The sequence below is a fragment of the Rossellomorea vietnamensis genome (assembly GCF_025398035.1).
In the GTDB taxonomy this organism is placed as follows: Bacteria; Bacillota; Bacilli; order Bacillales; family Bacillaceae_B; genus Rossellomorea; species Rossellomorea vietnamensis_B.
In genome coordinates this window covers 229,738-344,181 of record NZ_CP104558.1, presented here as the reverse complement: position 1 = coordinate 344,181, position 114,444 = coordinate 229,738, and the positions used below count along the sequence as shown (strand labels likewise).

At 42.8% G+C, this 114,444-nt stretch carries 126 protein-coding genes, 1 riboswitch and 3 other annotated features (1 of these 130 only partly in view); of the genes, 28 read left to right on the top strand and 98 right to left on the bottom strand.

Annotated elements, in window-relative coordinates; genetic code table 11:
• The first annotated feature begins 7 nt into the window (after positions 1–7).
• From N5C46_RS01875 to N5C46_RS01865, 3 genes are read left to right on the top strand one after another with little or no spacing between them, the layout of a single operon-like run.
• Positions 8–601, top strand: coding sequence for a TetR/AcrR family transcriptional regulator (locus N5C46_RS01875; RefSeq protein WP_261750684.1), 594 nt, complete (start codon positions 8–10; stop codon positions 599–601).
• A gap of 4 nt (positions 602–605) precedes the next feature.
• Positions 606–950, top strand: coding sequence for a DMT family transporter (locus N5C46_RS01870; protein WP_261750683.1), 345 nt, complete (start codon positions 606–608; stop codon positions 948–950).
• Positions 950–1,264 (top strand): DMT family transporter, encoded by a 315-nt coding sequence (locus tag N5C46_RS01865; RefSeq protein WP_034758815.1) that lies wholly within the window; start codon positions 950–952, stop codon positions 1,262–1,264. Before N5C46_RS01870 ends, N5C46_RS01865 begins: the two co-directional genes overlap by 1 nt.
• A 39-nt stretch (positions 1,265–1,303) precedes the next feature.
• Here the strand turns inward: N5C46_RS01865 and N5C46_RS01860 are convergent, their stop codons facing one another.
• The 3 genes from N5C46_RS01860 to N5C46_RS01850 are packed head-to-tail and all read right to left on the bottom strand — an operon-like array spanning position 1,304 to position 5,023.
• Positions 1,304–2,410, bottom strand: a complete 1,107-nt coding sequence (locus N5C46_RS01860; protein WP_261750682.1) for a Ger(x)C family spore germination protein — start codon at positions 2,408–2,410, stop codon at positions 1,304–1,306.
• Complete coding sequence (locus tag N5C46_RS01855; protein WP_261750681.1) at positions 2,407–3,516, bottom strand: GerAB/ArcD/ProY family transporter; 1,110 nt, start codon at positions 3,514–3,516, stop codon at positions 2,407–2,409. Before N5C46_RS01855 ends, N5C46_RS01860 begins: the two co-directional genes overlap by 4 nt.
• Entirely contained in the window at positions 3,500–5,023 is a 1,524-nt protein-coding gene (locus N5C46_RS01850) for a spore germination protein (protein WP_261750680.1), read from the bottom strand. The genes N5C46_RS01855 and N5C46_RS01850 overlap by 17 nt, the downstream gene beginning before the upstream one ends.
• Before the next feature lie 209 nt (positions 5,024–5,232).
• On the opposite strand from N5C46_RS01850, the gene N5C46_RS01845 reads away from it, so the two are divergent.
• Positions 5,233–6,324 carry an AI-2E family transporter gene (locus tag N5C46_RS01845; RefSeq protein ID WP_261750679.1) on the top strand — a complete coding sequence of 364 codons (1,092 nt, stop codon included), beginning with the start codon at positions 5,233–5,235 and terminating at the stop codon, positions 6,322–6,324.
• A 58-nt stretch (positions 6,325–6,382) separates the two neighbouring features.
• Here the strand turns inward: N5C46_RS01845 and N5C46_RS01840 are convergent, their stop codons facing one another.
• The 4 genes from N5C46_RS01840 to N5C46_RS01825 all read right to left on the bottom strand — a co-directional run bounded on the left by N5C46_RS01840 (position 6,383) and on the right by N5C46_RS01825 (position 9,629).
• On the bottom strand, positions 6,383–6,820 hold the full coding sequence (locus N5C46_RS01840) for a GNAT family N-acetyltransferase (RefSeq protein ID WP_261750678.1): 438 nt from the start codon (positions 6,818–6,820) through the stop codon (positions 6,383–6,385).
• A 116-nt stretch (positions 6,821–6,936) separates the two neighbouring features.
• The gene (locus N5C46_RS01835; protein ID WP_061809930.1) at positions 6,937–7,206 is read right to left on the bottom strand and encodes a hypothetical protein; all 270 of its coding nucleotides are present in this window, start codon (positions 7,204–7,206) and stop codon (positions 6,937–6,939) included.
• A 79-nt stretch (positions 7,207–7,285) separates the two neighbouring features.
• The gene (locus tag N5C46_RS01830; RefSeq protein ID WP_261750677.1) at positions 7,286–7,990 is read right to left on the bottom strand and encodes a Type 1 glutamine amidotransferase-like domain-containing protein; all 705 of its coding nucleotides are present in this window, start codon (positions 7,988–7,990) and stop codon (positions 7,286–7,288) included.
• Between the two features lie 136 nt (positions 7,991–8,126).
• Positions 8,127–9,629 (bottom strand): glycine betaine uptake BCCT transporter, encoded by a 1,503-nt coding sequence (locus N5C46_RS01825; RefSeq protein ID WP_272501219.1) that lies wholly within the window; start codon positions 9,627–9,629, stop codon positions 8,127–8,129.
• A 198-nt stretch (positions 9,630–9,827) separates the two neighbouring features.
• Here N5C46_RS01825 and N5C46_RS01820 point away from each other — a divergent pair, with 198 nt between their 5' ends.
• Entirely contained in the window at positions 9,828–9,950 is a 123-nt protein-coding gene (locus N5C46_RS01820; RefSeq protein WP_261750676.1) for a hypothetical protein, read from the top strand.
• A gap of 145 nt (positions 9,951–10,095) precedes the next feature.
• Here N5C46_RS01820 and N5C46_RS01815 read toward each other — a convergent pair whose 3' ends face one another.
• The 4 genes from N5C46_RS01815 to N5C46_RS01800 form a co-directional block, all read right to left on the bottom strand.
• A complete protein-coding gene (locus N5C46_RS01815; RefSeq protein WP_261750674.1) occupies positions 10,096–10,254 on the bottom strand; it encodes a hypothetical protein in 159 nt (52 codons plus the stop codon).
• 148 nt (positions 10,255–10,402) lie between these two features.
• Positions 10,403–11,923 (bottom strand): MDR family MFS transporter, encoded by a 1,521-nt coding sequence (locus N5C46_RS01810; RefSeq protein WP_272501236.1) that lies wholly within the window; start codon positions 11,921–11,923, stop codon positions 10,403–10,405.
• A gap of 141 nt (positions 11,924–12,064) precedes the next feature.
• Complete coding sequence (cspD, locus tag N5C46_RS01805; RefSeq protein WP_032088076.1) at positions 12,065–12,262, bottom strand: cold-shock protein CspD; 198 nt, start codon at positions 12,260–12,262, stop codon at positions 12,065–12,067.
• Between the two features lie 185 nt (positions 12,263–12,447).
• Positions 12,448–13,002 carry a DinB family protein gene (locus N5C46_RS01800; protein ID WP_420720433.1) on the bottom strand — a complete coding sequence of 185 codons (555 nt, stop codon included), beginning with the start codon at positions 13,000–13,002 and terminating at the stop codon, positions 12,448–12,450.
• Positions 13,003–13,171: 169 nt separating this feature from the next.
• On the opposite strand from N5C46_RS01800, the gene N5C46_RS01795 reads away from it, so the two are divergent.
• Complete coding sequence (locus N5C46_RS01795) at positions 13,172–13,420, top strand: DUF2164 domain-containing protein (protein ID WP_261750672.1); 249 nt, start codon at positions 13,172–13,174, stop codon at positions 13,418–13,420.
• A gap of 35 nt (positions 13,421–13,455) precedes the next feature.
• On the opposite strand, the gene N5C46_RS01790 is transcribed toward N5C46_RS01795, so the two are convergent.
• Together N5C46_RS01790 and N5C46_RS01785 are read right to left on the bottom strand one after the other, a co-directional pair.
• On the bottom strand, positions 13,456–13,905 hold the full coding sequence (locus N5C46_RS01790; protein WP_261750670.1) for a hypothetical protein: 450 nt from the start codon (positions 13,903–13,905) through the stop codon (positions 13,456–13,458).
• Positions 13,906–14,582: 677 nt separating this feature from the next.
• Positions 14,583–15,200 carry an NUDIX hydrolase gene (locus N5C46_RS01785; protein ID WP_261750668.1) on the bottom strand — a complete coding sequence of 206 codons (618 nt, stop codon included), beginning with the start codon at positions 15,198–15,200 and terminating at the stop codon, positions 14,583–14,585.
• A gap of 196 nt (positions 15,201–15,396) precedes the next feature.
• Between N5C46_RS01785 and N5C46_RS01780 the strand changes: the two genes are divergently transcribed.
• Positions 15,397–16,011 carry a PH domain-containing protein gene (locus N5C46_RS01780; protein WP_261750666.1) on the top strand — a complete coding sequence of 205 codons (615 nt, stop codon included), beginning with the start codon at positions 15,397–15,399 and terminating at the stop codon, positions 16,009–16,011.
• A gap of 37 nt (positions 16,012–16,048) precedes the next feature.
• Here N5C46_RS01780 and N5C46_RS01775 read toward each other — a convergent pair whose 3' ends face one another.
• Positions 16,049–16,972 carry a cation diffusion facilitator family transporter gene (locus tag N5C46_RS01775; RefSeq protein ID WP_261752252.1) on the bottom strand — a complete coding sequence of 308 codons (924 nt, stop codon included), beginning with the start codon at positions 16,970–16,972 and terminating at the stop codon, positions 16,049–16,051.
• A 217-nt stretch (positions 16,973–17,189) separates the two neighbouring features.
• Between N5C46_RS01775 and N5C46_RS01770 the strand changes: the two genes are divergently transcribed.
• Positions 17,190–18,251 carry a DUF3900 domain-containing protein gene (locus N5C46_RS01770; RefSeq protein ID WP_261750665.1) on the top strand — a complete coding sequence of 354 codons (1,062 nt, stop codon included), beginning with the start codon at positions 17,190–17,192 and terminating at the stop codon, positions 18,249–18,251.
• Positions 18,252–18,375: 124 nt separating this feature from the next.
• On the top strand, positions 18,376–19,203 hold the full coding sequence (locus N5C46_RS01765; RefSeq protein WP_261750664.1) for a GNAT family N-acetyltransferase: 828 nt from the start codon (positions 18,376–18,378) through the stop codon (positions 19,201–19,203).
• 37 nt (positions 19,204–19,240) lie between these two features.
• On the opposite strand, the gene N5C46_RS01760 is transcribed toward N5C46_RS01765, so the two are convergent.
• Together N5C46_RS01760 and metG are read right to left on the bottom strand one after the other, a co-directional pair.
• The gene (locus N5C46_RS01760; protein WP_261750663.1) at positions 19,241–19,729 is read right to left on the bottom strand and encodes a metallophosphoesterase family protein; all 489 of its coding nucleotides are present in this window, start codon (positions 19,727–19,729) and stop codon (positions 19,241–19,243) included.
• Position 19,730: 1 nt separating this feature from the next.
• Complete coding sequence (metG, locus tag N5C46_RS01755) at positions 19,731–21,374, bottom strand: methionine--tRNA ligase (protein ID WP_261750662.1); 1,644 nt, start codon at positions 21,372–21,374, stop codon at positions 19,731–19,733.
• A gap of 57 nt (positions 21,375–21,431) precedes the next feature.
• Positions 21,432–21,696 (bottom strand) — a binding site (T-box leader).
• Positions 21,697–21,826: 130 nt separating this feature from the next.
• Between metG and N5C46_RS01750 the strand changes: the two genes are divergently transcribed.
• The gene (locus tag N5C46_RS01750) at positions 21,827–22,423 is read left to right on the top strand and encodes a class I SAM-dependent DNA methyltransferase (RefSeq protein WP_261750661.1); all 597 of its coding nucleotides are present in this window, start codon (positions 21,827–21,829) and stop codon (positions 22,421–22,423) included.
• Between the two features lie 51 nt (positions 22,424–22,474).
• Here N5C46_RS01750 and N5C46_RS01745 read toward each other — a convergent pair whose 3' ends face one another.
• The 12 genes from N5C46_RS01745 to N5C46_RS01690 form a co-directional block, all read right to left on the bottom strand.
• Positions 22,475–22,630 carry a hypothetical protein gene (locus N5C46_RS01745; protein ID WP_224519763.1) on the bottom strand — a complete coding sequence of 52 codons (156 nt, stop codon included), beginning with the start codon at positions 22,628–22,630 and terminating at the stop codon, positions 22,475–22,477.
• Positions 22,631–22,776: 146 nt separating this feature from the next.
• Entirely contained in the window at positions 22,777–23,568 is a 792-nt protein-coding gene (gene trpA, locus N5C46_RS01740; protein ID WP_261750660.1) for a tryptophan synthase subunit alpha, read from the bottom strand.
• The gene (gene trpB, locus N5C46_RS01735) at positions 23,561–24,763 is read right to left on the bottom strand and encodes a tryptophan synthase subunit beta (protein WP_261750659.1); all 1,203 of its coding nucleotides are present in this window, start codon (positions 24,761–24,763) and stop codon (positions 23,561–23,563) included. The genes trpA and trpB overlap by 8 nt, the downstream gene beginning before the upstream one ends.
• Before the next feature lie 27 nt (positions 24,764–24,790).
• On the bottom strand, positions 24,791–25,402 hold the full coding sequence (locus tag N5C46_RS01730) for a phosphoribosylanthranilate isomerase (protein WP_261750658.1): 612 nt from the start codon (positions 25,400–25,402) through the stop codon (positions 24,791–24,793).
• Entirely contained in the window at positions 25,399–26,187 is a 789-nt protein-coding gene (trpC, locus tag N5C46_RS01725) for an indole-3-glycerol phosphate synthase TrpC (RefSeq protein WP_261750657.1), read from the bottom strand. The genes N5C46_RS01730 and trpC overlap by 4 nt, the downstream gene beginning before the upstream one ends.
• Complete coding sequence (gene trpD, locus N5C46_RS01720) at positions 26,188–27,213, bottom strand: anthranilate phosphoribosyltransferase (RefSeq protein ID WP_261750656.1); 1,026 nt, start codon at positions 27,211–27,213, stop codon at positions 26,188–26,190.
• Entirely contained in the window at positions 27,185–27,796 is a 612-nt protein-coding gene (locus tag N5C46_RS01715) for an anthranilate synthase component II (RefSeq protein WP_261750655.1), read from the bottom strand. Before N5C46_RS01715 ends, trpD begins: the two co-directional genes overlap by 29 nt.
• Positions 27,793–29,190 (bottom strand): anthranilate synthase component I, encoded by a 1,398-nt coding sequence (trpE, locus tag N5C46_RS01710; RefSeq protein ID WP_261750654.1) that lies wholly within the window; start codon positions 29,188–29,190, stop codon positions 27,793–27,795. The genes N5C46_RS01715 and trpE overlap by 4 nt, the downstream gene beginning before the upstream one ends.
• A gap of 73 nt (positions 29,191–29,263) precedes the next feature.
• Positions 29,264–29,507, bottom strand: a binding site (T-box leader).
• Positions 29,508–29,553: 46 nt separating this feature from the next.
• Positions 29,554–29,800, bottom strand: a binding site (T-box leader).
• A gap of 91 nt (positions 29,801–29,891) precedes the next feature.
• Complete coding sequence (locus N5C46_RS01705; RefSeq protein WP_261750653.1) at positions 29,892–30,749, bottom strand: GNAT family N-acetyltransferase; 858 nt, start codon at positions 30,747–30,749, stop codon at positions 29,892–29,894.
• 48 nt (positions 30,750–30,797) lie between these two features.
• On the bottom strand, positions 30,798–32,294 hold the full coding sequence (locus N5C46_RS01700; RefSeq protein WP_261750652.1) for an NAD(P)/FAD-dependent oxidoreductase: 1,497 nt from the start codon (positions 32,292–32,294) through the stop codon (positions 30,798–30,800).
• Positions 32,295–32,368: 74 nt separating this feature from the next.
• Complete coding sequence (gene panF, locus N5C46_RS01695; RefSeq protein WP_261750651.1) at positions 32,369–33,811, bottom strand: sodium/pantothenate symporter; 1,443 nt, start codon at positions 33,809–33,811, stop codon at positions 32,369–32,371.
• Complete coding sequence (locus tag N5C46_RS01690; protein ID WP_261750650.1) at positions 33,804–34,079, bottom strand: YhdT family protein; 276 nt, start codon at positions 34,077–34,079, stop codon at positions 33,804–33,806. Before N5C46_RS01690 ends, panF begins: the two co-directional genes overlap by 8 nt.
• 338 nt (positions 34,080–34,417) lie before the next feature.
• On the opposite strand from N5C46_RS01690, the gene N5C46_RS01685 reads away from it, so the two are divergent.
• Positions 34,418–35,968 carry a hypothetical protein gene (locus tag N5C46_RS01685; RefSeq protein WP_261750649.1) on the top strand — a complete coding sequence of 517 codons (1,551 nt, stop codon included), beginning with the start codon at positions 34,418–34,420 and terminating at the stop codon, positions 35,966–35,968.
• Between the two features lie 11 nt (positions 35,969–35,979).
• On the opposite strand, the gene N5C46_RS01680 is transcribed toward N5C46_RS01685, so the two are convergent.
• Entirely contained in the window at positions 35,980–36,675 is a 696-nt protein-coding gene (locus tag N5C46_RS01680) for a phosphatase PAP2 family protein (protein ID WP_261750648.1), read from the bottom strand.
• Positions 36,676–36,705: 30 nt separating this feature from the next.
• Positions 36,706–37,536, bottom strand: coding sequence for a non-homologous end joining protein Ku (locus tag N5C46_RS01675; RefSeq protein ID WP_261750647.1), 831 nt, complete (start codon positions 37,534–37,536; stop codon positions 36,706–36,708).
• A 139-nt stretch (positions 37,537–37,675) separates the two neighbouring features.
• Between N5C46_RS01675 and N5C46_RS01670 the strand changes: the two genes are divergently transcribed.
• Positions 37,676–39,538, top strand: a complete 1,863-nt coding sequence (locus tag N5C46_RS01670) for a DNA ligase D (protein WP_261750646.1) — start codon at positions 37,676–37,678, stop codon at positions 39,536–39,538.
• 30 nt (positions 39,539–39,568) lie between these two features.
• Here N5C46_RS01670 and dapF read toward each other — a convergent pair whose 3' ends face one another.
• Positions 39,569–40,564, bottom strand: coding sequence for a diaminopimelate epimerase (dapF, locus tag N5C46_RS01665; protein ID WP_261750645.1), 996 nt, complete (start codon positions 40,562–40,564; stop codon positions 39,569–39,571).
• Between the two features lie 119 nt (positions 40,565–40,683).
• Here dapF and N5C46_RS01660 point away from each other — a divergent pair, with 119 nt between their 5' ends.
• Complete coding sequence (locus N5C46_RS01660) at positions 40,684–41,025, top strand: hypothetical protein (protein WP_261750644.1); 342 nt, start codon at positions 40,684–40,686, stop codon at positions 41,023–41,025.
• 264 nt (positions 41,026–41,289) lie between these two features.
• Here N5C46_RS01660 and N5C46_RS01655 read toward each other — a convergent pair whose 3' ends face one another.
• From N5C46_RS01655 to N5C46_RS01590, 14 genes are all read right to left on the bottom strand, one after another.
• Positions 41,290–42,579, bottom strand: coding sequence for an NCS2 family permease (locus tag N5C46_RS01655; RefSeq protein ID WP_261750643.1), 1,290 nt, complete (start codon positions 42,577–42,579; stop codon positions 41,290–41,292).
• A 601-nt stretch (positions 42,580–43,180) separates the two neighbouring features.
• Positions 43,181–44,536, bottom strand: a complete 1,356-nt coding sequence (locus N5C46_RS01650; RefSeq protein ID WP_261750642.1) for an IS1182 family transposase — start codon at positions 44,534–44,536, stop codon at positions 43,181–43,183.
• Positions 44,537–44,662: 126 nt separating this feature from the next.
• Positions 44,663–45,133 carry a 6,7-dimethyl-8-ribityllumazine synthase gene (gene ribE, locus N5C46_RS01645; RefSeq protein WP_044336602.1) on the bottom strand — a complete coding sequence of 157 codons (471 nt, stop codon included), beginning with the start codon at positions 45,131–45,133 and terminating at the stop codon, positions 44,663–44,665.
• Between the two features lie 12 nt (positions 45,134–45,145).
• On the bottom strand, positions 45,146–46,339 hold the full coding sequence (locus tag N5C46_RS01640) for a bifunctional 3,4-dihydroxy-2-butanone-4-phosphate synthase/GTP cyclohydrolase II (protein ID WP_261750641.1): 1,194 nt from the start codon (positions 46,337–46,339) through the stop codon (positions 45,146–45,148).
• A 16-nt stretch (positions 46,340–46,355) separates the two neighbouring features.
• Positions 46,356–47,012 (bottom strand): riboflavin synthase, encoded by a 657-nt coding sequence (gene ribE / locus N5C46_RS01635; RefSeq protein ID WP_261750640.1) that lies wholly within the window; start codon positions 47,010–47,012, stop codon positions 46,356–46,358.
• A gap of 13 nt (positions 47,013–47,025) precedes the next feature.
• Positions 47,026–48,120, bottom strand: a complete 1,095-nt coding sequence (gene ribD / locus N5C46_RS01630) for a bifunctional diaminohydroxyphosphoribosylaminopyrimidine deaminase/5-amino-6-(5-phosphoribosylamino)uracil reductase RibD (RefSeq protein WP_420720432.1) — start codon at positions 48,118–48,120, stop codon at positions 47,026–47,028.
• A 175-nt stretch (positions 48,121–48,295) separates the two neighbouring features.
• Positions 48,296–48,439: riboswitch (FMN riboswitch) on the bottom strand.
• A 195-nt stretch (positions 48,440–48,634) separates the two neighbouring features.
• Positions 48,635–49,330: a hypothetical protein gene (locus N5C46_RS01625; RefSeq protein WP_261750639.1), complete on the bottom strand. Its 696-nt coding sequence runs from the start codon at positions 49,328–49,330 to the stop codon at positions 48,635–48,637.
• A gap of 134 nt (positions 49,331–49,464) precedes the next feature.
• Positions 49,465–50,337, bottom strand: coding sequence for a patatin-like phospholipase family protein (locus N5C46_RS01620; RefSeq protein WP_261752250.1), 873 nt, complete (start codon positions 50,335–50,337; stop codon positions 49,465–49,467).
• A gap of 240 nt (positions 50,338–50,577) precedes the next feature.
• On the bottom strand, positions 50,578–51,354 hold the full coding sequence (locus tag N5C46_RS01615; RefSeq protein ID WP_261750638.1) for an ABC transporter permease: 777 nt from the start codon (positions 51,352–51,354) through the stop codon (positions 50,578–50,580).
• Positions 51,351–52,253, bottom strand: a complete 903-nt coding sequence (locus N5C46_RS01610; protein ID WP_261750637.1) for an ABC transporter ATP-binding protein — start codon at positions 52,251–52,253, stop codon at positions 51,351–51,353. Before N5C46_RS01610 ends, N5C46_RS01615 begins: the two co-directional genes overlap by 4 nt.
• Positions 52,250–52,465: a PLDc N-terminal domain-containing protein gene (locus N5C46_RS01605; RefSeq protein WP_261750636.1), complete on the bottom strand. Its 216-nt coding sequence runs from the start codon at positions 52,463–52,465 to the stop codon at positions 52,250–52,252. Before N5C46_RS01605 ends, N5C46_RS01610 begins: the two co-directional genes overlap by 4 nt.
• Positions 52,466–52,768: 303 nt before the next feature.
• Positions 52,769–54,126, bottom strand: a protein-coding gene (locus tag N5C46_RS01600) for an IS3 family transposase (RefSeq protein ID WP_261749909.1) whose coding sequence is annotated in 2 segments (ribosomal slippage) — positions 52,769–53,655 and positions 53,655–54,126 — 1,359 coding nt in all. Because the reading frame shifts where the segments join, the coding sequence is not laid out codon by codon here.
• A 569-nt stretch (positions 54,127–54,695) separates the two neighbouring features.
• Positions 54,696–55,691, bottom strand: coding sequence for a helix-turn-helix transcriptional regulator (locus N5C46_RS01595; protein ID WP_261750635.1), 996 nt, complete (start codon positions 55,689–55,691; stop codon positions 54,696–54,698).
• Between the two features lie 136 nt (positions 55,692–55,827).
• A complete protein-coding gene (locus N5C46_RS01590) occupies positions 55,828–56,151 on the bottom strand; it encodes a DUF4870 domain-containing protein (protein WP_261750634.1) in 324 nt (107 codons plus the stop codon).
• 209 nt (positions 56,152–56,360) lie between these two features.
• Between N5C46_RS01590 and N5C46_RS01585 the strand changes: the two genes are divergently transcribed.
• The 4 genes from N5C46_RS01585 (at position 56,361) to N5C46_RS01570 (ending at position 59,777) form a co-directional block, all read left to right on the top strand.
• Positions 56,361–57,140 carry an undecaprenyl-diphosphate phosphatase gene (locus N5C46_RS01585; protein WP_254653778.1) on the top strand — a complete coding sequence of 260 codons (780 nt, stop codon included), beginning with the start codon at positions 56,361–56,363 and terminating at the stop codon, positions 57,138–57,140.
• Between the two features lie 10 nt (positions 57,141–57,150).
• Positions 57,151–57,750, top strand: coding sequence for an undecaprenyl phosphate transporter UptA (locus N5C46_RS01580; protein WP_261750633.1), 600 nt, complete (start codon positions 57,151–57,153; stop codon positions 57,748–57,750).
• Between the two features lie 63 nt (positions 57,751–57,813).
• Positions 57,814–58,944: an amidohydrolase gene (locus N5C46_RS01575; protein ID WP_229592907.1), complete on the top strand. Its 1,131-nt coding sequence runs from the start codon at positions 57,814–57,816 to the stop codon at positions 58,942–58,944.
• A 275-nt stretch (positions 58,945–59,219) separates the two neighbouring features.
• Positions 59,220–59,777: a GNAT family N-acetyltransferase gene (locus N5C46_RS01570; RefSeq protein ID WP_261750632.1), complete on the top strand. Its 558-nt coding sequence runs from the start codon at positions 59,220–59,222 to the stop codon at positions 59,775–59,777.
• 61 nt (positions 59,778–59,838) lie between these two features.
• Here N5C46_RS01570 and N5C46_RS01565 read toward each other — a convergent pair whose 3' ends face one another.
• The 9 genes from N5C46_RS01565 to N5C46_RS01525 form a co-directional block, all read right to left on the bottom strand.
• Positions 59,839–60,417, bottom strand: coding sequence for a hypothetical protein (locus tag N5C46_RS01565; protein WP_261750631.1), 579 nt, complete (start codon positions 60,415–60,417; stop codon positions 59,839–59,841).
• A 184-nt stretch (positions 60,418–60,601) separates the two neighbouring features.
• A complete protein-coding gene (locus N5C46_RS01560; RefSeq protein ID WP_079531931.1) occupies positions 60,602–60,751 on the bottom strand; it encodes a YflJ family protein in 150 nt (49 codons plus the stop codon).
• Positions 60,752–60,811: 60 nt separating this feature from the next.
• Positions 60,812–61,882, bottom strand: coding sequence for an undecaprenyldiphospho-muramoylpentapeptide beta-N-acetylglucosaminyltransferase (locus N5C46_RS01555; RefSeq protein ID WP_261750630.1), 1,071 nt, complete (start codon positions 61,880–61,882; stop codon positions 60,812–60,814).
• Positions 61,883–62,028: 146 nt separating this feature from the next.
• Positions 62,029–62,853 carry an IS3 family transposase gene (locus tag N5C46_RS01550; RefSeq protein ID WP_261752249.1) on the bottom strand — a complete coding sequence of 275 codons (825 nt, stop codon included), beginning with the start codon at positions 62,851–62,853 and terminating at the stop codon, positions 62,029–62,031.
• A 5-nt stretch (positions 62,854–62,858) separates the two neighbouring features.
• Positions 62,859–63,422: a transposase gene (locus N5C46_RS01545; protein WP_261749724.1), complete on the bottom strand. Its 564-nt coding sequence runs from the start codon at positions 63,420–63,422 to the stop codon at positions 62,859–62,861.
• A gap of 74 nt (positions 63,423–63,496) precedes the next feature.
• On the bottom strand, positions 63,497–64,984 hold the full coding sequence (locus N5C46_RS01540; RefSeq protein ID WP_261750629.1) for a phytoene desaturase family protein: 1,488 nt from the start codon (positions 64,982–64,984) through the stop codon (positions 63,497–63,499).
• Positions 64,981–66,078, bottom strand: coding sequence for a glycosyltransferase family 2 protein (locus tag N5C46_RS01535; protein WP_261750628.1), 1,098 nt, complete (start codon positions 66,076–66,078; stop codon positions 64,981–64,983). The genes N5C46_RS01540 and N5C46_RS01535 overlap by 4 nt, the downstream gene beginning before the upstream one ends.
• Before the next feature lie 13 nt (positions 66,079–66,091).
• Complete coding sequence (locus N5C46_RS01530; RefSeq protein WP_261750627.1) at positions 66,092–66,808, bottom strand: lysophospholipid acyltransferase family protein; 717 nt, start codon at positions 66,806–66,808, stop codon at positions 66,092–66,094.
• Complete coding sequence (locus N5C46_RS01525; RefSeq protein ID WP_261750626.1) at positions 66,805–67,572, bottom strand: carotenoid biosynthesis protein; 768 nt, start codon at positions 67,570–67,572, stop codon at positions 66,805–66,807. Before N5C46_RS01525 ends, N5C46_RS01530 begins: the two co-directional genes overlap by 4 nt.
• A 148-nt stretch (positions 67,573–67,720) precedes the next feature.
• On the opposite strand from N5C46_RS01525, the gene N5C46_RS01520 reads away from it, so the two are divergent.
• Positions 67,721–69,079: an MATE family efflux transporter gene (locus tag N5C46_RS01520; protein WP_261750625.1), complete on the top strand. Its 1,359-nt coding sequence runs from the start codon at positions 67,721–67,723 to the stop codon at positions 69,077–69,079.
• A 45-nt stretch (positions 69,080–69,124) separates the two neighbouring features.
• Here N5C46_RS01520 and N5C46_RS01515 read toward each other — a convergent pair whose 3' ends face one another.
• The 4 genes from N5C46_RS01515 to N5C46_RS01500 all read right to left on the bottom strand — a co-directional run bounded on the left by N5C46_RS01515 (position 69,125) and on the right by N5C46_RS01500 (position 71,949).
• A complete protein-coding gene (locus N5C46_RS01515) occupies positions 69,125–69,901 on the bottom strand; it encodes an SDR family oxidoreductase (protein ID WP_261750624.1) in 777 nt (258 codons plus the stop codon).
• 180 nt (positions 69,902–70,081) lie between these two features.
• Complete coding sequence (locus N5C46_RS01510; RefSeq protein WP_261750623.1) at positions 70,082–70,882, bottom strand: CAP domain-containing protein; 801 nt, start codon at positions 70,880–70,882, stop codon at positions 70,082–70,084.
• 320 nt (positions 70,883–71,202) lie between these two features.
• On the bottom strand, positions 71,203–71,562 hold the full coding sequence (locus tag N5C46_RS01505; protein ID WP_261750622.1) for a hypothetical protein: 360 nt from the start codon (positions 71,560–71,562) through the stop codon (positions 71,203–71,205).
• Positions 71,563–71,664: 102 nt separating this feature from the next.
• Positions 71,665–71,949: a hypothetical protein gene (locus N5C46_RS01500; RefSeq protein ID WP_261750621.1), complete on the bottom strand. Its 285-nt coding sequence runs from the start codon at positions 71,947–71,949 to the stop codon at positions 71,665–71,667.
• A gap of 70 nt (positions 71,950–72,019) precedes the next feature.
• On the opposite strand from N5C46_RS01500, the gene N5C46_RS01495 reads away from it, so the two are divergent.
• A complete protein-coding gene (locus tag N5C46_RS01495) occupies positions 72,020–72,268 on the top strand; it encodes a DNA alkylation repair protein (protein ID WP_224519717.1) in 249 nt (82 codons plus the stop codon).
• 67 nt (positions 72,269–72,335) lie between these two features.
• On the opposite strand, the gene N5C46_RS01490 is transcribed toward N5C46_RS01495, so the two are convergent.
• From N5C46_RS01490 to N5C46_RS01480, 3 genes are all read right to left on the bottom strand, one after another.
• A complete protein-coding gene (locus N5C46_RS01490) occupies positions 72,336–73,955 on the bottom strand; it encodes an MDR family MFS transporter (RefSeq protein WP_261750620.1) in 1,620 nt (539 codons plus the stop codon).
• 181 nt (positions 73,956–74,136) lie between these two features.
• Positions 74,137–74,553, bottom strand: a complete 417-nt coding sequence (locus tag N5C46_RS01485) for a MarR family winged helix-turn-helix transcriptional regulator (RefSeq protein WP_261750619.1) — start codon at positions 74,551–74,553, stop codon at positions 74,137–74,139.
• A 177-nt stretch (positions 74,554–74,730) separates the two neighbouring features.
• Positions 74,731–75,651: a CobW family GTP-binding protein gene (locus N5C46_RS01480; protein WP_261750618.1), complete on the bottom strand. Its 921-nt coding sequence runs from the start codon at positions 75,649–75,651 to the stop codon at positions 74,731–74,733.
• Positions 75,652–75,853: 202 nt separating this feature from the next.
• Between N5C46_RS01480 and N5C46_RS01475 the strand changes: the two genes are divergently transcribed.
• Positions 75,854–76,579 (top strand): AlbA family DNA-binding domain-containing protein, encoded by a 726-nt coding sequence (locus N5C46_RS01475; protein ID WP_079531946.1) that lies wholly within the window; start codon positions 75,854–75,856, stop codon positions 76,577–76,579.
• On the opposite strand, the gene N5C46_RS01470 is transcribed toward N5C46_RS01475, so the two are convergent.
• From N5C46_RS01470 to deoD, 5 genes are all read right to left on the bottom strand, one after another.
• Entirely contained in the window at positions 76,567–77,505 is a 939-nt protein-coding gene (locus tag N5C46_RS01470) for an LCP family protein (protein WP_261750617.1), read from the bottom strand. The two genes, N5C46_RS01475 and N5C46_RS01470, sit on opposite strands and share 13 nt — an antisense overlap.
• A 136-nt stretch (positions 77,506–77,641) precedes the next feature.
• Positions 77,642–79,102, bottom strand: coding sequence for a lmo1851 family serine protease (locus N5C46_RS01465; protein ID WP_261750616.1), 1,461 nt, complete (start codon positions 79,100–79,102; stop codon positions 77,642–77,644).
• A 117-nt stretch (positions 79,103–79,219) separates the two neighbouring features.
• Complete coding sequence (locus N5C46_RS01460; RefSeq protein ID WP_420720431.1) at positions 79,220–79,804, bottom strand: YitT family protein; 585 nt, start codon at positions 79,802–79,804, stop codon at positions 79,220–79,222.
• Positions 79,805–79,985: 181 nt separating this feature from the next.
• A complete protein-coding gene (locus N5C46_RS01455) occupies positions 79,986–80,831 on the bottom strand; it encodes a M15 family metallopeptidase (RefSeq protein ID WP_261750614.1) in 846 nt (281 codons plus the stop codon).
• Positions 80,832–80,979: 148 nt separating this feature from the next.
• Positions 80,980–81,684 carry a purine-nucleoside phosphorylase gene (gene deoD, locus N5C46_RS01450; RefSeq protein ID WP_261750613.1) on the bottom strand — a complete coding sequence of 235 codons (705 nt, stop codon included), beginning with the start codon at positions 81,682–81,684 and terminating at the stop codon, positions 80,980–80,982.
• A 132-nt stretch (positions 81,685–81,816) separates the two neighbouring features.
• Between deoD and N5C46_RS01445 the strand changes: the two genes are divergently transcribed.
• Both N5C46_RS01445 and N5C46_RS01440 read left to right on the top strand, forming a co-directional pair.
• Positions 81,817–81,939 carry a hypothetical protein gene (locus N5C46_RS01445; protein ID WP_261750612.1) on the top strand — a complete coding sequence of 41 codons (123 nt, stop codon included), beginning with the start codon at positions 81,817–81,819 and terminating at the stop codon, positions 81,937–81,939.
• 17 nt (positions 81,940–81,956) lie between these two features.
• The gene (locus N5C46_RS01440; protein ID WP_167562123.1) at positions 81,957–82,100 is read left to right on the top strand and encodes a hypothetical protein; all 144 of its coding nucleotides are present in this window, start codon (positions 81,957–81,959) and stop codon (positions 82,098–82,100) included.
• Between the two features lie 68 nt (positions 82,101–82,168).
• Here N5C46_RS01440 and N5C46_RS01435 read toward each other — a convergent pair whose 3' ends face one another.
• Positions 82,169–82,489, bottom strand: a complete 321-nt coding sequence (locus tag N5C46_RS01435; RefSeq protein WP_098440115.1) for a YodL domain-containing protein — start codon at positions 82,487–82,489, stop codon at positions 82,169–82,171.
• A gap of 97 nt (positions 82,490–82,586) precedes the next feature.
• On the bottom strand, positions 82,587–83,357 hold the full coding sequence (locus tag N5C46_RS01430) for a sporulation protein (protein WP_261750611.1): 771 nt from the start codon (positions 83,355–83,357) through the stop codon (positions 82,587–82,589).
• Between the two features lie 366 nt (positions 83,358–83,723).
• Between N5C46_RS01430 and N5C46_RS01425 the strand changes: the two genes are divergently transcribed.
• Positions 83,724–84,815 carry a DUF2515 family protein gene (locus N5C46_RS01425; RefSeq protein WP_261750610.1) on the top strand — a complete coding sequence of 364 codons (1,092 nt, stop codon included), beginning with the start codon at positions 83,724–83,726 and terminating at the stop codon, positions 84,813–84,815.
• Positions 84,816–84,939: 124 nt separating this feature from the next.
• Here N5C46_RS01425 and N5C46_RS01420 read toward each other — a convergent pair whose 3' ends face one another.
• Complete coding sequence (locus N5C46_RS01420; RefSeq protein WP_079531952.1) at positions 84,940–85,116, bottom strand: YozD family protein; 177 nt, start codon at positions 85,114–85,116, stop codon at positions 84,940–84,942.
• Positions 85,117–85,240: 124 nt separating this feature from the next.
• Here N5C46_RS01420 and N5C46_RS01415 point away from each other — a divergent pair, with 124 nt between their 5' ends.
• Positions 85,241–85,411, top strand: a complete 171-nt coding sequence (locus N5C46_RS01415) for a hypothetical protein (protein ID WP_156029996.1) — start codon at positions 85,241–85,243, stop codon at positions 85,409–85,411.
• Here the strand turns inward: N5C46_RS01415 and N5C46_RS01410 are convergent.
• The 9 genes from N5C46_RS01410 to N5C46_RS01370 all read right to left on the bottom strand — a co-directional run bounded on the left by N5C46_RS01410 (position 85,395) and on the right by N5C46_RS01370 (position 93,834).
• Positions 85,395–86,054 carry a hypothetical protein gene (locus N5C46_RS01410; RefSeq protein ID WP_034758621.1) on the bottom strand — a complete coding sequence of 220 codons (660 nt, stop codon included), beginning with the start codon at positions 86,052–86,054 and terminating at the stop codon, positions 85,395–85,397. The two genes, N5C46_RS01415 and N5C46_RS01410, sit on opposite strands and share 17 nt — an antisense overlap.
• Positions 86,055–86,743: 689 nt before the next feature.
• Entirely contained in the window at positions 86,744–86,968 is a 225-nt protein-coding gene (locus N5C46_RS01405; protein ID WP_261750609.1) for a YozE family protein, read from the bottom strand.
• A 103-nt stretch (positions 86,969–87,071) separates the two neighbouring features.
• On the bottom strand, positions 87,072–87,362 hold the full coding sequence (locus N5C46_RS01400) for a YokU family protein (RefSeq protein WP_261750608.1): 291 nt from the start codon (positions 87,360–87,362) through the stop codon (positions 87,072–87,074).
• Positions 87,355–88,782, bottom strand: a complete 1,428-nt coding sequence (gene ablA / locus N5C46_RS01395) for a lysine 2,3-aminomutase (RefSeq protein WP_224519702.1) — start codon at positions 88,780–88,782, stop codon at positions 87,355–87,357. Before ablA ends, N5C46_RS01400 begins: the two co-directional genes overlap by 8 nt.
• A gap of 53 nt (positions 88,783–88,835) precedes the next feature.
• Complete coding sequence (ablB, locus tag N5C46_RS01390) at positions 88,836–89,669, bottom strand: putative beta-lysine N-acetyltransferase (protein WP_261750607.1); 834 nt, start codon at positions 89,667–89,669, stop codon at positions 88,836–88,838.
• 237 nt (positions 89,670–89,906) lie between these two features.
• On the bottom strand, positions 89,907–91,172 hold the full coding sequence (locus tag N5C46_RS01385) for a peptidase (protein ID WP_261750606.1): 1,266 nt from the start codon (positions 91,170–91,172) through the stop codon (positions 89,907–89,909).
• 14 nt (positions 91,173–91,186) lie between these two features.
• Positions 91,187–91,849 carry a 3-oxoacid CoA-transferase subunit B gene (locus N5C46_RS01380; RefSeq protein WP_261750605.1) on the bottom strand — a complete coding sequence of 221 codons (663 nt, stop codon included), beginning with the start codon at positions 91,847–91,849 and terminating at the stop codon, positions 91,187–91,189.
• Complete coding sequence (locus tag N5C46_RS01375) at positions 91,828–92,526, bottom strand: 3-oxoacid CoA-transferase subunit A (RefSeq protein ID WP_261750604.1); 699 nt, start codon at positions 92,524–92,526, stop codon at positions 91,828–91,830. The genes N5C46_RS01380 and N5C46_RS01375 overlap by 22 nt, the downstream gene beginning before the upstream one ends.
• Positions 92,527–93,834: an aspartate aminotransferase family protein gene (locus N5C46_RS01370; RefSeq protein ID WP_261750603.1), complete on the bottom strand. Its 1,308-nt coding sequence runs from the start codon at positions 93,832–93,834 to the stop codon at positions 92,527–92,529. It lies immediately after the preceding gene.
• A gap of 330 nt (positions 93,835–94,164) precedes the next feature.
• Here N5C46_RS01370 and N5C46_RS01365 point away from each other — a divergent pair, with 330 nt between their 5' ends.
• Complete coding sequence (locus tag N5C46_RS01365) at positions 94,165–95,955, top strand: methyl-accepting chemotaxis protein (RefSeq protein WP_261750602.1); 1,791 nt, start codon at positions 94,165–94,167, stop codon at positions 95,953–95,955.
• Between the two features lie 66 nt (positions 95,956–96,021).
• Here N5C46_RS01365 and N5C46_RS01360 read toward each other — a convergent pair whose 3' ends face one another.
• The 5 genes from N5C46_RS01360 to rsgA form a co-directional block, all read right to left on the bottom strand.
• Positions 96,022–96,168, bottom strand: a complete 147-nt coding sequence (locus tag N5C46_RS01360; protein ID WP_079531961.1) for a YjcZ family sporulation protein — start codon at positions 96,166–96,168, stop codon at positions 96,022–96,024.
• 235 nt (positions 96,169–96,403) lie between these two features.
• Positions 96,404–96,904 carry a PTS sugar transporter subunit IIA gene (locus N5C46_RS01355; RefSeq protein WP_261750601.1) on the bottom strand — a complete coding sequence of 167 codons (501 nt, stop codon included), beginning with the start codon at positions 96,902–96,904 and terminating at the stop codon, positions 96,404–96,406.
• Between the two features lie 109 nt (positions 96,905–97,013).
• Positions 97,014–97,436: a peptide-methionine (R)-S-oxide reductase MsrB gene (msrB, locus tag N5C46_RS01350; RefSeq protein WP_034758602.1), complete on the bottom strand. Its 423-nt coding sequence runs from the start codon at positions 97,434–97,436 to the stop codon at positions 97,014–97,016.
• Positions 97,429–97,974 (bottom strand): peptide-methionine (S)-S-oxide reductase MsrA, encoded by a 546-nt coding sequence (gene msrA, locus N5C46_RS01345; protein ID WP_159362136.1) that lies wholly within the window; start codon positions 97,972–97,974, stop codon positions 97,429–97,431. The genes msrB and msrA overlap by 8 nt, the downstream gene beginning before the upstream one ends.
• 152 nt (positions 97,975–98,126) lie before the next feature.
• Complete coding sequence (gene rsgA, locus N5C46_RS01340) at positions 98,127–99,125, bottom strand: ribosome small subunit-dependent GTPase A (protein ID WP_420720447.1); 999 nt, start codon at positions 99,123–99,125, stop codon at positions 98,127–98,129.
• Between the two features lie 353 nt (positions 99,126–99,478).
• Between rsgA and N5C46_RS01335 the strand changes: the two genes are divergently transcribed.
• Entirely contained in the window at positions 99,479–100,219 is a 741-nt protein-coding gene (locus tag N5C46_RS01335; protein ID WP_261750599.1) for a DUF4397 domain-containing protein, read from the top strand.
• A 48-nt stretch (positions 100,220–100,267) separates the two neighbouring features.
• Here N5C46_RS01335 and N5C46_RS01330 read toward each other — a convergent pair whose 3' ends face one another.
• The 3 genes from N5C46_RS01330 to N5C46_RS01320 all read right to left on the bottom strand — a co-directional run bounded on the left by N5C46_RS01330 (position 100,268) and on the right by N5C46_RS01320 (position 102,726).
• Complete coding sequence (locus N5C46_RS01330) at positions 100,268–100,855, bottom strand: YpmS family protein (protein WP_098440100.1); 588 nt, start codon at positions 100,853–100,855, stop codon at positions 100,268–100,270.
• Positions 100,852–101,682, bottom strand: coding sequence for an SGNH/GDSL hydrolase family protein (locus N5C46_RS01325; protein WP_261750598.1), 831 nt, complete (start codon positions 101,680–101,682; stop codon positions 100,852–100,854). The genes N5C46_RS01330 and N5C46_RS01325 overlap by 4 nt, the downstream gene beginning before the upstream one ends.
• 90 nt (positions 101,683–101,772) lie before the next feature.
• Positions 101,773–102,726 (bottom strand): nucleoside hydrolase, encoded by a 954-nt coding sequence (locus N5C46_RS01320; protein WP_261750597.1) that lies wholly within the window; start codon positions 102,724–102,726, stop codon positions 101,773–101,775.
• A 239-nt stretch (positions 102,727–102,965) separates the two neighbouring features.
• Here N5C46_RS01320 and N5C46_RS01315 point away from each other — a divergent pair, with 239 nt between their 5' ends.
• On the top strand, positions 102,966–103,451 hold the full coding sequence (locus N5C46_RS01315; protein WP_261750596.1) for a PCYCGC domain-containing protein: 486 nt from the start codon (positions 102,966–102,968) through the stop codon (positions 103,449–103,451).
• 80 nt (positions 103,452–103,531) lie between these two features.
• Here N5C46_RS01315 and N5C46_RS01310 read toward each other — a convergent pair whose 3' ends face one another.
• The 3 genes from N5C46_RS01310 to N5C46_RS01300 form a co-directional block, all read right to left on the bottom strand.
• On the bottom strand, positions 103,532–104,374 hold the full coding sequence (locus N5C46_RS01310) for a DegV family protein (RefSeq protein ID WP_261750595.1): 843 nt from the start codon (positions 104,372–104,374) through the stop codon (positions 103,532–103,534).
• Between the two features lie 194 nt (positions 104,375–104,568).
• Positions 104,569–104,820, bottom strand: a complete 252-nt coding sequence (locus N5C46_RS01305; protein ID WP_098440095.1) for a DUF2535 family protein — start codon at positions 104,818–104,820, stop codon at positions 104,569–104,571.
• A 93-nt stretch (positions 104,821–104,913) separates the two neighbouring features.
• Positions 104,914–105,576 carry an SOS response-associated peptidase gene (locus N5C46_RS01300; protein WP_261750594.1) on the bottom strand — a complete coding sequence of 221 codons (663 nt, stop codon included), beginning with the start codon at positions 105,574–105,576 and terminating at the stop codon, positions 104,914–104,916.
• A 182-nt stretch (positions 105,577–105,758) separates the two neighbouring features.
• Between N5C46_RS01300 and trhA the strand changes: the two genes are divergently transcribed.
• Positions 105,759–106,397, top strand: a complete 639-nt coding sequence (trhA, locus tag N5C46_RS01295; RefSeq protein WP_034758579.1) for a PAQR family membrane homeostasis protein TrhA — start codon at positions 105,759–105,761, stop codon at positions 106,395–106,397.
• A 52-nt stretch (positions 106,398–106,449) separates the two neighbouring features.
• Here the strand turns inward: trhA and N5C46_RS01290 are convergent, their stop codons facing one another.
• From N5C46_RS01290 to N5C46_RS01250, 9 genes are all read right to left on the bottom strand, one after another.
• Complete coding sequence (locus N5C46_RS01290; protein WP_261752248.1) at positions 106,450–107,172, bottom strand: lysophospholipid acyltransferase family protein; 723 nt, start codon at positions 107,170–107,172, stop codon at positions 106,450–106,452.
• Between the two features lie 117 nt (positions 107,173–107,289).
• Positions 107,290–107,775: a dihydrofolate reductase gene (locus tag N5C46_RS01285; RefSeq protein WP_261750593.1), complete on the bottom strand. Its 486-nt coding sequence runs from the start codon at positions 107,773–107,775 to the stop codon at positions 107,290–107,292.
• Positions 107,772–108,566 carry a thymidylate synthase gene (locus N5C46_RS01280; RefSeq protein ID WP_261750592.1) on the bottom strand — a complete coding sequence of 265 codons (795 nt, stop codon included), beginning with the start codon at positions 108,564–108,566 and terminating at the stop codon, positions 107,772–107,774. Before N5C46_RS01280 ends, N5C46_RS01285 begins: the two co-directional genes overlap by 4 nt.
• Before the next feature lie 22 nt (positions 108,567–108,588).
• On the bottom strand, positions 108,589–109,278 hold the full coding sequence (locus N5C46_RS01275; protein WP_261750591.1) for an anthrax toxin lethal factor-related metalloendopeptidase: 690 nt from the start codon (positions 109,276–109,278) through the stop codon (positions 108,589–108,591).
• 168 nt (positions 109,279–109,446) lie between these two features.
• On the bottom strand, positions 109,447–110,037 hold the full coding sequence (locus N5C46_RS01270) for a YpjP family protein (RefSeq protein WP_261750590.1): 591 nt from the start codon (positions 110,035–110,037) through the stop codon (positions 109,447–109,449).
• 275 nt (positions 110,038–110,312) lie between these two features.
• Complete coding sequence (locus N5C46_RS01265) at positions 110,313–111,089, bottom strand: class I SAM-dependent methyltransferase (RefSeq protein ID WP_261750589.1); 777 nt, start codon at positions 111,087–111,089, stop codon at positions 110,313–110,315.
• Between the two features lie 104 nt (positions 111,090–111,193).
• Complete coding sequence (locus N5C46_RS01260) at positions 111,194–111,628, bottom strand: BrxA/BrxB family bacilliredoxin (RefSeq protein ID WP_261750588.1); 435 nt, start codon at positions 111,626–111,628, stop codon at positions 111,194–111,196.
• 21 nt (positions 111,629–111,649) lie between these two features.
• The gene (locus N5C46_RS01255; protein WP_261750587.1) at positions 111,650–112,777 is read right to left on the bottom strand and encodes a conserved virulence factor C family protein; all 1,128 of its coding nucleotides are present in this window, start codon (positions 112,775–112,777) and stop codon (positions 111,650–111,652) included.
• 73 nt (positions 112,778–112,850) lie between these two features.
• Positions 112,851–114,444: the 3' portion of an ABC-F family ATP-binding cassette domain-containing protein gene (locus N5C46_RS01250; protein ID WP_261750586.1), read on the bottom strand. 293 nt of this gene lie beyond the right edge of the window; only the last 1,594 of its 1,887 coding nucleotides appear in the window; the start codon falls outside the window, past its right edge; its stop codon occupies positions 112,851–112,853.

The window sequence follows — 114,444 nt, the reverse complement described above, 5'->3', positions numbered from 1 at the left end:
GATCATCGTGAATGATAATAAGCAGCTGATAAAAAATGTGGCTCTGGAGCTATTTGGACAAAAGGGCTATGAAGATACACCTTTGGCAGAAATCGCAAAGGAGGTTGGAATTAAAAAACCTTCTATATATAATCATTTCCGCAGTAAAGAGGATCTCTTTATCGAGGTATTAGAGGACTTGATCGTATCAGAGGTGGCCGCGTACAGAAAAACGGAGGTCACCATGAATCATCAAGAACCACTCAAGAATGTGAGGGTGCTTTTTGATTTGTTCTGTCAACGTTTAATGACAACGAAAGAAGCTTTATTGTGGAAAAGGGTGACATTCTTTCCTCCTGTACAGTTTAAGGATTTAATACAAGAACATTTTATTCATTTAGAAAAGGTTGCCACCTCCATCTTAATTTCGGTCTATAAGGAAGGCATTAACCAGAAAATGTTTCAAGAGGTCACTGAAGATGAATTTGTAGCGTCTTTCTTATGTCTGGTTGACGGTGTCTTTCTCGAGCATCACTATTACACAGAAGAAATATTTCAACAACGAATCGAATCGGCTTGGAAAGTTTATGCACTTGGATTATCAAGCCGTAAAGGAGAGTAGCAACATGGGCTGGCTATATGTGATTATCGGGGGAATCCTGGAAATTGGCTGGGCAACGGGGTTATCCCTTTCAAAAGGGTTTACAAAACCGGTACCCAGCATCATTACGGCATTCCTCATTTTAGTGAGTTTTTACTTTTTTTCTCAGTCAATGAGACTCCTCCCAATCGGGACAGCATATGCCGTTTTCACTGGTATTGGCGCAGCCGGCACAGCTGTGGTTGGTATGTTGTTCTTGAATGATGGGATAAGCATATTGAAGATTGCATTCATCTCTTTACTCATTTTTGGAGTCATTGGACTAAAGATGAGTGATAAGGAAGAAACAGATACTGGGGGTGGCTATTGATGGCCTGGGTGTTTCTCATCTTTGCAGGATTCTCTGAAGTGATCATGGTGACGTTCATGAAGCTTTCAGAAGGATATAAAAGATTCGTCCCCTCCTTGATCAGTTTCACAGCGGGAGCCATGAGTTTTTACCTGCTGTCTCTATCCCTGTTGGACATTCCCGTAAGCACAGGCTATGGGATCTGGACCGGCATCGGCTCTGCAGGTGCTGTGCTTATGGGGATGATGTTTTTCAATGAAACCAGGGATATGAAAAGGCTGTTTTTTATCTGCTGTATTGTTGGAAGCATCATCGGCTTAAAGATGGTCTCTTGATCATAATACATGGTCCAGTACTTTATATGTACTGGACCATTAGTTTATAATCCCGTGCCCTATTATATCGACTTTTATTGACGGTACGATCGTGATCTCAGGGTAAGCTTCATCCCAATTTACTTTTTCCCAGATTTGGGGGTGGAACGCCATCAGCTCCCTGCCGATCCCGAATAAATCCGAGTTTGCCAGTTGAATCTTCTCAATCATCCCTTCTGCATCTTCTGTCAGTTTTTTTGAAATCTCTTCATTGAGTTTTTTTAATTTTTTCTTATCTGTTAATTTATCCTGGGGAAACTCGACGATTGATACTTCCATATCTACGTCTATTCCCACCTGGATGTTATCCGGGGCATCTGAAATGATTTTAAGCTTTGACTTCGATTCTGACACATTATACGTAATATAATTATCCACATTCAAAGGTTTATCCTTTTCTATTTTGGATACAAAACGGGCAATCTTTGCCTTTTGGTTGTTCATGATCAGGAATAATGAGGATTCCTTGAACGTTAAAGTACCAGATAATGAATGCTTATGGAAAATACCCGTACCGGATAATATGACCTCGCCATCCTTCAACTTTATGAGAGGCAGGGCAAAGTCCTTCCCTTCATCGAACATAAGGGTGCAGACCGTTTGTAGATTCTGTTTCGGAACACCCGTGGCGGACTCAGCACTCGTGAGTAATTCAATCATAAACTCTGATATCAGCACGTTCTTTTCACTCAATTTAGAAAGAATTTCTTCTCCGCTTCCCTCTACCACTGCAAGTTTTGAAGAAATCGAACTGTTTGGATCACGATAAAAAATATCCAAAAACTTATAAATATCCTTTTTGGCCAGTTCTTCCCCTAATAAAAAGATGCGGTTTTTCGACGGCTCAAATGCTCCGGAAATCTTTCTGTCCATTACCATCCGTGTTTCACGAATGGTCTTGCCTTCGCCTTGGACCATTGTATTGGTAGGGGTTCCATTCTTGAAATCCCGGATGATGGCAGTGGATCGAATGGTTTCATCATCCAGGAGATCGAAAGAAGATGAAAAAACAAGCCTTCCATTTTTAAGCAGCCGCTGATCCCAACAACCAGTTAAGAAAGGGAGAATAACAAGAAGTATGCTGATGATGAGCAATCGTTTTTTCATGCGCCTCCCCCTCTTTCTGCTTTCTTGAAAAGATATGAAATGCTTAATAATATAGCAGGGATCACCAAAATATAGAGATACGAAAGATTGATCACCATTTTATTATAGATTTCCATTTCTCCTTCTTTACCTGGAATTAATGCTATGACAAATGCCATCATTCCAATTAACACAGTATAAATGTACCGTTTCCGTTTAAACCACCTGAACGTATGTATACTCCCTTCTGTTGATAAAAAGAGATAGCTTGTCAGGGATGTAATGACATTGACGACCCATAATGACATAAAAACCAAATCAATCCTCTCAACAATCTGTAAATAAAGGGATTTCACAAAGTAAAGGACCGGTTGGGGAACGATGACGATTTCTTCTGGACTGAACGTAATAAGGCTGACGACGGTGAGAAAAGTATAGGTCAGAGTCACAAACAGGTTTGCAATCGATGCTGAATAGAGGACAGAACGTTCACCATTGTGTTGAAAATAAGGGAAAAGAAAAAGCAGCAATTCAAATCCTAACATTGAGAAGTATGCTTCTTTGGCTCCCTTCAAAATCTGTACACCACCTGATTGCCCGATTGGCAGTAAATATCTCCATTCTATGGGATAAGTGACCAGCACCACTACAGAAATCAGGAGAAGAAAAAAGATCAGACTCGATACCACTACATATACGTCGCTGATCGCAGCAACCTTTTCCTTCCCCAAGTAGATTGCAGTGAAAATCAATAGAAACATGACAATCCATTTTGGCGTAAGGGGAAGCACCCACGTCTTTATGATGGCGGTCGAGTACATCAATATCAAGGCCGTGACCAGAACCCCGTATAGTATAAAAGAAATGTTGACCATAGATCCCGCCAGTTTACCCAAAAGTTGACGGGAATACTGAAAAAGAGATTTCTTTGGAAATCTCCTCCCCAAAATCCAGAAGAGAACGATAAGGATCTGAACAATGAAGCCGGCAAGTAAAACAGATAACCATGCATCATTTTTCGAAACCGAAAACACACTGAATGGAAGCCCGAGAACCCCTACCCCGATCTGGGTTTGAATGATAAAGAAAATTAGCTGAATGGAAGTAAGGCTAGTCTGCATCTTCATTTTTTTTCCATCCCCGGGAATCCGACGTTTTCCATCTGTATACTGTTCGTAAATCCTTTGGCCGCTTTTTCATCAGCCATACAGGAAGCCGAATGAACGTATCTTTCAGTCCCTTAACATCAAGAGGGGCTACCGGGTACAAATAATGATGACCCATCGACTTCAGATTGGACATGTGGATTAAGAGCAGCATCAGTCCGATGACAATTCCTAGGACACCGAATAGAGCTGCAGCAACCATAAGCGGGAACCCCAATACCCTCACAGAAGTACTCAGCTCATTGGAAGGAATGACAAAAGAAGAAATGGCTGTGATCGCTACGACAATAACCATCGTATTGGAAACGAGATTGGCATCTACAACAGCTGTCCCAATGACGAGACCTCCTACAACCCCGATGGTTTGGGCAATCGGATTGGGAAGCCGTATCGCTGCTTCACGCAGCAATTCAAGTGTAAGCTGCATGATCGCCGCCTCAATCAAAGGCGGGAAGGGCACATATTCAAGTGAGCTTTTAATCGAAAAGATGATTTCCACAGGGATGATTTCATAATTATAGGAAATGACGGCGATATAAAAAGCCGGTAAACAAAGGGTGGCTATAAAGCTGATCAACCTGATGAAACGAATGAAGGACCCAATAAATGCGCGATTGTTATAATCCTCCGTCGTTTGAAAAAAGCTGAAAAAGTTCACGGGAAAAATGAGCACAGTCGGGCTCCCCTCCATCACCATGGCCACTCTCCCCTCCATCAGATTCCCCGCAACACGGTCCGGGCGTTCCGTATTCAAAAACTGTGGGAATGGGGAAAACGAATTATCTTCCAGAAATTCTTCAAAATACCCGGGCGATTGTATCGAATCGCTGTCAATATAGCTGATCCGGTCCTCTATGGTCTTCACTATTTCCATATCTGTCAGATCGGATAAATAAACAAGAGAATACTTCGTTCTAGTCGTCTCCCCTACACTCGAGTATTTAACGGTCAGCTTCGGGCTGGAAATTCTTTCACGGATCAGATGGATATTTTCCGAAATGTTTTCACTGAACCCCTGATGAGATCCCCTGATCACCTTTTCATTAATCGGCTCATTCCGGTTGGAAGGAATCTTTGGCATGCTTATAAAAGTAATCCATTCACTATCTTCCTGTAAGATGATACAGTGTCCATCGACCATCACACTCAGTGCCTCTTCTAACTGAAGAGTTTCTTTCACACTATTACTGCTTACTGAATCATGAATTGTTCCGACCTCTTTCTGTATGAGGGGCTGGATGATATATGTCTGTAAACTTCTATTATCAATGACAGAATCTAAAAAAAGGATGGCGATCCTTTTTTCATTAAAAGTTAAGTTCCTTATTTTCAAATCATCCGTGTGAAAAAGACCTTCTTGAAAAAAGGACACCTTCTCGTCCAAGGTGAGGGTTTCTATGATCACTTCTTCTTTTTCTGAAAGGAGCTGCTTCGGTATTCTTCTATTCTTTTTGTAAAAGGAACTCATATTTGCACCTTCAGTCAGAATCATTTTTTACTATGGTCCCCAAAGATGGTATCATTATGCATTTTCACTTGCAGTGTCAGGATGATTTCATGTGATTAAAATGCTCCTACTAAAAAATAATTTTCAATTAGCCCAGATATTAGTAGGGGTTCCCCTCCTATTTTTGATATACTTAATCAGATAAACTAGTCATAGCAGAGGTGAACAGGTTGACCAGGAAAAAAGTTTATTCGTGGAGCTTACAAATTCTTATCATTCTTACCATCATTTATGTTTCAACTAAGATTTCTTTTCTTTTTGAGCCCATCGTCGTATTTGCATCTACCTTATTTTTTCCCATCATCATTTCAGGTTTTCTTTACTTTTTACTGAATCCATTAGTCAATCTTCTGGTGAAAGCAAAGCTGCCGAGGACCATCGCGATCATCGTCCTTTATGGTGCAATCATCGGGGCATTGGTGTTGATCATAGGAAATATCGCACCTGTCATTACACGTCAGGTGACTGCGTTATTCAATGCCCTGCCTGAGTATGCAAAGCAAACGAGGAACTTCATTGAATATTTGTCAGAAACAGATCAGTTTAAATGGATGATGAATCAGGATTATGTGTCACTGAAGGATATAGAGAATCAGCTGGTGGATTTCGCCAATACACTGCCTGATAATATCACCACTGCCTTGAAGGGATTACTCAGTGTATTGACAAGCATCACCATTCTAATTGTTACCGTACCTTTCCTTCTGTTCTTCATGTTCAAGGACGGTCACAAATTCCCCAAGGCCATTTCGAAATTTTTGCCGCCTGCATACCGTGAGGAAGGAATCAACACATTAAAGGATACGAGTGAAACACTTGCCGCATACATACAGGGACAATTGACAGTCGCTTCATTCGTCGGGACGCTTACCTTTATCGGTTACTTGATCATCGGGTTGCCTTATGCACTCGTGATGGCACTGATCGGGGCCGTCACAAACATCATACCGTTTATCGGACCGTTCATCGGTGCAGCACCAGCCATCATCGTGGCGTTGTTTGATTCACCGACAAAGGCGATCCTTGTCGTAGTGGTGGTCACGATTGCTCAGCAAATTGAAGGGAATCTTCTTTCACCCCTTATACTGGGCAAACGATTGGATACCCACCCTGCCACGATCATCATCTTATTGCTCGTTGCGGGTAATTTAGCGGGAATACTCGGCATGATTTTAGCCGTACCCACCTACGCAGTATCAAAAACGATTGTATTGAATTTAGTGAAGTTTATTAAACTGAGAAGATCTTCCATACAGGAGTGAACACTGGAGACAACCGGGCCTTGGCCCGGTTGTTTTTTTTCAGGAGGATGTACCATTCTTACATCTTTTTGAACATAATCACATGAGGACCTATAGGATCAATTTCAAAGATACCACCTGACTGTATCAGTCCCAGTTTTGTATAGTAAGGAGCAGCTGAAGTCCTGGCATTACACCACCACAGATCGCAGCCTGCGTTAGAAAGGATACTTTCGCTGTACTCTATGAGCTCTTTACCGATACCTTTCGATCTGAAATCGGGAAGGGTCGCCATACCCCTTAAACGAAATGGCAGCCTGCCTTCCAATCCTTCCTGTGCTTCCTGATAGAAGGAGCCAATACAAATCAGTTTTTCTCCATCAAGCGCTCCGACGTGGAAGGTGGATTCATCCATGTCTCCTTCATACTTGCATTCCTCCATTGTTTGTGTCGGCCGTAAAATTTGTTGTCTAATCGAATATGTATCTGCAGCTGAAATCTTTCGAAACTGAATCATTGTTTCACTCCCCTTCTTTATTTACCTCCATGATTCATTTTATCATAGCATTCAATCTGGATTCTGAAACATATAAAAAAGCAATCTCCACACAGAAGATTGCTCCTTTCAAAGTCTTATTTCTTTTTAAATAGTTTATTGGATGCCCCTTTTACGGCTTTACTTGTTGTATCAACGGTTTTGCCGACCATTTTATTTCCGGTGTTGCTTACGTTTTTCACAAAGTCTGCCGAAGTATCAGACACTTTCCCTACCAATCCACCTTCACCGCTCACACTCTTGATAATACCGTTTGCTGTATCGGCTGTTTTGTTCAGGAGTTCACTTGCCTGCTTCGATGTCTTCTTTACCAAATCCCCGGTCATGTTGCGCTTTTCCTCATTCATGATGATTCTCCTCCCTGGAAAAAGACTCATCACTATCCCTATGATAATGGACACCAAATTATGCGATCTTCTTATACAATCACTCCGGATTTCCCAAATAGTTGGTCCCGATTTTGTACTCTGTAATCACTCCATCTATTTTCTCTACCCGGTAAGCCGATGCATGTGGTCTTGAACTCACCGCTCTCGACAGTCCTTCATCAATGAAATGCAAAGCTGCACCATCATCAGCTGCATAGCCCGGTTTCAATTCTCCTCTCTCAATAAAAGAATGATAGAGGGGACGACGGTTTTCTTCTCCGTCATAATGAGGGGAGTGACTGCCTGCTATCAAGCCCAATCCCTTGATGGTCTCTAGTCCATCTCCGTATGAATCGGTGGTTCCTTCTTCGAACCAGCAAATCGACCCTGCACTTAATCCAGTTAAAATCGTTCCTGACTCCCACGCCTTCCTAAGTATCACGTCAATTCCCCACTCCTTCCATAAGGCAAGCATATTCTTCGTATTTCCCCCTCCAACATAAATAATATCTTTTTCAAGCAGGAAACCTTCTAAGTCCCTGGTGGAGGGCTTGAATAAAGATAGATGTGAAGGTTCACTTGACAGGGATGTAAAAGATTTATAAAAGCGTTCAATATACCCTTCTGCATCTCCGCTTGCTGTAGGAAGGAAACACACCTTAGGTCTGGATACCTTCGACTGATTTATGATGTATTGATCCAATAACAGGTTACCAGGTTCCATTGAGAAACCTCCGCCACCCATTGCAATGATTTGTTTCATGAACAATCCCCACTCTCGATTTGGTATCTCTATTTTACCAAATGAATGATGCTTTCGGAGACCCGAATGGAAATATTTACATCCCATACACATTCACCCCCCTATCAAGATGACAGGGGGGTGAGTACCTAATTATTTAATGCCTATCTGTTTCCTTTTTATTCTTCACCCTGATCTCTTTCTGAAATGAAATGAGCAAGCCATATGTCATGACTAGCAGGATGATCCCGAGGGGCAGCGCGGTAATGATGGTGGCTGCCTGAAGCCCACTGATGCCTCCGGTACCCATTATAATGGCAGCGATAGCCGCCAAGATGATCCCCCAGCTGAATTTCACAAAGAATGGAGGATTCAGACTGCCATTGGATGTTTGCATGCCCAATACGAAAGTGGCAGAATCGGCAGAAGTAACAAAGAATGTAATGATCAGGAATAGGGAAATGATCGATAAAACCCCACTCAAAGGCATCTGATCGAATACATAAAATAATGCCGTTTCCAAACTTTGTCCGGCTACATCCACTCCCTGGACAAGGTCATAGTACAATCCCGTTCCCCCGAATACCCCAAACCATAGCGAGCAAACAATGGTAGGAACAATGATGACGGCAATAATGAATTCACGGACAGTCCTGCCTTTTGACACCCTGGCAATGAATGTTCCCACAAAAGGTGTCCATGATATCCACCATGCCCAATAAAAAATCGTCCAGTCCTTCACCCACTGGTTATTTTCTACATTAAATGGTGAAAAACGCAACCCCATACTCGGCAGGTTCTGAACATAGCTTCCAAACGTTGTCAAAAATAATTCCAGAACAAATTGTGAAGGTCCTACGATAAGGAATAAAATGAATAACAAGACCGCAAGAACCATATTGGCATTACTCAAATATTTTATTCCTTTGGATAAGCCTGTAGAAGCAGATGTAATGTAAAGGACCGTAGCAATCCCCATGATGATCAGCTGAATGCTGAAATTAATCGGAACATCCATGAGATAGTGGAGTCCACTATTGATTTGTTGGGCTCCTATTCCAAGTGAAATGGCAACTCCGAAAATGGTGGCAAATACAGCGATAATATCCACGATGTAACCGATTGGACCTTTCGCTCTATCGCCGATGACCGGATAAAGCGTGGCGCTCATAAGTCCAGGCATTCCCTTCCTGAACTTATAATAGGCCAGTGCCAGTGCCACCACGGCATATATGGCCCAGGCATGGAATCCCCAATGAAGATATGTATACCGTAACCCGACCTTGGCTGATTCAATGGTCCCTCCTTTTCCAAAAGGAGGAGTGGCATAATGTGATACAGGTTCAGACACCCCGTAAAAAAGCTGGCCGATTCCCATTCCTGCACTGAACAACATGGCAAACCAGGTCAATGTAGAGTATTCAGGTCTATCCGTGTCTTTCCCCAAGCGAATCTTTCCATACTTACTCAGGGCAAAGAAGATGGCGATGATAAAAAAGAATGTGGCTGAAAATTGATAAAACCAGCCGAATTTATCAAGGAGAACCCCTTGAGTATTTGTCATGACATCGATCAGCATTTGAGGAAAAAGGACTCCCCATAAAACAAAGATCACTCCGATCGAAATTGCGATCCAAAACATTGGTGTAAAATTTTTCAACTTGCTTCCCCCTCAGATCCATTGTGTCTCATACTTATGTAAATAATAATAAAGGCATGAACTTAGTGTTACCCTCTTTTAAAAAGAGCTAAACTAGTAAGTAACTGGAAACGGAGTCTGAAGAGAATTGTAAAAAATGATATTTCGAGTATCTTTTTTTCAAAACCGGGCAAATTAATGTAGAAGGAGGTGATTACGATGACGAACAACAATAACAAAAAGCCGCAACAACAAAAAAATGAAGCAGAATTTGCTCAAGAGCAAAACGCTTCTGAAAGAGCTAAAAAAGCTGCTAAACAACAAAACCAACAAAATAAATAATCTAACATAGGATCAAAAATCCGATACTTAAAGGGAGATCAGTCACATGACTGGTCTCTTTCCTTATGTATCAATACTGAAATAGAGTAAACATAAAAAACCTCCCCAATATGGGAAGGTTTATCATTCGTTCTAAAAACGTTTGCTATCTTTTATGTGTCCCGCTTTTTTTGAACGGTTTATAGGCGACCAATACGGCAATGACAGCTGAAGCACCATTTATCATCGTCCCAATCACGGGAGACCCCTTATAACCGGTACCATCGTACATATAGGTGATGATCAGACCGGTTATGATACTCAATAAGAGACTTATCCCGAGGAATACCCCTATAAAAATAAAAAATTTCTTAGCATTTTTCCACAAAATCAAACACTCCAATGCAATATATCAATCCCTGATGTTGTACATGATTTGCTGAACAATGACCAGGGATAAATGGGTATTTCTTCTATTCTTTCATTTTTTCAGAGGAAGAGCCGGTTGTAACTTCAAGTCTCGATTTCCCCATGAGGAATACAAACACCAATGCAATCCCAAGGGGGATCAATGCATAGGCAAAAGTGGTTGTAATGGAATCCGACATGGCGTCCGTGATTTTAGTAAGAACAAAATCCGGGATCTTTTCACGCATTTCAGGTTCGAAAATACTTCTTGGATCACCTTGGAAGCCCCCTCCAGCTTCTTGCCCCTTGAAGGCATCTTCAAGATTAGAGGCAAAGAGTTTTGTTTGCAGCGTCCCATAGACCGTTATTCCGATGGTCATCCCCAGTGAACGGAAAAAGGCGTTTGTCGAGTTTGCAGACCCTCTATACCTCGGATCAAGTTTATGGATCGTGGCGTTAGGCAGTAACGAAAATGAAAAACCTACACCAAATCCACTTATGACCATATAGAGCGTCAACAACCATCTGCTCGTATCGGGCCCCATCGTCGCAAGTAATATCATGCCTGCGATAAAGGAAATGATGGAAACCCACATAATATTGCGATAACTTGTTTTCGTCATCCGGATGCCTGCAACGGCACTGCCAGCTACTGAGCCGAGCATCAATGGAGTCAAAATCAATCCGGCGTTTGTCGCAGATCCACCATACACTGCCTGAACAAAGATCGGAATCAGTATGGTCAAGATAATGAACGCAGCCCCATAAAGAAAAGCGAGGGCTTGTGCAGAAGCAAACAGTGGACTTTTAAACATCCAAAATGAAATAATCGGCTCGGAAGCTTTTCGTTCGATCCATAAGAAACCCATAAAGAAAAGGAAGAAGGATGCAAACAATCCAATGATTTGCCACGACTCCCAAGGGAATTCCTTTCCGCCGAATTCCAGTGCAAACATGAGACTGACAACCGCTATCACCAGGGTTATCGCTCCTCCCCAATCAATTCGTTGATCTGATCGTTGCGGGGATTCTTTATACGTCGTTGTAATAAAGAAGAGTGATAGGAGACCGATTGGTACATTGACGTAGAAGATCCAATGCCAACTTAAATGATCCGTTAAAAACGCCCCAATCAGCGGACCGAATACTGAGGCGGATCCGAATACTGCACCAAGGAGTCCTGTCATCTTCCCACGTTTTTCAGGTGGGAATAAATCAAACACAATGGTAAAGGCGATTGGCAGCAAAGCTCCACCGCCAATTCCTTGAATGGCCCGGAATATACTTAATTGGACGATATCCTGCGCAATCCCACACAGGGCGGAACCAATCAAAAATATGGAAAGACCGAATATGTAAAATCTCTTTCTGCCATACATGTCAGACAGCTTACCGAAAATCGGCATCCCCGCCATGACCGCTACCATGTAGGCGCTTGTGACCCATACAAACTTGTCCAGCCCACCCAGATCTGACACGATGGATCCCAATGCCGTTGCTACAATGGTGTTATCCATGGCTGACATAAGTATACCCAACAATAAGCCGGCAAGTGCCAGTTTCATATTACTTTCTTTTGCCACCAACACGATCATCCTCCATAAACAATGTAATACAGTCTATTTCATTATAGAACTTTCTACCTGATTGTCCACATCGACTTCTCTCTAGAGCAAAAAAGCAGGGCACGTCAGCTGACGTACCCTGCTTGAAATTATACGGTTGAATTACTTTTGAACGTTTGCCGCTTGTGGTCCACGAGCGCCTTCAACGATTTCAAATGTAACGTCTTGACCTTCTTCTAATGATTTGTATCCTTCACCTTGGATAGCGGAGAAGTGAACAAAAACATCGTCTTGACCTTCAACTTCGATGAAACCGAAACCTTTTTCAGCGTTAAACCATTTAACTTTACCTTGTAACATAAAACATGTACCTCCTAGTGCAGTTGCACGTAAAAATATTTATATTCCTGCTCTGATTAAAATTCAAGACGAATGTTTTTCAATCATGTATATTAATCGAACAAAAATAATTATCTTTACTATAACAGATTCCCCTCCAAAACTCAAGGCGGGAATGGGTCTTATTGTAAAAAATATAGTCTAACCTACTCTACTGTCGTAGGTTGATTTTCTTTTACATATAACTTCTTGATCATTCTTATTTGACCTCTATGATTGATTTCGTCTTCAAAAACGTGAAACCATTTAAAGAAGTTATTCCCTTTTTCCCCGTACCACCAATCTGTCTCTTCATAAAGCCATGCTTCGTCCAGTTTCTTAAATTGCTCGATTGTGGCCTTTCTTGTGCGTTGTAGGTTTTCCAGGTAGTACTCCACAGAATTCCCTTTAATCCTTTCGGCTGCCTTGCTGCCTAAACTTAGTGCTGGTTCCAAATCCGTCGCATATGCTTCGATTTCATCATCCGTCAGTTGTTCGAATGTCAATGCCTGATAAATCTTTTCTACTGCATCAAAATGAGCAAGCAACATCCCAATGGAATTCGCTTCATCGTGACAACGATAATCAAGCATTTCAACCGGCAAATTTTCCACTTCCTGAATGGTGGTCAATCTTGCGTAGTCCATCATGGAAAGAAGGAGCGAATAGTCCTTTTTCATTCCGTTTTTTTCTTTGATTAAGTAGATTGAGTTCATTTCCATTTAAAGTCCCCCTTACAGTCTTCTCTTACTATATTGGCTACTGTTTGGAAATCCCCTTTATTTTCCGAGAAAATTCCACACCTCTTTGGACGATGAATTTCTTTACACCTCTCTCTGATAGGATCTCTTATGTTACGATGGAAGAAACAAAACTGGAGGGGTACTCATGATGTTTACAAAGATACCTAAAGAGCAGAAGGATGAGATGATTGGGAGGATCCAGAGCTTTTACTATGAACAAACAGGGGATGAAATCGGGGATTTAGGAGCTGAAAATTGGTTTGACTTCTTTATGAAAGAAATCGGTCCCTTCCTATATAATAAGGGAGTGATGGATTCCAAAGACGTACTGATGGATAAAATGCTTCTACTTGAAGATGATCTTTATGCATTAAAAAGGCCGGTGAATCCCAAATAAGCCACTTAGATAAAAAAGGAGAGGGCTGAATCTCCCTACTCCTTTTCTATGTCATGAAGAACCTTGTCATCAATGCGGCCATTATCATTTACGATTTCGATGGTGACAGATTCTTTATCTTCGTCTTTAATCTCGCTTATGACCTTATCGATCTCTTCAATCTTTTTGATTTCTACTGTTTTTTCTACTTTATACTCATTAGGATCCTCCCCCTCTTTACGGCTCTTCAGTTCTTCATCCGTATAGATCAAGTCGGTGCCCAGCGCATTTTTGATTGTTTTGCCCTGCAGGAAAAAACGGGCTCGAAAAGGCGTATCCGGTTCTAAAGCTTCATCCGTCAACACTCCGGAAAATGTAAGTGTTTCAGCTTCTTCATTTACCGTTACACTTCCATCAACGACCATGTCCGCTGCATTTCGATTGCATCCGCTTAACAGAATAGTAATAAATAGACCAGTTATCATGACTGTTTGTGACGCTTTCACTAGTTGTCCCCCTTATATGTATGTGCACTTATATCTTACCAAAAGACCAATAAAATACACCAGAAACATTTTATTGTTTTTTGGTAAGGATTTGAAAACGGGATTATCGATTGGATAGAATGACGCGGGTTGGTTGGATTATTTGGGGATTTCATGTTTACCGTTAAAGGAACATGATCAGAAAAGAATAAGAAGGTGGCTGGATCAACGGCCTCCATGTAATTTCTACATTACATGGGGTTGGATTGCTTTATGTCGCACTTCAGTTTGCAAACCTTATATTCCTGATTTGATCGTACCACCAGTGTAAGCGGACCAAAGACAAAAAGCTGTGGCATGCACAAATCGGCTATACTATCCGGGGACTATTTTTTGAGATGCTTATTACATACTGCTTTCAGGATGAATAATTTTTCCTGTACGCTTAACATCCTCCAACATTTAGCACGAATGATCATAATGATTCCCCTCTCCTTTTTCCAAGTCTTTCTGTTACTTCTCTTTACCTCCTCCAAACCATTTACAAACCATTCAATTTGCTACATATTGACATACAAAAATACTTTCTCCGACAGATTGTTCTATCGAAAAAAGTATGAAAATGAAACGCATGTCAATCCGTACAGGTAAATGTAGAATTTCTTTTGATTTTTTTTGTTTAAAACGACTATAAAGGACTATGATGTAAGTTTTATAAAGTGTTGGAGTACGCGGGCGGTGAGTCCCCAGATGACTTTGTCTTGGTAGTAGTAGAAATGTTCTTTCATGTTCCTTGCCTGCCAGTCGTAGTTTTCCCCACCTGGAATTTGTTTGTATGGGAAACTCTCTTCCGGTTCCATTTTAAATTTGATATTATACAATTCCGGTTCTTTTTCACGCATGTAAGAGAGCGGGGTTGTGAATATCTCTTCCACCTCGGCAGCATTCGGGCGCAACTCTTCCAATGATATATTCAGCTTCCCTACAAAAGGATAGATGATTGTCCCAAATGGGGATACGATATAATCGAGAGGATATATGTCCGAGATGACATGTTCTTGTATTCCCAATTCCTCTGACGTCTCCCTTAAAGCAGCTGCCCTCTCATCAGAGTCACTCTGGTCGATTCTTCCACCCGGAAAGCAGATTTCCCCCGGTTGTCTCCGCATATTCAAAGAACGGACTTCAAAGAGAACATGAATCTCACCTTTCACTTCGATCAAAGGAAGTAGAATAGCATACTCAGAAAATGATTCACTTCCTAACACTTTAGGTGTTCTACCTTTGAAACGCATAAGCAGATCGTTCACGTCCATTCTATTCCCCCCTTTACGATAATCTATTCTATGATTTTCTTTATTATAGTATGAACGGAACATAACACCCAAACCATAAGCGTTCCAATCATACTCTTCCAGTAATTCCCTTACCCTCTATGAATCTATGATATACTGATGAAGTCTTATGTTATGGTAAGAAAGAAAACAATCAAAATCGAAAGGATTTGAAAGCATGTTTGGAAAAGTTGCTTCAGACGTATTAGGTTTAAGTGATATCGGCACAGTCATAAAGCCGCAGGATTACGACAAAGCCGATTCAGATGATTACATTATGCATGAAGATGGAGAGAAGATTTACTTCCTGATCAAATCCAAGTCCGATGAATACTGCTTTACAAACAAAGCTCTCATCCACCTTGATGGGACCAGTGCAGCAAGCAAGAAACGGGTGCTCCGCCGCTTGGATTATTACAAGTATCACCTTTCGAATGTCCTCCTTGAAACGGCGGGAACAGTAGATCTGGATGTCGAAATCAAGTTTAAGATCGGTTCAGAAATCTACTCCATCGATGTTCATAAAAAACATTTAACAGAAGTGAAAGATCTCTATAAGTCCCTTATTAAAATTGGTGAAATCACTACTGACAATAGCATTTATTCCGGATTTGCCAATGAAAGTCTTCAACTCGCATCCTCCACATTGGGACAAGTAAAGACAGATGGAGTAAATGTTGTTGAACAGTTTAAAGAAGTCAATCAATATGCCTTCAATTGGCTGTCGGACAAGAAGAAAGAATTAACTCTTAAAGATTTTGGGTTTGTATTTGAAAAATTCATTCAAAATTGATGTGCATCATCCGGCTGAAATCATCAGCCGGATGATATTAAGGCATTTCGGGTGTATCAGTTCCTTTCCACTCCTGAATACCATTGTCCTCTATGATTCCTAATGTAACATCAGCTATATCGGGATCTGCTATTAGTTGATCCTGTATGGCAAACTTAATGTCATCCGCTTCCGACAGGGGTAACCCCTTTTTCAATTCAAGATATGATTCAACATGGTAATAGCGGCCTTCCTGTGTGATCCTCATCTTAAAGATATCGATGACCGCTTCATGTTCAAAGATGACAGAAGCAATCCTGTCCTCCACTTCCTTAGGTGCAGCAACCCCTATCAAGCCAACCATATTGTCGTACCCGACCCTGAAGGCAACTCCCACCATCAGGAATCCGATCATGATGGTCACAATCCCATCCAATAGTTGAAAAGGGGAGAAATAAGAAACAAGGACCGCTATCAAAGCAAGAACGGCACCTGATACAGCCACTAAGTCCTCATAAAACACAAGTCTTGTTGGTGGCGCTGCCCGCTTTACATGCTTGAACGCACCTGTCACAATCCCGGCTCCCCTGCTTTCCACGCGGGCTTCCTGACTGATTTCCTTCATCACTTTAAAAAGGATCGTTCCATCAATCAGGATGTTCAAGAGTAACACGGATACATTTATCCATATCCCTTTTACTTCAGCGGGATGTTTGAGCAGATGAAATCCCTCACGAATCGTTTCATATGCCATGACCGAAACCACGATGACCGCAATCATACAAAATAAATTGATCACTCTTCCAAAACCTGTCGGGAACTTTTCTGTCGGCTTCTTCTCTGAAAGAACACTGCCGATAAACACAAACCCCTGATTGACAGCATCGGCTAACGAGTGCATGGCAGAGGCAAACATAGCCCCACTTCCACTAATAAAGAATGCCGCCCCCTTTGCGATTGCGAGGATTCCATTTCCCACCATGGCAAAGAACGAAGATCTATTTCCTTTTTTCAGTAATGTGAAAAATGATTCATTACTCACCAAGCTCACCACCTTACGTTTTATCAAGCTACTAGATAGTATCTCTCAATCCTCCCCATTCATAAGTCAATTGACGAACCTTTTATGCTTTTCTATACTGTAACAATGGATGTAAAATCATAAGAAGTCGAATCTAATCAGGTCAGGAGAACAAATCATGGATTTTACGATACAGCATCTTTCCTTTTATTTAATTCAGGTAGAAGGAAAAGGCGAAGAAGCAGATAAACGACATAAGCACTTTCAAACATTAACAGGTAATGAATATGAGGAAAGCCCCCTCAAAAGCTTCCTGGACGGTGAACTGACGAAGATCGTCAAACGCAAGGTGGACAGGCACTCCAAGTCAGATTCCGCCCCCACTAAAATTGGCCGCTTTGTTGTGGAACCAGGTCATGAGCTTACATCAAATCCAAACTACAATTTACTTCATCGAACCCGTTATGCTGAAAGTAAAGAAGATTTTCGTGAAGCATGTGATCAGATTGTCCAAATGTACATAGAAACCAGCGCTATTCGGGGCGGCGCGTTTTTGGTAGCCACCGCAAAGCTCACCAAATTTTTTGATGATCCCTTTTTATTCCTCATGAAATGTGATTTCGAACCAAAGGTTGCCACCATTACAGATGAAGCAACCCTGATACATAATGTAGAAATGGCGATCACGACGAAAAATATGAAATCCATTCAATATCCGTATATGCCTGAAGAAGGCATGATGGATTCAGCCGAAATCAAAATCCATCAAGCTTCACACGCCAGATACTTTGAAGATTTCCTGAAATGGGTGGAGTATGAAAAATCCATGCCCGAAATCGTCAAATCACAAGTATACGGCATGGTAAAGGAACATATATCTGAAACCTATGCTGAAGAAAGTGATGAACGGGTCGAATTTGAAGAAGCAGTGGAAGAATGGGCCATCAGTCCAAAGCGTGAGCTGCAGGAACGATTCACGACGGAACAAGTCGTGGAAGCGACTTCCCAAATCGTCGAGCAGTCCCCTGAAGTGGAACTGAAAGTGAAGCTTGACCATGTTTCAGTAAAAGCCCTTCTCTCAGATTTCGGAGACAGCATCCACTTGGCGAAAGTGAACGGTCGATACGTCCTTATGATTGAAAGCGAGTCCGTCATGTTTGAAAAAGGATTCTCCCCATTGGAATTTTTAAAGCCGGATGAACTCCATGAAGTGATTCAACGGATACAGGATAAGGAATGAGATGGAGCCATGTTTCACAACATGGTTTTTCTATGAAAAAACAAAATTCTCTTGTATAAATAATGCTCATAAAATAAAATCAAGTAAGAAAATTCTTTCTCTTTCGGGAAAAGGGGGATAACGAATGCTTACTTCTACACAACTTCAAGATATAAGGGATCTTCAGGATGTCTGCGAGGATTTTGAAGGGATAAACTTAAAATTGAACTGGGAAATGCTAAAGAAGAGAAAGAACGATCAAGATGATTTCCTTCTTTATAAGGATGGCCGTCTGGTCGGATTTTTAGGAATATACGGATTTGGTGATTCCTACGAAATATGTGGGATGATCCATCCTCAATTCCGTCGTCAGCACCTGTTCCAAGAACTGTTTCAAGAAGCACTTCACTCTTTAAATTCCCGTACGGTCAACACGCTCTTACTTAATATTCCGGGATCTTCGACATCTGGAAAAGGATTTATATCACATATGGACGCTGTCTATGATTTCACGGAATATGAAATGAAATGGAATAAAAAAGAGTTGATCATAGATTCTGATTCTGTCGGAATCAAAACAGCGGATAAACAGGATATCGAAACCATCATCGACCTTGATGAAACCTGTTTCGGGGTTGTCAGAAGTGATGCTGAATCCTATACCAAGAGGCTATTTGAAGAGTCCAGGGAAGGAAATCTTATGATCATCTATGATGAGAAAGTGGTTGGAAAAATAAGGGTTCAACGTGCGGACAAAAAAAGTTTCATTTACGGGTTTGCGGTCTTCCCATCTTTTCAGGGAAAGGGAATTGGAAGAAATGCATTGTCACAGGTCGTGATGCAGGAATCCAAATGGACCGATGATATATACCTTGATGTGGCTGCCGCGAACAGCAAGGCACTGAATCTTTATGAATCAAGTGGTTTTCAAACCTTTTATAGTCAAGAGTATTATCGATATCCCATTAAATAATGAAAAAAGCACAGTTCAGCCACTGTGCTTTTTCTTTTTATTTATAAAATATGTGCTCGATCTTCCAGGTGTCTCCGATTGTCAATACACCGTGGGAATAGTATGGAAGCTTTCGTTTATCGGTTGGAGAGCCTGGGTTGAATAAGAGGACTCCTTTCATAAAGCGGGAATAGGGGATGTGGGAGTGACCGAAGATGATCACATCCACATCCACATCGTCAAAGGCCTCCAGAGCCCTTTTTTCAGTGGTTTTCCCCTTCCCGTCTCCATGTGTTATACCGATTTTCATGCCCTTTCTTTCTATGATCCTTCTTTTCGGCAGAAGGGATTGAAGTTCAAGGTCATCGACATTTCCAGCAACGGCAATCAATTCCCCGTACCCCCTGAATTCCATATATACATCATGGGTCCCGAAATCTCCCCCATGAATGATGAGATCACTCTCCATAAGATCTTTCTGAAGGATGGGAGGGAGTCCCCTTCCTTTTCTCGGCATATGAGTGTCAGAGACAATGACGATTTTCATTTCATTCTCCTTTGGATTTTCCAATCAGCTTTTCCCTTTCTAAATCGATCCATTCCAAATCAATCCGGTTGAACAATGGTAGAGCATTTTCTATTGTCAGCTTTAAGGGGAGGGATACCCTTTCCCAAAGCGGTTGATGGGTCATCCCCAACTGCTCCCCGACCTTTGAAGCTGTAAAAGGTATAAAAGGTTCGAGAATACTTCTAAGATTACTGATGAAATAAATGAATTCTTCAAGTATCCTTTTCCCCTCTTCCCTGTTTTCTTTCACTATTACCCATGGCTTCTGTTCATCAAAACGTTTATTACACCACCTGATGAATTCAAATACTTCTTCAAGTCCCTGTCTCGTACTTCCAGATTCAATCCAGTGACCGACAGATGAGAATACCTCATCCACTTTCTGTTGGGCCCTCTCATCTACTTTGGTTATGATCAGGTTCTCACCGAATTCTTTCTTGTAGAATTTCACGGTACGTTGTACAAGGTTTCCGAAAGCACCGAGAAGTTCACTGTTATGGCTATAAATAAATTCTCTCCATGAAAAGTCTGCGTCTCTCTTTTCAGGTGCATTGATCGTCAGAAAATAGCGAATCGTATCAGGATGGTAATCACTAAGAAGATCCTTTACCCAGACAGCCCAATTCTGGCTCGTCGATATTTTACTTTTCTCCAATGTCAGATACTCATTTGAGACAATGTGACCCGGTAAATGGGTTTCTTCATTCATGCCCAGAAGGACGGCTGGCCAAATAATCGTATGAAATGGAATATTATCTTTTCCATGTACATAATAAGAGAGCGTATCTTTAGCCCAAAATTCGTTCAGGCTACCTTTCCCCTCCCCGGCCCATTTCTTTGATGCACTCAAATATCCACACACCGCTTCAATCCACACATAAATCTTCTTGTCCCGGAATCCCTCAATCGGAACCTCCACCCCATTTTCCAAATCTCTTGTTACCGGCCGGTCCTTCAGTCCCTCTTCAAGATAGCGGCTAGTAAGCTGGACTGCATTTTCCCTCCACTTTCCTTTCTGTTCCTTCATCAGCCTCTCTAATGGTTGCTGGAATTTGGAAAGGGCAAAGTATAAATGTGTGGTCGTTTTAAGAACCGGTTCATGTCCGCATAGCTTACAGCTTTTATCTAATAAGTCCGTTGAATCCAGCACAGTGGAGCAATGATCACATTGATCTCCCCTCGCCTTCGAACCGCAGACCGGACAGGTTCCTTCTACGAACCGGTCAGGCAGGAAACGCTGATCGTTCAAACAGTATACTTGCTCGACTTCTTTTTCATACAACCACCCCTGTTCATAAAGGGTGGTAAAGATCCTTTGTACCTCCCGATGATGATACGGGTGATCCGTCCTTGTGTACTCATCATAGCTGAATCCCAGTGATTGAAAGGAGCGGACAAACTCCTCATGGTAGCGATCTGCCACTTCTTCTACCTTTATCCCAACTTGCGCCGCCCGAATCCCGATCGGGGTGCCATTGCAGTCGCTCCCTGAAACATACAGAACCCTTTCCCCTTTCAAGCGGTAATAACGGGCAATGATATCACCCGGCAGCAATGCAGCGATGTGTCCCAAATGCAGGGAGCCATTGGCGTATGGCCAAGCCCCTCCTATAAAAACAGTCATAGTGGTTTCCTCCTCGAAATAAATAAAACCCCTCGTCCTAATAGATATCGAAAGACATCCAAGGACGAGGGGTTAAGCTCGTGGTACCACCTTAGTTTATAGCTCGCTCACGCAAGACTACCTCAACAAGTACGGAGCAAGATAAGCCCTTATACCGTGACAGTGATAACGGACGCCCATCCCCGTTCTACCCTACACCCCATCGGTTCGGGTAGAATGCTCCGAGACCATTTTCCATAGAGAATCTCCCTGCTTCTTTTCAGCTTCCGAAGCTCTCTGATAAGGTGATTTCACTATGTACTCTTCTCATCAACGCAAATTAGATTTGATTATATTATGCCACTTTTTCAAAAAATTGCAACATTCCAGTCAAGGTTTTAATTCACAGGATTCGTGGAAAATTGAAAGATAGAACATTCATTATAAAATACAGGAAATGAGGTGATGCCCTGTTGTTTACGCTACAGAAACAATTTAAGCGCCCGAAAGGAATCCTTGGCTGGGTTGTGGGCAAAGTGATGGAGTTTGATAATCGGAAGATCAACAACTGGTCCATCAAACAACTGTCCATCGAAAATGGCGATCGCGTTCTTGAAGTGGGATATGGGCCGGGATATTGTATTAAGCGCATTTCCACTCGATTCCCTGATACCTTTGTGGACGGGGTCGATCTTTCTGAAACAATGAAAGATGCGGCTGAAAACAAGAATCAGAAAGCGATAGAGAAAGGCAGGGTTCGCCTGTTTGTTCAGGACATCAGTCAATTCGAGTTATACGATGCTCAGTACGATCGGATCTTTTCCGTTAATAATTACCCATTATGGAATGATCAGAAGCAGGCACTCAGCCATTTATACAAGATGCTTAAAACCGGTGGCACCCTCCTCATTACCGTTCAGCCCCGTGGAGATGAAGAACGGGACAGCAAAGCTAGACGCTATGGTGAAGAAATTTCACAGGCTCTAAAGGAAACCGGCTTTAAAAATATTTCTCTATCCTATAAAGATGTAACTCCTGCACTGACTGTCTCCATAAAAGGTGTAAAATAATTCATCATGTCAAGGAAACAGCCGACCCCATAAGGATCGGCTGTAGATCTTTTACTCCTCTGTGTTGCTCTCGTCTGTATTACTTTCTTCATCCATGTTCTCTTCTGTTCCTGTGTCATCTTCTGAGTCGCTGCTGCATCCGGCTGCAAAAGTTACTACTGATAGTGCTGTCATGAACATTAACAACCACTTTTTCATACTTTTCATTTTATAGCCTCCTAGTATGATGCTTTGTTCAACTACATCTTTATCATACTGATTTTTCAGAGTATGAGAAGGCTATTTACCTTTATTTAACAATCGTTTAGATTCAGTTCATGAACTTCTACATTTTTTAACAAAACAGGCGGAATTCACGAATGAAAAGCTCCTGTCTTTGACGCTCCGATTAACTCCCTGATTTCATCAAATGAGTCTTTTTGAATAAGGTCTATAATCTTACTTCCGACCACTACCCCATCACAGCTTTCGCTCATGCTCCGTACATGATCGGGGCTCGATATCCCAAATCCAGCCAGAACCGGAACTGGACTGTTGCTCTTAAGCTTGATTAAATGACGGGATATATTCTCGGCAAACCCCTCTCTTGTTCCGGTAATTCCATTAATCGTGACGGCATAGAGGAACCCTTCTGTCACAGAGGCCAACTCCTTCACTCTTTCCAAAGGACTTGTGAGGGTTGCCAATTGGATAATGGCTATTTCTTTTTCCTTCGAAGGCTGCTTAACCAAATCGTAATGCTCCAGTGGCAGATCGGGAATGATCACCCCATCTACACCAGCTTTATTACAATCATCGAAGAAGCGTTCTACACCATACTTGTAAATCGGATTGATATAGGTCATAAATATCAGGGGAATTCCAATTTCTTTCCTTCCTTCAATCAATTTGTCGAACACTTTTCGAAGTGTGGTTCCCTTCTCCAATGCTCTTTTACCCGCTTCTTGAATCGTCGGTCCGTCGGCAACGGGATCAGAGAACGGAATACCGACTTCAATGGCCGTCGCTCCACCTTCTTCAAGTTTCTTTAAAGTTGTGATCAATGTGTCTATGCCACCGTCCCCCGCCATTACATAGGGAATGAACAACTTATTCCCCCGCTTTAATTCCTCTTCAAGGCTGCTTTCCAGAAATTTTTTACCCATGCTGACTACCTCCCAATAACTCTTTTACTTGTTCAACATCTTTATCTCCTCTCCCGGATAGACATATGACGAGTGATTGATCCTTTGTCATGCCTTCAGCCAGCTTCACCGCGTAGGCAACGGCATGGGAGCTTTCAAGTGCAGGAATGATACCTTCCGTCTGTGATAACTGTTTGAATGCGTCCAGTGCTTCACCGTCAGAAATGGATGCATAACGGACTCTGTCAATCTCTTTTAAATAGCTGTGCTCAGGCCCCACACCCGGGTAGTCAAGTCCTGCTGAAATGGAATGGGCTTCCTGTACCTGCCCTTCTTCATTCTGAAGGAGATACATCATGCTTCCATGAAGGATTCCGACAGACCCTTTCGTCAATGTGGCTGCATGCTTCTCTGTTTCAATGCCGCTTCCGGCTGCCTCGACACCGTATAAGTCCACTTCTTTGTCTTCAATAAACGGGTGGAACATCCCTATGGCATTGCTTCCTCCCCCGACACATGCCACGATGGCATCTGGAAGACATTTTTCTTTTTCATAGAATTGTTTCTTCGTTTCTTTTCCAATGATACTTTGGAAGTCCCGGACCATCTTCGGAAATGGGTGCGGACCTAAAACGGACCCCATAATATAATGAGTGTCTTCAACATTGGCTACCCAGTAACGCAGCGCTTCATTCACGGCATCCTTCAATGTGGCACTTCCCTGGGTGACGCTGATGACCTTTGCACCTAGCAACTCCATCCTGAATACATTCAGTTTCTGCCTGCGGATATCTTCCGCACCCATGAAAATGACACAATCAAGGTTTAATAGGGCACATACGGTGGCGGTTGCGACCCCATGTTGACCTGCTCCCGTTTCTGCTACGACTTTTCTTTTCCCCATCCGTTCAGCAAGGAGGGCCTGACCGATCGTGTTGTTGATTTTATGGGCACCTGTGTGATTCAGATCTTCCCGCTTCAAATAGATTTTGGCTCCCCCTATCTGCCTGCTGAGGTTTTCTGCAAAGTAGAGAGGATTTTCCCTTCCTACATAATCCTTTAAGTAGCTTTGCAGCCTCTCTTGAAAACGTACATCATTGATTGCTTCATCGTAAGCGGACTCGAGTTCCTGAACGGCTTTCATTAATGATTCAGGAACGAACCTTCCACCAAATTGACCAAACAGTCCTTTATGATCTGGTTGTGCATATAACATTCTTCTTCCTCCATTCACTGTTTTCATTTATTCAAACACCGATTTTGCTTCCCTTATGAATGCTTCCATCTTTACTCGGTCTTTCTCCCCATCCGTCTCAACCCCGCTCGAGACATCCACCATATAGGGACGGACCTGTGTGATGGCTTCCCTGACATTGTCCGGATTTAACCCTCCTGCAAGAATCAGCTGCTGAGGAATGTTGATTGAATGTGCATACTCCCAATTGAATGTGGTGCCATTGCCACCACGATGGGGTCCCTTTCCGCTATCCAACAAAACCATCTCTCCCGGAAATTCCTCGATCCCTTTCAGATCCTTTCTTTCCCTCACCGAAATCGCCTTGATAAAAGGGAGATTGAGAGATTCACAGAATTCCACTGATTCATCCCCATGCAGCTGAACATAATCGAGCTGCACGAGATGAAAGATTTCTTCCAGTCTTTCTTTTGATTCATTCACAAACACACCGATCTTTAATAAATCTGTAGAAACGGATTTGCTGATCTGTGCGGCTTTCTCAACATCGACTTTCCTTTTACTCTCGGCAAACACGAACCCTATGGCATCAGCTCCCGCATTTAATGCCCACTCGGCTTCTACCTGTCTTCTGATGCCGCACACTTTGACTTTCGTCATTTCATCTCACCTATTTCAACTTGGAGAGCGGAGAGGATAGCTGCGGGATCTTCACTTCTCATTAACGTTTCCCCGACGAGGATCCCTTGTGCCCCTGCATCTTTCACTCTCCTTGAATCTGACTCATCCTTGATTCCACTTTCACTTATGAGTACTACTTCCCTGCCTTTCACCATCGATGCCAGGGATTCAGTGATTAATAGATCCACTTCAAAGGTTTTCAGGTTCCGATTATTCACCCCGATTATAGTAGCACCGAGTTCTAAGGCATCCATCATTTCTTCCTCATTATGAACTTCTACAAGAACCTCTAGTCCAAGATGTGAGGCATAAGAATATAATTCTTTCAGTCTGGTGAAATCCAGTGCGGCAACAATTAGCAGGATCACATTCGCCCCTGCATCCCTGGCACGATCGATCTGGATTTCATCGATGATAAAGTCCTTACACAGAATCGGGATCGAGACGGCTCTTCGAACATTTGCAAGATCCTCCATCCTCCCTTTGAAAAATGGTGTATCCGTCAGAACAGAAATGGCGCACGCTCCAGCTTCTGCATAGATAGCAGCTTGTAATTCCGGATCCACCTCTGTCCGGATATCGCCTTTTGATGGTGATGCCCGCTTGATTTCAGCTATTACTTGTAAGAAGGGAGCAGATTTAAGCGTTTCGTATAATGATTTAGTCGAAGTGCTATGATTATGAAAGGATTGATATCCGGATTGTTTTAAATTGTTCACTTCTTCTTTCTTCTTTTCAATGATGGTATCTAAAATGGTTGCCAATCAAATCACCTGCTTTCGTCGTTGTCGGCTATAGTGTACAAGGGATGAGAGCGCCTCATTTGCCCGTCCGCTTTCTATACTTTCCCTTGCCAGTTTCACACCTTCTGCGAATGTCGAAGCTTTACCATGAGCAACTAAGGCGATTCCTGCGTTGAATAAGACCGTATCCGTATAGGCTCCTTCTTTCCCTTGTAAGACGTCCTGTAAGATACGGGCATTGACTCCTGCATCTCCTCCTTTGATCTCTTCAAGGGTATAAGATGGGAGCCCGACCTCGTCCCCTGATAATGTAAATGAGCTGACTTCACCATCCTCCAGAAGGACAAGATGATTCTCACCTGCAAGTGACGCTTCGTCCATGTAGTCCGCCCCATTCAAGACGATTGCCCGCTTTCTTCCCAATTCACGTAGGACATGTGCCATGGTTTCCAGCTTATCTCTTCTGTACACCCCGATCAGCTGGGTTTCCAATTGAACGGGATTCGTTAGTGGACCAATCAGATTAAAGATGGTCGGAATTTTCAATTCTTTCCGTACCTTCATGATTTTTTTCAGCCCCGAATGGATATGGGGTGTATAGAGGAAGGCGATATTGGTTTCATTCAGGAGATTTTCCACTTCATGGGCCTGAAAGTCCAATGAGATGCCCAGATGTTCCAACACATCTGCACTGCCGGTCCTGCTTGATATGCTCCGATTTCCGTGCTTTGCGACTTTGATGCCTGCCCCTGCCAAAACGAATGCGCTTGTTGTACTGATATTAAAGCTCTGGGATCCATCTCCACCTGTCCCGCAATTATCCAATACATCCTTTAAAGTGCTGGTTACGGGCAATGCCTTCTCTCGGAGCACTTCAACCAGGGCTGTCATTTCCCCCACCGTTTCCCCCTTCGTTTTTAACAGGGTCAAGAAACAGGCGATCTGACTCTCGGTCGTATCTTCCTTGAATAATTCCTGAACGGCTCCCCTCATCTCATCTCTTTCTAATGAATGACCATCAGACAGCTTTTGTAGATATCTTTTCACGGTTATTCCCCTTTCTCATTTCGTCTAAAAAGTTTTGAATGATTTTCTTCCCTGTTTTCGTCCCGATGGACTCTGGATGGAATTGAACCCCAAACAAAGGAGATCCCATATGCTTGATGGCCATGATTTCCCCGTCATCCATAGAAAGGGCAACTGTCTCCAGCGGTTCTGGCAGAGTCCCTTTTTTGATGACCAGTGAATGGTACCTCATCACTTCCAACGGTTGTGGCAAATATTCAAATATCCCTTCACCACTATGTTTGATAAGTGAGCTCTTTCCATGCATGACCTTTTCAGCTATTTCAATGGTTGCCCCAAAGGCTGCCCCGATTGCCTGATGACCCAGACAAACGCCGAGAATCGGCACACTAGCGTGAAGATTCTGTATAATCGAGGTGCAAATACCCGCATTTTCAGGCTTACCTGGTCCAGGGGAAAGGATGATCCCTGAAGGATCCAGTTTTTTTATTTCTTCCAATGAAATCGCATCATTCCGTCTGACCACTACCCTTTCACCAAGTTCTTCAATATATTGATACAGGTTATACGTAAACGAATCATAGTTATCAATGAGTAGAATCATCCCGTCACCTCCAATAATGATTGTGCTTTATTCAGCGTTTCTTCATACTCAGATTCCGGATCTGAATCATACACGATTCCTGCCCCTGCTTGAACATTGGCCACACCATCTTTCACGACCATTGTGCGGATCGCCAGGGCAAAGTCCAGATTGCCGTTGACCCCGATATATCCAACAGCGCCTGAGTATACTCCGCGTTTTGTCGTTTCAAGACCATTGATGATCTGCATGGCCCTGATCTTCGGTGCCCCGCTCACTGTTCCTGCAGGCAAACAGCCTGTTAATGCTTCAAGGGGGGTTACTTCTTCCTTCAATTTACCCTTCACCTCTGAAACGATGTGCATCACATATTTGTACCTCTCAATGGTTAAGTACTTGGTTAATCGGATGGATCCGATTTCACAAATCCTTCCCAGATCATTCCTTCCTAAGTCCACAAGCATTCGATGCTCAGCCATTTCCTTTTCATCCGATAGCAGCTCCCTCTCAAGCTTTCCATCTTCTTCAACGGTATTCCCTCTGCGCCTTGTACCTGCAATGGGATTCGTTGTGATCTGACTGCCCTGTACTTTCAACATGCTTTCTGGGGATGCCCCCAATACGACGTACTCTTCAAAGTCGATGAAGAACATATATGGTGACGGATTGGATTGCCTTAAGCCTCTATAGAATGTAAAAGGATCACCGGTAAAGGATGCCTGAAGTCTTTGGGAAAGCACCACTTGAAAGATTTCTCCTTCCTGAATCGACTGCTTCGCTCTTTCCACTCTCTCCATATATTCATCTTTTGACGTTTGAGCATGAAAGGATAGACGATCCAGTTTTTCCTTGTTTGTGTCCAAATACACATTTGTCAGCTCGTTTTCGGTTTCCTTCACTTTTCCCTCAAGATCGACGTCCATTTCTTCTGTCCATTCATTCATGACAATGATGTATACTTTATGCTCAAGGTGATCAAAGACAATGACTTTTTCATAGAACATGAGATGAATGTCCGGCATCTCCAATTCGTCATCGGGGGTGATACCGATTTCCTCGTAATGTCTGATCACATCATATCCTAAATATCCAACCCCTCCACCTGTGAAAGGAAAGGGTGCATCTTCTAAAGGAACGTGGGGAATAAGAGTTTGAATTATCTCGACGGGGTCCCCTGTTCGTTCCTCTACTCGATCAGTAGACGTTTTTATTATTTGTACGGTATCCCCATATGCCCTACATTCCATGAACGGATCGCTACCCACAAAAGAATAGCGACCGGATTGTTCGTGTTTCAGCGAACTCTCCAATAAAAATTTCTTCTTCCCCTTTAGGGATTGAAAGAGTGATATTGGTGTGTACATATCACCATTCAATTCTTTCACGACATAGTTCAAATCCTGGTGCTTCATCATTGATATCCTCCCATTCGCTTTCACCTTTTAAAAAGTCCATAAAAAAAGTCCCCTATGAACAGGAATCCTGTTCATAGAGGACGATGCTGACCGCGGTGCCACCTCTATTGGGATATACTTATATCCCCTCTTGGTTCAAGTACAGGGTTAATCACCCGATACTCTATCCTTTTAACGGTGGAAATCCGTACGACCCTACTTCATTCAGATCATCTCTCATAAGTCCATTCCAGACAAGCTATCATGCTAAGGTCTCACTGTCCTTAACTCCCTGTTATGCATCACTTGAATGTACTCCTCTTATTCAACGATTTATCAATATAAAGGAATAAAAAAAGGCATCCCAATCCTTATCTTATTAAAAGAAAGGACGGGATACCCGTGGTGCCACCTTTGTTGACTGCTTTTACAGTCCACTCAATCGTATCGGAGCAGAATGCTCTAATACGCGTCTTTTGTAACGATAAGACATTCGCCAAAGCCTACTTCCCTAAGGTTTCGGTTTGGAAGCTCGGAAGTCCATTCCCTAGTACCGCTCACACTGGTTCACACCAACCACCAGCTCTCTGAAGTGTCGATTATAGGTACTCCTCTTCGTCAAAGCCATTCGCTCATTTAATTGATTGTTTATTATACTAATCGCTTTTTCTCACGATGTCAACCATTTAATTCATATTCTATTCCATCTTATGCTGATTGGTTCAAACAATGGTGATCATCATGGAATCACAGACTGGTTTATAACCGATCTCCATATAGATTTTGTTCGATGTGGGATTATCCAGGTCCGTATAGAGGGAACAGAAGGTGTGTTCATGCAGTAGCAGACGGCTCAGTTCCGCTACTACAGAAGAGGCGTATCCCTTCTTCCTGAATTCGGATGGGGTGTAAACAAAATTTACGGTAATCCCGTTTTCCGTTCTTCTTGCCCCCCTTGCCATGGAAACAGGCTGTCCGGCCACTTCCCAAAAGAACACATAGCGTTCATTATCAATCATATCTTTCGCCCTTTTGAGCGCTTCATCACCCGACAAGGTTATGACTTCTGTATCTGCGACAAACTCACTGATCCATTTGGCCAGGAGCCCCTCTTGACCTGAACGAACCGGAACCATTTTCCCTTCACTCAACTGGATATCATTCACTTCACTCAATTGATACACACGTTGGTTCATACGGATGGTGAAACCCTTCCCCGTAACGTGACACCATGCATGGGTCAGTTGAAGTGCGGTTTCTTTCTCAGCAACAAAACCGGGGATCGTCATCCCGGAATCCTCACAAAACGTATGGAGCTGTTCGGCTATGGCCTGGATATCATCCTTCCCTACATTCAGGGTAACGACAAGGTAATGAGGAGGAGTCATGATGAATGATCCCACTGCCTTGTCATCCTCATTTTCCACTAACAGCAGAAGTGGATCTATATATTTGTCACTCGTTTTCATGGTATTCAATAGTCCCAAAGGCAGATTATTCGCTGCCTCATCCTCCATAAGGAGAGAATAAACCTTATCATGGAAGGCTATTGGGTCTTCATACTGTGTAAGCTTATACATATTATCACCCCATCACAACATTCTACATATGGGATCCTGATTCCTGCTTTATGTGGGAAGCTTTTTCCCTGTGATAGAGTGAAAGACATGGTACCCACTGACAGACACCCCGATGGTCCCCGCACCTGGGAAGACAGAATCTCCACATACCCAGACATTCTCAAGTGGAGTCCTGTGCGATAGACTATTGAAGAGCGCATGATCATTGGTTTGGGGAAATCCCCCTACAATCCCGCCGGGCCGCCCCGTATATCGTTCCCACGCCTTGGGCGCACCCGGGTAGCATTCTATCAGACTACTTCTAAAGGTGGGTATGACCGTCTCTATTGAATCCAGCATCTTCTTTTTAAGGTTCCTCTTGTACCAATCATATTTTTCTTTTGAGTCCCAATTCTCTAATTTTGTATGGGTTGATACCGTCATAGTACGGAATCCTTCCGGCGCGCGCTGCCGGTCATCGTGATGAGATAATGATAAGAAAAGATGATCTCCTTCCGTCATATTACCATCATTGCTTGTGCAAATTTGCGTAAACAGGGGGAGAGTTTCCGGCAGTGATTCTTCTTTCAATAACATATAAAGGGTCATGGTCCCCCACACAGCCTCTCTTTCTTTTCCTTTCAAATAGGTTTTAATACTTGGTGCATATTCGTCAGGGAATAGATTCTTGAGTGACTGGACAGGAACGTTGCATATGACATGATCGGCATGATATTCATTCCCTCTATGATCAGAGACGATCCACTCCTGAAGATGCTCATCACGTGTAATGCTTACCACTTTCCTCCCCAGGGTCGCTTTAACCCCAAGTGATATCGATGCATCGACCAGACATTCGGCTATGCGATATAAGCCACCTTCAAGGTAGAAGGCCCCCTCATGATACATATCAAGTGCCAGGCAGCCGAGCAATAAAGAACATTGGTCGCTCTCCACCTGCATACTGTCTATCAGCTGTCCATCAATAAAGTGTTTGAAGGATGTGTGGACATGCAGGTCGTGTTTTTTCAGCAGATCGAGCATGGTCTTTTGAAAGCCTGGCAGAAGGGTCAGTGAACCCAGATTCAGGCTCATAATGAGCTCCTTCCACTCTCTTACCGTCCTCGGCGGAAGGATGGGCAGGGAATCCACGAGTACCCGTATTTCCTTAGCCATCCTGTACAAATCCCTGAAGTAACAGGCAATTTTATCTGCACTATCAGGAAACGCTTTCATCAACCCTTTAACATGCGATTCCCGATTCCGTTGGAAGGTTAAGCTAACCTCCGGAAGATGTATGTCCATTACCCGCTCAAGGAGTTGATTCGACGGCAATTCGATGCCGAGGTACTGAAAGATGCGCTGATGAATCCCCCCAGGTTCGAAACCCATCCCAAGAGTCGCTCCGACTGGAAATAACGCTTCTCCCCGTTGGAACTTCCCGGCACAGCCACCCCATTCCCTTGAAGCTTCAAGGACATGTACATGATAACCGGCACTTCCAAGGAGGGCAGCAGCAGTAAGCCCTCCGATACCTCCTCCGACCACGACTACAGAATGTTCCATATTCCTTCACCCAATCCGTCTTTTATTACTATTCAATGTACTCTTTTGCACTAGAAAAGACAAAAATGGATGGGTTACTTAAACCCATCCATCCGGTGTTTCGATTGAGTAGCCAGAGAAGCAAGGACATACATAAAAAAGGAGATGATAATGGGAAAGATGACCGTATTCATATCTAAATAGTTTGGTGCAAAACTATGAAATAAAATATACGCCACCAATCCTGAAACCATGGAAGCAAGCGCACCAGCACTATTTCCCTTTTTCCAGTATAGCCCGAGTACAATTGGCCAGATAAAGACTGCTTCAAGACCTCCGAAAGAAAATAAATTAAGCCAGATAATCAATTCAGGCGGGCTTAATGCCATGAGAAAAACCAGTATACCTGTCAGACTCGTCACCCAGAAGCTGATTGTCTTGATCTGTTTCTCTTTTGCATCTTTATTGATGAAGTTCATATAAACATCTTTCACAATGGCTGATGATACGATCAACAGCAACGAATCCACCGTCGACATGATGGCTGCCATGGGAGCTGCCAGAACAATTCCCGCAAGCCACGGAGGAAGCACCTCAAGCGCAAGGAGCGGCATGACTTTGTCCGCCACTTCGATTCCCGGGAGGACCACTCTTGCCAGAACTCCGATGAGATGCATGCCAAGCATGATCGAACCCACGACGATTGTGCCGATAATCAGGGCCCTGTGCAGAGAACGGGAATTTTTATAGCTCATGGCCCTTACGGCTACTTGGGGAAGTCCAACGACCCCCACTCCCACTAAGATCCAGAAAGACGAGATATACTTTGCGCTCAGCTCACCGTTCGGCCCATGGGGACTTAGTAAATTGGGATTTTCAGCTTGCAATTCCATCATGATCTTTTCCATGCCGCCACCTGCCATGATCGTAGCAATCAACAGGATCAATGTCCCTCCAAGCATGACAACTCCCTGGATCGCATCTGTGATGGCTACGGCGCGGAAACCGCCGATCGTAACATACACGAGGACGGAGATAGCAAACAGGAATAGAGCGGTTTCATAGCTCAATCCCGTTAATGATTCGATTAAACGTGCCCCTCCTACCCACTGGGCTATCATGGCAGAGAATAAGAACAAGATGATACTGATGGCCGAAAGGACCGTTATCTTATTGCTTCCATATCTCCCCTGTAAATAATCGATCAATGTAACGGCTTTATACTTCCTTGACATAATGGCAAACTTCTTACCGAGTATAAGAAGAACAAAATATCCTGTCACAACCTGGCTCATGGCAAGGAGCACCCATGATAGCCCATATGTATATGCAGCACCCGGACCACCGATGAAGCTGCTGGCACTGCCGTATGTAGCAATCATCGTCATGGCGAGGATAAATCCTCCGAGTTGTCGGCTGCCGAGGAAATATTCCTGTACAAACGAATCTGATTTGCTTACGGTTTTAGCGGTATAAATCCCCACTATGAAAATCAAAATCAAAAAGGCAAACAAGGGAATCATTGCCATACTATTCATGACCATCCTCCTCTTCGCCAAACGGAATATCTGTCAAAAGGTATTTCACCACTATAATCACTAAAAATACCATAAGAAGAAATCCCACGATACAGCTGTAGAAGAACCATGCCGGCATCCCCAAGATCCAATCGTAATCTGATACAGGCTGCCCGCCGAGTCCAAATGCAAATCCATACCACCACAAAAAATTTATAAGAACGAGTGCAACACCAATTAATGCTTCGTGGTTGGCGATCCGAAACCGTCTATCATCCTTATGATTCACTTCCTATTATCCCTCCCCGTAAATAAACATCCTTTAACAATTTACGACATGATGATATGAAATGCAAGAAAAAGACAGGCCTGAAGCATCCGCTTCAGGCCTGTCTTTTTGAACTAATAAAAGGGGGTAATCATGAACCATTCTCTCTATCTGAAAGAGGGGGAACTCTTTTGTTTAATGAGAATGATTTTCAATATCATTGTAATCTCTCTAAAATTAAAAGTCAACACAAAAGTTAATCTCACTAAAGGAAAAATTTGGTGAACAAAAATAAGAATTGTGGTAAAATTCTAAAATGTACTCACATGTTTTAAGAGAGAGAATGAGGGGGAATGACTGTGAGAGCAAAATTAAAAACATTTGGAATACCAATTGTGTTCATTCTATTATTGATTGGTGCACTTTTCTTTCACCAGCTTCTGAACGTAAAACAACAACCGGATCCCGATTGGAGCAGATCGATCCCTTTGGGCTATTCATCTGAGGAACGTCCGCTTGTCTTCTATAACGAAGAGGGACTATTCTTAGCAAGCAATGGAAAGGTAGATCAATTTTCATTCGATGAATCACTTAATCCAAATAAAGAAGGTTCATTGAATATAAGCGTGACAAGGGGCAAGCCATTTTGGACGGACGGAAATAAGGTCTTACAAGTGAAGGGTGATCAGCTCATTTCATCCGACGACACCGGAGACAAGACCATCGAAGATAACGTAACGGGAATCAGCACTTCATCAAACACAATCTATTACTGGAAACAAGAAGTCCTGTACTCTCTTTCTCCAGCTGATCTTTCCAGCAAGGAAGTTTACCGATTCCCAGATGAAGTCCTTGAAGCCTATGTCGAAAACGACGGAAGTGCCGTCGTACAAATAAGGCAGGATGATACTCATGCCCATCTTTACTACTTAGATGAAGAATTACAATTGGTGAAGCAGCCATTTGCCGTGGTCAAAACAGCGACGAATCATCATATCAACGGGTTGTCCTTCTTAAAAGAAAACAATCAATTAACACTTTTGTACAATGAAGAAATGCGCGCACAAGGGACATTATCCTATAAGATATGGAAATTGGAAACACCCATGAGCGATATAGGAACGTCGATCATAAAGCCTGCCCAGATTGCATTTACGAATGACCAATCAGGCTTCAAATTGGAAAGTCCGAGGTCCGTAAAGTTTGCAGACATCGATGGAAAGCCGTCGATCCTCTTCACATCCGAGAGTCACAAAGTAGGGGGACAAAATACCATCAGTCTTTACGTTGCACCTTTCAGTGAATCCAATCAGTTTGTGGCTACACCTGTCAGTACAAGCAAGCATTTTACCTATTCACCGCTTCAGATATCCGATCAAAATATCGCCTGGCTTGATTATGGCGGTGATTATTATGAATTGTTCGGCGCCTCACAGGATGAGAAAGCCATTGTCAAAAGTACGGAATGGTCGAAACGAAGCGTAAAGGAAGCCTTGAACAATTCGGTTCTCATGCTGTTCAGCAGTTTGGTCACTATTTTGGTTTCGTTTTATTGGGTACTTCCTTCCCTGTTTGTCTTGATCCTTCTTTATATGTTCAAACCGAATATGTTTGAAAAAGAAGAAATCAACTGGGTGGAATATGCTTCGATCATTCTATTCATCCTTATGCCACTGACATTCGTCAGTAAAGCGATGGGAGATTATTTCTATTTTTCAGCTCCCGGCTATCTCACATTTTCGGGAAGTGAGTATGTATTATTAGTGATCATCAGCATCCTTACTGCCCTGCTTTGGAAAGTGGGCAGAGATCCGGACTGGGGTACATTCGGAGGAGTATTTTATTTCATGGGAATCTATATTCTTCTATACGTCACTTCCATCGGACCGTATATCTTTAATTTGTTTTAATACAAAAACGCTCAGGTCTCCTGAGCGTTTTTTACATGCATGTCTTCATCTTCTCTCCAATGCTTGCGTTTGTAGAAATACATATAGATCGTGATGCAAAGGGTAAGCCAGGCACCTCCTGCCGTGAATCCGCCAATGATGTCACTTGGATAATGAACACCAAGGTATATCCTGCTCAATCCAATCAGTAGGACAAGCATGGAGACCAAGATCACACTAGCCCATTTATACCGTTTACGATCCAGGGCACGGAACAGGATGAATGCCAGTGAACCATAAAATATGAATGAGCTCATGGAATGACCACTGGGAAAACTGTAGCCCCCCTGTTGGATCAATGCTTCAATATCGGGCCGGTCCCGTTTAAATATCCATTTTAGAAGCCCATTGAACCCCGCACCTGTCAGGATGGTGATCGCTACAAACAAAGCAAGTGGATATTTCTTCATAAACAGAAGGATGACGACTGCACACCCGGTAAAGATGGTGATACCTTTTATTCCACCTAAAAAAGTGATGACCGTCATGATTTCCGTTAATTTAGGTGAAATCGTCCCTCTGACGATGTCGAATACCCCATTATCAAATTGAGCGATCTCATTTTCTTTCCATTCTTCCACGATCGATACAAATCCCCAGGTGAATACAATCAAACACAACAGGGATACAACGACAAAGACGCCTTGTTCAATATGTTTCTCCTTCAAGACTTCTCCCTCTCTCCTGACTCACGCCTTCTACTGAGCTTTTTTCTTAGAAGTCGTTTTCTTTTTAGTTGGTTTCTTTGCCTTTTTGGGCTTGGACGAATCGATGGATGCCTGTAGGGCTGCCATAAGATCCGTTACATTTTCTTTCGGTTCTCTTTCTTTGGATGTGACCACTTTTTCCCCTGTTTGTTTCGATTCTATCAATTGACTTAAGCGTTCACGATACTGATCTTTATAGTTCTCAGGCTGGAATTCCGTCGTCAGTTGATCGATGAGCATGGTAGCCGTCTCCAGTTCTTTTTCGCTGATTTCATCTCCTTCAGGCACATTGGGGACATCGCCGGTTCCTCTTACCTCATCGGGATAGTGAATGGTTTCCATGACGAGTGTATGCTCGTATACACGAACGATGGAAAGCTGCTCCTTCGACCGCATCGTGATTTTGGCAATTCCTACTTTCCCTGACTCCTGTAGGGCTTTTCTCAAAAGGGAATAGGCTTTTTTTCCGCCGTCGTTCGGTGAAACAAAATAACTTCGATCAAAGAAAATCGGGTCGATTTCCTCCATCTTAATAAAATCGACAATCTCTACAGCCTTATCACCACTTGCTTCCTTCAGCTCTTTCAATTCCTCATCTTCAAGGACGACAAACTTACCTTTCGTCACTTCATAACCTTTCACGATATCGGCTTGATCCAGTTCCTTTTCACAAGCGGGACATACTTTTTCGTATTTAATGGGTGTATGACATTCTTTATGAAGTGAACGGAGTTTGATATCCCGGTCTTCTGTAGCAGAATGAAGTTTAATGGGGATGTTCACCAGTCCAAAGCTGATGGACCCTTTCCAAATTGTATGCATATCTTTCAATACCCTCCTTTACATAAACTAATCCCTTATCCATATCATTTAGTTCCTCCACTTTCTTCATCCCTTTAAACATCTGGAAATATTCCGGGTCCAAAGCGGACAGACTATTACTTAAAACTAGGTGAAACAAATGAAACCGATGCTACCAACTTTACGATATGAACTTCCTTCAGGTGAGGACTGGCTATATGAAGTGAAATATGATGGCTTCCGTGGCATTTTATCTGTTCAATCCCCTGATCAAATCAGCTTGCAAAGCCGAAATGGGAAAGAACTTCTGAGTCACTTCCCTGAGATAAAGAAGCAAATTCAACAATTACTGAATGAACGTGCATTCCCCCTCCCACTCATATTGGATGGAGAGGTTGCATTATTGCGCTCCTCCTTCAGCACCGAGTTCCAGGAACTTCAGGTTAGGGGTAGGATGCGGAATGATCATAAAATCATGCAAGCCGCTGCCAGTAGACCTGTTGCATTCCTGGTATTTGATTTACTTCAGCTTGAAAAGAAATTATTTATCGAGGAACCCTATCTCACGAGAAAAGAAAAACTGAAAGAAGTGTTCACCTTCCTTCATTTACCAGTGGAACCTGCTCCTTCACACCCTTTGACTCTGCAAATGGTTCCTTATTACAAAAACCCTGAGAGAGTGTGGAAGCTTGTTGAAAATGAAGAAGGGGAAGGGGTTGTCGCAAAGAGGGCCCGGAGTAAATGGGACGCGGGGAAACGGAGTGCTGACTGGATCAAATGTAAGAACTGGAAACATTGCCAGTGCTTTATCACCGCCCTGGATGATACGAATGATTATTTCCACATCGGCGTATACGAGAAAGGACAAATCATCCCGATCGGCTTATTTCATTTCGGTCTTTCTGCTGAGGAAAAAAGAACCCTGAAAACGACAATAAAGCAAAACAGTACAGGAAAGAACAATTCTCTTTATTCCATAGATCCTGCCATCACCGTAGAAATAGTGTATCTGAACTGGCAGGAAGGAAAGCTTCGGGAACCCCATTTTAAACAATTCCTTTTTACCACTCCACCGGAAGCGTGCACACTTGAGCAATTTATGTTGGACGAAGCCTCCCTTCCAAGAGAGGTTGACATCACTCACCCGGAAAAGACATTGTTTCGGGAGGTTTCCATCACGAAACTGGATTATATCCGTTTCCTCCGAAAGATGTCTGTGGTGATTTTGCCGTTTTTAACGAACAGGCCCTTAACCTGCATTCGATTTCCCCACGGGGTTTTCGGTGAATCCTTTTACCAAAAAAACACTCCTGATTATTCTCCTGCTTTTGTTGAAACATACAAAGAGGATCATATTCACTACACCATGTGCAATAACCTGGAAACATTGATATGGCTTGGAAACCAATTGGCACTTGAATTTCATGTCCCCTTTCAGAAAGCAGGGGAAGAATTCGTCAATGAGGTCGTTTTCGACTTAGATCCACCAAGCCGCGATCATTTTTCGCTGGCCGTTAAAGCGGCCACCATCATGAAAGGATTATTTGACGGGCTGAACCTCAAAAGCTTTGTCAAAACATCGGGAAATAAGGGGCTTCAAGTGTATATTCCCCTCCCTCCAGGATATACGTGGGAAGACACAGGCTTATTTACAGAATTCATTGCTCACTACCTTGTAAGCAATGATCCGGGGGACTTCACGACCGAGCGGTTAAAGAAGAACCGCAAAGGCCGACTGTACGTGGATTATATTCAACACGGTGAAGGTAAAACCATCATCGCCCCCTATTCATTGAGGGGGAATGAAGACGCTTTGGTCGCCACACCACTATGGTGGGAAGAAGTGAATGAAGATCTCAATCCTGAAATGTTTACCACTGACGCAGTCTTAAGAAGATTTCAGGAGAAAGGCTGCCCCTTTACTGGTTTCGACCAGGCGAAAGCATCTCAGCCATTTGACAAAGTCATTTATTTTTTGAAAAAGCAGGCCAAGACAAATAAAAAGGGTACCCCGAAATCATAGGGGCACCCTCTTTGGTTATCCATTGTTAATCTATGCGCTCATGAACACTTTGCTTTCGACGATTGACTTGGCATGGTTCTGTAAGTGCTCATACATGGCCTCTTCAGTGAATTCCTGTCTTGACACTTCATGATACTGCTCGGGATTGGAAAGAGACAATTCTAATTGAGATTGATAAAGATACGTTGCATTTCCAATCAACTCCATGTTGTATCGTCCTTCACCCAATTCGTTCACGACGACACGGACTTTCCCACCGTTATTGTATACATCGATCTCCTGGCCGAATTCATTCTGCTGAAGCAGGCATGTTACAAGACTGGAAGCAGACATGGCTGTCCCACATGCATTCGTGAAACCGACCCCTCTTTCATACGTCCGAACATAGATGGATCCTTTTTCCAGAGGATGCACAAAACTGACATTGACTCCATCAGGAAACAGGTTATTGGGTCCATTCACTGTTTCAGCAATGGATTTCTGCTCGTTCGAGAGGATATGCTCTGTGCCGACGACACTGATCAAATGGGGGTTCGGCACTGCCAGGGCAGAAAAGGTCAAGTGATCTGAAATTTCTGGGATGCTTTCATTCACCAACGTGGTACGATCAATGTTCATTGGCAGTTGATCCAGCTGAAAAAGGACAGGGGAAATTTCAACATTATAGGTTGGGATGTTTTCGAAAATGGATTCCTGTGAACACACACGAAGATCCGCCTTCATCGTTTGAACGACGATGGTCTCTTTATCCAGCAGCTCACATACATAGCGACCGACACATCGCAGACCGTTTCCACACATAGATGCCTCTGAACCATCTGCGTTGAAAACCCGCATTCTGGCATCACAATTTTCGCTTGATAATACAAACAAGATCCCATCTGCCCCGAAGGCCGACTTACGATCACATAGGGCCAGGGCAAGATTTTGCCTCTCTTCTTCGGTAAAATCATATCCATTCGTCATTTCATCAATAAGTAAAAAGTCATTTCCGGAGCCATGACATTTTATTAGATTCAAGTCCATCGTGAATCCCTCCACGCTAATTTACTAGTAAACTATTCATAATATTCTTAGCTTGCCACAAACAAGCTCATTACGCAATCCTCTACCCCTCATTTTCAAAAAATAAGGGATGTTCATAGTTGAATTATGTTGGTCATTTCGAGACAATGGAAGTGGTGATGATGATGAAGGAAGAATACCGTTTTCGTTTTCAGGTCCATAAAGTGGAAGAAGCGGGGGATGAATATGAGTCAAGGGATGTGATTGTGTTCGCCCGGATCTTCAACGAAAAAAAAGACCTCGTCCATGAAGGTCTCTTTCGGGTGCGCTTTAATACAATTGGAATCTACCCTTTCCCTGCAGATGTTGGGCGTCAGATTTATTCAAAGCAACTGCAGCGGCTCTTGCTCATGGAATTGAAACGGTATATCAAACCCCAGAGAAAATATCTTACCCCGGGGGATTATAAACCTGTCTGGTAGTATTATGCCATCTCGGTTACTTCATGATTCAAAAGCTCTTCCGTCCACTTGCAGGAATGATGATAACTCTCCATCACTTCCTTTTTGGTTAACTTCAATCCACCTTCACATAATACGCCAGTTCCATCAATTCCCTGAAACAAGGATTCAATTCATTGAATATAAAATCATCCAACTTAATCTTATACCCCGTAGTACGAATCAAACAGAACGTAAGCAAAAGAGGCCCTCACATTGTGAGGGCCTCTTTTGCTTATGTTCGCCTTAATGAATCGAATGAACAAAGAAATTCATCAGAAACAGTGCAGCAATGATATATAGAGGAATGGAAACTTCCCGCGCCTTCCCTGTAGCCAATTTCAATACTGGATACAGAATAAACCCGATGGCGATTCCGTCTGCGATACTGTACGTAAACGGAATCATCGCAATGATGAAAATGGCGGGAAACGCCTCTGTCAGATCACGAAGATCCATATGTCGTATATTTTGAATCATCAATCCGCCGATGATGATGAGAATCGGGGCGATGGCATGATCCGGAATCCACTTTAAATACGGAATGAACAACACAGATCCCAGAAATAATACGCCAGTAGTCAAGCTTGTCAATCCAGTCCGGCCGCCTGCCGTCATGGCTGCTGCACTTTCCACCGTCGAAACTGTCGGACTCGTTCCGAAAAACCCTGAGGTGAATGCGGAAAAAGCATTAGCTTGAAAGGCTTTAGAATATTTATGGGGTTGATCGATCATATCTGTATGACCATGAACGAGACCGATGTTTTCAAATACCAGCACCATCGTGACAGAAAAAACCGCAATCCAAAACGGGATTTTCATAATGGCACTAAATGATATTTGACCGAATACCTGACTGTATTCACTCAGATGGAATGAGCTTGACTGAATGGAAGGCTCAATCCCAAAGATGAATCCCAGCAGTGTACCGAATGCGATACTCCATAAAAATTGACCTTTAACATTACGAATGAAAAGAAAAATCGTCACCAGGAACGTCAGCACCGTGGCCAACACCTTTAGCTCCCCAAAATCACCGATCATGATGATGGCACTGTCCCCTCTTTGAATGAGGCCGCCTTTTTCAAGACCGATAAACATTAAAAACATCCCTAACCCTACAGTAATGGCTTCTTTCAATGTTTTGGGGATGGCTTCCGATAATACTTTGGAAAGCTTTGTAAATGCAATGATCATAAAGAGTATTCCTGAAATCACTATGACAGCTAATGCTTCCTGCCACGAAAGGCCTGACGACTTCACCAGGGTGAATGTAAACATTGCATTAATTCCCATGCCTGGAACCAGAAGAATCGGCGCATTTGCCCAAAAGGCCATCACCAAACACCCAACGAAGGAAGCAAGTATCGTTGCCATGACTGCCCCTTCAAATGGAATTCCAGCTTCAGAAAGAATTAAAGCATTTACAGCGATGATGTAGACAATCGTAAAGTAGCCGATCGCACCTGCCATCATCTCCTGTTTCATCGTGGTACCGTGATCCTTTAACTGAAAAATACCTCCACGTGCTTTCATATAATCTTCCTATAAAACTGCCCTCTCCCTACCCGCTCGTCCCTTCATAAAGGGGAGCCACAAAATACTATTCTAGCAAAAGGTCTGACGTTTGCCAATATGTATTTTGGTGGGTGTGTGACGAGGTTAGTGTATGTTTCTTAGGGATCGGATTGATAAGTTGAAGAATTCAACGGCTATTGGGGTTGCATGCATTCCCATTTTTGTGGAAAATCCGGCCGGAATGTTTGGAAATCCAGCGGCTTTTGGAAGAAATTCGGCCGTTTTCTGGAATAATCAAGCCAAAATCACCAGGAATTCAGCCGTTTTGATGAAAAATTCAGCCATTATACAAATAATACCAATTTACCTAATCGGTACTACAGACTCTGTAATTTGGAACCCGGCCGAAAAATGAAAGATACAGCCAAATTAGAAAAAAACCCCATTTCATACCCCTCACTTACAGGAAGACTCATATCCAAAAGCCCCTTTAAAGGTCCGTCCCTCAAAAAAAAGAAGTCTCCCATAGTAGGAGACTTCTCAGACTGTAGACAAACCCCACCTTCACTTTAACCGAAGGTGGGGTTTTCTGATATTTTAAAAGATTTTTCTCCTGTTTCTAGGCTGGACATGGCCCTCGCCATGTCCAGTTTGCCAACTTCTTAAGATTCATGGCAGCGAATGTAAGCATCGCCTGCATTGAAACTTTTTTAAGACCTCTTAAGGTCGTCCAACGCATGCCATGCTTTTCTTTTGCGTCCGCAAAGACCCGTTCGATCGTTTCTTTGCGTTTCGCATATAGAGTTTTATTAAGTTCTGTATGTCTCAAATGTTCTACTTCATCTATGTAATCCTGCCACACATGTCGATGAATCATCTTGGTGTGATTCTTACTTTGTGTACAACGTTCTAACAGAGGACAGTCTTTACATTCCAAAGGATTTGAAGCGTATTGTTTGTACCCGTCTCTTGTGGTAGTACGGTAAGGTAAAATTTGTCCTTCGGGACAAAGATAGGAGTCAAAATATTCATCGTAAACGTATTCGTATTTCCTAAGATATCCGTCTTTCGTTCTCGGCCGTGTATAAGGCATAACGGGTCTGATTTCTTGGTCCATGAGGAATTTAGCGATGTGGGGTGTTTTATATCCTGCATCAACAGCGACAGAACTGGGCTTACCGACTTTATCCGTGACTTGAGTGACGAGCTTGTCCAACATCCGACTATCGTGAACATTTCCTCCCGTGACAAGAGATCCTAAGATAAAACCCCGGGAGTCGCTTGCCGTATGAAAAGAATACGCAAACAGCTTTTCGCGCTCATCTTTTACGTAATACCCACTTTCAGGGTCTGTCGTGCTGACCTTTATTTCTTTTGACTCTTCTTTATTCTGTGGGGGGAAGGGCTTTTTTCCGTGTTCCTCTCGGTCAATGTTGATCTCTTTATCCAGCTGATCCTGATACGTTCTAGTTTCGACTCGGGCTATTTTCTTTTCGAATTTCTTCTTATTCGCATTCGCTTTTACATGAGTAGAATCTATAAATGCAACGGATGGATCCACCAATCCTTTGGTCATCACTTCTTTCAAAATGCGGTAGAAAATTTGTTCAAAGAGATCCGTATCGTGGAAGCGCCTAACGTAGTTTTTACCGAAGGTTGAAAAGTGAGGGATTTTCTCTTTGAACGAATACCCAATAAACCATCGATAAGCAACGTTGGTTTCGATTTCTTTGATGGTTTGACGCATGGAGCGTATGCCAAAGAGGTATTGGGTAAAGACCATTTTAATGAGAACAACGGGATCAATACCAGGCCGCCCATTGTCTAAACAATATTTATCTTCTACTAAGTCATAAATAAATTCAAAATCAATCGCTTGTTCAACTTTCCTAACTAGATGATCCTCAGGAACAAGTTCATCTAGCGCAACCATTTCAATTTGATTTCTTCCTTCTTTAGTGTGTTTTGATAACATTTTTATCCCCCACAAAAGCTTTATTCCTTTCTATTATACAAAAAAAGCTTGTAGACTTGGTCTAATTCTTAGACTTTGTCTACAAGCTGAGAAGTCTCCCATAGTAGGAGACTTCTCAAAACTATTTTATTTATCGATCTCACGGATTAAATTGGCCATTTCGATGGCTGAAACCGCCGCTTCCCATCCTTTGTTCCCGGCTTTTGTGCCGGCTCTTTCGATTGCCTGTTCGATTGTATCCGTCGTCAAGACCCCGAATATGACGGGTACGTCTTCCTGCAGGCTGAGATTGGCCACTCCTTTCGCAACCTCTCCGCTTACGTATTCAAAATGAGCGGTTGCTCCGCGGATGACCGTTCCCAAAGTTACAACGGCATCATATTTACCAGAACGCGCAAGTTTCTTGGCGATCATGGGAATTTCAAATGCTCCCGGGACCCAAGTGACGGAGACATTCCCTTCTTCAACACCGTGTCGCTTCAAGGCATCTTCCGCTCCGCCAAGCAGCTTGGATGTGATGAATTCATTAAAACGTGAAACGACGATGGCCACTCTTAATCCTGATCCTACTAAATTTCCTTCATAAATGGTTTTCATTGTAAATTCCCCCTAAAATTTTAGTAAATGTCCGAGCTTAGTGTGCTTTGTTTTTAAATACTTTTCATTTTCGAATTTCGCAGGCATCTGGATCGGCACCCGATCAGCGATTTCTAAACCGTATCCGTTGATCCCGGCGATCTTTCGCGGATTATTGGTCAATAGACGCATCTTGGTTATACCTAGATCTCTCAGAATCTGCGCTCCGATTCCATATTCCCTTAAATCGTCACCAAAGCCCAGTTTTTGATTGGCTTCCACAGTGTCATAGCCTTCTTCTTGAAGCTTATAAGCCTTCAGTTTGTTTATTAATCCGATCCCGCGGCCCTCTTGCCTCATATAAAGCAGGACACCTTTTCCTTCTTCTTCAATCTGTGTAAGGGCTGTAGCGAGCTGAGGACCACAATCACACCGATTGGAACCGAAAACATCCCCTGTCAGGCATTCGGAGTGTACACGTACGAGTACATCCTCACCCTCTGACCATTCTCCTTTTACAAGGGCGATATGCTCTTTTCCTGTAAGATTTTCTGTGTAAGCGACCGCTTTGAAGTTTCCAAATTCAGTTGGAAGCTCAATTTCCACTTCCCTTGTCACAAGCATTTCCTTTTTTCTTCTATACCTGATCAAATCTTCTATGGAAATGATCTTTAGATCCCATTTTTCAGCGAGCTTCATTAATTCAGGCACCCTTGCCATCGTTCCATCTTCATTCATGATTTCACAGATGACGCCGGATGGTTGTGCACCTGCAAGAACAGCCAGATCGATGGCTGCTTCTGTATGCCCTGCCCGCTTTAGAACCCCGCCATTTTTGGCGACAAGGGGAAATACATGTCCGGGTCGTTTAAAGTCCTCCGGAACTGAATTCACGTTCAATAATTCCTGTATGGTGGCCGATCTTTCAAATGCACTGATCCCCGTCGTTGCGGATTTATGATCAACTGATATGGTAAAGGCCGTGCCATGGGGGTCTGTATTTGACATGGTCATCGGCGATAGCTTCAATTTGGTTGCTATTTCCTCTGTAATGGGGGCACAAATCAAGCCTCTCCCTTCTTTAGCCATAAAATTAATGACTTCAGGAGTCGCTTTATCTGCCAGGGCAATAAAATCTCCCTCATTTTCACGATTTTCGTCATCCACCACGATAACGACTTTACCTGCCTGTAAATCTTCCAGAGCTTCTTCGATCTTATTAAACATGGGGCAACCCCTCCTCTTAGTCAGCGAACCCGTTTTGAGATAAAAAATCATAGCTGATGCTGCTTGAAGTCCTCTCAGACTGTTCCTTTGCTTCATAGAAACGATGAAAATATTTCGCCATTACATCACATTCAATATTGACAAGGTCCCCTACTTTTTTTCCACCAAGGACCGTATCCCCTCTCGTCTGAGGGATGAGGGAAATCGTAATGGTATTATTTTTTACACCAAACACAGTAAGGGAGGTGCCGTCAATTGCGACCGACCCCTTTATGATGAACAAATGGCCGTGATGTTCCGGGATGGTAATGTCCATATACCATGCATTTTCCACTTTCTCTACTCTCATGATGGTACCCACCCCGTCTACATGGCCGTTGACAAAATGACCGCCGAAACGTCCATCTGCCCTCATGGCCCTTTCCAGGTTCACTTTCGAACCACGGGTAAGGGTCCTTAAGGTGGTCCCTTCAAACGTCTCCGGCATGACATCAACCTGAAACTTGTTGGAGCTGAATGAGGTGACGGTTAAACAAACCCCGTTCACACTGATGCTGTCCCCTATATGGATATCTTCGAGAATGCGGCTCGATGCAATCGTCAGTTCCATGGAAGAGGAAGACTTTGTCATCTGTTCGATCGCTCCAATTTCTTCAATAATTCCAGTAAACATTCTTCTCCCCCTTTCATAAAGGTTCCCGTTTTGGCCGTGCGATAATTTTGATATCCTGTCCTACACGATCCAGGTGTGCAATCTCCATTTCCAATCCTTCTGCAATGGTCGGAAATCCTTTTCCTCCAAAACTCGTGAAGGCAGCATTTCCACCAACAAGCTTTGGTGCCATATACATAACCATTTCCTGAAAGGCCTTTTCCTCTAAGAAAGCAGAATGTACAGAAGAACCACCTTCTACATAAAGGGAAGCAATCTTACGGGAACCAAGTTCTTTCAGAACGGTTCGAATCCCGATTCTCTCATTGGCAAGGGAAACGATTTCACATCCCCGATCGATATAGGGCTTCTTCTGTTCTTCTTTGACCGAACTGCCTGTAAATATGATGGTTCTACTTTCTAGGTCCTCTACGACATGAGAGTGGATCGGTGTACGCAAATAAGTATCTAATATAATTCGAATGGGGTTTTTTCCACCTTGGGGCAGACGGGTGGTAAGGTGTGGGTTGTCTTGAATGACCGTATTGACTCCTACTAATATCGCGTCATGCCTGTGACGATCATAGTGGACATCGGTTCTTGAGGCTTCGGATGTAATCCACTTACTGTCTCCCGAAGCTGATGCGGTTTTTCCATCTAGTGTAACCGCTGTTTTTAGCGTGACATATGGGGTACCATTTTGAATGAAGTGGAAAAAATGCTTATTCAGCTCCCGGGCTTCTTCTTCAAGTTCACCCACCACTACTTCAATGCCTGCATCCCTTAATTGTTGAATGCCACGCCCGGCCACCAGGGGATTGGGATCCCGGGTGGCGATATGGACCTTCTTTACGCCGCTTGAAATCAATGCTTGAGAGCATGGAGGTGTTTTCCCATAGTGGGAACAAGGCTCAAGGGTAACGTAAATGTCGCTTCCTTTCGCTTTATCTCCTGCCATTTTGAGGGCATTGACTTCTGCATGTCCTTCTCCCGCTTTCAGATGAGCACCCATCCCGACAATTTCGCCATTTTTGACCACTACAGATCCTACCACAGGGTTAGGCGATGTCTGGCCAAGGGTTGTCTCTGCCATTGAAATGGCAAGCTTCATATAATGGGTATGATCCAATTGAAGTATCTCCCTTCTATCAACAATACTATACAAAAATAAAGAAACCCCAAGTAACGTTTTACTTGGGGGAAGTTGGCATGACTAAATAAAGCATTCGATCTGATGTTTCAGAAAGGAAAAATAATCCATAAACACTGGTCAGACTCCTATCCTGTCCATCAACTAAATGCTGCCGTTCCTTCTCCCATCCAGACTTTCACTGTCGGCTTTGGAGTTTCACCAAATCCACCGTCTAATATGTATTAGCCGGGTCACGGACTAAGAGCATTTGCTCATCACCGCCGGTAGGGAATTTCACCCTGCCCCGAAGGAAACCTATTCGATTATCATTATTCTATCATAGTTTCATAAATAAAATCATGTAAGAAGAACTAAAATAAGATTTTTGTCCTAATTTTTAGAATACACGGCAATGAAATCATAGGATAAAAAAATGCCTCTATATGATTAGAAGCATGTTTCTTTCATACGTGTAACATTCTTCCTTTGTTAGTGTACCCGAATGACTTGACTATGATGTGAGAAAATAATCACTGTCTACATACCAAAGAAAGATCAGAAGCCAGTCCAGATCATCATTATACGTTTCGTAAAATGATACGTAGCTGTGGTGGGAATCGAACAGCCGTTGAACACTTTGGGGGAGGTACCCTTTTTGTAAGGATAGATAATTTTTTTCTTGATAATTCAAGATCCATCTCTTGTTTCCTTTATAGATGAGGATCGTGTCCCCACCTTCATTCTGCCATTCGATGGCGGTGGCACTTTGATATTTCAGTTGAAACATCATCCTTCTCTCAGGATGATCGATTTTTATGGTTCTGCTCCACTTCGAAAATGACAGCGGAAGTTTATGCTTTCTGTGAAACAAGTATTGTTTTGGGTTATTGATCATGGATGTGCGTTGAATAAAATAGTGGGACCAACCGTTCGTTTTTAAATAATAGGAGCCCTCCTTCGTATGGACCCCTACAAGCGAATGCTCGGAGACAGGCATATTTTCATAATACAGACGGTTTGCCTTCTTAAGTTCCTTTTTCAGGCTATAGCTGAGATATAGATTTGAAAGCGCCGGGATGAAGATCAGCAAGGGGAAATAATATAATTGTTGTGTCACTACAAGCATCCCTACACCAATGAGAAAATACATGACACTTCTAAAAAGCAACGTATATTGTTCATTTTTGTATATTTGATAGAGGTTCATAGAATGCTCGTCCTTTCAAGGAATCTCTATCATATGTATGTGAAAAATCCGTAAAAAGACCATATGTCAGGTAAAGGGGGAAAATGAACAGAACACTCTCTTACAAGTGAGTGGTTCTATTCATCCCTGACGTTCTATGAGTGTACCAGCTTCCCTGATTGGTTCCAATCGACTAACTGCTTCCATTTTGATTCTGCGTCATGATAGCCCTGCCAGTACAATTCGTCCAGTTTTTGAGGATTTTTTTCAATCCGGCTTACTTTGAGTGGATGCTGGGGCTGGATGATCAATACCTCTCCATTTTTTTCTTTTTCTTCTATCTCTTGAATCGTTTGATTATAGCGCATGTAGCGATTCATCAGCGTCTTGTGCAACTCTGGATATTGAGGATATTTTCTTCTCACAAGGAACGAAAATCTTGAAGGCTTTTTATAATATCCCCTATTCCGTGTGAGGATGACCACATTTTTTTTGAATCCGTCCCGCTCTGCTTTTTCAATGGGAACCGGATCGCTTATGCCCCCGTCAAGGAGGTGGCGGGAAGCAAATTCAACAATCGGAGCCACAAATGGAAGAGAGCTTGATGCGCGGATGATCGTGAGAAGGTCCTCTCCATAATCCTTCCTTGAGAAATAGGCCGGCTTTCCTGTATGACAGTCGGTTGTCCCGACTACAAATTCCGTTCGGTTGGAGTGAAAGGCTTTATAATCGAAGGGGACCAATTTATTCGGTATTTCATCAAAGACATAGTCCATCCCGAATAATTCACCCGTTTTCCAGTAGTTCCGCCATGATAAATATTTGGGATCGCGGATGAAATCCACATTCACCTTTTTATTGCGGCCGTTTTGTTTGGACAAATAAGACGCGGCATTGCATGCACCTGCCGATACGCCGATGACATAAGGGAATTCAATTCCCTTCTCCAAGAAAAATTCCAGTGCCCCCGCCGTGTATATTCCTCTCATGCCGCCTCCTTCGAGGACGAGTCCGGTTTCATTCATAATCATCTTCTTGACCACCTGCCTTTTGCTGTAATAGAAATTGCTTTACTTCCAGAGGGGTACAATTTTTCCCCGGACAGTTCCCCCATCGGGATCCAGCAGGGAATATAGTGCACCCTATCCCTGGTGAAATCGTATTCTTCACCTTTTCCCGAGCCAAATAAGCCATTATATTTTCCCACAAAATAATAGGAATGTGTATTATTCTGCTTGAAGGTCAACGAGATTTTCAGTTCCGAGATGTCAGCTCAGTTCTTTTTTCCTGGAGAGGGTGGGAGTGAGGATGAGAATCGTCAGGCAAATGGCCAGGGTCAGGTAGATTGTTCCTGATAGATTTTCTGTCCATCGGTCCTGTAGGATCAATTCGTTTACATAGCTGGTCAACTGCCCCGGCGACCATTTTAATGTTTTTGTCATATATCCTGAGAAGAAGGTGATCAGCATGGTCGATGCGATTGTATAAAAAGCAGCAAGACCCGGCGTTTGTACAAGGCTGCTGAAGAAAATCACCAATGTCATGATAAAGGTCAGCCACAGGCCGTAAACCAGGAAACCCTCTAAGAATGTGTGTAAGTCGATTCCATCGAATAACAGGTGGATATAATACAATCCCGATAGCATCCCAAGGCTGTATGACACCCAAACCAAAACGAATGCAGCCGACCATTTGGAGTAAATATACGAACTGTATGGAACAGGTTTCACAAGTACCAATATTGCGTTACCGCTTTTCCTTTCCCCTGCCACCGTCCCCATGAACCCCAATACGATGACCAGGACACCCACGGTGCTGAATTGATTCATGATGGACAGCAGTACTTCACCCGATGAAGGGGTCGGTATGGATATGACCGTCCCGTCCGGCAAGTCCCCGACTGATTGTAATATTTCGGGCATATAATAGGCCGTCAAGGGTTCCGTCAAACCAAAAAGAATGAAAACGATTGGCATCCAGATCATTTTATAATTACGGATGAGCTCGAGCATTTCTTTTCTGAATAATACCCAACCGATTTTCATTTTTTTATCACCTCCATGAAGACCTCTTCCAGGCTTACTTCACTGCTTTCAAATTTGGTCACACCCCATTCATACTCAGTGATCAGTGAAAAAATCCTGGCTCTGTCCCGGTCCAGATCAGCCACCTCAAAGGAAAGCCGCTTCCCGTCTGACACCATATTATGAATCCACTCTTTTCCCTTTAAGATTGGAGTATATTTATGGCTATCCTCATTGAAATGCAAGGTCAATCTTAATTTATGGTGCCTTGCCTTCACTTCCTGGATCGCCCCCTGCTCAATCAGTACGCCCTCATGAAGAAAAAGGACATCTTCACATATCTGTTCTGCATCATTTAAGATGTGGGTCGAGAACAGAATGGTCGTTTCCTTCTTTAACGTCTTTAATAAATCAAGAACTTCCCTTCTTCCAAATGGATCTAGGGCGGATACAGGCTCATCAAGGATGATGAGCTTAGGTTTATGAATGAGAGCCTGAGCGATCCCAAGCCTTTGTTTCATTCCGCCCGAGTACTGACCCACCTTCCGATTCTTCCCTTCTTCCAAACCGACTAAAGCGATCAGTTCTTCTGTCCTTCTCTCTGCATTCTCCTTCTTCATTCCTGAAATTTCACCGGAGAAGATCAGGAACTCCTTTCCGGTCATCCACTCAAAAAAGGCGGGATATTGCGGCAGATATCCGATCATTTCACGGATATCATCAGGGGAATCAGGAGCCATGATCTTCCCTGCTGTAGGTTTAATTAATCCTGCCAGCATATTTAGCGTTGTCGTTTTGCCGGCACCATTCGGCCCGAGCAAAGCAGTACAAGCCCCACCTTTCAACTGAAAGGAAATATCCTTCACTGCAAGCTTTTCCTTATACCTCTTTTCTAAAGACGATACTTCCAAGACATTCATCCATTCCGTCTCCTTCCGAAGATGAAGTAGATGACCGGTCCGAGAATATTAATGAAAATGATGATTAATATCCAAAGCCATTTCGGGCCGTTTGTGGATTTTATTCGGATTACATCAAAGATTGCCACCACCATAAGAATGAGCTGAATAACGATAACAGGAGCGATAAGTCCCCAATTGATTGTTTGTAACGATTGTTGTAATTCGTTCATTTTTTCTTCCTCCCTTACCTTTTCCAACTATAAGACGGCAGAAAGAAGAAATCGTTCACTTTTCCATGAGAATTTTTTTCGTAAGTAAAAAAGACGTAAAAAAATCCGAACGATTATCGAAATTCTAAATCGTTCGGATATATCATTTAGTTGTTTACGTATAGTTGTTTACGTAAATACTGTTGCTTTTGGATGAAGTGAGTAGTGGTTGATTTCCGCTCCAGTTGCTCGCTTTCCGCGGGGCTGGCGGTGAGCCTCCTCGGGCTAAATGCACTGGCCCCATAATGTTGGACACTTAAATTTCTAAGCAGCTAATTCAGTACTTACTCGATAAGCTACCGGACTTTTTCGTTTTAACCTTGATTTGATTCTCAGGTGATTGTAGTAATACATGTATTCTTTCAGTTCTTCTTTAAAGTGCTCGATACTATCAAATTCCTTTAAGTAAAGGAACTCAGACTTCATTATCCCAAAAAAGTTCTCCATGACCGAGTTGTCGTAACAGTTTCCTTTACGAGACATACTTTGGGTGATGTTATGTTTTTTCAGTGTCCTTCGGTACTGAGCCATTTGATAATGCCACCCTTGATCTGAATGGATTAAGAGCTCATCGCCTTCATTTACATGTTTTAATCCTTTTTCTAACATCTTCTCGACCAAGTCAAATGTCGGCCTTGATTGGAGCGTATAGGTAATGATCTCTCCGTTAAATAGGTCTAGAATGGGGGACAGATAGAGCTTTTGACCGAACAGTTTGAACTCCGTTACGTCTGTCACCCATTTTTGATTAGGTTTATCGGCTCTAAAATTACGATTTAGGATGTTGGGAGCTACTTTTCCAACTTTCCCTTTGTAGGATTTATATTTTTTCATTCGCACAATGCATTTAAGGCCCAATTCTCTCATGATTCGAAGGACTTTCTTTTTATTTATATCGTGTCCTTTTGCTTGAAGAACGTCCGTAATGCGACGGTACCCAAGGCGTCCTAAGTGTTTATGGTAGATGAAATTGATCCTTCTTTTCCATTTGCGATCAGGATCTGGTTGGTCTAATTTTTTTGTGATGTGATAGTAAGTACTTTTAGGCAGCTTAGCTACTTTTATCATTTTAGTCACCGGGAATTCGTTCCTTAGTTCAAATACTACTTTCGCTTTGATTTCGTTGGTGATGGTTCTTCCTGAACTAAGGCTTTTAGCTTTTTTAAATACGCATTTTCCATACGAAGGTATTCCAGTTCTTTTTTCATATCTTCCATCGTTTGGTTAGAAGAGTTATCTTTGATCTTCTTATCTTTATGATTAGATGTCATTGTAGAAGGCCTCATTTCTAATGATCCGAAGGCATCTTCTCCAGCTCTTTCCCACTTTTTGACCCACCTACGAACCATACAGGGGTCTGGGATATGAAAAATGGCTGATGCCTCTCGAATGGAGCAATTCTTCTCCGTAATAAATTGAATTACCCTCAGTTTAAAGGCGGAAGGATAGTTTGTATAGGGAAAGGTAAAGGCTTGGTCCCCGTGGTGACGAACTAACATCACCCAATAGCGCAGAACAGATTGATCAACCCCCACTTGATTGGCAAGATCTCGATAACTAACGAGTTCATTAAGATAACGTTTAGCAGCTTTCAATTTAGATTCTTGAGTAAACTTGGCCATACGTGCTGGCACCTCCTATTGTTGGTTGGGGTGTCCAACAATAGGGGTGCAACTCAAAAGCCCTGTGGGGTCTCACCTGTCCAGCGTTTCCCGCAGGAGTCGAGCAACTTCCGCTCCAATCAACTTTCCAAGCGTAAGTGTTCCACTATAACCTTGTAGTGTACACTATTTTATCAACACTCATATTCTAGTAGTTGCAGTGTGGCAGTGATAGATTCCTGCTAATAATATCTTCTAAGACACAAACTTCTAAGAGGGACCGAACAAAGGAAAAAAATCTGTGTATGAATGACAGCCTCTGTGAAACGTGACTTTTATTATCTTTGCTAAAGCATATTCAGTGTATATAGCAGGTTCTAGCTATTGATTGGAGTGGAAGACGAAGACTCCTACGGGAAAAGCGGAATAGGTAAGACCCCGCAGGAGCGTCAGCGACGAGGAGGCTTGCCTTCCGCCCGAGGAAAGCGAAGTCTTGCACGGAAATCAATAGCGGTGTAACAAGTGATCCTAACTAATTTTTTGAGGATTCTTCTTTAGAGGAAATGAATTTAGATTGTCCCTGCCTCTGGTTAGTTATCTTGATATAAAGTATACAGTTTATCCACTTCTGCTTTGACGGTTTTGACGAGGGAAGGGGGAGAGAGCACTTCAGCCTGACTTCCAAATGTGAGGATCCAGTTTACGAGACCGGTGCTTACCCGTGCTTTGGTCGACAGAATAAAATGGTCCTCTCCGTGCCTTTGGATATGGACATCTTTCCCGAACTTATCCATCATCACATTGATGAGGTTGTTATGAAACTTAATCTTGATCCACTCTTCGTCTCCGGCAAACATTTGAAATGTTGACTGAACGTATTTGGATACATCGAAGCCTTCATATGGATAGGTTTCCGAAAGGACTTCAACATTACGCAATCGATCGACCCGATAGTGACGTATTTCGTCCGCTTCAAAATAGTACGCAATAAGATAATAAAAATCATTCGCCCAGGCAAGAGCATACGGTCTAACCTTATACAGCCGGCCCTCATGACTGAGGTTAAATTGTTTATTGACATCATACCGCCCATATTGAAAGGTGATTACCCTCCGTTCGGCAATCGCCTCATGGATATCATGGATGGTGCGGCGAATAAAAGGGGTTTCACTTTTGATGGAGGAATCGATTTGGATTTCATTATGTAACTTCTTCCCTTGTTGATGGCTTGTCAACTGCTTTATCTTCCCTGTCAGCTGCCTCGTTTCCTTCTTCGAAATGAATTTGGCAGATACCACTGCATCGATGAGCATCCGGAGTTCGTATAACTCAAACAAACGATATTGGTGGCTGTAATATTTAGGAAGACCATCCTTTTCCTGATTGATGGTCACATCGAACCCATGCAGGATGAGATGATCCAGATCATCCTTTAAGGAATTCTTGTTAAGTTTCAATTCCTGTCCATATGCCTGTTTAAAGCGAAGAATGATGTCATCCAGGTTCAGCTCATGATCCTCGTCCGTTTCGTCTTTTAAAATACTCATTAGCTTCAGCAGTCTTACTTTATTATCAATCCTCGTCATAGGGATGCATTCTCCTTTATAGAGATGATAGTTTTATAAAATTATAAAGTTAATGAACGTTTTGTCAACATTTTCTTCCACACTCTCTTTCCAGGAAAGAAAAAGAACCCATGAGGCTCATGAGTTCTTTCATTGTTTATTTCAATAATCGAAAGACTGTCGGGATTTTGTAATAGTCACCTTCATATGCCTTTACCGCACCCAGGATGGTGAAAATCAGCGCCATCAGCCCTACGATGGGAGCTAACACAAATCCGATCAATACCACCATGAGAATGCTGCTTACAAATCCGTAAACGGCATACGAAATGAGAAAGTTCAAGTATTCTTTCCCATGGAAGTCCACGAACTCCGATTCGTCCTTTTTAATGAGCCAAATGATTAATGGCCCGATGAATACGGTAAAAAAGCTTGATATATAGATAAGAGCTGCCATCATTCTTTCATCTTTTGTCGGCATGCCAATTCCTCCTTGTATAAACACTTTTAGCAGATCACCCTCCTCTATATTTACGTCCTTACTTCCACAAAGTTTCACCTATTTTAAGATTTTCTTTATGTGTTCTTTTTTGTTTCTTCATGACAACCCTCATGAAATGGGACGAATCGGAATATATGTTTAGAAGAGGAGTTTGTCCTTAGAGTTCTTGAAGAAAGGCAGTGGTGAATGTGAACAAAATCGAGGCCTTTATCCTCGGCGTTATACAAGGGTTAACAGAGTTTCTTCCCATCTCAAGCACCGGGCATCTTTATCTCGGGAGGCTTGCTTTCGGACTGGAAGAAGCCGGGCTATTCCTGGATACGATGCTTCATATCGGTACCTTGATTGCCGTCCTGGTCGTTTATCAGAAGGAACTTTTATACATGTTGAAGCACCCATTCAGTAAATTATCCTGGATTCTCATCATCGGGACCATCCCTGCAGTAATTATCGGATTTATGTTCGAAGACTATTTTGACGCCATATCAAAGACAGGGTCTACCATCGGTTGGGAGTTTCTTGTGACAGGGTGCATTATGTATGTCGCTGACGGAGTGAAGAACGGCTACAAAAAGCTGGATGACCTTTCTTATACAGATGCTTTGGTGATTGGCAGCTTCCAAGCGGCAGCCATATTCCCCGCCCTTTCAAGGTCCGGTTTGACGATAGCAGCAGGATTATTCAGGAAATTGGACAGAGAGACTGCAGCCTATTTCTCCTTTCTCCTTTCTACCCCCGCCATTCTGGGAGGTATCGTGCTACAGGGAAAAGCAATGATCGGTGGCCAAGTAGAATCGATCCCCTTTTCAAGTTTAGCCATCGGAACAGTCAGCGCTGCAGTCTTCGGCTATTTCGCCATAATGACCATGGTGAATTTCTTGAAGAAGCATTCTTTGAAAATATTCTCCTATTATGTTTGGGCATTAGGTCTCTTGATTCTCATTCTTCAATACTCAGGATTCATGTAGGAGGAAACATATGAACCATGAATGGATTTTACACATCCTTACATTCTTAACCGATTTGGGATATGCGGGAATCTCACTTGCACTCATGATAGAAGTCATCCCCAGCGAGCTTGTCCTGAGCTATGCAGGCTTCATGGTAACCGCCGGCAAACTCACGTTTATCGGGGCCTTCATCAGCGGGGTCGTCGGTGGGACCGTGGCTCAGTTATTTCTTTATTGGCTGGGGTACTATGGAGGCCGACCGTTTTTTGAAAAATACGGAAAATATCTGTTTATTCATTCAAAGCATATTCTTGCTGCAGAGAAGTGGTTTGAGAAGCACGGGACGATCGTCATTTTCACTGCACGCTTCATACCGATCGTCCGGCATGCCATCAGTATACCCGCCGGCATTAGCCGCATGCCCTTCTCTACATTCACTTTGTACACTTTTGCAGCCATGCTGCCCTGGACATTGTTGTTCATGATCATCGGGATGGAACTCGGTACACACTGGGAGCATATTGAAGTCATCGGGACGCGCTATATTAAACCCCTCAGTTTAATAGCTGTCATTTCAACCCTTTTTTATCTAATTTATTCATATAGAAGAAATAAAAGGATGGATTAACTTCTTTTTTCACGCAAAATTGTTTAAAATAATAAGGAAACAAGCCTCATGAAAGGAAAAACGATGAACTCCATACTTTTAAGAAATGTAACCATTTATCCCATTACATCCAAGCCTATTCATAATGGAGCTTTACTCATAAAAGACGGAAAAATCAAACAAATATTCCCCCATGACGTGGAGGGATTCCACCACGCTTCCGTGTACGATTGTCAGGGGAAATTCCTTTTTCCCGGATTCATTGATTGCCACACTCATCTGGGACTCTATGATGAAGGTACAGGCTGGGCGGGTAACGACGCCAATGAAACGATCGAACCGATGACCCCTCATATCAGGGCCTTCGACGGGGTATACCCATTGGACCCCGGCTTTAAAGACGCCCTTACATACGGCGTCACCACCGTGAATGTCATGCCCGGAAGCGCGAATGTGATCGGGGGTACCACAGCGGTGATCAAAACACATGGCTCTAACATCAGATCCATGCTAATCAAAGAAACCTCCGGATTGAAGATCGCTTTAGGGGAAAATCCGAAACGAATCCATAGCAATGGAAACAATGATTCCATTACAAGGATGGGGATCATGGGGATGCTCAGGGAAGCCTTTTTCTCTGCTAAATATTGTGATCAGCCAGAGGAACTGAGAGTCGCTCCTCTCGTTTCCGCTTTAAAGCGGGAAATCCCTGTTCGGATCCACGCTCACAGGGCGGATGATATTTTATCCGCAGTGCGTTTCGCTGAAGAATTCAACCTTGACCTCCGGATAGAACATTGCACGGAGGGCCACCTCATAGCGGATGAGCTGAAAGGAAAAAACTTAAAGGTTTCTGTCGGTCCGACGTTCACAAGACGCTCAAAGGTAGAGCTTAAAAACAAGAGCTGGATCACCTATCAGAAATTGACGGAAGCCGGTGTCGAAGTGTCGGTTACGACCGATCACCCTTACACACCCATCCAGTATCTGAACATGTGTGCGGCGATTGCCGTGCGTGAAGGATTGGAGGAACAGAAGGCATTGGAAGGAATCACCATCGCCCCTGCCAGAAACCTTGGTGTATCTGACCGGGTCGGCAGTATTGAAGTAAATAAAGATGCCGATCTGGTCCTTTGGAGCCACCACCCATTTCACTTTATGGCAAAGCCTATGTTGACTTTCGTCAACGGGGAAATCGCTTATCAAAACGTGTAGAAATTTGTTAAAAATTTTCTTCAAAAATCAGCATTTTACCTATTTCCTTTTTGAGATATTTCGTATATGATACAGATGGATAATTTATTTCCGATTACAAAGCGATCTATTCATATATTTTAGCGACTGTAATGAAGGGAAGGCAAAAGGTGCGCCACCAGTTTCTTGACTGGTCTTAGTGGGTTCGATTCCCACCCCGAAATTTTTTAGTTACCATTTAAAAATTTCGAGGGTGGGATCGTACGCGAGTAGACTGCCCTCAAGGAGGGTCTACTATGATCAAGAAACGTGATTTACATGAGTGTCATGAACTTTATGACCTGATGGTGCACCCGGATGTCTTCCCTTTTGTGCGTCAAAAGGCGTATTCCTATGAGGAGCTTCTTTTCCTGACCAAACAAACCATTGAAGCAGAAGAGCGGGGAGAACTTATTTCCCGCACGATTTTGGACGAGTGGGGCAACCCTATCGGAACGATTAATTTATTCGACATCCAGGAAAATGCAGGATTCCTTGGTACGTGGCTCGGTAAGCCGTTTCATGGCAAAGGGTATAACCAGCCTGCGAAGGATGCATTCTTTTCCGAGTTATTTTTTGAGCTGGGAATGGAAACCATCTTTATGAGAATCAGAAAGGTGAATACGCGTTCACAAAAAGCCGCAGAAAAGCTGCCTTATGTCGTAAAGGCAAATGAATCAAGGAAATCTCTCTATGATCAATTAAATGCTCAAGAAGACGTGTATGATCTGTATGAGATCCCGAAAGATTTGTACACACTCTATTTATATCAGCTTCAGCAGTCGCCCGAAGAAGAGCAGGCGCTTGAAGCTTAGAACAGAAAAAGGTTATCACAAAGGTATTTACCCTTTGTGATAACCTTTTTGTTAGGCTGGATTAAAAAGAGGCGTGAATCATAAAAAATACGGTAAAGGTGATGGCAAGTTTTAAATGCCACGCCCGGTCCTTTCTCTTGAAGCGCTTAAATCCCATGGTTACAAGGAAGAAGAGCGCGATACTCGAAAGGATCCCTGTAATATTGGTGAAGTTCCAGTGGAAATCTCTGATGATGGCCAGAATTCCGTGTAACACTACACCTGCCGTTGCCAATAGTGCTAATGGAACGTGCCATTTCCTCAACAGCTTTCCTACAAATTGGACAATGCGTTTTATTTCTATATCCTTCCACTTTACCCCTTTCAACCCTTTCCATTTCATTAACAGGAATATCGGAAAGATACTGAGGACGACAAAGTAAATAATTCTTGCTGCGGATCCGAACTGTTTGAGAAAATCCTTGTAGGATTCCTCATTCATTCCCATAAGGACTTCCCTGTAAGCAAAAATGAGGAGAATTCCTGCAGCCGTTAAGCAACTGCTTAATGCCAAATAGAAGATGACATTTTTTCGTTCCTTGGGATTCGGGATGAATTTCGATAAAAATGATGGATGGCTGATTTTGGGTTTGGGTTCCATTTACGTTCTCCTATTATCATTAAGAATTATACGTTTACTATAACCCTCAAACATGAAAATTAAATGAAAATCCCATGAAAAATTCAAAATCCCCCTCCATAATTCCACTAAATAAAACGGAGCTGAATGAATTGATGCTTTAGTTTACATTCTAAGATCAGCACCGATACACTCAGCTCCTATTTTATTTTTGTTTAGCTATTTTTTCAAAATACAGGTTTCTAACCACGAATGTTTTATAATTCTCCAATTTCCTTTTTTCTAACGGATGATGATTGATTCCCATCTTTTTAAGCTCTTGAAGGTACCATCCTTTTGAATATTGATATGCCATTCCACTTCTCCCCTTCAACCATTTGTATACTATATGCATGAGGGGGAGTACAATGACTCTTTATCGGGACATGGAGGAAAGTACCTCATACATATCCTGGATAGTGTAGGCTTTTTCACCTTTTTCCATATTGCGGATCATGATGTCACGATTGGACTTAAGCTCATTGACACGGTCCAAGAAGCTCTTTTCGTTCAGTTCTTCTTCTTCCAGCTTTATTGCATAACCGTGTTTCACGAAACTGTTGGCATTTAGGATTTGATCTCCCCGGCTCGCTTCCCTGGAGAGGGGGATCAATAACATCGGTTTCTTTAAAGCCAGGAATTCAAAGATTGAATTCGAACCGGCACGGGAGATCACGAAATCCGTCATCGCCAGGTAATGAGGCAGTTCACCCTTGATGAATTCGTATTGACGATACCCTTTTTGTACGAGGCTTTCATCTACATTGCCTTTCCCGCAAATATGAATGATCTGAAAGGCCGTCAGCAGCTCCTCCAGATTCCCTCTTACCGCTTCGTTAATTTTTCTTGCACCAAGACTTCCTCCCATGATCATCAAAACGGGTTTATCCTCATAATAACCGGTTAATCTCTTCCCTTCACGGGTATCACCCGTGAATAATTCCTCGCGGATGATGGCTCCTGCGCATAAAGATTTTTCACTCGGAAGGGATTGAACCGTTTCCGGGAAGGTGGTGAAAATTTTAGTTGCGAATGGGACGGCTAATTTATTGGCAAGTCCCGGGGTCACATCGGACTCATGGATCGCTACAGGAACTTTCGCCATCTTTGCGGCCATCACGACCGGGACGGATACGAATCCCCCTTTGGAAAAGATGATGTCCGGCTTCGTTTTCCTGATGACGGATAATGCGTCAAACACGCCTTTCATCACTCGAAACGGATCTGAAAAGTTTTTCCAGGAAAAATATCTTCTCAGCTTGCCGCTGGAAATGCTCTTGTATGGGATATGGGGAAATTGTTCAGTGATGATTTCCTTTTCAATCCCATCTTCCGAACCTATATACGTGATGTCCCAACCTTCTTTTTCAAAGTGTGGAATCAATGCTGTATTAACCGTGACGTGGCCCGCCGATCCTCCGCCCGTAAATAATATTCGTTTCTTCATATGTATAAACTCCTAACTCAGATTCTAATTTCCTTCTCTCTAACCATTATACACTTTACCAAAAATAGAAGCGGGATAGAACCACGAAAATTTGACAAAAAGAAAAGAGACCCTTTTGGTGGCTAACCCCAAAAGTTAGAGTTTTGTTATGCAGCTGATTGGATGGACTGAGTTCGGTATTCGACTGGACTAAGTCCATCCAATTTTTCTTTTGAACGTTCATGATTGTACCAGTGGATATATTCTTCAATCCGGCTTCTCAAATCCTCAAAGGTAACTAATTTTTCTCCATAATACATTTCCTGCTTCAAAACACCAAAAAAGTTTTCCATTACAGCGTTGTCTGCGCATGTAGCTTTCCGTGACATGCTTTGGAATACATTATTCTTCTTTAATGTCTTCACCCATTGATTGTGCTGGTAATGCCAGCCTTGATCAGAATGGATGGTGGTTCGATAGATTGCGTGATCTCTTATTATTTCTATCGTTTCATGTAAAGGTTCCGTGACTAGATCTAACGTGGGACGTTTCCTGATTCCGTACGCGATGATTTCTCCGTTATAGAGGTCAAGAATGGGATTTAAATATAACTTCTCTTCGTTTAGACATTTAAATTCTGTAATGTCAGTTACTAATTTTTGTAGAGGGACATGCGTGTTAAACCGGCGTGATAATCGGTTCTTTGCCACCTTTCCAACGTTCCCCTTATACGAATTGTATTTACGGGATTTCCGCATGAATTTTACACATTTCAATCCGATGTCTCGCATAATACGATATACTTTTTTATGATTGATATGATGACCTAATTTCTTTAATTCCTTCGTAATCCGTTTATACCCATAACGTTCATGAAATTTTTTAAATAGGGAAGTAATGAGTTCTTTTAATTCTGCATTTGAATCCTCTTTGTCAAAACCCTTCACATGATAGTGGTAGGTTGCTTCGGGAATCCCCACTACTTGAAAAATATCTTTTAATCGGAATCCTTCTTCTTTAAGTTCGAATGCGAGCTTGGCTTGTGCTTTTCGCGGAAGGCATTCGGATTCTCCCGAAAAGCTCTCAACTTTTTTAGGTACGCATTTTCCAATCGCAGTAATTCATTCTCGCGTTCTAATTCCTCTTCGCGTGTTACCTTTTTCTCTTCCTTCTTCTCCGATTTATTAGGTTTCTTAGACATAGAAGGTCTCCCCTTTAATTTAGGTTTCAGGCCATCTACTCCTTGTTCATTAAATATTTTCGTCCAAGAATGAATTAATGAAGGATTGTTCAGCTTAAATTGTTCCGCAGTTTCCTGATAAGAAGCGCCTGTCTCTAACATAAATAGTATCGTATCTAATTTAAATTGAACAGAGTACGCTTTGTTTATTTCTCTTCGCTTTATACCTTCTATTCCTTGTGTTTTATAAGCTCTTACCCAATCTAGTAGTGGTGTCTTAGAAGGTAGGTTATATTTTTTCGCCAATGATTTATATCCAAGATGGCCATCCAGATACTCGGTGACAAGTTTTAGTTTAAATTCTTCACTATATTTAGCCATAAAAACACCCCCAAAAGTTAGTTTTCTACTCTAACTTTTGGGGGTCGATACCTTTATGAAAGGACTCTTTGTATTCAAGAGAATGACCGAGATGTATGGCCCCTATCCCTTTTTAAAATATAATTGGCTACATTTCTTCCACTTATCGTGACCATCGGGGATCCTCCACCGGGATGTGTCGTTCCACCCGTGTAGAAAAGGTGATGGATATCCTTGCTGACATTGGAAGGACGAAGAAATGCTTCGGTCATACGGTGGGAGGCCAGGCCGTAAAGAGAGCCTTTATAGGCAGAGAATTTATGTTTTATGGTGTCCGGTGTGTAGATTTTCTCCACTTCCAGGGATTCCTTTATAGACAATCCCTTTTCTTCTAATATTTGATAAATCTTCTCTTTATACGACTGAACTTCTTCATCTGTCAATTCGATGGCGGGTGCATTGACAAGGATAAATAAATTACTTCCCTTTGTGACGCTTGGATCTGTGGCTGCCGAATGGCTGATATAGATCGTTGGGTCACTTGGGAGCTTCTTTTCAGAGAATATTTCGGTGAATTCCTTATGATAGTCCTCTGTGAAATAAACCTGATGATGATGAATGGATTCCTGGAAGGTCCTGAGACCCGCTAAAATCACGAAAGCCGAAATCGACGGTTCATAGGAATCAAGCTTCACGTCAGGATGACTCGGTCGATCCCCCTCCTCTATCAATTCTTTCGTAGCGGTGATAAAGTCCCCATTCACGATCACGTCGTCAGCAGGAAGAAATTCTCCATCTTCTGTTGTGACTCCGACTGCCCTTTCCCCCTTCACCACGATCTCTTTCATTCTAACTCCGAGACGTAATCTTCCCCCGAGTTCCTGGAAGAAAGAACGAAACCCTTCGGCAATCCTAGGGTTTCCACCTTTCGTATAGTACACTCCATCTTTCATCTCAAGATGACCGATCAATGAAAAGGTGGCAGGGCACTCATAAGGTGATGAGCCTATATACGTCGCATACCGATTGAACACCTTCAACACTTCTTCATCCCGAAAGAACCTTCTATGAAAATGGTCCATTTTCTCAAAGGGACGGACCTTCATAAAGCTATAGGAAAGACTTGGTGACAGATAATCCTTCCAAGAACCAAATACCCGGTAAAAAAAACCTTTCTCAGCCAATGTAAAAAGCTTTTCTACCTCTTTTAAATACTCTGAATAATGAGCTGCCCCATAGGGATCGATCTCTTTAAGTTCGTTCATCATTTCTTCGGGGTCGGCTGATTGATAGAGGATCCTTCCATCCGGAAAAACGTTTTTCGTATGTTTTACAAGTCTTTCAAACTCAAAATAACGGGAGGAGTCCCCTCCTGCATCATTGATCACTGATTGAAAGACGTGGGGCATCGTAATCGTATTCGGGCCGAAATCAAAGGAGTAGCCGCCGATTTCGACCCGCATCATTTTCCCGCCTGGGTGCTGGTTCTGATCTACGACCGTAACATGATATCCTTTACTTTGAAGGGATATCGCTGCTGACAATCCCCCTAATCCCCCGCCAATGATGATGATATTCTTCATGAATAGGTCCTTCCTTTCCACGTGTATCCCTGATTTTTCATTCCCCTCAGCATAGACGCCCACATGATGAAAATAAAGAAGATGGATGCGATAGGAACCAATAGAAAATGCCATTTTGATTGATTGGAAATGATGTCTATCATGAATGTTTGCACCCATATTCCCAACAAGGGAAGAACGTACCCGAACTCACCCGACACCAACCCGTAAAGGGCTAAAGGCAGGGGAAGGATGTAGAAAATGGAATAAAATAGGGAAAGAAGGATAACCGATATCGGACTTCTTCCCGTGCCTACGTAGATATTCTTCAAAAATCCTTCCCAAACTTCCTTATTCGTTTCATACATATGACAGGTCACGTCAAAGCTATTATTGACAAGTGTCACCTTCCACCCGTTTTCCTTTACTTTCCTTGAGAGGTGGACATCCTCCAGGAGAGACGACTTAACAGCCTCATGTCCACCGCAATCATCGTACGCTTCCTTTTTGAAAAACATAAATGCTCCATGAGCTGCCGTGAATGCACTTCTGGTCGTATGATTTGCCACAGCGAGGGGAAGGTGAAAATAGACGAGAAAGTGCTGGAACGGTACCAGCATTTTACTAAGGAAGGTCGGTAAGGGAAAGTGGGGAAATCCCGTTACAAGCCCCGAATCATATCGTTCCATTTGGAATAATACTTTATCAATGATGGATGGAGAAACCCTAACATCGGCGTCCAGATAAAGATAATACGAACCTGAGGCATGCCGGCTAAGCTCGTTGCAGGCATGGACCTTTCCCACCCACCCTTGTGGAAGGTGCTTTCCATCGATGATCCTGAAGCGGGGATCGTCTTTTGTTAAGCGTGTCAGGAGCTCTCTTGTTCGATCCGTCGACCCATCATCCAATATGATAAATTCCACGGGGGAGTGGGTAATTCTCTTGATGCTTTCGATTAGCCCTTTTACATTTCTTTCCTCGTTCCTCATTGGAACCAGTACGGAAACCAAGTCATTTACCGTCGACTTACGGGATAGCTTTGGTAAAAAAAGCAGATTGATCAACGTAGCCAATAGAAATAGGAAGGTGATCAGTATATAATAATACATCATTTTCTTTCCACCCCTACTTTCTTCTCTTCCAAAAGCTCAACCATTCACTATTTGTCGGAAATCCTTTAAGCAACAATTCAAATGAGGATATGTTTTCATGAATGATATCCTTCTTCAAGCCATCAAGCCTCGTTTCCATACCCATTCTTAAGTGCCCTGTCACCTCTTCCCGTGTTGAGAGCTGACTTCTATCCAAGTTTTCCCGGCCAATCCGGATGAACAACTCGGGTCTTTGATCATGACGGAAAGTATAATAAAATGTGACCATTGTGACAAGGATTTCCGCATTTCGTTCGTACAAATAACCCGGTCCACTCATAAAGGATAAGGGTCTCTTTTCAAGATGCTCTTCCATTCCTTGAGGAAAGATCCAAACCGTTTTCTTCTCTTGTAAACACTTCTCAGCGAATTTCAAAGAAGTGATGAGGTCTTTCGGAGAATGGGGATTGACAGAGAATGCACCGATTTTCCGAAAGAAGGGGAAATCCTCCATTCCTTTCTGGCTCATCATGGCGAAGCTGTCTTCTTTTATCACATGATGATTTAAGTAAAAGACCATCAATCCATCCCACCAGCTTGAATGATTGGCAAGTACCAGGTGACCAGAACCCTGTTGAAACGAGTCTCGTTGGTCTTCGATCCACACACGATAAAAATGCTTTTTGAGCTGGTAAGTAAGATAGCCCGACAGCAGTTGTTGAAATCTCTTACTTTTTTTCGGTTCAATCATGCTACTTTCTCCAATCGTGTTCTTAGAATAAGAGATGCCGTGTAAAATGACGAAGTGACAAGAACCGCAAGCCATAGCCCTTCCACCATAGCCGTCACTATAAACATTAAGATCACAAGGAAGTATAGCTTCCTCATCCGGACGCTCCATTTGGTAGAGAAGCCTTCACGCTCCATCCATATATACAGGAAGCATTGGATGAAAAATGAAACAAAAAACCATCCCAGGAAGTTTTGTGCGGGGATATCATAATATGCTCCCCCTTGATCCCATATCCAGTATTCCCTGCCTTTAAAGGCAACGGGGTCGATGATCAAATCCATTGTCACCGCTAATAGAGAGGTCACTGTACTATAGACTAACGCTCCCCCGACTGTCTTCGCCCTCTTCAAGAGGAACTCAAAATGTGACATGCTGGTGAATACCACCATCACCCAAGCGAAGCCGATTGTCACTGGTACTCCGAATAATTGAAACCCAAAATCCTTTTCATAATGATAGGACCCGAATATCAGACCATAATGGACACCTAAACTCTCGGCGATGATCGTCAGCAGCATGATGCATAAAGATAAGATCAGTCCGGGTCGGGTCCCGAGTCTCTTCATTGCATAAAGAATGGCCAATAACCCTGCTAAATATAAAAAGATGGCATTTGCCCAATGAAGGGACGGAGGCAGCAAGTCGAGCGAAACCAGTATGATTCCCACCCCATACCATATAATAAACACTAACCAAATCCAGTCCTGCCAATGTTTAGTCATTCTTTCCTCCCATATGGTCATTTTCCTCATTCATCATGAGTCCTCGTTTGGTAAGCATATTTCACTCTCTATCCCCATGAAAATATGGTACAGTATGATAGTGAAATCACCATGCTGTATCTGAAGGCATGCAGAAGGAGTACGTTTAATGAGAGAAACTCATACATTGAAAGATAAGATCACACAACTATCCATCATACTCATCCCCATCCTTGTCACGCAGCTCGGGATGTTTGCCATGAATTTCTTCGACACGATCATGTCAGGGAAATATTCTCCCATTGATCTGGCAGGTGTCGCCATCGGCTCTTCCCTTTGGGTACCCGTCTTCACAGGATTAAGCGGGATCCTTTTGGCCGTGACGCCCATCGTCGCCCAATTGAACGGACGAGGCAATAAGAAAGAAGTTCCCCATACCGTGCTTCAAGGTGTATATGCAGCCGTCGCTTTATCCCTTATCGTCATGGTGACTGGGGGACTCGTCCTCAACCCGATATTAAACGGGATGAATATAGAACCGGAAGTCCGTATTGTGGCAAAGGAATATCTCATTGCCCTCTCGTTCGGAATGATCCCCTTATTCATCTATAATGTATTACGATCGTTCATCGACGCCCTGGGGATGACGAGGGTGACCATGTTCATCACTCTCATGTCCCTGCCGATTAATGTCGTATTCAATTATCTTCTTATTTTTGGTAAGTTGGGACTCCCTGCACTTGGAGGGGTGGGTGCAGGTGTTGCCTCTGCCCTCACCTATTGGCTTATTACGCTCATCGCCTTCTGGGTCGTCCATACGAAAGGGCCTTTTAGTCAATATACTATCTTTCGGACCATCCATAAGCCTGACCTTGCCAAGTGGAAAGAAATCTTTGTGATCGGTGTACCGATTGGTTTATCGATTTTCTTCGAAGTAAGCATTTTTTCAGCTGTTACTTTGTTGATGAGCAATTACGATACAGTGGTCATTGCGGGTCACCAGGCAGCGATCAATTTCGCATCCTTCCTCTATATGATCCCACTGAGCATATCCATGGCATTGACCATCGTCGTAGGCTTTGAGGTCGGTGCCAAGAGGCTCCGTGATGCGAAGATTTACAGCTGGATGGGCGTCAGCTTTGCATTGCTGTTAGCTGTCATATATGGAATCATATTACTCGTATTCCGTTCTGAAATCGCCTATCTTTACTCGGATGATGCGTATGTATTAAAATTAACGGCTCACTTCTTATTGTATGCCGTATTCTTCCAGCTTTCAGACGCGATACAAGCCCCTGTCCAAGGTGCCCTTAGAGGATATAAGGATGTCAATATCACCTTCATCATGGCTCTTGTGTCTTATTGGGTGATCGGCCTTCCATTGGGTTATATTCTTGCTAACTACACAACTTTCGGTCCATACGGGTACTGGCTGGGGCTTACATCAGGCTTAACGGCAGGGGCGATCACATTGTCAGGTCGGCTCCTATTTATACAAAAGAAATACAGAAAACAATATAGTCATTAGAATAGGGACCGAATGAGCAACGGACTGCATTACTGCCGTTGCTCTTTATTGATGAAATACCTTCCCAAGTACATCCTTACCACCTGTAACGGGAATGATGGAACCGGTAATGAAATCGGATTCTTCCTGGCATAGGAAAGAAATGATCCTCGCCAAATCCTCCCCTGTTCCCGGTCGGCCAATCGGTGTATGTGGATCATATTGTTCTTTGGCCCTGCTGATTTCACTTTCTTTCCAATCACCTATAATGTCACCAGGGCAGACCATATTTGCCGTTATACCGTTTTTTGCTTCTTCGATTGAAATCGTTTTTGTGAAGGAAGCGAGACCCGCCTTCGCTGCAGCGAAGGCAGATCGGTAAATCCAGCCAGGTGCTGATTCGACCCTGTCATATCCAAATGTGATGATTCTTCCCCATTGTTTTTCACGCATCTTTGGAATCATTAGCCTGGATAAGTAAAATACACTATTTAAATTCCCATTCACAATATAATTCCATTCCTCAGGGGAATATTCGGCAAAAGACTTTCTTTCTTTAACATAGGGTCCGGCATTGTGAATCAGGATGTCGACGCTCTCCACCTTATTCCAGATTTCTGATGCCATCCGTTCACATTCTTCCGGCAAGGAAATGTCCCCTTTGATCGGGATGATGGAATTGGAGTATGTTTGAGTTAATTCATTAACCAACCCCTCTACAAGAGAATCATCGCTTCTATAATTCAGGATGACCGTGTATCCTTGTTTAGAGAACTCCTCCACGGTCTTTCTTCCGATTCCCTTTGATCCGCCCGTTATTAGGACAACTTTATCTTCTTTCATCAAGCTCACTCCACGTACTCGTTATATTTCAATAGTAAGAATGATTATCAGGAAATGCAAATCTAAGCTCTTCCATCATTTGTTCAACATGGTAAAAAGAAAACCGCGTATGCATTCAAATAGTGAAGGGAAAATAAAAAAAACAGCCTCTCCAAAGAGAGACTGCTTTTGATCAAAAGATTACTTACCGATGAACTGTTGAGTCCAGTAGTTACCGTTCTCTACATATCCCACACCGATGTGAGTGTAGTTTGAACTCATGATGTTTTTACGGTGACCTTCACTATTCATCCATGCCTGTACTACTTCTTCAGGAGTCTGTTGACCCATAGCGATGTTTTCACCTGCAGAGCTGTACTCGATACCAAACTGCTTCATCATGTCGAATGGTGAACCATACGTAGGGCTAGTGTGAGAGAAGTAGTTGTTCGCTTGCATATCTTTAGACTTCTCACGTGCTACCTTGCTTAATTCTGCATCTACTTTAAGAGCTGGAAGACCTTGTTTTGCACGTTCCTGGTTAGTCAATTCCACTACTTTTTGTTCAAACTGGCTTAATTGACCAGATTTTTCACTTGCTTGCTCTGATTGTTGTTTTTGCTCATTTGAAGCTGGAGCTGGTGCAGGTGCTTCGGACTTAGGTGCAGGAGCTTCTGCTTTTGGTGCTTCTTCTGGTGCAGGAGCTTCCGCTTTTGGTGCTTCCTTAGCTGGAGCAGGTGCCGCCGCCTCTGCTTTTGGAGCCTGTCCATTCAATAATTCTTGTACATTTATATTTTGACCGTTGATTTGGTATTTTGATAGAACATCTTGAACATATTTGTTTAGATCTTCTTGATTACCATTATATTTAAAGGCGTTCACTTTTTGAGCGACCTTATCTTGTGCCGGGCACGGTGCTGCAGCGTCAGCTTTACCTGCTGCGAATGGAGTTGCTAATAATGTTAATGCTGTTGCTGCTGAAACCATCATTTTCTTATTCATAAAAATGAATTCCTCCTTAGTGAATGTGTTTTTCTTTGCTGCACATTCATCATACCACCCTGTTTTTGTTACATTTACGGGAGAACTTGGTAACTAGTAATCAATTGTTCTATTTTGAAAGACAATTTCCTTATAGTAAGATAGTAACCACTGATTCTAATAGGAAGAAAAGCATTTTTTAAATGATTTACTTACATTTCCAACAGCTGAATGAATTGGATGCTGGAACTAATTATTACCGGTATCTTATTCTTGACAGGTTTTTAAGAGCCCACCCAATGTAACGGATATTACAGGAACATTTCAAAACGGGAAGGATTTCACCCCAAAGAAAGGTATTCATTGCATTTTTTGTCAGAACCGATGAGCAGGTATCCCTTCACATCGAACCCTAGGCGTTTTAATTGTCTCACGCCCACATTACACTCGACGAAATTGCTTCCCATCACAATGACAGGCCCTTCTGGAATATCACTTGCATATCTTCGAATGTATCCGCAAGGCAAGGCTATGACCTCTTCGCAATCTCCTTTTGACGAGTCCTGATAATCCCTGACATCCACTACTACATGTTCTGTCGTCACTTCAAGGGAATTCCATTGTTTTGTTCGTACGGGAAAATATCGATAATAGATCATATATGAGAGTATACTGACTAATACTATTGTTAGTAGAGGCATACTGATATCACCCTTTTCATTAAACTCCCCTCATTATATACCTGAGTAGGTATAGTTGAAAAGCGAACTGCTCATATTTACTTTCATGATGATCATTCCTGATTAGAGATTCCTGTCTTTCATTAATTGTGCGCCCATTTCGATATGTAGCTGGATTAAACGAATTTTATCATCGTTTGACAAGTCGGATTCAGTAATTCTTTTAGTGGCCAAATAATATTTAATTTCAATGGACTTACGAACCCTTGGGTGACTATTTGCATCTTCCAGTTCACGTCTAATGGCTTCTTTTAATATTTGTTCCGGTGAAACGGCATCGTTTGTTAGCATGCGGTTTTTCCATATTTGTCTGTATGATATCAGCAAATCGTTGAATACTACTGACATATTCAATCATCCTTTACATAAAATCTTTATTCTTTAACCATACTAAAAAAAACGAAGAAAGGTGATATCAATGACTACACCCTATCGCTGTCCCAGCTGTAAAACGAATCGAACACGATTTAATATTATACAACAAGTACCTCAGAGTGTGAAACTTGATCCTGCTTCAGGAGAAGTCGTTCAGAATTATGAGCAAAATCAACTCGAGCCATTTCACCTCGCTTACAACGGACCCCAGTTAAAAGTTCAATGTGCGGCTTGTGGCCTGGTGGAGGATGAAATGACCTTTAAGAAATTTGGAGAAAGTACTATGTCCTAATCAGAAAGAGGGTAACCATGCCTGCCACAATCAGCAGACACGGTCACCCTCTTTTATTTAATGGTTATTAGTGATTGGAAGCTTCTTTAAGCTCTGTTTCCTTTTCTTCCTCTGTAACATCTTTATTTGACATCCTTAAAGGGATCTCTTTCATAAAGAAGGTTAAAACAAATCCTACGAGAAGAATCATGGCTCCAATAAAGAAAACATTCGTTAACGCATAACTCAATGATTCTCTTACACCTTCCAGAATGGATGCATAGATCCCTTGGAATTCTTGTGGCAATGTTGATTGAAGCTCTTTTAATTTTCCGCCGTTCATGATGTTCTGTGGATCTTGAAGCTGTTTCATAACGCCAGCCGTTTCAGGATCTGACAGTAATGGAGAGTCTTTTACTGAAGACATTTTCTCTGTCATTTTTGACGTCATGGAAGAATTCATCACGGTTCCCATGATGGCTACCCCTATCGTCCCTCCGATTTGTCTGAACAATTGCGTTGCGGCCGTGGCGACACCAAGGAACTTATGCTGCACTGCGTTTTGAACCGTCAGCGTAAAGACGGGGAAACTCAGTCCAAGTCCTGTTCCTACTATAATGATATTCAGCAGGGCTCTGGCGTTGGTCGTATCCGTATCCATGAAGGATAATAGGATCATACCCGCACTCATGATGAACAGACCAATCAGTGCGAGAAACTTATATTTCCCTGTCTTCGTAATGATTTGTCCCCCGATCGTACTGGCAAATACCATACTCAATGTCATGGGCATCATCACGAGTCCGGATTTCGTCGCGGAGGTACCCATTACGCCCTGAATGAAGAACGGCATATACATAATGGCCCCGAACATCCCGGCTCCGAGAATGAATCCAATGATATTGGAAAGGGTGAAGATCTTATTTTTAAACAATTGTAGTGGAAGTACAGGGTTACTAGCTCGTTTTTCCGTTATGATGAATAGGATCAGTGCTACAACCGAGGTAGTCAGTAGTCCAATGATTTGAAGGGAAACCCATTCATAATCGTTTCCACCCCACGTAAAGGCCAGTAATAACGGAATGATCGTTAAAGTCAGCATGATGGATCCCAGGTAATCCACTTTCAAACCTCTATTCGGTTCTTGGGAAGGGAACATTTTATAAATCATCCCAAATGCGATGAATCCTACCGGAAGGAATACCCAGAATACCCAGTGCCAATCGGCATTATCTACGATCCAGCCTCCGAGTGTCGGACCGAATACACTGGCTAAACCAAACACACTGCTCATCAGCCCCTGCCACTTCCCTCTTTCTCGTGGAGAGAATAAGTCCCCGACAGCAGTAAAGGCGGTGGACATGATCATACCGGCACCGAATCCTTGAATCCCCCGGAAAATGATTAACTGTATGATGGAAGCGGATAGTCCGTTTAAGAACGAACCAATCATAAAGACTCCTATTCCAAGTAAGATAAAAGGCTTCCTTCCATACATATCGGATAATTTACCGACCAAAATGGCGGTTACGGAGCTGGTCAACATGAAGATGGTGAATACCCAGCTATAATAGTCCATACCTCCGATTTCAGAAATGATCTTTGGCAATGCGGTTCCCACAATGGTCTGATTCAATGCGGCGAATAACATGGCTGACATGATTGCAATCATGATCAGTACTTTTTTACGATGTTCTAAGTGCTCCATATTCTCTGTCTCCCTCAATATTTATAGTATGAATAATTAACCAACTTAAGTAAATGAGCATAATAGAAGGGATGACCAATCTACAGGTCAACCCTTTTTTCATTCCTGTCAATTATATGGCTGAACACCTCTGATTCTGAAGCAGAACAGTGACATTTACAGGATAGTATCTTGAAACACGTTATGACTTACGAACGGATGAACTCATCAATTTCTCGAACAGTTCGATCAGGTGCTCGATCTCCTCTTTTTCAAAGGTTTGGAATAACTGCTGAAAATAGTGCGACTTCTTCTCTTCACATTGTGCCAGCACTTCCACTCCTTCAGGAGTAACGGCCAACTCTACGACTCTACGATCTTCATTGGATCGCTGTCTGGTAATATAGCCTTTTTCAACTAGTGTATCTGTAATGGACGTAATGTGACTTGCGGAGACTTCCATTCGCTTTGAAATTTCCGAGGATTTCAGCGCACCATTTTCCCTGATGAGTTGGAGCACCCGGAATTCCCCATTTGAAATGAATTCTCCAAAAATGGTTCGAATATCTGATTTCATCATTCTAAACACGGACCTGAACAGTCCTTCTAGCTCGAACAATTCTTTTCCCACTAAAAATCGACCTTTCTTACACTCAATAAATACTTCACTAAGTTAACTATTAAATAATATACATTTTTTTTGATCTTGTCAATGGTTTAAATTTGTTATGACCATTATTATATTGAATCCCCTTTTATAGAAAAACGGATTAAGGACTCCCCCACCCCCTCCGGATTAATCCGTCAGGTCAATCTTCTGTAAAGAGTGTACTATTTCTTCTTTATGTAAATTTTCTCCGATTATGACGAAGTTGGTAGGGTATTTCATATCTCCGGGCATAAATAGGGGCATCCCGTATGAGTATTGAAATAACGTTGGATAGTTCCTTCCTTGCAAAGGGACGTATCCCTTCATCCTGTATATGGAACCTGGCTGGCTTTTCACCCATTCCTCAAAAGCTTCTCCATTCACTTTCCCGCTGAACGTATAAACAACCGCCTGGAGAGTCAGATGTTCCCCAATGGAAGCTCGATCATGCGTAAGTGTTTCTTGTTGTGCTTTTAAAGAAAGAATATCTTTCATGGATACTTGAGAGTAATTCGTTAAATACACCTTGGCATTCTGATTCATTTGTTGTAGTTCGTAAGAGAATGTCCCCTGCTCCATTTCAGTCAGCAAATCCATTTTATTCGCAATGATGAACTGGGCATGACGGATTTGCTCTCTCATCAAATGTAAGACAGCCGGACTGAAGTCCCCCCTGTTCCGCCATTGAAGTCCATCCACCACCGTGAGGATACCCCTGAATTCAAATTGATCGGCAAACAGAGGGGACAGAATGGAATCGACCACCTCAACTGGATGTGCAGCACCCGTTGTTTCAATGACCAGTACATCGAAGTCTTCGTTCAGTAGAAGTTCCTGGAGCTGGGACTCCAATTTCTCTGAAATGGTACAGCAAATACAGCCATCAAGAAGTTCACGCAGTGCTGTGTCATCATCAACCGCATCACTATCGATGGATACACTTCCTAATTCATTCATCAACACTGCGGGTTTTTTATCATGATCCTTTAAGGATTTCAGCAATTGTTTAAGTAAAGTCGTTTTTCCACTGCCAAGAAATCCGGATAATATATAGACATCTTTTTTCATGTAATCTTCCTTTCCTTTGATCCCTATACACATTTTATTAGAAAGTGAATAGGAACACAACGGACATCACCGATGGATGACAATGGGCAGGGAAGAATTATTCGTTTAAGGAGCGTTATCCACTTTTTTTTAGCATAGAATGAAATATGGCTGTATACCGTCGTATTGATACCTGAAGAATCAGTAAAAGGTGGGAATATTCATGTATTATGAGAAGATTGTTCCGCTTAAACTTAGAGATTTCCTGAAGAATCCTTCTCATGAAACATTGAAGGATCTGTTACTTCATAATACAGGCGAAACAGATTATGTGGATTTCAAGTCCGATTGGATCGAATTCACCAAGATGGCAAAACATATCCTTGCCATTTCCAATACAGGAGGTGGATGCATCATCGTCGGTGTGATGCAATTTGATGACGGATCAGTCGATTTAAAAGGATTGACCGATGAAGAATTTCTCGATAAAGCAGATGTTGATAATAAACTTCAACATCTGCTGCCTAAATATGTGCGTTATCGCACCGAAGATTTCATTTTCCCTGAAAGCACCCATCCATTGATGAGCCTGAAACGATTCCAAGTCCTCATCATCGATTATGATCCAAGGTACGTTCCTTACACTTCCATTGTCACAAGGGGGGAATTGCGATATGGAGCAATTTATGCCAGACAAGGAACCAAGACGATTGAAGCCACTCACGACAAATTAGTGGATGTCATCCTCCGGAAAGTGCAGTCAGGAGGGTCAGACAGCGATGAAAAAACATTGAAGGAGCACCTTGAGCACTTAAAAATCCTTCATACGGAACATGATCTGGCAGAAGATCAGAAATATAAAGACTATCTGCACGAATTGATCATAAGGAAAATGAAAAAGATTGAATCGTTCCTGGACCTTGATTCTTCTGAATTTCATTCATGGTGACTTGAACCAAGAAAATCCATGATGGCTTCCCGATTCTTTTGTTCATCCATATCAAGGACCAGTCCTGCATGGGCAGCCTTAAGATCAGTGAAGCTTCCTTCAACCGGTATCCTGAGCGTATCCACTTTGTCGATTGGATGCAGCATGACAGACATCCCGTATTTCATTACTTCACTTATAGGAGTGGAGGTTTCCACGTTTTTCAATCCCTCTCTGATGAGTGATACAAGCGTCCTCATTCCTTCACCCGTCTCCATTTTTTCCATCAGGCTCTTTTCTGCCAATGACATGATTTCCTGCTGTCTTTCCACTCTCCCAAAGTCGTTCTGACTATCCCCCCTGAACCTTACATACTGCAGGATTTCTTCTCCTTTCAGTACGTTTTCCCCCGGTTCTCTCGACCAATTCCAGTGAGCGATCATTGGCTCTGTCACCGTAACCGGTACCCCTTCAGGAAACACAAGGTCCATCATACTGATGAACTTGTTGAAATCAATCTTAACGGTATGGTGAATGTCCAGATGGAAGTTTTTTTGTATCGTATCAGCCAGCAATTCTTCCCCTCCCCAGGAATATGCATGATTAATCTTGCTCTTTTCATATCCGGGAATCTCGACGAATGTATCCCTCATGATTGAAATGATCTTTAGGGTCGATGACTCTGGCCTGTATTGAGCCACCATTAATACGTCAGCCCGTGCAGGTTCATTTTTACGCTGATCCGAACCTATTAGAAGGAAGTTGACCGTTTGCTTATTTTCATCAAGGGTAAAAGGAAATACCGATTCATCGGAAGTATTTAATACTTTTTTCGGGGTAGTCTCCTCTTCTACAGCAGGCAATCCTTCATTCTTCCAAATCGGTGAACAGCTCACTGCTACAAAGAGAGAAAACAGGATGGAAAGGACTAACGCTATCTTTTTCATTGAATCACCTCATATATACTTTCATTGTTGGTATGGAATGAACATTCTATACAAGGATTAAGAAACCAATTCGGCAATCGGACCCTGCTTCCGGACAAAAAAAAGATCCCAGGTCAAATCACCTGGGATCTAGGATTTATTGATCTTTATTTAACACTTCAATCGCCTTTTTCAGTTGGGGATCGTTTTCTTTCAGCTTTTCTCTTAGGTCGGTCATAAGCTTCAAGATGGTTTCCCCGTTCAGTGTACCTGTCACTTCGAGGTCGTTTTCCCCTTGGAATTCCTTAACGGCTGCCGTTGTATCTGCATCATAATAGCCGTCTACTTTCCCTGGGTCTAAATCCAGAGCTTCGAGCATTTGCTCTGCTGTTTTCACGGAATCTGATAAATCTTCTTCCTTTAGTTCCTTGTCCGGGTTGATATAAGGAAGCTGGGCATAATCAGGCATCTTCACTTCGACATCTGGCTTGATTCCTTTTTCATGAATCCAGTTTCCTTTAGGCGTCAGCCATTTAGCCGTCGTGAACTTCATATTTGAGCCATCTTTGAAGGTTTCGGCCGTCTGGACGGTCCCCTTACCGAATGTCTTCGTCCCAACCAAAGGTATATCATTGGATTCGCTTACGGCTGCTGATAGAATTTCTGCAGCACTTGCACTTCCTTCATCGACCAGGACGGCTGTAGGGACTTCTACTTTCTGACCTGATTCTGAAACATACTTTTCCACTTTTCCATTACTGTCTTTCACCTGGAATAAGACTTCACCTTCAGGTACAAACAGATTCGAGATCTTGACAGCTTGATCAAGTAATCCACCCGGATTTTGTCTAAGATCCAGAACGAGTTTCTTCATGCCTTTATGGTTCATTTCATTTAACGCTTCTGTCAATTCTTTATACGTATTTTCTGAAAAGCTTGTGATTTGGATTTCTGCTACACCATTATCTTTCATTTCAGCATAAACCGTTTCGATCGGTATCTCATCTCTGGTGATGGTGACCTCCATCGGTTTATCCTGACCTGGCCGTTGAATGGTCAGCGTTACCTTTGTGCCTTTTTCTCCACGAATGAGAAGAACGGCATCTGTTACAGACATCCCCTGAATGCTTTTGTCATCTACCTTTGTGATGATGTCGTTAGGCTGCAGGCCGGCTTTTTCTGCAGGGGAACCTTTAATTGGAGAGACGATGGAGATGTAGCCATCTTTCTCCTGTATTTCTGCTCCTATCCCTTCAAACGAAGAAGAAATGCTTTCCTGGAACTTCTTCGCCTCTTCCTCATTCATATAATCGGAATAGGGATCCCCGACGCTATCGATCATCCCATTGATCGCACCGTTCACAAGTTTGTCCTGATCCAGGTCCTTGTAATAGTTCTGATTTAACTTATCATAGGCTTCATACAGCTTCTGAAATTCCGATCGTTCTGTAACCCCTACGTTGACTGCTTTTTCATCTCCAAACGCCAATGCAAATGTTGTAATTCCTGCCGTTAGGAATACAAGGAAAAATAAGAGCATGACGAATTTGAATTTTTTCATTTTTATATAACTTGACTGGGTTTCCTGTTGTGCCTGTTCTGTCTTATCTTGTTCCAAAGCTTCCACCACTTTCGTTGCTATGTATCTTGTGTGAATTTTCGTTTAGAATATCATGAAACATTCCCCTGAGCAATCTTAAGCTCATAACTTCTTCATTCTATCAGCTTTTCCATGTTAGCGAAAGGAAAATCCATCTTCCCCATTATAATGCGTCAAAATCGTCGTAAAAAACCCCACCGTGCTTACAGCTAACAAAGAATATAAAAATGCTCCCATCCCAATAATGGGGAATCCTGCTATAAGGACGATGCTATCAAAGGCGAAGATCAACTTACCGACATTCCATCCAAAACTCTTTCCAATTAATTGTGCCAATAAGTCAGATCCACCCGTAGCAGAATTCCCCCTCAACATGAGGCCGATTCCGATCCCGACAAAAGCACCGCCCAAAAAAGCACTTAATAGTGGCGGAAGATGTAAGAGGGTATGCCAATGATAAAAATAATCGATCATTAAAGAGGACAACCATAGCCCGTGTATACTGTTATAAAAAAGGATTCGATCTTTAAAGAATGCAAGCAGATAAAGGGGGATACTCAGAAGGATGATGGTAAGACCTGGTTTCACACCGAGCCAATAGTGGGCAATCAAACCGATCCCGATCATGCCCCCATCGAGAAAATGATGGGGGACGAAAAATAGATTGATGCCTATACCGACGAAAATACTGCCAATGATGATTATACTGAACACTCTCATCATACCATCCACCCACCCATTCCAAATTGGACATCCCTTATTACTGTTGTATGTGGAAATGTAATAAAAGAGAACAAAGCGGAACGGAATTCGTCGACTTTAAAAGCAGATAGACCTTGATATCCTTAAATCCCCATCTAAAAAAGGGTCAGGAACCATAGGCCCTGACCCTTTTTCAACATTAGATTTTCTTTACGTTTTTAAAGTATTCCTCAAGTGTCCAATCGTTTTCATGAATTACTTTAGCGGCTTCCATTCCGACATATCTAAAGTGCCAAGGTTCATATTGATACTGTGTAATGGACACCTTATCTTCGGGATAGCGAAGAATGAACCCGTACTTATATGCGTTCTCTGCCAGCCATTTTCCTTCTTTCGTATCAGCGAATTCTATATTCACTTGGAATTGGTTACTTTGACTGGAAATATCCATAGCCAATCCTGATTGGTGCTCACTTTGTCCCGGAGGCGCAACGGCCATGACCGCCTTTTCTTCACCGAATTGGGCTATTTCCCTGTCCAGGAGCATTTTTTGGTACTCGTATGAACGGTAACCTGAAATTGCTGTCAGGAATACCCCTCCCGCTTTGGCATCTGCGAACATCTTTTCCAACTGGTCTGCCGCTTCTTTACGGAGGTGCGCTTTTTCAAGGTCCTGATCCCCGAATACGAATGGAACGTTTGGTCGGACCAGATCGGCAGGTTTGTATTCATCTAAAGCATATTCCTTATTTACCAATGCTAATAAATTGGAGGGATTTTGAATAACCTGCTTTCCGTCCACAACTTTTACGTCATTGAAGTATTGGGACTCTAATTGCAGCTCTTTAGGAACCGCTTCTTCGGCAGGCTGCTGTTCCGGCAATGCTTGTTCATCCTGCCCGTTGTCAGGCGTTTGAACCTTTGGTTCCTTTTCCTTTGTCTCTTGCTGCTTTTGGCCAAATAATTCGTCTGACCACTCTTCCACTTGCGAACAACCTGATAATAAAACCAGGGAGGCAGCAGTTATGAAGATGATCTTTTTCATACTTTCACCTAGTTTCTCTATAATGGTTCCATTCTCCATCTTACCATGCCCGGGACAATATGTAAGCAGGAGAAACTTCACATAATGAAAAACTGCCTATAAACCCGACTAGGGATTGTAAGCAGTTTTTTTCTATTGCCTTTATGAATTAATCTTGAATGGCCGCTTCTAAAGCCACTTCAATCATTTCATTGAAAGTCGTCTGACGCTCTTCTGAAGAAGTTTCTTCCCCTGTCAGGATATGGTCGCTTACAGTCAGAACCGAAAGGGCATTTCGACCATATTTGGCTGCCAATGTGTAAAGGGCGGACGTTTCCATCTCAATGGCCAGGATACCATATTGAGCCCACTTTTCATGCTCCGCATTGTCATTGTAGAACATATCGGCTGTGAATACGTTTCCGACTTTCAGATTAAGTCCTTTTTCTACCCCTGCATCGTATGCCCGTTTTAAAAGATCGAAGTTCGCCGTAGGAGAATAATCGATCCCGTTGAACGTTAGTTTATTCATTTGAGAATCAGTGGACGATGTCATGGCCAGGATGACGTCACGTACTTTGACGTCCTTTTGAATGGCTCCACATGTACCGACACGAATCAGGTTCTGAACGTTATAACTTTGCATCAATTCATTGATATAAATTGAAATCGACGGAACACCCATGCCAGTTCCCTGCACCGAAATTCTTTTTCCTTTGTACGTTCCCGTGTATCCAAACATATTTCGGACTTCGTTGTAGCATGTTACATCTTCTAAGAACGTTTCTGCAATATACTTCGCTCTAAGTGGATCCCCAGGTAAAAGAACTGTTTCTGCAATTTCGTTTTCTTTTGCATTGATATGTATACTCACTAAACTATTCCTCCTATCAAGACTGTTGAAAGACCATTGTAATTCTTTTTCCGGACATATGCAACGCTAGGAAATGGAAGGATAGAACGATGAATGAGGGGTCAAAATAAAGGCAGAAGGAGTGATAAAACCATGGCAAAAGAACAAATGAGCAAAAAACTGAAGCAAGCCGTACAACATGCAAATGAAACCAACCCTTCTACCCGGTCGGGGACACAACCAACTTCTTCAAGAACAGAAAAACTTAAATCATAAAAAAGGGGGACACATCGATGGGAAAAAAGCACCGAAATAGAATCAATGCCCCTAAGAAAAATAATCATATCCCGAAAGAAGCATTGGATGCCGAGCATAATGCACACGGGAAAGAGAACACAGGTCTAAATAGAAAAAATGGTCCTGGACATAATATGTGAGGACTCATAAAAAAGGAAAGAATCCACCCTATGAGGCAGATTCTTTCCTTTTTCAAATGGTACTTTATCTAATGAATGACGATCCGGTTCACCCGCTTCCAGCCATTTGGCTGCAGCCGATAATAATGATGGCCCCTCCGTCCTTCATCAATGAAAACGATGTCTCGTGTAGCAATATATCTGCCTTGATAATCCTTTGGAACCAAGTCTGGTACATTAAACGTTCTGAATGTCTGATACAGGGCTTCTTCATGATTATTTGCTTCAACCGAGATACGATAAACCTTTTCGTAACCTTTATCCTCCCCATAATTAGGGGTTTGGAAAATAGTCACGTCATAGGTCGATCTCAAGAGCTTTGGACGTATGATTTTTTCAAGTAAAGGCATGAGCACCCCTCCGTCATTATGTTGTACTCATACAATTACACAAACAGCGTGTCGAATCCTTCACAGAATCATGGGAATCTTTGTCGAATGGAATTTTTCACGCAAATTTGTCGATGGCTTGTTGAAGTTTCACTCCTAAACGGGGAACATCGGAAGAGCTTATGGTCAGTCTGACCATGGATTCATCCATTTCGAGAGCCTCAGCCAGGAACCCACCCAGTCCCCTCGCCCGTCTGTCCACTTCCAGAAGCAGTTCCACCCGGTCTTCCGTTTGATTCAGGAACATCACTTCAAGTTCATCCAATTTACGCTGATATGGTCCATTTACCGGTACAAACTCAAACTCCTGAATAAAAGGATATCTCCCTCTGAAACGTTTCGGCGCCTCTTCACATTCCACTGTTCGAATTCTGAAGCCGAGTTCCTGTACAGAAGTCAGGACGGCATTCGTCAACTGATTCGGCACGATTTCAATATAGTCTTTGTCTTTTGGATCCACTGCATTTTTGATATCGACCCCTGTGGCTACCCATACCCTCGTGTTCCCATATGTGATCGGGGTTTCGAAGGGAAGGGTGAAGGTAAAGGGAAATTCTTTTTTTTCATTTTCCAAAACGGAGAATGGATTGGATATTTGCACCTTCTGAATCGGGGCGTAATCTGTATATTTCTTGTCATCCGATTCACGGATATATGTAGTGAAAAGGGTTAGATAGATGGCATCGATACTCTGCTCCGTACTTCCTCCCGTAATTTCCACCACCCCGTTTACCGTCTCCCCTGCAACGTAGCTCGATTTCTCCAATTTCGTATCCACTGTGGCTGCTCCAATACCGATTGAAGCAAATACTTTATTAAAAAATGACATATGAAAATTCCTCCTCGTATATTGTTTGTGTACTATTTCAATCCACTTTAATAAATCCCCGCTAGACTCAGAGCCTACATGATAGTCTTCGTCCCTTCATTTCAAGATTATAAATCTACTTTTAAGGAATTCTTCCACCAAACACTTTTTTCCTTCTTGCTATAACAATTCCTCAAGATGCGGGGGAGATAAAGTTTCAGGTGGATTCCATCCATTCCCGACATATTGGACGTGATTAGAAAATAACTTCTTGTAAGGGCGTAAATCAAGAAGTGTTTCTTTATATGTATCTATATACGATTCACCTCAAGTTTAGTTTCACACGAGAGAATATTTTTCATTTTTTTTTGAGAGAGGTGTGATTACTTGGGTTATTCACCGTTTCAAGTCATCTCAAACCTATTCAAACCGGGTAAACATACGAATATGTCCCCCCTTCTTGATGTTCAGGCGGTTTACAGGCTTTACCGTGAAATGAAGCAGGAACCGGTCCCTGATGTCTATTTTCCTGAAGAACAAGCGTTGTTCAAGCAAATTTTCATCAAAGTGAAAAAAGCTAATGTCAATAACCTGACAAGAACTTCTTCCTATCTTGATATATTCAAAAAACACCCTGAACTGCACTGGTCCTTTCTTGCCCACATGGTATCGAGAAATGCCGGTTATCATATGACAGATATCCAGAACGATCTGCTCTCACATGTAATGAGTCACACCGAACAACAATCTCTATTCGAGTTCCTGGAACGATGTAATGCAGCGATCTTCGAAGACGCGTATCCTCAACTATTACTTTATGAAAACTGGAAATTAACCGGCCGCCACTCCTTTCACCTCCTGAAAAAGTTCAACGTTTCAATATTCATGCGGAAGCTATGGGCAGATTATCTCAAGACGGGGAATCACCCTGTGTTGACCACCGCACTCATTATGAATGAGCAGCACCTGATTCAAAACAAGATATTATCCAGTCCAAATCTAAATATGGGAATTGAAAAGTGGAAGTTTTTCCTGCAGGACCGGCTTGAATTCACTTCCATCCTCTTCCCTTATGGCAAGCAGTCCCCATCCTCCCTGGCAGGCCTTTCCGTTTCCCACTTTGAGAAAGTGGATCGCAGAATTCAATTAGGCAAGAAATTATATAGAGTATTATTCCATCCGAATGTTTACCCCACTGCACTATCTTTCTCACTTCACCATCCTCATACGGGATCCAGGGAAGATTATTGGCCGCATATTTACTCAAGTGTGAAGAAAAGAAAGCATTTATTCAGCCCCGAGCTAAGAGCTGTCTGGGAAAATATTCATTATGACGATCCTTCGTCGCCGGATTGGTTTAGAGAGCAGCCGATTGAGGTGATGTCTCCCCTTTTGACGATGACTGACCCTCACCATTTCTCTATGACCCGTAAATGGAAAGCAAGAACGACTATTCTTTTGAAACTAAAAAGGGATTGACTCAAAATAATGTGCCCCCCTTCCTCCATAAATGAAGGTCTGGGAGACACACCAGAGTCAATCCCTGTTATATGAATGGTCGTTGGCATACTAATTGAAATCCAGATCGATGGGTGAATAGAATCTAAACCTCATCTTCCCATTCTTCATCAATGATACATTTGGCAATCAGATACTCGAATGTGATGTCCGCTATTTCTTCCAGCTCATCTTCTGATGGTGCATATCCTCTTTGGATCAGTTCTTTCATAAAGAACTCAGCAATTTCCTCGGTGTCGATAAAGACTTCTATCTCCCGCATGTGATCGCCCCCTTTGATTCTCAATTTATGATAATACTATCCCGGTTATGCCAGAAAAAAAAAGTTTTCATAACACTTTAAAGACAAGCATAGACTTTATCATCAAAGGTAGAGGAGCGATAATATGTTACATACATTTACCCAAAAAACGAAATCGATGGTAAGAGACCTGGAGAATGGAGAAGGGATCATTGTTTCAGGCATGCAATGGATCCTTCGTGTCATACTATTATCATTCCTGGTCATAAGCGTCCCGGTTTTTCTATATATTATGTGGCTTATTCCTTCTCTTTGACGATGGACTGTGTATTTGTATGATTCTTCAACTGTTCTAACACATAATCCATTTTATTCTTGTATTTACTATCATTGAATAATAGATACAGTGTTTTGTAGTCATTGTAATGATCAAGGAGCTGATCAATCCAGGTTGGCTTTGGAAATGCAGGTGAATGGAGCGATTTGGATTTACCTTCTTTTTTTTGCGGGAAGACAAATCCATATTTTTTTATGAAAGCTTCCGCCTGCTCTTCATCGGCAACCAGGGTAATTTCATCTTCGTCCGCCTCCAGCCACTCCCCATCCGTGATCCTCATTAATTCATAGATCACGTCTTCCCATGCATCATCTTTATATCGCCATATCTCTGTTCTGAAACCCACCACTTTAAAGAGATCCTCTTCGTATCCCTTTACAAGGACAAGGTCACCAAACAGAAATTTGTATTCAATATCGATCTGTTCCTGTTCAAAAATATATCCATCATAAGAATCAAGCAGTTCTAATGCTTTTTCCTTGAATAACCCTTCACTTTCATTGACCTCATATAAAAACTCTCCGTCAATCTTTTTAATGTCTGTGATTTTCCCGACGGTACCATAAATTGTGACGACTACCGTTTCCCCAACTCTGAATCTAGGCTCTTTTCGTTTCTTCATTCTCCCCTCACCCTTAATCGCCTTTTTTATATGATATGCAATAACAATCATATCGGTATACACGAAATCCCTGACTATCTTTTCTTTAGGGTAAGAAATGTTTACATGAAATGACCAAAAAACGAATCAATCAGCTTATGGTGAACTTTAATAATTTTTTCTATTAAAGGGGAAGTGCTGGTTGATTTCCGCTGCAGGTGCTCGCTTTCCGCGGGGCGTGAGTTGAGCCTCCTCGGGCTAAAGCCCTGCGGGGTCTCAACTTTCCCGCTATTCCCGTCGGAGTCGAGCACCTTCCGCTCCAATCAACTTTCTGTGTATGCATTTCTAAATACTCTAAAAACCTGCACGTTTTTTTCAACAGCCAATTTTAGCTACTAAAGCTGAGATCATCATATTTCACACCTGTCATTTTGATAGCTCTGTCTAACAAGTCTTATTTAGATGGTGAGGGGAACTGCGTAGACTCCTGTGGAAAACGGGCGTGCCAAGACCCCGGAAGCGAAAGCTGAGGAGGCTTGGCCGAACGTCCACGGAAAGCGAAGCAGTTCCCCTCACCATCCACCATGTACTAATTGACAGAGCATTTGAAGATCCAGTTATTAAAGTCAGTCTGCGAAAAGAGCTTTGCTTTTTAAAAAAGGACCGACGTTTGCGGGAAACAAATGTCAGTCCTTTGGCTTGGATTATCATTAATCTTTTTCTTCTAATTGGTACTGGTCCCAGGCCATGTCGAAGATGGACATGCTTTCAAGGTAGTGTCCATTCATTTCGAGATAGGAGCTGATTTCATTGTATTGCCCGGACTGTTTCGGAAAGCTGTGATCATCATAAGCTGAATTCGCAAATCGGGTGATATCATCCTTGGCAGTAGGTTGCCTGTATTTCATCAAATAATGATAAAAGGATTTTCTCATCTCTTCCACCTGCCCTCGTTCTTTCTTTTCTAAAAGGATAGCGGAAGAAGATGAATTCGTAAAGTGTTTGCTTCAAATGAGAGCATATCGATGCCTCCACCTGCTAAAATCGAAAATAATTCTTCTTAAGTAAGCGGGGAAGGGCCATTAACTCTTTATAAGAAATCACCTTATCAATTAACCTCGTATCGATCAGCATCAGCTGGTCCTCGATTTCATTGATGATAGATTCCTCTTGATATTCCATTCCGCAATGACTGCAGGAAAGGCCCGGGACATTCGCAATCTGGACCGCCCGTGAGCCATCGGGCAACTCCCAATACACACTTGATTGATGAGCATGAGCCGTGTTCTCTTCACACCATTCGCACAGTTTCACCGTATTTTCAGCCATTGATGGTTTCTTCCTTATCATCATTTTTGTCCTGATTCATTTTTGAAAGCATCGCTTTATGCTTCTTTTCCTTCAGCTGATCCCTTTTTCCCCTGAAGTCCTTGAGAGAGTTATGATCCGGGTTCTCCTGATATTCCTTGCGACGTTCCAAACGCTTGAGACCTGCAGGCGTAAGAGAGGAATGTGTCTGATTCATCAATCCAGCGATCCCTATGGTAGGTTCATTGATTTCTTCATCATGATAAACTTCTTTAAAGTATTCATCCGCCCTTCCTGCTACGTATTCCTCCGGTTCCGGATAGGTGGAAATGACGCCTTCGAAATTCCTTACGACCACTTTCGAAGCACTTTGGGATATCAGGTAATTCGGTTGCAGGGATATTTTCCCTCCGCCTCCGGGAGCATCCAACACGAAGGTCGGTACGGCGTAACCCGATGTGTGTCCCCTCAATCCTTCAATGATTTCAAGCCCTTTGCTGACAGGTGCCCTGAAATGACCGATTCCCTCCGATAGGTCACATTGATAAATATAATACGGGCGCACGCGAATTTTAACCAGATCGTGCATAAGTTTCTTCATGATTGGAACGCTGTCATTGATGCCAGCCAGGATCACAGCTTGATTCCCTACAGGAACCCCTGCATTCACAAGCATCTCACATGCCTTTTTGGACTCTTCCGTAATTTCAATGGATGTATTGAAGTGAGTATTTAACCAAACCGGATGGTATTTCTTTAATATATTACACAGGTTTTCAGTGATCCGTTGTGGAAACACGACAGGAGCCCTCGTTCCGATCCGGATGATCTCGACATGGGGGATGTCCCTCAGGTTCTTTAAAATATACTCTAATATTTGATCATTGATCAAGAGACCATCCCCGCCTGAGAGCAGGACGTCCCTTACGCTCGGCGTTTCCCTAATATATTCAATGGCCGCGTCAAGCTGCTTCTTCGGGACACCCATTCCGATCTGCCCGGAAAACCTCCTTCTCGTACAGTATCTGCAGTACATGGAACATTGATTGGTGACGAGGAATAACACCCTGTCCGGGTATCTGTGCGTTAACCCCGGTACCGGTGAATCCTCATCTTCATGCAAAGGATCTTCCAGGTCATACTTTGTTTTATGGATCTCCTGGCCAATCGGAACGGATTGCATCCGGATCGGGCAGCGGGGGTCATCCTCATTCATCAGCCATGCATAGTAAGGAGTGATATTCAACGGAATGGTCTTGGTTGAAATTTTGACCCCTTCTTCTTCCTCCGGCGTCAGGTTCACCACTTTCTTTAAGTCATCAAGGGTTCTGATTGTGTTTGTCAGCTGCCATAACCAGTCATTCCATTGTTCATCCGTGACATCTTTCCAAAGCTCAATATCCTTCCAATCCCTTTTTGGTTTATAGAGATTCATTTTCATCTATTCCACCAACTTTCCAGAAAGTTTCGTTCCACAAGACCCGGAGATTTCTTCTACCTTTCACTTAAATCCTTCTCCCAAATGTTCATATCTTCCATTTTGTCAAAGATGATGCAGTTATTCGCAAGTCTCCCACCATATCTGTACCCAAGCTGGTGGAATGCAGCATTCATCCCAAATGAAAGTGCCCTGGCAATCGTATAAGCGCAAAAAATGTTCTGTTTCACTAATTCATCCTCAAGCTTCGTCAGCAGATGCTTCATATACCCGCCTTTACGATGAGAAGATCTCGTAGCACAATCCGTTAGTTCAGCATTCTTGTTGTTTGCAGATATTTCAGCAGAAGCGGCGCTGATGATCCTTCCATCCTCCTCGATATATACAAAGATTGTCCCATTTTTCATGGATTCTTTTATATAATCGGGATCTTGTAATGGTACAGGATATAGCGTGAACACTTCTTGATAGAGATCTGCTAATTTCTCTGCGTGCCCCCCGGTGGCTACAGATATCAATCCTGACCCTTCCATGGTTTTACTATTCAGCTGTTGAACCGCTTGAAGAATGTCATCCTCTTTTCTCCAAAAAGAACTATTCCTTCGATCATCCGTCAGAAATTTACTCATAAAGAAAGCACTGTCTCCCCTAAAGTAACCGTTTACTCCCCCCTCTACAATAAATCCCTTTTCCATCAGGTGGGCAACCTGATTTGACTTTGCCTTCACAATGAACTTTTCGAACTGATGGGTCTCAGCTATATTCACCATGAGCTCCAATAGCCTTCCTGCATTCCCCCTGAATTCATCCACCCGGAGTCTACGATTATAATCATCTTTATAAATGGTCGCTTCCACTTTTGGTTGTTGTATATATTCATATGTTTGCATTCTTTTAAGCCCCTTTTTAACAAACATATGAAGGCATGAGATAAGTTATGAAACAAACCACCATAAAAAGGGAACAACCTCATACTTGAATCAAGTGAGTTGTTCCTGTCTAAGGGTGAAGAAAGGGGTGGGTGTTTGACTTCGTTCTTTTGTCCTGGTGTGTCCGGGTCATGACCAATCCTCTCTCAGGCGAATGAGTATAGCATCTTATTACCTTCTACCCCATTGGGATGGAAATCATGAGGGTTTATTACACCAATCGATCATAAATCGAGAAAAAATTTCAGCCGATTGGTAAACCCTCTCTAATTCGATGTATTCATTTGCATCATGGGCCACTTCAGTTGTTCCCGGTCCAAAAATCACCACAGGCATATTGCCTCCTTGAGACAAAATCCCCCCATCCGTTCCCCAGGGTGAGGCTTCAATGATCGGCTCAGACGACATTACCTGTTCAGCATGCAGCGACAGGGTGTGTACTAATTCATGGTCACTTGGAAGGTTGCCCGGCTGCCAGCGCCCGCCAAACCATTCCACCTCGACAGGGTGTTCATCAAACCATGGATCGATTGATCTCAGCTTGGAAATTACGGTTGTGAATTCCTGTTCGACTTCATGGAGTGTCTCCCAGGGTCCGACTCCTATCCTGCCTTCAATGATAGCCGTATCCGGAACGGAAGATGGCCATTTCCCACTTTCGATTCTTCCGATATTAACGGGTAACGGGATGGGAATATTCCGATACAATGGATCATCCACCTTCTCGTTTCGTGCATTCTCCAATTGCTGAAGAACTCCAATGACCTTATATGCTTTCTCTATTGCATTTACCCCTTCATACCTCGTTCCCCCGTGTGCAGATTTTCCTTTTACCTTTAGGCGAAACCACATGGATCCTTGCTGTTTAGGGAAGATCTTCATATTGGTCGGCTCAGGAATGATGACAGCATCCGCCTTATAGCCTCTAGTCAATGTGGCTAAGGTACCCGTTCCCCCGCTTTCCTCTTCTATGACACTTTGAAAGATCACATCTCCCTTTAAAGGAATATTCAACTCCTGTATCACTTCGATGGCGAGCAGCAAAGCGACCGAACCGCCTTTCATATCCGTTGCTCCCCGCCCGTAAAGCTTCCCGTCCTCGATGAGTCCGCTATAGGGATCGTAAATCCAATCTCTTCGATCCCCTTCCGGTACAACATCGATATGTCCATTTAAAAGAAGGCTCTTTCCGCCGCCTGTGCCTTTTAAAACCCCTACCACATTGGGATTCCCTTTAAAATTAGTCCGGTCGCACTTGTAAAAGGGATGATGTTTTATATCCGTTTCTTTTATTTCCCAAATGTCCAGCTCCAAACCAAGCTTTCTGCATTTCTCTATGATGATCGCCTGCGCCTTTGATTCGTTTCCCCTGACACTATCTTCCTGGACCAGTCTTTGCAGAAGCTTTATCGTCCTTTTCTTTTTTTCTTCTATTTTTTCTTTTATGAGGCGATGAGTATCCATTTGTCTTCCTCCCCCTATCCTATAAACTTGATATCAGGGCTTATAATGTAACGGGCTTCTGTCGACTCCTCTATATCCTTCAATGTATAAGGATTGAATATCTCACGCAGGATTAAATGTTCCTCTTCCAGTGAGAATACGGCACGGTCAGTGATGATCATCGAAACACAGCGCCTGGCCGTTAATGGAAGGGTGCATTCCCTTACAATCTTGCTGCCGCCATTTTTATCTAAGTGGGTCATGAGTACAATGACTTTCTTTGCTTTGGAGGCGAGTTCCGTTGCCCCTCCCATCCCCGGTACCTTTTTGCCCGGTATGATCCAATTGGCAAGATCCCCCTTTTCACTGACCTGCAGGGAGCCAAGTATCGTCAGGTCGATCTTGCCCCGGCGGATCATGGCGAAAGCGATGGAGCTGTCTGTATAACATCCCCCCTCCATCAACGAAACCGGGAATCCCCCGGCATTGCACAGATTTTCATCTTCATGACCTTCCAAGGGTGCAGGACCGATGCCGATGATTCCATTTTCAGACTGAAATATGACCGGAAATCCTTGAGGAAGGTGATTTGGGACGAGGGAGGGAATCCCGATCCCGAGATTCACCATCATATTTTCTTTCACCTCAAGCGCTGCACGTTTTGCCATTTTATCCTTCAATTCGTTTCCCAGGCCCATTTCCAATCGACTCCTTTAGACAAGACGATATGATCCACAAACACTCCTGACGTGACGATTTCCTCGGGATCCAGCTCTCCGTAAGCAACCACTTCTTCCGTCTCGACAATCGTCACATCCGAGGCCATTGCAATAAGTGGATTCGTATTCCTTGCGCTCTTGTCATAGACAAGGTTCCCGAATGTATCGGCTTTCTTCGCATAAACAATCCCCACTTCAGCAACCAGTGCCGTCTCGAATACAAAACGTTCACCATCTACTTCAACGAATGTCTTTCCCTTATTCAAATAGGGGTCATCCACCCCTATGTCGCTGATGATCCCTTTTAATCCCACTCCGCCTGCCCTTATTCTTTCAGCTAAGATACCTTGTGGGGAGAATTCAACTTCAAGCTTCCCTTCACTCATCAATCTTCCTGCAATCGGATTAGATCCTATGTGTGAAGCAATCACTTTCCTCACTCGATTCTTTGCGACCAATTGACCGATGCCGATGTGAGGGAACCCTGTGTCGTTTCCGATAATGGTAAGATCCTTCACACCCCACTCCAGAAGATGCTTTATCATGCCAGGCGGGGAGCCAACCCCTCCAAACCCTCCAAACATCATCGTCATTTCATCATGAAAAAAGTGGCGGATCCCTTCGTAGTGGCCCAACTTATTGTGATGTGCTGACATCTACGTCACCTTCCAATTATCTGCTGCCATTTGAAAAGTCCTTCTCAACCTTTTAACCATCTCCTCAAGCTCTCTTTTCGTACTGTTCAATGGCGGTGCCACCATGATGGCAGAGCCCTTCCTGCCATCAATTCCGGCTGAAGCAGGGTATAACAGTATCCCGTTATCTACTCCATTCTGCACGATGAAAGACGTAAACCCCGCACCCCGCTCATCAAATTCAATTCCCCACATAAGGCCCCGTCCCCTGATGTCCTGAATAAAAGGAAATTCAGTCCTGCATTTTTCCAGGAGATTCTTTAAATAGGTCCCTTTCTGATCGACACCTTCAATGATCTTTTCTGATTCGATCAGCTTAAGTACAGCCAATGCCGCAGTGGCAGACATGGGGTTCCCACTAAAGGTATGGCCGCTCATGATCACTTTACTTCCCTGTACGATCGGTTCCATGACCTTTTCTGAAATGAGGGTGGCAGCAATAGGAGCATATCCGGCACTGAGGCCTTTACCTACAGCGACGATATCTGCTTTGACCCCCCATTGTTCCAGAGCTAAAAAGGTTCCCGTCCTCCCGCATCCGGTCATGACTTCGTCGGAAATGAATAATATGTCATGGGCTTCACAGATTTCTTTAATCCGCTCATAATATCCCTTTGGAGGAGTGATGGCCCCCCCAGCCGCTCCGATGATCGGTTCTGCCATAAAAGCAGCTATGTTCTCAGCCCCTATCCTCGTAATCATGGTATCCAGTTGGGACGCACATGCCAAACCGCAAGAAGGGTAAGTCTTCCCAAATGGACAGTGTGCACAATAAGGGGGTTCGATGGTTGGCCAGTCCCCTAAAAACGAATCAAACCGTTCCCTTCTTGATGGATGGCCTGAAGCAGATAAGGCCCCAAAGGTGATGCCGTGATAACTGAGCCACCGTGATAATATCTTTCTCTTCAGGGGCTTCCCTTTCTCCTGCCAATGTTGAATGGCGATCTTGATGGCTGTTTCCACTGCCTCTGATCCACTATTGACAAAGAAGGTCCAGGGATAACCAGTTTTATCATTCAAAAAGGAGGCTAACTCCTCTGCCGGCTGATTGCTGAACTGAGACCTGTACACAAAAGCCACTTTGTTTCCTTGATTCACGATTGATTGAAGGATTTCTTCCATACCATGTCCCAAATTTGCCGTCACCGCTCCAGAACAGGCATCTACGTATTCATGTCCATCGGTGTCATACAAGAAAACACCCTTCCCATAATCGATCGTTGGATATTGCTCCCCAATCAACGGTTTTATTAAATGCGAATGAGGCATTGTTCCCCCTCCTGAAAGAATCAGATTCGTACTCTCTTTCGATTCGCTCATCTGGATGCTCATAAAGATTTCCCATACCTTATTCATATGTGTGAAAAGCCGAATCTTTCATTTTTTATTTAAAAATCATCTTATCTTTGGATTTTCCCGGAAATCAGGCAATGATCGAAAGAAAGTTTCCTATTTTCTATGATTGAAATATACTAAAATTCTCAAAAATTCGACAAAATTTCTGCAAATTGACTAGATATATTAGGTCGATATGTATAAAATAATGGTAAGTTCATCCTTTGATGCTACTTTTTTCTTTATCTTCAGGAGGGGGAAACGGTGAAAAAAACAAGAGAAAAATGGCTGAAATCGCCAAAAAGAAAGAAAATGAAAAAAGAAAGACCAAAAAGAAGCTTTGGTATATTCTCATACTTTCGTACTATAAGAGGAAAAGTCGTCCTGTCATTCGGCCTTTTGACCATTGTCCTGTTGGTCCTCGCGTCTACTTCTTATATCAATATGATGAAGCTCCAGAAAGAAATCGACACGTTGATCACATATGATATGAAAGTCGATACCAAATTAAAGGATCTTTCAAAAGTATTAAACGATATCGAAATCGGGGAGCAAGGCTTCGTGATTACGGGAGCAACAGGTTTTCTTGCACCCTATCAAAATGGAAAAAGAGATGTCGAAGGCCAAATCAAAGATTTAAATTCACTTTTGAAAGATGACCCGGAACAGCTTGAGAAGATGGGGAAAATCGAAGCACAGTACGGTTTCTGGATGCAATTTGTCGATCGGGTGATCGAGACCAGAAAAGATAAGGGACTCGAAAAGGCTGCGAACCTTGTCGAAACCGGAGTTGGTAAAAAATATCTGGACGGGATCCGCTCATATGTAGATATGATCGTCGTCGACCAGCAAAAAGATCTGGATGCACGGATCGACTCTCTGACCCGTCAAGTCCAACTGTCTCAAATCGTCACCATCGGCTTATCGGCATTCGCCGTTCTATTGGCGGTATTCTTTGGAATCATTTTATCTCATACAATTAAAACCAATACAAAGAAAATCAGTACATCCATTTTGGAGATTGCCAATGCAGGTGGAGACTTAACGAAACGGATCCATGTGAAATCTAAAGATGAGCTGGCTGATCTGGCGTCGGATACGAATCAACTTATCGCCGGCATCGCCATGCTTGTAAAACAGGTTTCAGAGATGGCAGAAAATGTATCTGCCAGCAGCCAGGAGCTTCTCGCATCTGCAGAGGAAACATCGCGCACAATCACGTCCATTGCGGAAACATCGAGTGAAATTGCCGCAGGAAGCGACCAGACGACCCATCGCATGTCCTCTTCTTTAGAGAAAATGAACAGCCTGGAGGAAGCCGCCAGATTCTTATTCAACCAGGCAGAGCTTGTCAGACAAACCGCTCGTGATATGAGAGTCGTTGCTGAAAAAGGCGGAAAGACCGTCCATGCCTCTTCAACTAAAATGATGAGCATTGAAGAAACCATGTCCAATACGAGTGAAACCGTTGAAGCTCTGGGACAACGTTCAACACAGATCACCACCATTATTGGAACCATCACTGACATTGCCGAACAAACCAACCTTCTCGCTCTGAATGCTGCCATCGAAGCAGCAAGGGCAGGGGAACACGGCAGGGGATTTGCAGTTGTAGCAGATGAAGTCAGAAAGCTTGCTGAACAATCCCGCCAGGCTGCCAAGGGTGTAACGGAGATCGTCCACAGCATTCAGGAAGAAGTCAATATCATCATCAAGCAAAACTCCGACGGGGTGAAGGAAGTCATTGCAGGTGTTGAAATCACCAATGAGACCAATGCATCCCTTGAAGATATCCTGAGTCAAACGACGAAAACAACGGTGGTCGTGGATGAGATGGTCGACCATATTCAGGAAACACTGAATCTTAGTCAAGAAGTGGCCACTTCATTTGCCCATGTTAATGAAATTGCAGAGTCGACCGCATCTAACACCGAAACCACTGCAGCTGCATCAGAGGAAGGATCCGCTGCCATGGAACAAGTCACGGCAAGTGCATCTGAACTTTCCCAGCAAGCTGAAAAACTGAAAGAGTTAATTTCCAGCTTCAAAATATAATCCAAAAAGAGCTGTCTAGCGACAGCTCTTTTTTTCATCATTATTTTCAACTATCCCCTAAATGGATTAATGTCCGCAGTAACAAACGGCTCCAATAATAATCAACAGGATGAATAACACAACGATTAACGCAAAACCACTACCGCCACAACCGGCAACCGGATAAGCATATCCACCTTGATAACATGGATCACAGCCATAACCATAGTTCATACCTATCTCTCCTCAAAAAAATATTTATTTACCTTATACTCTATGTCATTCACCTAGAATGTGTTTGTGCATTCGCCCATTTTATTTGAAGGGACTTCTTTACGCATATTTTATGAGGAGCATTCGTCATTTTCAAAAGACACAGCGTCAAAACCACAATATGGTAATTCTTTTATTGAGAAAAACTTACCCCATAAAAAAAGACCGGCATCTTCGCCGGTCTTTCCACTTGCAGTTATTTCGAAGAGATTTCCAATACTTCTTCCTGTCCTGCCGTCACACTTGTCACGTCTTTTTTCACAAGGTCTCCCATGTCATCACCGTTTGTAATGATGATGGGTGTGATGGTGCTTTTCGCTTTTTCTTTTACTAGTTCCAGGTCATACGTGATCAATGGATCTCCGATACTCACTTTTGAACCTTCTGAGATATGGGCTTCAAACCCTTCACCATTCATCGAGACCGTTTCAAGTCCGATATGGATCAGGATTTCAGCGCCGTTTTTCGCCTTGATCCCAACTGCGTGTTTTGTAGGAAAAAGCTGCATGATTTCACCGTCTACAGGTGAAACGACTTTTCCTATCGTCGGATCGATGGCGATTCCGTCCCCCATCATTTTTTGTGAAAATACAGGGTCCGGCACTTCTTCGAGTGACTTCACGTTACCTGTTAAAGGTGCTACAGCATTAACCGTTTTAGGTGCTTCTTCTTTTTTGCCAAAAAGCTTTTTAAGCATCAATATTCACCTTCCTCTTCATATTTTTATATACACATATGTAACTCAAAGTAAACATGAAAAGTCTATTTTAGCACATATGTGAATGTTTTCACAGCATTTCATTATGTTAGAATAACTTCTTGTATGCCCCGTAGCCTTCCTCTTCCAACTTCTCGACTGGGACAAACCTGAGTGCTGCCGAATTGATACAATACCGGAGTTTTGTCGGACCCGGTCCATCATTGAACACATGTCCCAGATGAGAATCGGCCTCTTTGCTTCTGACTTCCGTCCGGACCATAAAGTGACTTCTATCTTCTTTTTCTGAAACCTCTTCTTCATCGATCGGTTTGGTGAAACTTGGCCAACCGCAGCCGGCATCATATTTGTCCTTCGAGCTGAAAAGAGGTTTACCCGAGACGACATCCACATAGATGCCCTCTTCGAACGTATTCCAATACTCATTTCTAAACGGCGGCTCCGTCCCATTGTTCTGGGTGACATCATATTGCTCGGGTGTCAGCTTTTTCTTTAGATCATCTTTACTCATTCTTATCCCCCCAATGATTTTCAATGAATGCAACTCTTCCAGATCCCCTGCTGTATCGTTGATAATGACCAGGGTTCTTTTTGTAATAGTCCTGATGGTATTCCTCTGCAGGATAAAATTCCTTGGCAGGTAAAATCTCTGTGGCGATTGGCTTGGAAAAGATCCCCGACTTCCCGAGCCTGTCCTTCGATTCCTCGGCCAGTCTTTTCTGCTCTTCGTCATGGTAAAAAATGACCGTTTTATACGATTGGCCCCTGTCAAAAAACTGACCGCCGGGATCCGTGGGGTCGATTTGCTGCCAGTACAGTTCCAATAACTTTTCGTAAGGAAAAACGGAAGGGTCATATTCGATTTGAACGGCTTCATAGTGCCCTGTCGTTTCTGAACATACTTCTTTATAAGATGGGTTTGGAACGTGTCCCCCTGTGTATCCGGATGTCACACTGCCGATTCCGGGCTGTTCATCAAATGGTTTTACCATGCACCAGAAACATCCTCCGGCAAACGTGGCTTTTTGATACATTTCAGTTTCTGACATGCTCGTCATCCTTTCCATAACATTCTCTTTCACTATTCCCTTTGTATGCGATTTTAACGCATTCCTGTTAAAAAGGGAAAGCATTAAGCTTAAATCAAACCTCACCATGATAAAAAAAAGAGCGCCCACCAATGGGTCACTCTTTTCGTCCTTTATTTAAGCTTTCTCTGCTTCCCTATACTTTTCCACTTCTTTCGTTCCAAAGATTCTAACCGCTTATTTCCCCGTCTTTCCATATAAGCGATTTCCCTTTGCAGCTTCTGATAGTGTTCGAGCCTCTCTTCTGAAAGGCTTCCTTCTTCAATGGACATGCGAATCCCGCAGCCTGGTTCATCTTCATGCTGGCAGTCATTGAATCGGCAGTGAAGGGCTAATTCCTCAATATCATGGTATTGTGTGGACAATCCTTCCTGCCCCTGCCATAATTGGATTTCCCTCATCCCCGGGGTATCAATGATCGCAGCACCATTTTCTAAAAGAAAAAGTTCCCGATGAGTCGTGGTATGGCGGCCCTTGTCATCGGATTCCCTTATTTCCTTTGTCTTCTGGACATCATATCCTACAAGCAGATTGGTCAGTGTGGATTTCCCCACCCCTGAAGAACCAACGAGGGCGACGGTTTGCCCCTTATCTAAATAAGGCATCAGGTCCTCTATCCCTTTCCGACTGACGGCGCTTATGGTAACGACTTTCACCCCAAGCAAAGTATTCTCCACTTCTCTTTTCTTTTCTTCTATATCGGAACATGTATCCGATTTTGTCAGGACGATGACAGGATTTGCACCGCTTTCCCAGCATAGAAGTAAATATCGCTCCATCCGTTTGCTATTGAGATCATCGTTTAATGAAGATAGGATGAAGACGGTATTGATATTGGTAGCAATGATTTGCTCTTCTGCTTCATTTCCTGCTTTTTTCCTGGAGAATTTACTGGTCCGTGGCAGTACTTTTTCAATGACCGCCCCTTCCTTGCTTAGGAGTACCCAGTCACCTACGGCGGGTAGATCTTCGCGCTGAACGGTGTCAAACCTGAGTTTACCTGAAATCTTACTTAATACTTCCCCTGTTCGTGTCATGACCATAAAGGCACCCCTTTGTTCGGTCACAACCCTTCCCAATATAAAGCCTTCTTCTGTCAGGTGATTCATCATTTCAAAAACTGTTTCGTTAGTATTCAACTTGTTTCCTCCCAAAATAAAAAATCCGTTGCGTGGTTCGACACGTCAACGGATTTTTCATGAAAGAAGAAATGAAAAAATCAAAGAATCCCGTTTAAAGTGAGTTGACGTGCAGAACCGATATAATACGTATATACATTAGCCTTTTGCTCAATTAATGATAGGTTCATATGACATCACCCACTTTCTCAATTAGTACTTTTATTATCCAATATTTTCATCCGGATTGCAAGCTATATTTCTGATTTTTATAAAAATAGGTGTTTTCACCATTTTTTCTCCCCGGCATATTCTATTGTGTTAATACTGTTAAGGGAGAGATACGGATGAGCCAACATGATTATTTGACGAAAGCTGCGATGTATGACTTGTTATCCGGTTATTATAAATATTCCGATCCGTCAATGCACGTTCATTACTACCAGAAGCATCTTAAATATATGAGGCTTGCCATGCAGGCACAGCGAGCTGACATGACAACCTCTACACAGCCTTCGTACGTCCGTGTGTTACATGCCGTCCCTGATGCACCGAATGTTGATGTATATGTGAACGGAAATCGTGTATTACGGGATGTAGCCTTCAAGGATGTGAGCGATTATTTAACTTTACCAGCCGGAAAGTATCATATTGATGTATATCCTGCAGGTACAAGTGTGACGACAGTCATCAGTAAAAAAGTGAAAATCGATCCAGGAAAAATCTACACTCTGGCAGCTGTTGGAACACTGAATAAAATGCAATTACTTCCTTATCTCGATGATCCAACTGTGCCAAGCGGAGAAACAAAGGTAAAGTTCATTCACCTTTCCCCTGATGCCCCGGCAGTCGATATAGCTGTGAAAGGCGGGGATGTCATATTCCCGGATATATCCTTTAAACAAGCAACCGATTACCTTGGCCTGATGCCAATGACCGTCAATCTCGAGGCAAGGGTCGCCGGAAGTAAAAACAGTGTACTGAGTGTTCCGAATGTGAAGCTGAGCCCGAATCAGGCTTACACGATCGTTGCCGTTGGATTAGCCAATGGAACACCGGAACTGGAAGCTCTACTGTTGAAAGGATAAAGATTTCCCATACAAAAAAGGTGACTCCAGCAGGAAGCCACCTTTTTCTTATTGTGCACGGTCGACAGGGACAAGCAGTCTGAATGAAATATTATCTTCTTTCAAATCAAATTCGTTTGCCCGTACTTTCACATCACTCTTCAGTTTCATGTCTTGCAGTGAAACGTAAATCAATTCATCATTGGGTTGAATCTTTACCCAGTCCGGAAAATTATAAGAATCTCTGATCACTTTCAATACATAGTTGACCGGAAGATTCAGTGAACCTACTGAAATGGATTTTTGTTTTAACAGAATATCCCCATTATCCAACGCCTTCGGTTCAAAGCTCAATTTAAAGTCCAGATCTGAAGTAAAGACAGGGACGGATCCGAGTAGCTCAACGTCATCCTTGAGCTGAACGTCGTAATCCACCGGCCCTTTCATACCTTCTTCTTCAATATAATGTTCAATGATAAGATTTAAATCTTTCTTGTTGGTCTCTACATTAAATCCAACTTGTTGATTTGTATTTTTGTTGTTGTCAGGCAGTGCATCATCCTTTACAGGCATAAAGATCATGGACACGATGATGACGAATCCCAGTATGATCATACCTAAAAGGACAAAGAACCCCACCTTCCATTTGTTCTTCATGACGGCTGCTCCTCTTCCTCAACAGAATCTTTTCTATCTGTCAATGTAGCTAATGTTTCCCCTTTTGCAAGATCCGTAAACATTCGGTCTGCGATCAGTTTATACCCTTCATCATTCGGATGAAAGTAGTCTTCATACAACAAAGTATCCCCTGCATCAATAAATAAGTCCTCGATTTTCACGAATAACGTCTTATCATAACCCGTCAGTACCTGTATGCTCGCTTCATTCCAATTATGAATCACCTGATTGACTTCATCAATATCCGAAAACCAAGTATTAAAAGGATTATACAGACCGACCAGGACAATGCCTGCATCGGGGTTATAAGTTCTGATCGTTTCAATGATCTCTTGTAACCGGAGTTGATATTGTCGTTTCTCCTCCTGGAATACCTCTAACTTCAAGTGTGATAAATTTTCACGAAAAATTTTCATAACATCGTTTCCACCGATGGTGATCATTACTAAATCAGATTCTTTAATGGAAGATTTCACATCTTCCTTCTTCAGCCTTTTCAGTAATTGATCGGTACGGTTTCCCCTTACTCCGTAGTTATGAAACTGGGCATCCTTAACACCATCCAATGTTTCAAGACTTTTTTCCAAATAAGGAACATACCCACCCTTTTTCGTACTGTCACCGACACCTTGAGTCAATGAATCTCCTATTGAAACCACCTTCAGGTTTTTCGGTATAAATGTTTCATTGGGACTTTCTTTATCCCACTTCGATACTTCCCTTGTAATATGATCAGCAGCATCTTCCAACGAACACCCTGCCAGGAAAAAAACAAAAGCGAGCATGAGAATGGACATTTTCTTCATATGTGTCACCTCGCTTACTCTTTTAATTATTATATCACGGTTCTTCACCTATAAAACATTAATACACTCATCCACCGGCCATCGCCAATTCTAACGGCTCGGTCCTGATTGCAAAGTAGAAAAAACTTCCTTTATAAATTGACCGTAATGGAACTGTTTTGCAATTTTATGGACCCGCCATGGTTCTTTATCCGTTGACTTCCTGAAATCCCCGACGCTCTGACCAAATGTACAACCCGTATTGACGGCAACCCGTATCGGGACTTCCTCAAATATCATCTTCCCTCCATCGGCAAGGGCCCACATGGCCACTAGGTCATGAAGGGGACTTCCAGTAATATCCGGATACGTCTTCTTGTAAAACCCGTAATAATAATCAACCATTGGTTTTATGATCTGGCCAACCTTATCATTTGATTTCAGATAAAATTCATGAAGTTGATCGATCATGAGGGGAGTTATGAGTGCATACATTGTAACATCCAATGGAATGAGGTGAATCTTCTTAGGGGCAAGCTGAATCAGGATATTCGCCGCATAAGGATCTCCATAGAAATTGGCTTCTGCTGTCGGGGTGACATTTCCAGGTACATTGAAAGCCCCACCCATCACATAAAATTCTTTCACTTTCTTCATCGTTTCCGGGTACAAAATGAAAGCAGTGGCCAATGAGGTCAATCGGCCGGCAGAGTAAATATAAAGTTCTCCTGCGTATTGATTGATGAGTTCCTTGATTTCATAGAAATTTTCACTTATGTCAGAAGCGTCGAATGCCATTTCATCCGGAACGATCGGCCCAAGTCCAGCCACCCCATGAACTTCCGGATAGAAATTCGGCCGGGTACCCGTCAAGGCAGAGACTGCACCGCCGATAACCGGGATATCGGTTATCCCCGTAATGCTTTGCAGGTATTTTACATTTTTCAATGCGGATTCTCTGGAAACATTCCCATAGTCCGAAACAATCCCAACGACTTCAATCGTATCGCTATAGTAAGCATACAGGACTGCGACGATATCATCGATTCCAAAATCTGAAATCACTAAAACTTTTTTTTATCAGACAAGCACATACACTTCCCTTCATCAAACATCCTATAATAAGGAGGAAATGCTGTCGTTCACGATTCTATCTGAGCCTTTCTTGCCTATTATATTTCTATGATATGTTGATTGTAGTTATGAGGTGGCAAGAATATTCATAAAATCAACCATAACATGGACGAACCCGTGATGGGTACCATGCTACAATAACTATATATCTAAAATGAAAGGTGATTGGAATGAAGAAAAATCTCTTTTTGTATTTCACATGTTTGATTGGTTTATTAGGATTACTTGCCGGTTGTTCAAGTGATCAGAATGAAGATCCTCATAAAGACCATACTGCGGCAAACGGGGACATCAGGGAAGAAACTGCTTCTGTCGACACCCTTCCCTCATTTCTTGACGATAAGGATGATAATATGAAACTCATCTATTCCTCGGCAGCTAAAAACCCTGATCTCCTAAAATATATTCCTTGTTATTGCGGATGCGGGGATTCAGCCGGACACGAAAGCAACCTGAATTGCTTTGTTTATAAAATGGAGGGGGACAAAGTGGTGTGGGACGACCATGGTACCAGATGTGAGCTTTGCTTGAAAATTGCAGCTGAATCCATCGTAAAATATAAAAATGGCGAATCCATCAAGCAAATCAGAACATTCATAGATGAACAATATAAAGAAGGCTACGCAAAGCCCACCCCGACTCCGATGCCATCATGATAACAGGCAGCAGGTTTTCCTGCTGTCTGTTTCATCCAGAAAAAAAGACGAAAGGATGGATTCCCTTTCGTCTTTTTTCATTAGTCTGTATAATACATGAAACCGATGGCCCCGATACCTGTATGTGTACTGATGATAGGCGTTGTCGGTGCAATTTCGATTTGATCGTATCCTGTTTTCTCTATGATCTTGGCTTTCAGGTTTTGAGCGAGATTCATTCCATCCGCATGGACGAGTCCAACTCCCCGTATGGTCTTTCCTTTCACGTCTTCCACAAATTGTGCCGTTAAATACTTCACTACCTGTGAGTGACTTCGAACCTTTGCAACGGGAGTATACTCTGCTCCTTCCAGTGATGCAATCGGCTTGATATTGAGCAGGGAACCGATCATGGCGCGCCCTTTCCCGATTCTCCCACCCTTTACAAGGTTTTCAAGGGTATCCACCACGACAAACAACTTGGTGTTGGAACGGATCTCTTCGATGGCTGCAAGGATTTCATCCATAGACTTTCCTTCTTGAGCAAGTTTGGCGGCTTCAATCACCTGAAAGGCCAATCCTTTTGAAATGAAACGGGAATCTACTACCGTCACATCTGCTGAAGACATTTCCGCAGCAGACTCTGCCGATCGAACGGTCCCACTCATATTACCGGTCATATGTATGGATAAAATGGGTGATCCATCTTTACCTAATTCATCATACAGTTCAACAAATGACCCTGCAGGCGGTTGAGAACTTTTTGGTAATTCTTTCGAGGCCTTCATTTTTTCTAAGAAGCTCAGAGGTGAAAGATCTACTCTATCTAAGTATGTTTCCCCATCAATTGAAATGGACAGAGGAACCACATGAATATCCAATTCTTTTACGACTTCATCAGATAAATCAACTGTCGAATCTGTTACAATCTTAATTTTGGTCAATTTTGCCACATCCTATCTCCCATATCATTAGTATTATATCGTTAATCGCTGAGGATTTAAATAGATAGTAAGCATTTAACTCAGGACATGGATCGATATATAAATCCCGGGATAAGCCCCTAACAGAATGGAAGTCATACAAAAAGGTCTGATCCATAGGCATCTCTAGCCTTTAGGATCAGAACCCTGCAAAACTATGCATTATTCTTTAACTCTTCTGATTGATAAATTTCTTCGTACTCTGACCATTTCGTCGTTCTCTTTAAATGTTCTCTAAAGCTGAAGATGGTCTTAGGCCCATTATGATTCATCACTTTAGTGATAAATTGATGCAGCCTGAGATTTACCCTTAGGTAGAGAGGGCTGTCTTTCTTCAATACAGGAACTTCTGAGATTTTGACCTTCCGTCCATACTTTGATTTGAACTCGATGGTTTTGGTAAGCAAAGTATCAATCCTCTTTTTCACCCGTTTATGCCTATATTATACCCTATTTAAGCCCTCATAAAATGTCAAACCGTGCAAAAGTATGAAAATTTTTTATCCTTCAGATGATACCGGAACAATGCATTCCGATGTGTCATGTTTAGGAGAGTTCACGTAGGTGGACACCCGGTAACCCTCCATCACTTCTCTTGGGAGTGGCTTTAATACGGACGCAGCCTGATCAAAGGAATATTCATCGGTGTTGAGCCATTTCTCAATATCTTCACTGTTTGTGAGCATCACAGGCATTCTTTCATGTACATCTTCAACCAGAGAATTGGCTTCGGTTGTCAGAATTGTCGATGTAGTGACCTCCCCATTCCTGTCCCATAACCCGGCAAAAACAAATGGCTTTTCTTCTTTTAATTTGAACCTTACTGGCATCCTCCCTGACTCCTCCTTCTTCCATTCATAAAAACCGTCAGCAATGATCACCATCCTTCTTGAATGCACAAGGGATTTAAAACTGGGTTTGACAAGGAGCGTTTCACTACGGGCATTGATCAATGGCTTCCACTTAGAGGCGTCAGCCCAATGGGGAACAAGCCCCCATTTGATTTCACCTGCCCTCCTCTTCCCCTTATGAGAAATAAGGGAAAGGACGTTCTGGGATGGAGCGATATTGTATCGCGGCTTCCAGTCTTCAAGAAATTCATCAATCAAATAGTGTTTTACCAATTCTTCCAAGGGGGTCGTCAAAGAAAATCTACCGCACATATTTGGCACCTCATCATCGTTTCTTTACTTAGGAATATACATCATTCCACACTCGAATCCAACCATAATACTTTACTCCTTTACTATGTTGATGATTGCACAATCGTTTAAAGAGGATTATCATGAATATATGAGACTCGTTAAGCGATCAATTTGACGATCGTAGAAAGGATGAAATCACATTGACATATGATTTCGATTTTTCAAATTGGAAAGAAGAAGTGGCGAACGCCATCACCCATGGGATCGGATTGATTCTCAGCATTCCGGCATTAGTGATGTTAATCATTTTTGCCGTTCACGAAGGATCTGCCTGGCATATTGTCAGCTTCTCGATATTCGGAGCTTCGATGATACTTCTTTATTTATTTTCGACACTCTTGCACAGCTTTAAGCCTTCTAAGGTGAAAAATCTATTTGCGATATTGGACCATTCAGCCATTTATGTGCTGATTGCAGGAACGTATACGCCATTTATGCTTGTCAGTGTGAGAGGCGCACTAGGATGGACTTTATTTGGAATTGTATGGGGTCTTGCCATAGTGGGGATCGTGTTCAAGTGTTATTTTGTTCAACGCTACCAAGTGGTATCCACCCTATTCTATCTTGTGATGGGCTGGCTCGTGATCATTGCAATCAAACCACTTTATGCCAGCTTGACAGGTGCAGGATTCGGACTTCTCTTAACAGGAGGGATCATGTACTCCGTCGGTGCCATCTTCTACGTGTGGAACAAGCTTCCTTATAATCACGCCATCTGGCACCTGTTCGTCCTTGCCGGCAGCGGTTTTATGTATTTCTGTATCTTGTTCTATGTGTAAATTCATCCTTTGAATGGATAAAAAGGTCCAGCGAATGGCTGGACCTTTTTTATTATGCTGCGATTCTCATTTCGTCCAAGGCAGCCTGAATGATTCCTTGAACCTCGATTGATAACTCCTTTACGTCTTTATCCGCTACATAGGCGGAAGAAAGGGAAGGGAGGACTTCGACATATATGTCGCAGGGCTTGATGCCGCGCCTTTGTTTTTCAAACATGTCGGCCGTCCCCTGTATGACGACCGGGACGATCGGGACGCCTGCATCCTTCGCCATCCGGATCCCTCCTGTCTTAAATTCCTTCAACGCTCCACCCTTGTTTCTGGTACCCTCAGGAAAAATTAAAAGGGAGTGCCCATTTTTCAAAACCATACCACCTTCACGGATCGACAGCACGGCCTGTCTTCGATTCTTCCGATCAATGAAAATGCATGAAATCATTTCCATCCATCCGCTTATGATCGGCAATTTCTTCACTTCCATTTTCGAAATGAATCCAAAAGGCTTTGGAATGGAACCTAACAAAACAGGAACGTCAAAATCCCCTGAATGATTGGCTACAAACAGGACCGGCCCCGCTGGAATCGCTTCCTGCCCCTTAATATGTACATTGCTTCCGGTCCGTTTCATGATTCCTCTGGACCACCTTTTAGGGAGATCATGAACAATCCCGTCCCGTTCCTCGACTGACATGTTCCTATCCAGTCTTTTTACCTTTTGAAGTGTCGGGATGCTATATAGAAGATACAGCCCCATATAGATCAAAACATACACCATTCTGAACACAACATGATCCTCCTTGATTTTCCTTATCTATTATACAGGATACGATTCGTCCGGAGAATAAAAAAAAGGGGAAGCCCATTATGATCTGAGCTTCACCCGGACGATCATCTATTTTCTTTCATAGATCCTGAATTCATAGTCGTAAGGATTCTTCTCGTCCCTGACACCCTTTTCCGATGAGATACAGGTGAATTCTTCCCAAGGGATGGCCGGCATGGTCGTATCCCCTTCAAATTCATGATGGATCTGTGTGACATATAGTCTTTCTACATGGGGGATGAACTGTTGATATATTTCTCTTCCACCCATGATAAAGATTTCTCTGTCTTTTTCTTTAGACCACTCCAGAATTTCCTCAACAGAATGCATCACAAGGCAGCCTTCTTGTTGAAATGCTGTATTTCTGGTCAAAATGACATTTTCACGATTTGGCAGCGGCTTACCGATGGAATCGAAAGTCTTTCTCCCCATGACGATGGCATGTCCGTTCGTCGTCTTTTTAAAGAATTTCAGATCCTCAGGCAGTCTCCAAGGTAATCCATTATCTTTCCCGATCAGCTGATTCTGATCCATCGCCCAAATAAACGAGATCATACACTCACGACCCCTTTGATATGCGGATGGGGATCGTATCCTTCCAGTTTGAAATCTTCGAAAGTGAAATGGAATATGTCCTTCACTTCAGGATTGATTACAAGCTTCGGCAACGATTTAGGCTCTCTTGAAAGCTGTAAGTTCACTTGATCTATATGATTCTGATAGATATGCACGTCTCCGAATGTATGGACGAATTCACCTGCTTCCAGATCACAAGCCTGTGCAACCATCATCGTTAAGAGAGCATATGAGGCAATATTAAACGGAACACCAAGGAATACATCGGCAGATCGTTGATATAACTGACAGGATAACTTACCATCTGCCACGTAGAATTGGAACAGGCAGTGACAAGGAGGTAAAGCCATGTGATCCACATCAGCGACATTCCATGCGCTGACGATCATCCTTCTGGAATCAGGATTATGTTTGATCGTTTCGATGAGGTTTGTGATCTGATCGATCGTTTCACCGTTCGCACCTGACCAAGATCTCCACTGGTGACCGTAAACAGGTCCCAATTCACCATTCTCATCTGCCCATTCATTCCAGATACGGACTCCGTTTTCCTGTAGATACGCTACGTTGGTATCCCCTTTTAAGAACCAAAGCAGTTCATGGATGATGGATTTGACATGCAATTTCTTCGTTGTAAGAAGAGGGAATCCCTCCTGTAAGTCAAAACGCATCTGGTAACCGAACGTACTGATCGTACCCGTCCCCGTCCGATCCTCTTTCTTTGTCCCATTTTCCAGTACATGTTTGCACAAGTCTAAATACTGCTTCACAGTGACCACACCTTTTACTAGTTTATAGTTCTTTAAAAAATCGATATGTTGCGGGTGCTTTTTCTTTCAGTAGATTCCTAGTTTCGGGATTCAAATAGTACATCGCAAATGTTTCTGCAAAATATTCTTCTTTATATTGAAGGAAATATTCTTCACCCGGGAAAACCCGGGGTGCTTCCCTTTTCCAAAGGGGTAGGAATTCCAGCTCATAATACAGATCCGTCAACACGTACCGATCAATGCTATGGGCGAACTCATGAAGTTCCAGATTATATGAGTTGTGCCCTTTTCCTTTCCCGCTATGACCGATCTTTACTAAAACAAGCTTGGAACCACCTATTCCAGGAACATCATCCCACGTGATACTTTTATTAGTGTACCCTCTCGGGGTGACTCCTTTCAAGTGACTTGTGGTAGAAAAATCGGTTAACTTGGTTTGAAATAATCGAATCTTGATATTCTGAGATTCGGCGGACTCCAACAGCGATGTCGGAATATGATCCAGTCGCTTGATCATAGCACCGGCCTCTTCTTGATCAAACGTCGTTTCTGGTAAGAGGATCATATTTTCCAGTTGCTCACTGGATTGAAGGTTTACATGCGTTTTAAGGGGTGAGTGTTTTAAGAGGGTACCATCGTAAGTAGCATTTGTATGAGTCCAGAGAATGACAAGAGTGACTATAATCAGAAGGATGATGAAGGTACGTTTCACATTGATCCCTCCTTTTTCTTATGATCCGACAACGATACAATTATTACTATTTTACCATAATGATAGACCCGATTTCAGAGAGTAATATTTCCATTTCTTACAATGAGCAGAAAAAAGCAAGCACGTTCATCACCGTGCTTGCTTTGATTACTATTGATATATGGTAAATCAAGACACGCTCATCCATTGAGGTGGGGTGTTTTTGTCCCAAAAAATGCTTCCGAGTTCATGGTGTGCCTGGAATTGATCGTGCACCGTATGGTAGTGAAAGTTGAAATAATAGCCATCTTTTGGTGGATGGTCTTTTCTTACATGAAAACGAATGATATCTTCACCGGAACGCTCGTCATAAATATGAAAGATCTTTTCTGTTTTAGCATATTGAGGTACTTCTGAAATGGTAAGGGACGTTAAGTCTTCTTCCGGAAACTCTGTTGCTGTATCCGCTATCGCCTTTTCAATTTTTGGAAGGATTAACGATCTGAATTCATTCTCTATGACAGGCTTGATCTTGGTCCCGAATTTTTCATATGCATTTTTTTCTGCTTGTACCAGCATCGTTTCAATGAATACATCATGGGTCAGGGCAGACTCTTCTTCCCTAGTTTCCTCTGGAGTCGATTCCACGGTGGAAGGCTTGCCATTATTTTTGGCAAGGGCATGATTTTCTTCATTCAGGAAGGCCTGTGATGGTGAAACAAGTCCAAATGTCAGGATGGATAGTAAGATGAAAAACGATTTCTTGAGCCAGATCGACATAGATAACGTCCTTTCCTATGTATTACGTCTATTATTATACTACTTCTTACGATTAAAAAGTGAAAAAGGTTTCATTTTTTTGTAGGATATAAAAATCTTTATGTGGTAGTATAATAATGAGGATACTTTGTAAGGAGGATAACTAGATGGATACTGGAATTATGATCAATATCGGATACATACTTCTGTTAGGTTATTTTATTGTACTGGGATTCACTGATTGATATTTATGGGATTAGACAGGCGATGGGTGCCTGTCTATTTTATTTGGCCTTTTACAACCGGATGACGCCAAAATGGAATTTGGCTGATGGCCTTTTTATGACTTCAAAGCCCAATTCTTCGAACAGGGGTGATTGATAGTGTTCTTTTAGTACGACCCGCTTTTTGGCCACTCGTTTCGCCTCTTCTATTCCTTCTTTTGTAACCCCTGTATAGCTTGCCCACTGTCTGATGGGATTGATTCCATGTGAGTCGGTCAATGCTTCTTCAAACATGGGATCAATGTAAACGACGTCGAATGCATCATCCCTTAATTTCTTTAGTTCTCCGTCAAAATGTCCATTGAGGACGTTTATACGTTTCATGGCCCGATTTAACGCAGAAAGCGGGGAGTTCCATTCCTGCAGTCCTTGATGAACGATATGGGCAATGAATTTATTCGCTTCAATCCCTGTTACCGACCCTTCTTCCCCTACGATATGACTAGCGATGATGCTATCTGAAGCAAGTCCAAGGGTGCAGTCCAGAAAGCTCATGCCTTCCTTAAGGTCTGCCGCTTCTATGAGTGGATCCTTCTCCCCCCTCATAAGCCTCTTGATTCGGAAGGATGCGGAATTTGGATGGAAAAAGAATGGCTCTCCCTCCCCTTCCCGCGTATGAAGCTCAAGCCTTTCTTTCCCGATGACAAGGCAGTCATCATCAGTTTTTTCCATATGGTGACGGATCGATCTTTTTTCCCTCGGGATATACGCTATTGAAAGGAGATCGGCTGCCTCGTGCGCTTTATCTATTACGTTCTGATTGGTTCTTCCACAAGTGGTGACAAACACGTTAGTGATTCTCCTTTGGATATAAGATTTTCTATCATCTTTTCATTATCCTACCACAAACAAAGAGCGGATGACTCTGTCATCCGCTCTTTGTTTGTGGACTGTTAACAGTTTTCGTTAAATGCAGTCACCAGGTTTGAAATAATGGAAGAAATGTCATGGTCTTCAATTTCTTCCCTGGGGATAAAGTGAACGACCTTATTTCCTTTAAGCAAAGCCATGGACGGTGAAGAAGGTTCGTAACCGTCGAAGTATTCTCTCATCTTGGCAGTCGCTTCTTTGTCCTGTCCTGCAAAAACCGTGACAAGATGGTCAGGGGTCTTATCGTTGTTCATGACGGATTGAGTGGCAGCTGGACGTGCAAGACCAGCTGCACATCCGCAAACAGAGTTAACGACGACAAGGGTCGTTCCTTCTGTGTTTTCCATGTAATTCTCGACTTCCTCTTCTGTACCAAGCTCTTTAAAGCCCGCTTGCGTCAATTCCTGCCTCATCGGCGTAACCAACTGTCTCATATATTCTTCATATGCCATAGACATGCATGATCAATCCTTTCCTGTTTATTGATGACGTGCTTCTGTCATCTGTTTCCAAACCGACCCTTTTGCCTCTTCGCCGCCTTCGATTCGTTCAATGGCCATTTTCACCTGAAGTTTCACTTCAAATTCAGGGTCATTTTCCGCCTCTTTTAAACCAGGGAGGGCAGTTTCATCACCGACTTCATAAAGGAACATGGCCGCGCGCCATCTAACCAATTTACTCTTATCCTTCAAGGCTGCAACCATTTCAGGGATGGCCGCTTGAAAGCCCAGATCAGAAAGACAGTCGCCCGCCGTCCTTCTCACTGTTACGGACCTATCATGCAGTCCTTTGTAGAGCAATGGAAGGACTCTTTCATCTTCAATCATTCCAAGGTACACAACGGCTAATCTGCGGATCGATACTTTCTCGTCCTCGAGGGCTTTTTGAAGGAGAGGTAAGTCGCCCAATGTAGGATCCTCCATCGCATCCAGTTTCTGATACCTGGTTTCCCATTCCGGCGCTTCAAAATCTTCGACGGTCACCTTTTGCTTTTTCTTATAAATGAGTGGTCCCTTGGCATCGTTTGTTTTCTCAGCTTCTTCGATAAGCCCGGAAAGCCTTTCAGTAGGATAGGCCGCCACTAATTCTTCACTCACGTCGCTGCCGATTTCATCCAGTTCACCGTACCGGATGCCGTAATCTTTCCACTTTCTAAGAAGGACGACGTTATCCCCCTCTTTTTGGGCCTGACCAACCGCTTCAAGGAATGAAGAAGGCAGGGAAAAACGCTTTTCTTGTTCCCCGTCTGCCACCTTAACCTGCATGGGAATTCCTTTGAACATCTGCACACTGACATTCACTTCACCGAAGTGTTCCTCCATGTGGGATTCCGTTTTCTCAGCAGCAGTATCTTCACCGAAAGCCTTTCTCACCTGTGGCAATAGCTCTTGCCAATCGAATTTAGCGTTCCGTTCGACGGCCAGGAAGTCGGCAACATGGTAAACCCCTTTCACACCTTCGATGGCCAGGATCTCTTTGATGACGGGAGGGGCCCCCTCCGCTTCACCTTTTTTATAGTTATTGCTCTTCCCGGCCTTCATTTCCTGATCGAGAAGGACTTTCATCGTATTCGGACTTGGAGTAGGTTCAATTGATAGAATCCTCAAGACTGTTACCCCTTTCTCTAAACTATTCGTTTCCATCTTAACACAGTATCCTTGTTGCCTTAAAGAAAGTGACTTATTCGGCAAATTCAGAGAGATAGGTCCACCTCTCAATGAGTCTTTCCAGTTCCTCGTTTAGCTGTTCGCTTTCCTTCATCAACTCTTGTGCCCGCTCGAAGTTGCTGCCGACTTTTTGGAGCTCGGCATCCGCTTCTTCTATTTTAGCTTCAATTCCTGCCATCTTATCTTCAATTTCATCCCACTCTCTTTTTTCCATATAAGAGAGCCTTTTTTTCTCTTTTTCCTTCACTTCTTTAACAGGGACGGTTTCTTTCGTTGAATCTGTCGGCTGCTTCTTACTTAAAGCTTCACTCTTCTCCAGATACTCAGTATATTCCCCGTAATAGAAATCGATCTGAGCATCCCCATTGAATATTAACAGCTGATCTGCTGTTTTATCCAGAAAGTAGCGGTCATGGGAAACAGTGATCACTACACCGGAAAATTCATTGATATAATCTTCAAGAACTGTCAGTGTCTCTGTGTCTAAATCGTTGGTAGGCTCATCCAGAAGCAGGACGTTCGGTTTTGACATTAATAGTTTCAGCAGGAAAAGCCTTCGTTTTTCACCGCCTGACAGCTTTCGGATCAATGTCCCATGGGTGCTCATTGGAAAAAGGAATCTCTCGAGCATGGATGTAACGGAAACTTGTTCACCTTTATCTGTCGTTATATACTCTCCCGCTTCTCTTATATATTCAATCATTCTCATATTTTCATCCAGTTCTTCATGACCCTGGGTATAGTAGGCGATCTTGACGGTCTGTCCTTTGATCAATTCTCCTTTTGTCAGCTCATCGGTCCCTGCAAGGAGATTGAGGAAGGTTGATTTTCCGCTTCCGTTTTTCCCTACTATGCCGATCCGGTCTTTAGGCTTGATCAGAAAAGAGAATTCATTTAAAATCCGCTTGTCTTCAAATTGTTTTGACGCGCCTTTGAACTCATACACCTGCTTGCCTAAACGATTTCCTCCAATCGCCATATCTACTTGTCCATTGGCAGGACCCGATGACATGGTATCTTCCAGATGTTCGAATCGCTGGATACGGGCCTTTTGTTTCGTGGTCCGGGCTTTTGCTCCCCTTCTCATCCATGCAAGCTCTCTCCGGTAAAGATTTTGCTGTTTTTCGGATAATTGGCGTTCCACTTCTTCACGTGAAGCTTTGGCTTCAATAAAGGAAGCATAATTCCCTTTATAGGCATAGAGGCTGCCTCCATCCAATTCAAAGATGCGGTTTGTCACTTTATCAAGGAAATACCGGTCATGTGTAACGATTAAAACCGATCCGTTATACTTCCCCAAGTAGTCCTCCAGCCACTTGATGGACTGGTAATCCAAATGGTTGGTCGGTTCATCCAATATAAGCAGGTCCGGAGTTTCAATGAGAACCCCTGCCAGGGCCACCCGCTTCTTTTGGCCACCGGATAATTCATTCATTTTCTTCCCGAAATCATGAATGCCGAGTTTCGTTAATATGGCTTTTGCATTTGCACTTGCATCCCAGGCATTGAGGAGATCCATTTGCTTTTGTGCTTCAAATAATTCATCTTGCACCCTTGGACTTTCCGGGTTCTTCTCCATCTCCATGAGCACCGTTTCATAGTTTCTC

What these genes read in the sequence shown, in the direction of transcription:
- N5C46_RS01870 (WP_261750683.1), top strand. Translation starts at nt 606, where the DNA reads ATGGGCTGGCTATATGTGATTATCGGGGGAATCCTGGAAATTGGCTGG.
- N5C46_RS01865 (WP_034758815.1), top strand. Translation starts at nt 950, where the DNA reads ATGGCCTGGGTGTTTCTCATCTTTGCAGGATTCTCTGAAGTGATCATG.
- N5C46_RS01860 (WP_261750682.1), bottom strand. Translation starts at nt 2,410, where the DNA reads ATGAAAAAACGATTGCTCATCATCAGCATACTTCTTGTTATTCTCCCT.
- N5C46_RS01855 (WP_261750681.1), bottom strand. Translation starts at nt 3,516, where the DNA reads ATGAAGATGCAGACTAGCCTTACTTCCATTCAGCTAATTTTCTTTATC.
- N5C46_RS01850 (WP_261750680.1), bottom strand. Translation starts at nt 5,023, where the DNA reads ATGAGTTCCTTTTACAAAAAGAATAGAAGAATACCGAAGCAGCTCCTT.
- N5C46_RS01840 (WP_261750678.1), bottom strand. Translation starts at nt 6,820, where the DNA reads ATGATTCAGTTTCGAAAGATTTCAGCTGCAGATACATATTCGATTAGA.
- N5C46_RS01835 (WP_061809930.1), bottom strand. Translation starts at nt 7,206, where the DNA reads ATGAATGAGGAAAAGCGCAACATGACCGGGGATTTGGTAAAGAAGACA.
- N5C46_RS01830 (WP_261750677.1), bottom strand. Translation starts at nt 7,990, where the DNA reads ATGAAACAAATCATTGCAATGGGTGGCGGAGGTTTCTCAATGGAACCT.
- N5C46_RS01820 (WP_261750676.1), top strand. Translation starts at nt 9,828, where the DNA reads ATGACGAACAACAATAACAAAAAGCCGCAACAACAAAAAAATGAAGCA.
- cspD (WP_032088076.1), bottom strand. Translation starts at nt 12,262, where the DNA reads ATGTTACAAGGTAAAGTTAAATGGTTTAACGCTGAAAAAGGTTTCGGT.
- N5C46_RS01800 (WP_420720433.1), bottom strand. Translation starts at nt 13,002, where the DNA reads ATGGAAATGAACTCAATCTACTTAATCAAAGAAAAAAACGGAATGAAA.
- N5C46_RS01795 (WP_261750672.1), top strand. Translation starts at nt 13,172, where the DNA reads ATGTTTACAAAGATACCTAAAGAGCAGAAGGATGAGATGATTGGGAGG.
- N5C46_RS01785 (WP_261750668.1), bottom strand. Translation starts at nt 15,200, where the DNA reads ATGGACGTGAACGATCTGCTTATGCGTTTCAAAGGTAGAACACCTAAA.
- N5C46_RS01780 (WP_261750666.1), top strand. Translation starts at nt 15,397, where the DNA reads ATGTTTGGAAAAGTTGCTTCAGACGTATTAGGTTTAAGTGATATCGGC.
- N5C46_RS01775 (WP_261752252.1), bottom strand. Translation starts at nt 16,972, where the DNA reads ATGGTGGGAAATGGAATCCTCGCAATCGCAAAGGGGGCGGCATTCTTT.
- N5C46_RS01770 (WP_261750665.1), top strand. Translation starts at nt 17,190, where the DNA reads ATGGATTTTACGATACAGCATCTTTCCTTTTATTTAATTCAGGTAGAA.
- N5C46_RS01765 (WP_261750664.1), top strand. Translation starts at nt 18,376, where the DNA reads ATGCTTACTTCTACACAACTTCAAGATATAAGGGATCTTCAGGATGTC.
- N5C46_RS01760 (WP_261750663.1), bottom strand. Translation starts at nt 19,729, where the DNA reads ATGAAAATCGTCATTGTCTCTGACACTCATATGCCGAGAAAAGGAAGG.
- metG (WP_261750662.1), bottom strand. Translation starts at nt 21,374, where the DNA reads ATGACTGTTTTTATAGGAGGGGCTTGGCCATACGCCAATGGCTCCCTG.
- N5C46_RS01745 (WP_224519763.1), bottom strand. Translation starts at nt 22,630, where the DNA reads ATGAAAAGTATGAAAAAGTGGTTGTTAATGTTCATGACAGCACTATCA.
- trpA (WP_261750660.1), bottom strand. Translation starts at nt 23,568, where the DNA reads ATGGGTAAAAAATTTCTGGAAAGCAGCCTTGAAGAGGAATTAAAGCGG.
- trpB (WP_261750659.1), bottom strand. Translation starts at nt 24,763, where the DNA reads ATGTTATATGCACAACCAGATCATAAAGGACTGTTTGGTCAATTTGGT.
- N5C46_RS01730 (WP_261750658.1), bottom strand. Translation starts at nt 25,402, where the DNA reads ATGACGAAAGTCAAAGTGTGCGGCATCAGAAGACAGGTAGAAGCCGAG.
- N5C46_RS01715 (WP_261750655.1), bottom strand. Translation starts at nt 27,796, where the DNA reads ATGATTCTACTCATTGATAACTATGATTCGTTTACGTATAACCTGTAT.
- trpE (WP_261750654.1), bottom strand. Translation starts at nt 29,190, where the DNA reads ATGATGAAGCACCAGGATTTGAACTATGTCGTGAAAGAATTGAATGGT.
- N5C46_RS01705 (WP_261750653.1), bottom strand. Translation starts at nt 30,749, where the DNA reads ATGTATAAGCTTACACAGTATGAAGACCCAATAGCCTTCCATGATAAG.
- N5C46_RS01700 (WP_261750652.1), bottom strand. Translation starts at nt 32,294, where the DNA reads ATGGAACATTCTGTAGTCGTGGTCGGAGGAGGTATCGGAGGGCTTACT.
- panF (WP_261750651.1), bottom strand. Translation starts at nt 33,811, where the DNA reads ATGAATAGTATGGCAATGATTCCCTTGTTTGCCTTTTTGATTTTGATT.
- N5C46_RS01675 (WP_261750647.1), bottom strand. Translation starts at nt 37,536, where the DNA reads ATGCATACAATTTGGAAAGGGTCCATCAGCTTTGGACTGGTGAACATC.
- N5C46_RS01670 (WP_261750646.1), top strand. Translation starts at nt 37,676, where the DNA reads ATGAAACCGATGCTACCAACTTTACGATATGAACTTCCTTCAGGTGAG.
- dapF (WP_261750645.1), bottom strand. Translation starts at nt 40,564, where the DNA reads ATGGACTTGAATCTAATAAAATGTCATGGCTCCGGAAATGACTTTTTA.
- N5C46_RS01655 (WP_261750643.1), bottom strand. Translation starts at nt 42,579, where the DNA reads ATGAAAGCACGTGGAGGTATTTTTCAGTTAAAGGATCACGGTACCACG.
- N5C46_RS01650 (WP_261750642.1), bottom strand. Translation starts at nt 44,536, where the DNA reads ATGTTATCAAAACACACTAAAGAAGGAAGAAATCAAATTGAAATGGTT.
- ribE (WP_044336602.1), bottom strand. Translation starts at nt 45,133, where the DNA reads ATGAAAACCATTTATGAAGGAAATTTAGTAGGATCAGGATTAAGAGTG.
- N5C46_RS01640 (WP_261750641.1), bottom strand. Translation starts at nt 46,339, where the DNA reads ATGTTTAATAAGATCGAAGAAGCTCTGGAAGATTTACAGGCAGGTAAA.
- ribE (WP_261750640.1), bottom strand. Translation starts at nt 47,012, where the DNA reads ATGTTTACTGGAATTATTGAAGAAATTGGAGCGATCGAACAGATGACA.
- N5C46_RS01625 (WP_261750639.1), bottom strand. Translation starts at nt 49,330, where the DNA reads ATGAACCTCTATCAAATATACAAAAATGAACAATATACGTTGCTTTTT.
- N5C46_RS01615 (WP_261750638.1), bottom strand. Translation starts at nt 51,354, where the DNA reads ATGAAAATCGGTTGGGTATTATTCAGAAAAGAAATGCTCGAGCTCATC.
- N5C46_RS01610 (WP_261750637.1), bottom strand. Translation starts at nt 52,253, where the DNA reads ATGAATGTCTTGGAAGTATCGTCTTTAGAAAAGAGGTATAAGGAAAAG.
- N5C46_RS01605 (WP_261750636.1), bottom strand. Translation starts at nt 52,465, where the DNA reads ATGAACGAATTACAACAATCGTTACAAACAATCAATTGGGGACTTATC.
- N5C46_RS01595 (WP_261750635.1), bottom strand. Translation starts at nt 55,691, where the DNA reads ATGACGAGGATTGATAATAAAGTAAGACTGCTGAAGCTAATGAGTATT.
- N5C46_RS01590 (WP_261750634.1), bottom strand. Translation starts at nt 56,151, where the DNA reads ATGCCGACAAAAGATGAAAGAATGATGGCAGCTCTTATCTATATATCA.
- N5C46_RS01580 (WP_261750633.1), top strand. Translation starts at nt 57,151, where the DNA reads ATGAACCATGAATGGATTTTACACATCCTTACATTCTTAACCGATTTG.
- N5C46_RS01575 (WP_229592907.1), top strand. Translation starts at nt 57,814, where the DNA reads ATGAACTCCATACTTTTAAGAAATGTAACCATTTATCCCATTACATCC.
- N5C46_RS01570 (WP_261750632.1), top strand. Translation starts at nt 59,220, where the DNA reads ATGATCAAGAAACGTGATTTACATGAGTGTCATGAACTTTATGACCTG.
- N5C46_RS01565 (WP_261750631.1), bottom strand. Translation starts at nt 60,417, where the DNA reads ATGGAACCCAAACCCAAAATCAGCCATCCATCATTTTTATCGAAATTC.
- N5C46_RS01560 (WP_079531931.1), bottom strand. Translation starts at nt 60,751, where the DNA reads ATGGCATATCAATATTCAAAAGGATGGTACCTTCAAGAGCTTAAAAAG.
- N5C46_RS01555 (WP_261750630.1), bottom strand. Translation starts at nt 61,882, where the DNA reads ATGAAGAAACGAATATTATTTACGGGCGGAGGATCGGCGGGCCACGTC.
- N5C46_RS01545 (WP_261749724.1), bottom strand. Translation starts at nt 63,422, where the DNA reads ATGGCTAAATATAGTGAAGAATTTAAACTAAAACTTGTCACCGAGTAT.
- N5C46_RS01540 (WP_261750629.1), bottom strand. Translation starts at nt 64,984, where the DNA reads ATGAAGAATATCATCATCATTGGCGGGGGATTAGGGGGATTGTCAGCA.
- N5C46_RS01535 (WP_261750628.1), bottom strand. Translation starts at nt 66,078, where the DNA reads ATGATGTATTATTATATACTGATCACCTTCCTATTTCTATTGGCTACG.
- N5C46_RS01530 (WP_261750627.1), bottom strand. Translation starts at nt 66,808, where the DNA reads ATGATTGAACCGAAAAAAAGTAAGAGATTTCAACAACTGCTGTCGGGC.
- N5C46_RS01525 (WP_261750626.1), bottom strand. Translation starts at nt 67,572, where the DNA reads ATGACTAAACATTGGCAGGACTGGATTTGGTTAGTGTTTATTATATGG.
- N5C46_RS01520 (WP_261750625.1), top strand. Translation starts at nt 67,721, where the DNA reads ATGAGAGAAACTCATACATTGAAAGATAAGATCACACAACTATCCATC.
- N5C46_RS01515 (WP_261750624.1), bottom strand. Translation starts at nt 69,901, where the DNA reads ATGAAAGAAGATAAAGTTGTCCTAATAACGGGCGGATCAAAGGGAATC.
- N5C46_RS01510 (WP_261750623.1), bottom strand. Translation starts at nt 70,882, where the DNA reads ATGAATAAGAAAATGATGGTTTCAGCAGCAACAGCATTAACATTATTA.
- N5C46_RS01505 (WP_261750622.1), bottom strand. Translation starts at nt 71,562, where the DNA reads ATGCCTCTACTAACAATAGTATTAGTCAGTATACTCTCATATATGATC.
- N5C46_RS01500 (WP_261750621.1), bottom strand. Translation starts at nt 71,949, where the DNA reads ATGTCAGTAGTATTCAACGATTTGCTGATATCATACAGACAAATATGG.
- N5C46_RS01495 (WP_224519717.1), top strand. Translation starts at nt 72,020, where the DNA reads ATGACTACACCCTATCGCTGTCCCAGCTGTAAAACGAATCGAACACGA.
- N5C46_RS01490 (WP_261750620.1), bottom strand. Translation starts at nt 73,955, where the DNA reads ATGGAGCACTTAGAACATCGTAAAAAAGTACTGATCATGATTGCAATC.
- N5C46_RS01480 (WP_261750618.1), bottom strand. Translation starts at nt 75,651, where the DNA reads ATGAAAAAAGATGTCTATATATTATCCGGATTTCTTGGCAGTGGAAAA.
- N5C46_RS01475 (WP_079531946.1), top strand. Translation starts at nt 75,854, where the DNA reads ATGTATTATGAGAAGATTGTTCCGCTTAAACTTAGAGATTTCCTGAAG.
- N5C46_RS01470 (WP_261750617.1), bottom strand. Translation starts at nt 77,505, where the DNA reads ATGAAAAAGATAGCGTTAGTCCTTTCCATCCTGTTTTCTCTCTTTGTA.
- N5C46_RS01460 (WP_420720431.1), bottom strand. Translation starts at nt 79,804, where the DNA reads ATGAGAGTGTTCAGTATAATCATCATTGGCAGTATTTTCGTCGGTATA.
- N5C46_RS01455 (WP_261750614.1), bottom strand. Translation starts at nt 80,831, where the DNA reads ATGAAAAAGATCATCTTCATAACTGCTGCCTCCCTGGTTTTATTATCA.
- N5C46_RS01445 (WP_261750612.1), top strand. Translation starts at nt 81,817, where the DNA reads ATGGCAAAAGAACAAATGAGCAAAAAACTGAAGCAAGCCGTACAACAT.
- N5C46_RS01440 (WP_167562123.1), top strand. Translation starts at nt 81,957, where the DNA reads ATGGGAAAAAAGCACCGAAATAGAATCAATGCCCCTAAGAAAAATAAT.
- N5C46_RS01435 (WP_098440115.1), bottom strand. Translation starts at nt 82,489, where the DNA reads ATGCCTTTACTTGAAAAAATCATACGTCCAAAGCTCTTGAGATCGACC.
- N5C46_RS01430 (WP_261750611.1), bottom strand. Translation starts at nt 83,357, where the DNA reads ATGTCATTTTTTAATAAAGTATTTGCTTCAATCGGTATTGGAGCAGCC.
- N5C46_RS01420 (WP_079531952.1), bottom strand. Translation starts at nt 85,116, where the DNA reads ATGCGGGAGATAGAAGTCTTTATCGACACCGAGGAAATTGCTGAGTTC.
- N5C46_RS01415 (WP_156029996.1), top strand. Translation starts at nt 85,241, where the DNA reads ATGTTACATACATTTACCCAAAAAACGAAATCGATGGTAAGAGACCTG.
- N5C46_RS01410 (WP_034758621.1), bottom strand. Translation starts at nt 86,054, where the DNA reads ATGAAGAAACGAAAAGAGCCTAGATTCAGAGTTGGGGAAACGGTAGTC.
- N5C46_RS01405 (WP_261750609.1), bottom strand. Translation starts at nt 86,968, where the DNA reads ATGAGAAAATCCTTTTATCATTATTTGATGAAATACAGGCAACCTACT.
- N5C46_RS01400 (WP_261750608.1), bottom strand. Translation starts at nt 87,362, where the DNA reads ATGGCTGAAAATACGGTGAAACTGTGCGAATGGTGTGAAGAGAACACG.
- ablA (WP_224519702.1), bottom strand. Translation starts at nt 88,782, where the DNA reads ATGAAAATGAATCTCTATAAACCAAAAAGGGATTGGAAGGATATTGAG.
- ablB (WP_261750607.1), bottom strand. Translation starts at nt 89,669, where the DNA reads ATGCAAACATATGAATATATACAACAACCAAAAGTGGAAGCGACCATT.
- N5C46_RS01385 (WP_261750606.1), bottom strand. Translation starts at nt 91,172, where the DNA reads ATGGATACTCATCGCCTCATAAAAGAAAAAATAGAAGAAAAAAAGAAA.
- N5C46_RS01380 (WP_261750605.1), bottom strand. Translation starts at nt 91,849, where the DNA reads ATGGGCCTGGGAAACGAATTGAAGGATAAAATGGCAAAACGTGCAGCG.
- N5C46_RS01375 (WP_261750604.1), bottom strand. Translation starts at nt 92,526, where the DNA reads ATGTCAGCACATCACAATAAGTTGGGCCACTACGAAGGGATCCGCCAC.
- N5C46_RS01370 (WP_261750603.1), bottom strand. Translation starts at nt 93,834, where the DNA reads ATGCCTCATTCGCATTTAATAAAACCGTTGATTGGGGAGCAATATCCA.
- N5C46_RS01360 (WP_079531961.1), bottom strand. Translation starts at nt 96,168, where the DNA reads ATGAACTATGGTTATGGCTGTGATCCATGTTATCAAGGTGGATATGCT.
- N5C46_RS01355 (WP_261750601.1), bottom strand. Translation starts at nt 96,904, where the DNA reads ATGCTTAAAAAGCTTTTTGGCAAAAAAGAAGAAGCACCTAAAACGGTT.
- msrB (WP_034758602.1), bottom strand. Translation starts at nt 97,436, where the DNA reads ATGAGTAAAGATGATCTAAAGAAAAAGCTGACACCCGAGCAATATGAT.
- msrA (WP_159362136.1), bottom strand. Translation starts at nt 97,974, where the DNA reads ATGTCAGAAACTGAAATGTATCAAAAAGCCACGTTTGCCGGAGGATGT.
- rsgA (WP_420720447.1), bottom strand. Translation starts at nt 99,125, where the DNA reads ATGATGAATCACCTGACAGAAGAAGGCTTTATATTGGGAAGGGTTGTG.
- N5C46_RS01335 (WP_261750599.1), top strand. Translation starts at nt 99,479, where the DNA reads ATGAGCCAACATGATTATTTGACGAAAGCTGCGATGTATGACTTGTTA.
- N5C46_RS01330 (WP_098440100.1), bottom strand. Translation starts at nt 100,855, where the DNA reads ATGAAGAACAAATGGAAGGTGGGGTTCTTTGTCCTTTTAGGTATGATC.
- N5C46_RS01325 (WP_261750598.1), bottom strand. Translation starts at nt 101,682, where the DNA reads ATGAAGAAAATGTCCATTCTCATGCTCGCTTTTGTTTTTTTCCTGGCA.
- N5C46_RS01315 (WP_261750596.1), top strand. Translation starts at nt 102,966, where the DNA reads ATGAAGAAAAATCTCTTTTTGTATTTCACATGTTTGATTGGTTTATTA.
- N5C46_RS01300 (WP_261750594.1), bottom strand. Translation starts at nt 105,576, where the DNA reads ATGTGCGGTAGATTTTCTTTGACGACCCCCTTGGAAGAATTGGTAAAA.
- N5C46_RS01290 (WP_261752248.1), bottom strand. Translation starts at nt 107,172, where the DNA reads ATGGTGTATGTTTTGATCTATATGGGGCTGTATCTTCTATATAGCATC.
- N5C46_RS01285 (WP_261750593.1), bottom strand. Translation starts at nt 107,775, where the DNA reads ATGATCTCGTTTATTTGGGCGATGGATCAGAATCAGCTGATCGGGAAA.
- N5C46_RS01270 (WP_261750590.1), bottom strand. Translation starts at nt 110,037, where the DNA reads ATGTCGATCTGGCTCAAGAAATCGTTTTTCATCTTACTATCCATCCTG.
- N5C46_RS01260 (WP_261750588.1), bottom strand. Translation starts at nt 111,628, where the DNA reads ATGTCTATGGCATATGAAGAATATATGAGACAGTTGGTTACGCCGATG.